Below are 90922 nucleotides of genomic sequence, written 5' to 3'. Positions count from 1 at the left end.
TCTGGACGCTCTCGGAGAGGTCCGGCCAGATGAGGACGATTTCCACCGCGAGCACGACGACGAGCAGGCCGCCGATCACCCATTCGACTCGACGCCTGCGGGGCGTCGGGCGGGTGTCTTGGGCGTCCGTCATACGCGTCCATTACACATGGCCGGTGATCACACCGTGTATCCGCCGTCGACGTCGAGTTTCTGTCCGGCGAGGAAACCGCGGTCCCTGTGTCAGGTGGCCAAGACTCCTGTCGCCGATTCAGTGGTGGTTCTCAGCATCGAACTGACACCCCTGTTCCCCAGAGTTCCGCGAGGTGCTGCGGTTACCGACTGCGATGCGCCAGCCCCAACAGGTGAGGTCCGCCCACACGTCGACGGCCTTTGACAGTTGCACCCCGCCGGCAGGATTACGGCAACTCGCTGCCATTCCCTGACCCTGTCCGGTGACCGGTGAGTTCGACGTTCTCGCCCACTGAACTATCGAGGGTGGGCAGGAACCATCCGGTGACGATGCCGAGCACTGTACCGGCCGCGATCCCGGTGATCGCGGAGAGCGCGGCGACCGCCACTGTGGGCCAGCCACTTTCCGGAGTCGTCGCACCGATGAAGATCACGGCCATCGTGGGCGGCCAGGCAATGGTGTTGGCTAGCACCCAGCGCGTCGGACGAGGAACGAGACGGCGCACCGTCATCGCCTGAGCGGCACCGAGGACCGCACCCATCACTGCACCCAGACCGAGCGCGGCGGCCACGACGACGAGAAGTGCTGGCTCCGCATCACTACCACTGTCGCCGGAGAACATGCCAGGGGCCGAGGCGGCTGCCCAGCCCAACCCCGCCACCGCCGCCGTGACCACGAGCCATCGGCGCCGATTCAGCCGTGGAATCAGACGCCGCAAACCACTCGCCTGCAATGCACCGAGCGCCGCCCCTTCGACCAGCCCACCTGCCACCACCAGAAGTAGCGCCAGTGCCGCATCCCAGCCCCTCGGCTGACCGCCGACAACGTGCTGGGACAGCTTCGCTGCGACGGCGGCAGCGGTCATGCCGACGGCCTCGGCACTCGCGCACAACGCAATCCAGCGCTTTCCCGACAACCCACGGGCACCACCTTCGAACGGTGTGTGGTCGGTTCGCTGTCGACCCCACCCAAATGCCGTCATCGCCGCTCCCCCCGGGGAGCCTCCGCGCGGACGGCGCCGGTCATGATCGACCGAGTCGAGCCCCGCCGTGATGCGTTCGGCGATCCCTCGTGCCGAACCCGTCGCGCTCGCGGGCCCGTCGAGTATCTTCATCGTCTCGTCCTTTGCATGGTGTGCAGCAACGAAGTTGCGGGCTTGTCCAGTGCGCCGGTAGCCGATCTGGTCATGTTTCTCTGGAGCGTGCCGTTGAGGGCTGTGGTGATCGCGTCGCCGCCACCGAACGCAATGTCCCATCACGGTCACCGGCAGTGGGAGCCCTATCGCTGGTCGCCTGCCAGCCGGGGCAGGGTCATTCGTCGCCCGGTGACGTGCTCGATGTCGAGGACGAGGTAGCAGTCCGAGGACCGGATCGTCCACGGGGAGGGACCGGAGTGGTCGAACCCGGACAGATACTCCGAGCCCGTGGCGGTACGGGCATGGCCGAGAACGACTACGCTCCACCCGTCGCGGGACCCCGGTTCGATGTGGCCGGCCTCGAACGCGACGAACGTCCGGTCGAAGCGGGCGAACCAGGACTCGTTGTCGGTCGCGATGATGATCTCGGTGCGGGGGGCGGCGAAGGTCACCAGCCGGACCGCGGGCAGGGCGTCCTCGGTGTAGAGCAGAAGACCCGTGGGCACCGACCGCAACGCGTGGAGGCATTCGGTCGGGGTCAGGGTGCCGTTACGGTCGGAGGTGCGCATCACGCTGTGGTCTTCTTTCCAGGCGCGTCGGTCGGGTGCGTGCGTCTACTCCGTCAGCATGAGCGTTTGTTCCCCTCGTGGTTAGAGTCCTAAGTCGTTCGCCTGCCGCGGCAGAGACCCCAACCACGAGCATCGCCCACCCGTCGCGGGGTTTGACCTCGACGACAAGGGGATATCCTCGGGGTGTACGCGCCGCCGTCGGCTACGTCGCCCGCGCCTGTACGGCGGGCGAGTCAGTAAGCGGCGCAGAAAGCTGGTAGACGATGCCAGGAGACGACGAATCGCTCCTGCTCGACACTCTCTCGCAGTTGCGGCTTCGTCAGATGCTGACCGAGCGGCAGGACCGCATCGAGCAGATGACCACCTCCCGGGAACACTTGGACGGACTGCTCGAGGCGATGCTCACCGTCTCGTCCGGCCTCGACCTCGCTGCGACCCTGCGGCGGATCGTCGACGCGGCCATCAGGCTGGTCGACTGTCGATACGGAGCCCTCGGCGTGCTCAACCACAGCGGAGACCGATTGCAGGAATTCGTCTACGCGGGCGTCGACGACGAGACTCGCCACCTGATCGGGGAGTTGCCGACCGGGCATGGGCTGCTCGGCCTGCTCATCGACCGCCCCGCACCGCTACGCCTGGACGACATCACCGGGCACCCCGCGTCTGCGGGGTTTCCCGCACATCACCCGCCGATGCGCACCTTCCTCGGTGTGCCGGTCCGCATCCGCGGGCAGGTCTACGGCAACCTCTACCTCACCGACAAAGCCGCAGGCCAGTCCTTCACCGAGGACGACGAAGACCTCATCCAAGCCCTCGCGGCGGCGGCCGGGATCGCCATCGACAACGCCCGCCTGTTCGAACAAGCCCGTCAGCGCCAGCAGTGGCAGCAGGCCACCAGCGAGATCCGCGGCGAACTGCTCGCCGCCATCGACCCCAGCGAGGTGCTCGACCTGATCGCTCGCCGGGCCCGCCACCTGGCCGGCGCCGACCACGTCCTGATCGCCCGACCGGACGACCTCGACCAAGTTTCCGCCGAAGTTACCGCCCTTACCGTGACCGCGTACGCAGGGGACAATCCGAGCGTGCCCGGGTTGCGGATCGGTGTCGACGACACGGCTACCGGGCGGGTCTACCGCACCGGGAACCTGATCCAGGTGCCGGAGATCAGCGATGCCGGCCCGCATGGTCCGGCTTTGCTGCTGCCGTTGCGGGTATCCGCGGACTCGGTGACCGGGGTTCTCGCCCTCGTCCGCAATCGCGGCCGGGAACCGTTCGACGACCGCCAACTGCCGTTGGCCGCGGCGTTCGCCGACCAGGCCGCCCTCGCGTTGAAACTGGCCGACGATCAACGCCAGCTGGCGGCCGTGTCGCTGATCGCCGAGCGGGACCGGATCGCCCGGGATCTGCACGACCACGTCATCCAACGGTTGTTCGCGCACGGACTGCACCTGCAAAGCGCCCAGGCCCGCAGCCGCGTCCCCGAGGCCCGGCGCCGGTTGTCGGAGATGATCGACGATGTTCAGGACATCATCACCGATGTCCGTACCGCCATCTTCGACCTGCACGGCGGGGAGGACGACGGGTTCGCGCTGCGCCCGGCGTTGACCGCGATCGTCACCGAACAAACCGGTGAGAGCGGGTTGCGCACCACGATGCGCATGTCCGGGCCGTTGAGTGTGGTCACCGGACCACTGGCCGACCATGCCGAAGCAGTGCTGCGGGAAGCACTGAGCAACGTCGTACACCACGCCCACGCCCACCAGGTGGATGTCACTGTCTCCGTCGACGACGACCTCACCATCTGCGTCACCGACGACGGCATCGGCATCGCCCCGGCCGTCACGCGCAGCGGCCTGCGCAACCTCACTGCCCGCGCCGAACAGGCAGGCGGCACCTGCACCCTCACCACCCCCACCCCCGGCGGAACCCGCCTGACCTGGACCGCACCCCTGCCGGAAGTGCCAGGGGCAGAGTGAGTTTCGCCCGTTCCGCGTTCAGGCGCGCGTAGGCTCAATGATGTGCAATGTCGCACCGGGCCGCGGCCCTGGGCCGAGCAGTTTCGGGCCCGAGCTCGTCCCGCGATCACTGCGGGCTATCGGGTGCCGCACTCGGAAGTGTTCACGGCACGATGACCGCGCGCCCGCGTAGCGTTCCGGTACCCCATGGGGTATGTGGAGTGTTTGTCGAAATGCCCGACGCGGCGCGTCGCGACGTGCGGTGTCGGTGTTCGGTGGGGCCTGGGAGGCGAACGGGTCAGCCGGTTACTCTGCGCGCGCAGGTCGAACTCGGCGACCACTTCGTCCCGCTGGCTGGGTGCGAGGCACGTTCAGTGCGCGCACTGAACGTGTGCGTGTGCGACTCGGCCGCTTGTGGGACATCCTGCGTGGTCAGGCTTGGGTGGCGCCGTCTCAATGCTGCGTGGTCGGCCAGATCCTCGGCCAGGAACTCTCGGAGCAGATCCACTGCCTGCACGACCTTTTGGCTGCGCAGCGAGCTGAAGACGTTGCTCTTGACGCGGCGCATCGTCACGATGCCTCCCTCGCGCGGGATGGTGTGCGTTGGGCTGGCAGATGCCGGTTTGCTCGCAGAGTTCTCCGACGCACAGTTCACGGTCGGAGGGCGTTCCGGTCGCCGAGGGTGTCGACGAACCTGTTCAAGCAGCCGATCGTGAACCGGTGGCGGAGAATGCAGAGGCCGGGGCCGTCAGCCGCGGACGAGTCTCCCCGCTCGGCAAGTTTGCACGTCCAGAACCCAGGCGGGCGCCACCGTGGTCGGCCGCCAAATCGGCGATCACGACGCGGCGGGTAGGCGAAGGAGCATGCGAAAGACCGGTGTGGCCGTCGTGGCATTCCAATCCTCGGCGGAAAGGAGTGACGAGTCCGCCCTCGAGAAATGACTGGCACCACCGACGGCAATCCCGGCGTGATCGAATCCTTCGAGCCGCTGGGATATGAGCCGCCGAGCGGCCCGTCTCCGGGAATCATTGACCCATTGTGCTCGACAATGGAACCGGGAAACCGGGGGCCGCTCTAGCTGGTGGTGACCGTGTTCTCGGCTCCAGCGAGCGCGGAAAGAGATTCTGTTCCGATTGGTTCGGCCGGCAACATCGGAACGATCGCATACCGGCTGTGTGTCCGAGTGATGGTGTCGATCTCGTCCCGCTCGGTGAACGACCTTTGCTGGAGCAGTTCCGATGTCGGGTTTGCTGCAGCGAGGGAGTTGTTGACCACCCAGGCCCACGGCTCGATCCCGGCGCGTTGCAGGTCGGCCTGCAACCCTTCGGCTTCGAGGCGCGGGGTGGTTTCGGCGAGCGTGACGAGCAGGACCTTCGTCTCTTCCGGGTTCTGCAGCCGCATCAGCGGGGTGGTGAAGTTTGTGTTGTCACCCATCTGCCGGGCGATCTCCCGGTGATACGAGCCGGTGGCATCGAGGAGCAACAGGGTGTGCCCGGTGGGGGCGGTGTCGACGACGACGAACTTCCGCCGGGATTCGTGGATGACCCGGGAGAACGCTTGGAAGACAGCGACTTCCTCGGTGCACGGCGAGGCCAGGTCCTCGGCGAGGGTGGCCCGACCTTGTTCGTCCAGTGCTGCACCCTTGGTGGCCAGAACCCGGTCCCGGTACTGCGCGGTGGCGACGGCGGGGTCGATCCGCGACACCTGCAGGCCGTCGAGGTTCCCGGCGAGGGTGTCGGTCAGATGCGCGGCCGGGTCGGTGGTGGTCAGGTGCACCTGGTGGCCACGCTGGGCGAGGGCGACGGCGATCGCGGCGGCGAGGGTGGTCTTGCCGACCCCGCCCTTGCCCATGCACATGATCAGCCCGTGATCGGCGTCGGCGAGTTCGTCGATCAGGGCGGACAGCGGCGCATCCGGCAACGGTGCCGCATCCTCGGCGAGGGCCTGGGGTGTCGGGGCAGGGTGCGGGGTGAACAGGTTCTCGAGTGCGCTGATGCCGACCATGTTGGTGGCCTTGAGCTCGATCTCGTCGAGCGGCAAGGTGCGCAGTTCGCGGGGAAGATCATCGAGGGCGGCCTGTTCGCGGTCGCGGATCGCGGCGGCGAGTTGGTCGCAGTCCTCGGGGGTGGGGAGGACACCGTTGACGACGACGTGCTGGTGGGTGAGCCCGATGTCGGCGAGTTCGGTGTAGGTGCGGGCGATCTCGGCGAGCGGGGCGCTCTGGGCGCGGGTGACCAAGACCAGGCGGGTGCGCTGAGGATCGGCGAGGGCGGCGACGGCGTCGGCGTAGATGGTGCGCTGCTTCTCGAGCCCGGACATCGGGCCCAGGCAGGAGGCGTCGCCCTTGCCGGCGCTGAGGAAGTCGGTCCACGACCCGGGCAGCTGCAGCAGCCTGATGGTGTGCCCGGTGGGGGCGGTGTCGAAGAGCACGTGGTCGAAGTCTGCAAGGGTGTCGTGGTCGGTGAGCAGGGCGGTGAACTCGTTGAACGAGGCGATCTCGGTGGTGCACGACCCGGACAGCTGCTCGGTGATCGACGCCAGCTCCTTCTCCGGCAACAAACCCCGCACCGGTCCGACGATGCGTTCGCGGTAGGCGTCGGCGGCCTGCTCGGGGTCGATCTCGAGCGCCGAGAGCCCGGGCACGGTGAGGACTTCGGTGACGGTGTTGCCGATGGTCAGTCCGAAGACCTGCCCGACGTTGGAGGCGGGGTCGGTGCTCACCAGCAGCACCCGCTTGCCCGCGCGGGCAAGTGTGATGGCTGCGGCGCAGGCGATCGAGGTCTTCCCGACCCCGCCCTTACCGGTGAAGAACAGGAAGCGGGGCGGGGTGTCGAGAAACTTCATTGCGGGCAATGCCTTTCAGCAGCAGCTGGTGCTGCCGGTGTCGGTGGGGGAGCAGCAGGATCCGGCGTCGGTAGTGTCGGTGAGCCCGAGCATGGTGATGCCGGCCGGTGCGCCTGCGTCCGGGGTGTCGGTGCCGATGCCGGCCCACTTGGCGAGCTGGGTGCGGTCGGGGTAGCGGCCAGTCTGCGCGGTGACACCGTCGACGAGCACCAGGGGCAGTCCTTCGGATCCGGAGACCTGCAGGAACGCCTTGACGGGTTCGCGCTCGGCGAAGGCGAGCGGTTCGCTGGCCAGGTTGAACCGGGCGATGTCCCCGCCCTGGGAGCGGACCCAGTCCATGTCGGCGGAGAAGGTGACCAGACCCTGGTCGACGTCGTCGCCGCAGACGCCGGTGTTGCAGCACAGGGCGGGTTCGAAAATTTCGATGGTGCTCATGGTGTTCTCCTCGGCCGATCTCAGGACTGGTGGGTGGTGCGGAGTTGGGCGGCGAGCTGATTCACGCGGGCGGCGATGTCGTCGCGGACCAGCCGCATCCGCTCGATCCCGTCGATGCCGCGCTCGGACGGCTCAATGGTGTCCCAGTTCTCGAACCGGGTGCCGTCCACCGGGTCGACGTAGGCCTCGCGGCCGAGGATGACGACCACATCGACATCGCGGACCAGCTGCGGGTCGATCAGCTTCGGGGTCTCCCCGGTGATGTCCACTCCGACCTCGAGCAGCGACTCCGCCGAGAGGGCGTTCACGCTGTTGCCGGGTTTGGTGCCGGCCGAATACACCTCGACCGCGTCACCGGCGACCTTGCGCATCAGTCCGGCGGCCATCTGCGACTTGCCGCCGTTCTTCACGCACACGAACAACACGGAGGGCCTGCTCATCGTCTCGTTTCCGTCTCTCAGGCGGTGGCGGGGACGAGTTCGGCGATCAGCGCCTCGACCCGGCTCCGGATTTCGTCGCGGATCGGACGGACCGCGTCGACGCCCTTGCCGGCCGGGTCCTCGAGCGCCCAGTCGCGGTAGCTGACCCCGGGGAAGACGGGGCAGGCGTCGCCGCAGCCCATGGTGATCACCACGTCGGAGGTCTGCACGGCGTCCGGGGTGAGGATCTTCGGGGACTGGGCGGAGATGTCGATCCCGATCTCGGCCATGGCCTCGACGGCGGCGGAGTTGATGGTTGCGGCCGGGGCGGACCCGGCGGAGCGGACCTCGACCCGGTCACCGGCGAGGTGGGAGAGGAATCCGGCGGCCATCTGGGAGCGGCCGGCGTTGTGGACGCAGACGAACAACACGCTCGGGGTGGTGGACATGAAGAAGTCCTTTCGGTGGAACGGGAACGGAAGTCGGTGGGGCCCGACCGGTTCGGTCAGGCGGGGACGGTGGTGAGCTCGCGCAGCAGCTGGCGAACCCGGGTGCCGAGGTAGTGCGGGTGATCCGCGACGGGGTGTTCCGGTTGCGCCCGCTGGATTTGGAAGCGCAGTTCCTCATCGAGCGGATCGGACATCAGGACTCCTTCGTCACGGATGCGGAGGCGGAGGCGTCGGTGAAACCAGCGGAATGCGAGAACCGGTTGCGCAGCGCCAGGGACACATAGACGAGCCCGACGAGAACGGGGACCTCGATCAGCGGTCCGACGACACCGGCCAGGGCCTGCCCGGAAGTGGCGCCGTAGGTGGCGATGGCTACGGCGATGGCGAGTTCGAAGTTGTTGCCCGCGGCGGTGAACGCCAGGGTGGTGGTGCGTTCATACCCGAGGCCCATGGCCGCGCCGAGGGCGTAGCCGCCGCCCCACATGATCGCGAAATAGGCGAGAAGCGGGATCGCGATCCGGACGACGTCCCACGGCTGGGAGGTGATCTGCTCACCTTGGAGAGCGAAGAGGATCACGATCGTGAACAGCAGGCCGTACAGCGCCCAGGGCCCGATCTTCGGGATGAACTTGGTTTCGTACCAGGTACGACCCTTGGCTTTTTCGCCGAAGCGGCGGGTGAGGTAGCCGGCGAGCAGGGGGATGCCCAGGAAGATGAGCACCGACTTCGCGATCTGCCACGGCGAGGTGTCGATGGTGGTCTGCTCGAGGCCGAGCCAGCCGGGCAGCACGGACAGGTAGAACCAGCCGAGCACGGCGAACATGATCACCTGGAACACCGAGTTGATCGCGACCAACACGGCGGCGGCCTCGCGGTCACCGCAGGCGAGGTCGTTCCAGATGATGACCATGGCGATGCAGCGGGCCAGGCCGACGATGATCAGACCGGTGCGGTACTCGGGCAGATCCGGCAGCAGCAGCCAGGCCAGGGCGAACATCAGGGCGGGTCCGAGCACCCAGTTCAGCACCAGTGATCCGATGAGCAGCTTGCGGTCGCCGGTGACGGTGTCGAGTCGGTCGTAGCGGACCTTGGCGAGCACCGGGTACATCATGATCAGCAGGCCGAGGGCGATCGGCAGCGAGATGCCGTCGATCTCCACCGCGGACAGGGCATCACCCAGGCCGGGAATCATCCGGCCGAGGAGCAGTCCGGCGACCATGGCGACGCCGATCCACACCGGCAGGAACCGGTCCAGGGTGGAAAGTTTGCCGACGATGGCGGGGTGTTCGGTGGTCGAGGCCTTGCTCATGCCGGAACCTCCGTGGAGGTGCAGGTCTCGGACGGGACGACCGGTCCGCTCTCGGTCAGCAGCACAGCAGACAGTTGCTGCAGTGCCGACGGGATCACCCAGTAGTACACCCAGGTGCCGCGACGCTCGCAGTCCAGCAGTCCGGCGGCGCGGAGAACCTTCAGATGATGCGAGATCGTCGGCTGCGACAGGTCGAACGACTCGGAGATGTCGCACACGCAGGCCTCACCACCGGCGTGGCTGGCGATCAGGCTCAGCAGGCGCAGGCGCACCGGATCGCCGAGCGCCTTGAACATCCGGGCCAGATCCCCGGCCCAGTCCTCGGTCAAGGGTTCACGTACCAGCGGCGAGCAGCACGCGCCACCGTCCGACGATTCCTGATTCGACATACGTCGATATTGACAGATGTCGAATCAGGGTGCAACGCGTAGGACGGCCGGGGCGCGGATCAGGCCGAGCGTGTACTACTCGGCACGTCCGGACGGGAAGTGCACCGACCCGTCATTCCCGATGCAACCACCCTGGACGGGGCCGCTGCCGAAGAAGACGCCGTTGAGTTGCCCGCTGCCTCCGGGGGGATTCGATCCGACTCCCGCGCCGCCGACGCCGATCGCCCCACACTGGTAGCTGTTGTTGTCCATGGGGTGGTCGTTGTGGACGTGAAGCTGTGTGCCGGGGGTGTTCGGGTCTCCATGAAATGCCGGTGCCGCCGTCGCGACGCCCGAACCGAGCGCAAAAAAGGCGGCGATCGCAGCCGATGTAATCGCCGTGCGCAATGCGAACGTGTTCATCTGATGTCACCTTTGATTCGATTGTCGCCCGGCTTCTCACCGGTCGATGATTCTCGGGTTACACATGATTTCGGTGTATCCGTTTTCCAGATGAAACAATTATGGTCCGAGCCGTTGGCGGAAATCACCCCTTCGAGCGGCTTATCGGTGTTTCCAGCGCGACGTCCGCGGCCGCTCGCCGTCGCCGACGAAGCCCTGGTTGTGACCGCGTGCGTGCCGCCGCACCGAAACCACGTGACCCCGAGGGGTTCACGTGGGAGTTCCGGACGACCGCTAGCGTTGGAGTGCCCGACATCCGTACGTCCGAGGGGAAACTGCCACGCATGACCGGTGACGAGATTTCGGAAGGCAACGACGCGCACCCGACCGCGACGCCACAGTTGCGCCGCCGGTTGGGGGTGTTCGACTCGGTGATGATCGGCCTCGGGTCGATGATCGGGGCGGGGATCTTCGCCGCGCTGGGGCCCGCCGCGTCCGCAGCCGGAGGCGCGCTGCTCGTCGGGTTGGCCGTGGCCGCGGTGATCGCGTACTGCAATGCCCACTCCTCGGCCCGGCTCGCGGCGCTGTACCCGCAATCCGGTGGAACCTACGTCTACGGCCGCGAACGCCTGGGACCGTTCTTCGGATATCTGGCGGGCTGGGGTTTCGTGGTCGGGAAGACCGCCTCGTGTGCCGCGATGGCCCTGACCGTCGGCGCCTACGCTTGGCCCGGCCGCGAGCATCTCGTCGCGGTCGTCGCCGTCGCCGCCATCACCGCGGTGAACTACCTGGGTGTGCAGAAGTCCGCGCTGGTCACCCGGGTCATCGTGTTCGTGGTGCTCGCCGTCCTCGCCGTGGTCGTCGTCGTGTGCCTGACCGGTTCCGACACCGGCTTCGACGGCCTCGCGATCACCTCGGGTCACGGCGTGGCCGGAGTCCTGCAGGCCGCCGGCCTGCTGTTCTTCGCGTTCGCCGGGTACGCCCGGATCGCCACGCTCGGCGAGGAGGTGAAGGACCCGGCCCGGACCATCTCCCGGGCGATCCCCATCGCTCTGGCGATCACACTCGTCGTGTACCTGTGCGTCGCGGTCGCCGTCCTGCAGGCTCTCGGCGCCGACGCACTCGCTGCCGCGACGGATCCACTCGCGCAGGCCGTTGCCGCTGTGGGGTTCGGCGGCCTCGAGCCGGTGGTCCGGGTGGCTGCGGTGGTCGCCGCGCTCGGCTCACTGCTCGCCCTGATCCTCGGGGTGTCGCGGACCACGTTCGCGATGGCACGGGACGGCCATCTGCCACGTCTGCTCGACGCCGTCCACCCCCGGTTCGCGGTGCCCTATCGGGCCGAGTTGGCCGTCGGTGTGGTGGTGGCCCTCCTCGCCGCGACCGCGGATCTGCGCGGCGTCATCGGGTTCTCCTCGTTCGCGGTGCTGGTCTACTACCTGATCGCCAACGCATCGGCCTGGACCCTGTCTGCGAAACCGTGGTCGCGGCTGGTGGCCGTCGTCGGCGCCGTCGGATGTGTCGTTCTCGCCGCGTTCCTCCCCCTGGCCTCGGTGATCTCGGGCGTGATCGTCCTCGGAGTCGGGTCCGCGATCTACGGGATCCGTTCGTCCCGCCGGGCCTGACTGTCGAGAATGTACTGCGACCCCGCACAGCATTTCGACGATCTTCCGACGGCAATTCGCCTCGGGCAGTCGTCTCGCGTGGGAGTCTTCAACGACTATCCCAGCGCCGGGAGAAGGTGAGAATGTTCGTCCTGGTCCGGCATTCCCATGCGGGCGAGAAGAAACAGTGGCACGGCCCTGACGTCGAGCGTCCGCTGAGCCCGCTCGGGCATAAGCAGGCCCACGGTCTCGTCGCGGCGCTGAGCGGCATCGAGATCGAGACACTGCTCTCCAGTCCCACTACCCGTTGTCGCCAGACCCTGCTGCCGCTCGCGCAGGCGCGCGGTCTGCCCATCCACGACGAACCGCTGCTGGCACCGGACGCACCCCCCGACGAACTGTTCGCCGCGCTACACAGACCCGACGCCGACCGGGCGGTTTTCTGCACCCACGGGGAGATCCTCAACGCGCTGGCCGAGTTCGCGCAGTCGCGCGGAATACCGGGCCTCCCTCCCTCGGGCGCGACCGCGAAAGGGGGCGTGTGGTTCGTCGACTGCGGTGCAGGTCCGCCTCCGGCGCTGCGGTACCTCGCGCCGATTCCGACCGGCTGACCTCGACTTCTAGGCCGACGCGAGCCGGGCGGCGTCCTCCCGGGCCTGCCGCGCATTCTGCAGTTCCAGGCCGTACAACAGGCCGAATGTGAAACCGTTCTCGCCCGGTGTCGTGCCGGCGCGGGCACCGAGCGTCCGGAGCGTCTCCGCCGCGACGACGCTGTCCTGGTGCTCGCCGAGGACCGTCTGCATCCTCTTGAACCGTGCCGCCTTCTTCTTTGCCGACTTTCTCCCCAGAATCGGTGCGGCCAGTTCGGCGGCGTAGCGGGCCCGTTTGGCGGCCTTCCGCGCGCGGTGCAGGGCGGCATCGTCGTCGCCGGTAGTCGCGGTGGCGACGCGCGTGAGCGCCTTGCGTTCGGCTTTCCGCACCAACTTGGCGATCACGCGGGGATCGTCGCCGGCCTCGGCAGTCAGCGGTGGCGTGGTGCGCCACCGCGCCAGCGTGGCCAACAGCGCACGGTAGCGGTCACCGTCGAGGGCTTCCATTACTTCCTTCGTACGACGGAGTTGCTCGGCGAGCAGATCGTTCTCGATGCGCGCGGCGACCGGGCCCATCACCAGTTCGGAAGGCAGGGCCGCGAGGGCGTCCGCGAAGCGTGCGCGTTGCACCTGCCGATCCCGCACTTCCCCCAGCAGTCCGGCGTACCACGACAGTTCCGCGTCGAGTTCTGCCCGCGCGGTCTGATCGAACAGGCGCCCGAATACCCGCAGCGTGCTGCGGAAACGCCGGATTCCCACGCGGGTGGGATGGACCGGGTCCAGTCCACGACGCAACCACACGTCGCCGGCCACGATCGCCTGGACCTGGGCATCCAGGTAGTCGACGAGCACCGCTTCCACTGTCGTCCGGGGCGTGTCGCCGCCGTCGACCGCGAGGTGCGCGGCGCTGAGCACCCGGCTGAGCTTCGACGGATACCGCGACGGCTGCGCTCCCCGGCGGGTGAGGCGTTTACCGATCTTCCCGAGCAGTTTCTCGTCCCCGGCATCGCCGAGTTCGACCTCCACCTCCCGCCACTCGCTCAGGACTGCGCGATCGCCGGCGACGGCACCGCGCACGCTGTCGTCGGCCACTTCCGCCAGCAGACGGTCGTCCCGGTCGAGGAGTCGCTGCGTGCGTCGCACGGTTTTCAGCGTCGCCACCGGGTGCACGGGTTTGCCCAGTGCGACACCCGCAATCATGGTCGCCAACTCGTCGGGAACCGCGTCACTCTCGCCCGGAGGCATCCGAATCTCGGTGCGGGCTTTGTCGGCGGGGACCTTCAATTGCCATCCCACATCGGCATCCCCGCTCCGGCGGCGGAACGTGATCTTCTGACGGAGCAGATCGCGGTCATCCGTGTCGAAGTAGACGCTGTTCAGATTTACCGTGCCCTGCTCGATCCGGCCCCCGGCAGGTATTACGTCCTCGAGATCCGGCAGGACGAAATCGAGCCCAACCTCGTACTTGTCTTCCCGCTCGCGCTGCGTCGACACCATGGATCCAGTCTGCACCCACAACGGCCGTCCCGACCTCCGGCGCGCGATCGGCGCGGAGTGCAGTTGATCTGTCAGCGGTGCAAGTGTCGATCGCACCTCGTCGCCGGAGCCGAGCGTTGCGAAAATCTCTCCGCAACTAGTTCTTTCACGCGGCTCATCGGGTCGCCCGCGTTCCCAGTGCCCTGACTGTGCTCGGTCTTCCAGAGGGGGATGACTCCGCATGTGCACACCGAACAGGCATCACGACCTCGCGCACCCCGCACTGGGACTCGACTGGATAACGAGGGCTCGGTGTCGAGAAGGAGACCCGGATCGGCTTTTCGTCACCGGCGCCGCGCAACGCAAGGCCGCCGCACTGTGCCGGCACTGTCCGGTGCTGATGGAATGCGGCGCGTACGCACTCGACAAGCGAATCGAATTCGGCATCTGGGGTGGGATGCCGGAACGTCAGCGCCGGGCACTACTCGTGGCGTATCCCGGGGTCCGCTGGTCCGAGCGCTTCACGAGCCCTCCACCTGTCGGGTGAAGAATGATCGATCCTCGTCACGAGGAAAGACGTACCGATGGATAGTCAAGTAGTTCGAGTTTAGTCCTCAGTACGGTTACACCCTGGTGGGCCATGCCATAGCGTTCCTCTCATCAACTGGCGAGTGCGATGCCGCAGCGGTCTCGTACTCCCGGGACGTCTATCGAGAGGATCACCATGACGACCACCGAGAACATCGTCGAAACCCGCCCCGCCCCCTTCACCTGGGCACAGTCCGCCCAGTACAGCCAGGGCACCAAGGCCGGAGACCTGGTGTTCACGTCCGGTCAGGCCGGCTACGACGACGCCGGCAACCTCGTCGACGGCGGCTTCGAGGCCCAGGCCCGCCAGGTGTTCCGCAACATCGAAAAGATCCTGCACCAGCACGGCGCCTCGATGTCGTCGGTGGTCAAGCTGACCGCCTACCTGGGCAACCGCGACGACTTCGACGCATTCAAGAAGGTCCGCGCCGAATTCTTCTCCAGCCCATACCCGGCGGTGACCGCGGTACAGAACTCGTTCCTCGTCGAGGGCATGCTTTTCGAGGCGGACGCTGTCGCCGTGGCCGGTGCCCAACGGGTACTCGCCGACACCGACGCCAGCTAGCTCCCGGCAGAACTCCGACCCTTTCCACCACCAGTACAGAACTGGGATTCCATGTCTGACACGCTTTTTCCGACCCTGTTCTCCCCGCTGCAGGTCGGTGACGTCACCCTGAAGAACCGGATCTTCTCCTCCGGTCACGACACCGTGATGGTGCACGACGGCGCGGTCACCGACCAACTCGTCGAATACCACCGCGCCCGGGCAGCCGGCGGTGCCGGGCTGATCATCATGCAGGTCGCCGGTATCCACGAGACCGCGCGGTACACCTACCACGTGCTCATGGCCACCGACGACAGCTGCATCGAGGGATACCGGCGCGTCGCCGGGGCCGTCCACGAGCACGGGTGCGCCGTGTTCGGCCAGGTGTTCCACCCGGGCCGGGAGATCATGGAATCCCAGGACGGCGCGCTTCCGGTCGCGTATGCCCCGTCGGCGGTCCCGAACGAGCGATTCCGGGTCATGCCCCGGCCGATGTCCCAGGCGATGATCGCCGAGGTCGTGGCCGGATACGCGGCCGGAGCGCGCCGCCTCCAACAGGCCGGACTCGACGGCGTCGAGATCGTCGCCAGCCACGGCTACCTGCCCGCCCAGTTCCTCAACCCGGAACTGAACCTGCGCACCGACCAGTACGGTGGCGACCTCGACAATCGGATGCGGTTCCTGCGCGAGATCGTTTCGGCCGTCCGAGAGGCGGTCGGACCGGGGTTCGCGGTCGGCGTCCGCGTGTCCGGCATCGAGCACTCCTCCGTGGAGGACGAGCCCACCGACATCGTGGAGGTGTGCCGCAGGCTCGACGCGGACGGGCTGCTGGACTTCCTGAACGTCACCGAGGGCACGTCCGCCAGCCGGTCCGGGTCGTTGCATATTGTTCCGCCGATGAGCGAGGAGGCCGCCTACACTGCACCCGCCGCCGCGAAGATCAAGGCGGCGGTGTCGATTCCGGTGCTCGTCGCCGGGCGGATCAACCAGCCGCAGGAAGCCGAGATCGTCGTCGCCAAGGGGCAGGCGGACGCCTGCGCGATGACCCGCGCCCTGATCTGCGACCCGGACATGCCGGCCAAGGCGCAGGCCGAGCGGCCGGACGACATCCGGGCCTGCATCGGGTGTAACCAGGCGTGCATCGGTCACTTCCAATCCGGCTACCCGATCTCGTGCATTCAGCGCCCGGAGACCGGACGCGAACGCGAGTTCGGCACGCTGGTGATCACCCCGAAGCCGAAGGACGTCATGGTCGTCGGCGGCGGGCCCGCCGGGATGAAGGCGGCCGTGGTCGCCGCCCAGCGCGGTCACCGGGTGACCCTGTACGAGGCCAGTGGTCGAGTCGGCGGGCAGGTGTTGCTGGCCGAGCGGCTTCCCGGTCGGTCCGAGTTCGGTGGCGCAGCAACCAATCTGCAGTCCGAACTCGACCGCTACGGGGTCATCGTGAAAACCCGCGTCGAGGTGGATGCGGCGATGATCACCGCGGAACGTCCCGACCACGTCATCATCGCGACCGGCGCCACCCCGTATCGGCCGCCGCTCGAGCTGGACGGGGACATGCCGGTATTCGAGGCGTGGGATGTGATCGGCACGGGCGGCGGCAACACCCCCAAGGGTGAGATCGTCGTGGCGGACTGGAGGGGCGACTGGACCGGGCTCGGGGTCGCGGAAATGCTCGCCCGGGAGGGGCGCAAGGTGACCCTGTGCGTCAACGGCTACGCGGCCGGTGAAAACCTGCAGCAGTTCACCCGTATCGCGATGCTGCGGGCGGCTACCGAGGCGAAGGTTCGGGTGATCCCACACGCACGCCTGTTCGGAGCGGACGACGACACCGTCTACCTGGTCAACACCCTGACCGGCGAACCGATCATCCTCGACGGCGTCGACGGACTCGTCCTCGCCCTCGGTCACCAGCAGAACGACGCCCTGCTCGCCGAGGTCGAATCCACCGATATCCCGTTCACCGGAGTCGGTGACTGCCTCGCTCCGCGCACCGTCGAAGAGGCCGTCCTCGACGGGCTCAAGGCCGCAACTGCCCTCTAGAAGTCCCGGCCCAGGTCGGCTGATGTGGAAACGAACCTCCGGTGGGGGGTGGGTCTCGAAGGCCCGCACCCTGCCGGAGATTCTTCCGAACGCGAGAGTGGTCCCCGTTCAGTCGGTGAGTGCGCTCGCGTGGGCGCGTGCGCGAAGCGCCAGCCACAGCATCGCGATGTCCGATGAGGCCTTCAGGTTTCGTCCTGTCACGGACTCGATCTTCCGGAGCCGAAAAGCCAGGGACTGCCGGTGGATTCCGAGCCGATCGGCAGTCACGGTCCAACTTCGGTTGTGTGTGAGGAAAGTTTCGAGGGTCTCGACGAGGTGTGACTCGTGTCCCCGGTCGTAGAGGAGGAGATCGCCGAGGATTGCGTCGGTGGCATGCCGGGCGTCGGTTCGGGTGCGCGGCACGAACAGTGGCGCATCGGTGGAGTATCGGGCGACGGGTACACCGGTTGATCGGGCGGTGTCCAAGGCCCAGCTCGCCTGACGGGCGCTGTCCGAGATCTGTCCGATCGCGGTAGCCGAGGGTGACACTCCCATCGCCCGGGTCTTTCCGCTGAGCACGTCGATGGTCTCGGAACACCTTCCGGTGGGGAGCAGCATGTAGGCGCGCTCGTCGAGTATGGCGGTCACGTTCGGAACGCCTCGGTCTCCCGCTATCGTTCGCGCAGCGGGAAGGAAGTCGATATCGAAGCTCAACACGGTCCACTCCGGCGCGGACAGGTCGAATTCTTCGAGGAGTGGTGTAACGGCTTCGGGTGCGTCGGAGCCGGCGAGGATTCGCCGCAGCAGGCCTTCACCGACTTCGTCGGCGTACTCCCGCTCCCTGGTGACTTTTTCGACTTCGACGCCGATCAGGCTCCGCACGTGCAGCAATGCAAAGGCATCGACATCCGTCGCCGGGCTTCCCTCCATGACCAGCATGCATTTGCGGTGAGTGGGGAGCGCATGGGCGGTCATCACATAGTCCGCACCTTCTCCGAGCGTGAGGTGGGCGGGGAGGCGGTCGAGGGTCCCGGCGACGCGCGACGTCAATGACCGGATGGTTGCGTCGGACAGTGGATTGTCCGTGGGAAGAACGTCGGTACCGTGCTCGACGTCGACGACGTGCAAGGTGTATTGAAGTTCCCGAGAAAGCCTGACCAGGAGACTCGTCTCCGCCAGTGAGGTTGAGCGTGCGTGTTCGTAGAGTCGGCTCAGTCGTGCGACCCTGCTGACTTGAACGCTCTGACTCGCCAGGGCCACGGTCCGTCCGATGGCCGCGAACGGGGTGGTGTGGCTGCACCGAAGGATGGGGAAGTTCAGTCTGTCGGCATTGGCCAGCATTGCGGCCGTCAGCGGTGGCGCTGTCACATCGTCTCCGATGATGACGCCCGCCAATCCTTTTTCGTGGAGGCGTTCGACGAACGTGCACTGTGCCCGTTCGTCCGACGGCACACACAAACCGGCAGTCATCAGCAGCTCGTCCGCTCCCAGCCAGTCCCAGGGGTCGAGTTCCGAGGTGTGCGCCCACACAATCCGTCGGTCGAGTCCCCCCATGCCGGCAACGGCAGCGCACCCGAGCTGATCCATCGCGATGAGGTCACCGACGGTGAGTCTCGACATTGTCTTCCTCTCGTCTCGCGGGCGGGTGGGCCGTAGTGCGCTGTAATGGGCGCTACGAGGGTCAGTTCTGGCCGGTACTGATCCGGCGGGTGATCAGTGCCATCCAGAAGTCGGCGATGTCGGCGGAGCTCTTCACGCTCCGGCCGGTCAGACCCTCGATCTTGCGAAGTCGGTATCCGAGTGTCTGACGATGAATGACAAGCTTTTCCGCAGTTGCCGACCAGTTTCGGTCCATGGACAGGAATACATCGAGAGTCTCGATGAGATCACTGTGATTGGCCGCGTCGTAATCGATGACCTTCCCCAGCACTGCCCGCGTCGCGAAATGTGCTTCGGTCAATGTGCGGGGAAGAAACAGGGGTGCCGCGGTCGAATACTCCGCGAGACCGCCGCCGGCCGCACGCGCGGCCTGGAGAGCCCACCGGGCCTGACGAACGCTGTCCGGCACACGCCCAGACGTCGCGTTCCGTGCCGACATGCCCATCGAATCGATGTGGTGGTCGAGGAGATCCGCCGCTAGGTCGGCGTCGGCGCTGGGGACCATCAGATAGCCCTCCTCCCCCGCGGAACACGACAGGTAGGGGAATCCACGGTCTCCGATGAGCGTGCGAGCGGTCTGGAGGTGAGTGGCGTCGAATCCGATGACGCACCAGTCCGTATCGGCCAATCCCAGTTGCCCGAGCCGAGGGGTGGCGGCATCCGCGCTGATCGATCCGGTGATCATGTGCTCGAGCAGCTCCGCCCGCACGGTATCGGTGCGTTCGCGTTCGCGGGTCACGCGCTCTACTTCCACGCCGACCAGACTCTGAGCGTGTAGCAGCACGAAGGCATCGACTTCGAGGTCGGTGTTCCCGGCCGCGACGAGCATGCACTTGCGGTGGGTGGCGAGGGGGAATGCCGTCGCCGTGGTTCCGGCACCGGTCTCGATCGCCATTCTCGGCGGAAGACGGTCGAGGCGGCCGTCGACGCAGGTGCGAAGCTGATCGACGAGTTCGTCGTCCAGCGGATGTGCATCACGGAGCACCTCGCTTCCGAGCTCGACATCAACGACATGGAGTTGGTGTCCGAGTTCCGCCGACAGTCGATCGAGCAGCGATGTCTCGTCCTCTGGCGCCGCGTGCGTAGCGTCATAGAGCCGGCTCAGGCGGGCGATTCGACTGACCTGGACGCTCTGGGCTGCGATGGCGACGGTGCGGCCGATCGCCGCAAAGGGTGTGGCATGACCGACCGACAGAACGGGGAAGCTCAGGTCGTCGGCTTCGGAGAGCATGTCTGGCGTGAGCGGGGGTGCTTGCAGGTCGTCGCCGATCGCGATACCGGCCAAACCTGCCTCGCTGAGACGTCGAATGAACTGCGTCTGTCCGTCAGCCGCTGCCGGCAGGCTCATCCCGGTGGTCAACAGTAGGTCGTCGGCACTGAGCCAGTTCCACGGATCGGGCAACTCGCACACGTGCGCCCACACCACAGTCCGTCCTGCACCGGCCTCGCCGGCGACCACGCTACACGCAAGTTGCCTCATGGCTACCAAGTCGCCGATTGTCAGGTTCGACACGAATCACTCCCGGTATCTCACGCCGGTACAAACATCGCCGGCAGAATTATACGTCCGTATGACTCCTCGGCCGCCCGTCAGGGGATGAGCACGACGGAACCGGTCGTCTTCCGGTCCTCCAGGTCCCGGTGCGCGTCGGCGGCGCGTTCGATCGGGTACTGAGCGCCGACACGGACGGTCAGCGAACCGTCCGCGATGGCCCCGAACACTTCTCCTGCCCGCCATGTCAGTTCCTCGCGGGTGCGGACGTAGTGCGCGAGGGTGGGACGAGTGAGGAATAGCGAACCTGCGGGATTGAGCCGCTGCGGGTCGAACGGCGGCACCAGGCCGCTCGCCGCGCCGAAGAGTGCGAGGGTGCCACGGATCCGAACGGAGGCGAGGCTCGCGTCGAAGGTAGCTGCGCCCACACCGTCGTAGGCGGCGGCGACACCCTCGCCGTCGGTGAGTTCGCGTACCCGAGCGGCGATGTCGTCGTCGTAGCGGAGCATCTCGACCGCGCCGGCCTCCCACGACAACTTCTCCTTCGCGTCCGACGAGACGGTGGTGATCACTCGCGCACCGAGTTTCGTCGCGAGTTGGGTCAGCAGCAGTCCCACTCCACCGGCACCGGCGTGGACCAGCACGGTGTCGCCGGACTGCACCGGGTACGTCGAGTACGCCAGGTAGTGGGCGGTCAGTCCCTGCGCCAGTGCGAACGCCGCCTGCGGCGCAGGAACGCCGTCCGGCACCGCGATCGCGATTTCGTTGGGCACCACCACCTTTTCGGCGTAGTTGTCCGTCGCGCCGCACCAGGCGACGCGGTCGCCGGGGGCGAAGTCGCGGACATCGGCGCCGACGGCCTCGACGACGCCGGACCCTCGTCGCCGGGAACGTACGGCAGTGGGTACGGGTACACGCCGGTCCGGAAGTAGGTGTCGATGAAGTTGACGCCGATCGCGTCGGTTCGGACGAGAAGATCGGTTGGCCCGGGCTCGGGATCGGGAATCTCGGTGAGTTCGAGGACTTCGGGGTGGCCGAGGCGGGCGACCTGAATTGCGCGCATGGGCTATGTCTACACGCTGTTCCGAAATTGAACACACCGACCAAGGGGTGATTTTCGCTCGGTGACTTCTTCGTCGCGCTGGAGAGGCCTCTTCGGCCTGCGCCGCGAAGAGCGCACGCCTCCGCCGCACTTTCCGGGCGGTGAAAGCCGTGGCACCGATCCCGGCGGTGCACGAAATGAGGTATTGACGCCCGCACATTTCACCTCTTACAGTGGTGTTCAACACATGAACTAGGTGTTCATAAAGTGAACGGAGATAGACAATGGCGTCTCAGCGCATGCGACTTTTCGCTTTCGACTACCAGGGCCCGGCGCACCTGTCGGCCGGCCTCTGGCGGCATCCGAAGGATCAGGGCGCGAACTACACGAACCTCGCCTACTGGACCGAGTACGCCAAGCTGCTCGAAGAGGCCCGATTCGACGGCATCTTCTTCGCCGACAACGTCGGCTACCACGACATCTACGAGGGCACCGCCGACGCGGCCCTCGCCGACGCCGCGCAGATTCCCGCGCAGGATCCGTTCATGGCCGTTTCCGCGATGGCCGCGGTGACGAAGAACCTCGGATTCGGGTTGACCGGGTCGACCTCGTACGAGCACCCGTACGCGCTGGCCCGCAAGTTCAGCACCCTCGACCACCTCACCGACGGCCGCGTCGGCTGGAACCTGGTGACCTCCTACTCCGACAGCGCCGCCCGCAATCTCGGTACCGGACAGCAGGTTCCGCACGACGAGCGGTACGACATGGCCGCCGAGTACCTCGAGGTCTGCTACAAGCTGTGGGAAGGATCCTGGCAGGACGACGCGGTCGTCCGCGACGCCGAGCGCGGCATGTACATCGATCCGAGCCGGGTGCACAACATCGAGCACGAGGGCAAGTACTTCTCCGTTCCCGGCTTCGCGCTGTGCGAGCCGTCCCCGCAGCGCACCCCGGTGATCTTCCAGGCCGGCGGCTCCTCCAAGGGTCGCGCCCTCGCGGCCGCCAGCGCCGAGGCGGTGTTCGTCAACGCCGTGTCCATCCCCGCGCTGAAGAAGCAGGTCGACAGCCTGCGCACCCTCGCCGCCGAGGCCGGCCGTGACCCGCAGAACGTCAAGGTCCTGCAGATGCTCAACGTTGTCTGCGCACCGACCGACGAACAAGCCCACGCGAAGTACGAGAGCTACCGCAAGCTGGTCAGCTACGCCGGGGCGATGGCCCGCTACAGCGGCTGGACGGGATTGGACATGTCCCAGTTCGACCCCGACGTGCCGCTCAAGCACGTCAAGACCAACGCCGGGCAGACCATGGTCGACTTGTTCTCGAAGATGGATCCGGACAAGGAGTGGACCCCGCGCGACATCGCCGAATTCATCGGTATCGGCGGCACCGGCCCCACCATCGTCGGCTCCCCCACCACCGTCGCCGACGAGCTGACCCGGTGGATGGACGAAACCGGTATCGCCGGCTACAACTTCGGGCACGCGGTCAAGTACCAGGACATGGCGGACTTCATCGAACTGGTCGTCCCCGAGCTGCAGCGCCGCGGCACCGTGTGGAGCGAATACGAAGGCTCGACCCTGCGCGAAAAGCTGTACGGCAAGGGTGCCGTCCGGCTTCGCGACGATCACCCCGGTCTCCGCCTCGGCAACCGCACCGTCGAAGCCGTCTGATATCGGTCACCCCGACGTGACCTCACCGACCGGAAAAAGGACACCCATGCAGACCACCGAACTCCACGATGTCGCGACCACCCTACGGACCGCACGTGTGAACGGTGCACCGATCACCGCACCGACCAAGACCTGGCCCGCCCTCGACGCGGACTCCGCCTTCGCCGTCCAGCGCATCAACGTCGAGCACGCGATCGCAGGAGGTGACCGCCTGGTCGGGTACAAGCTCGGCAACATCGCGAAGGTCATGCAGGAAGCCTTCGGCCTCGGCCAGCCCGATTACGGATTCTTGCTGGCCAGCATCTTCGCCTACGAAGGCACCACCCTCGAACGGGAAAACTACATCGAGCCGTTCGTCGAACTCGAACCCGCCTTCGTGCTGAAGAGCAGTCTGCGCGGACCCAACGTCACGGTCGCCGATGTCATCAACGCCATCGACTACGCGGTGCCCGCCATCGAGATCATCGACTCCCGTGTCCAGAACTGGGCCATCGACCTTCCGGACACGCTGGCTGACAACGGATCCACCGGAGCGGTCATCCTCGGCGGCACCCCCCGCCGCATCACCGACCTGACCCTCCGCGACATGCGCGGCTCCCTGCATTTCAACGGGCGCGAGGTCATCACCGGCAACACCCGCAACATCCTCGGCAATCCCCTCGCCGCGGTCGCCTGGCTGGTCAACCGCCTTGCTGCCTACGACGTCGAGTTCCAGGCCGGCCAGGTCATCCTCCCCGGCAGTTGCCTGCAGGCAGTGCCCATGAACCAGGCCGGCCGCTGGGTCGGTGAGTACGAAGGCTTCGGCGCCATCGAGTTCGACGTTTCCACTGCCACCAACTGACCCCCCCGTCTTGCCTGATCGACCCCACTACGAACACCCTTCGGGATCGTTCAGGCGAGCGGCACCCCTCGACGGAAACGCTGTGCACCGTCGAGTCGGTCCACGAGAAATCTTCGCGGGGAGAGCATTCCCCCGCGGCAACACGTTCGTTCAGGAATCAGGAGCGCCTTCTTGACTGAACGAACTGCGCGGGTGCCTGACCTGATGTGTCGGCGTCAGGCACCCGCTCTCCACGTGCGACGCACCGCCGTACCCGGCCACGCCTGACTGCCGGTTACGGCGGTGCGTTTGTCGTAGGACTGCCGATGCCGTCGGTCGGCGCACTCCGCCGACCCTCGCGCGGCTTCGGACCCACGCACCGTCGACCCCGAGAAACCGAATGAACATTATTGAGCATCCATCCGACCGTCCACCGGGCTGGGACTGGCGACATGAGGGATCGTGCCGCGGCACCGACACCGACATGTTCTTCACACCCGACGATCACGAACAGCGAACCATTCGCGCACGGCGCGAACGTCGCGCCAAACAGATCTGTCAGGACTGCCCCGTGCTCCCGCAATGCCGCAAGCACGCCCTTACCGCCGCAGAACGTTACGGCATCTGGGGCGGCATGTCCGAGACCGAACGCGCCCGCCTCGGCCGACGGCACACCCAGCGGCTTGCCCGCTGACATCCGCCACCGCGCCGCTGAACCATCCGTGTCGATCAGTGATGAACACGAGTACCGGTGGAATATCCGTAACGGCGGGCAGGATCGGCCCCGCCGCGACCGGTATCTCGGGTCACCGACGAATCAGACTGTTCCCCTGTCGAAGTCTGCGGTCCACACCTGACCGGGACTCGGCCAGTTTCGGACCGGACACGCCGAGCACCCCGTCCGCGGAACCTGGGTGCGGGTTCGCGGACGGGGTGCTCGGGTGGATTCTCGCTAGTCGGTGACGCCTTCTGCACGAGCAGCGGCGGCGACTGCCTCCGCGACAGCGGGGGCGACGCGAGGATCGAGCGGGCTGGGAACGATCTTGTCCACAGTCAGCTCGTCACCGACGACCGAGAGGATTGCCTCGGCGGCGGCGAGCTTCATGCCTTCGGTGATCCGGCGGGCACCGGCATCGAGCGCACCCCGGAACACACCGGGGAAGGCAAGTACATTGTTGATCTGGTTCGGGAAGTCCGAGCGTCCGGTGGCCACGATCGCCGCATGCTTGCGGGCGATGTCCGGGTGGATCTCCGGGTCCGGGTTCGACAACGCGAACACGATCGAATCCTTGGCCATCGTCGCGATCAGCTCCTCCGGCACGGTTCCGGCGGACACCCCGAGGAACACGTCCGCGCCGTTGAGGGCTTCGGCGGTGCCGCCGCGGCGGCCGGCCGGGTTGGTGCGCGCGGCCAGGTCGACCTTGACCTCGTTCAGGTCCTTGCGGTCGGCGGAGACGATGCCCTTGGAGTCGAGGACCGTCACGTCGGCGATCCCGGCGGCGAGCAGGATGTTCGCGCAGGCGACACCGGCGGCGCCGGCGCCGGAGATGACCACCCGCAACTGGTGGAGGTCGCGGTCCTGGACCTTGACCGCACCCTTGAGGGCGGCCAGGACGACGATGGCGGTGCCGTGCTGGTCGTCGTGCATGACCGGGCAGTCCAGGGCCTCGATGACGCGCTGTTCGATCTCGAAGCAGCGCGGCGCGGAGATGTCCTCCAAATTGACCGCACCGAAACTCGGGCGCAGCCGGATCAGGGTTTCGACGATCTCGTCGGGGTCCTTGGTGTCGAGGACCAGCGGGATCGAGTTCAGGCCCGCGAAGTTCTTGAACAGGGCGGACTTGCCCTCCATCACGGGCAGGGAGGCGCGGGGGCCGATGTCCCCGAGGCCGAGCACCGCGGAGCCGTCGGAGACGACGACCACGAGGCGGCTGGTCCAGGTGTAGCGGTCGGCGAGGGTTTCGTCGGCGGCGATGGCGCGGGACACCTGCGCGACACCGGGCGTGTAGGCGATGGACAGATCACGCTGCGTATCGAGCGGGGCGGTCAGTTCGACGGACAATTTGCCGCCGAGATGCCCGGCGAAGATCTCCTCCGCCGTCAGCTCGACCTTCTGCGGTGTGGTGGGTTCGGACACGACAGTCACGGCTGTTACTCCAAAGGTGGTGGGCGGGACTCGGTGGTGGGATTCAGTGCACGGCGGCGAACCGGACCGCGGGTGCAGGTGCAGGTGCAGAGAGCACCTTGCCGGACCAGCTGTGGTGGGCAGGGTCGGCGAGAAAGACGAGGGCAGTGTCGAAATCAGGTGTGATGTGCTGGTCGGCGAATTCGGGCGAGGGGAGTTCGTCGATCAAACGGATGGTGTTGACCTGTACGGTTCGCGCGCTGATGTCGTGTGCCGCGGCGGCGGTGAAGGCCTCGATCGCGCCGTCTATCACCTGACGGGCCAGGGTGGATTCCCGTGTGTCAGCGGCTGATCGGTCCACGCCGACGACGGTGACGATGGATCCTGCGCGGTTGCGGTCACTCATCGACTGCATCGCCCGGCGCACGGTTGTGAACAGCATCCGCAGGTGAGCGTGGAGGAATCGGTCCCAGTCGTGGGGGTGGATCGACTGGAGCGGCATGCCGGTGGATTCGGGTCCGGGGATCCAGGCGGCGTGAATGACGGTGTCGATCTGGCCGTGGGTGTCTTCGATGCCGGTGAAAAGCCGGTCGACCTCCCATTGGATGGTGAGATCGGCGACGGCGGCGGTCGCGTGGCCACCGAAGCCGGTGATGTCGTGGGTGATCCGCTCGGCCGCCTCCGGGGTGAAGCTGTGTGCGATGACGTCGAATCCGTGAGTGCCGAGAGTGCGGGCAGCATAGGCGCCCTCAGGATGTTCGACACCGGTGACTAGAGCCAGTTTGGCTCGATTGGCTGGAGTCTGCGGGTTCAGCGGAATGGAGTCCACCAGGATAGTCCGTCCTTCTGGGATACCTCGATCGTCAGCGTGCGTCGGTGTCGGCGAGTACCCGCTGGGCACCGGCCACGGCGACGGCGTCCGCTTCGAAGAGCATGCCCTCGACGAGGAACGAGTTCTGTACCGCGGTCACCGCCGGGTATGGGCTGGAGAAGAATTCGGCGCGGACCTTCTTGAATGCGTCGAAGTCGTCGCGGTTGCCCAGGTAGGCGGTCAGCTTGACCACCGACGACATCGAGGCGCCGTGCTGGTGGAGGATCTTTTCGATGTTGCGGAACACCTGGCGGGCCTGGGCTTCGAAGCCGCCGTCGACGAGGTTGCCGGCGTCGTCGTAGCCGGCCTGACCGGACGTGAACACCAGCTCCCCGGCCTTGGCGCCCTGGCTGTACTGGGCGGACTGTGCCCAGGTGAAGGGGGCGGGACGGGTTTCGACGATGTTCTCGGTGGTCGTCATCGACTGGTCGTCCTTTCGGTTCAGGTCCCGGTACGGGACCCGGGGTGGGTGAGGTGTGGCGCAGCCTTCGTCGGGTGACGGGTTGTCAGCCGAGCCGTTGCAGGGTGTGCCCCATGCGGTCGCGTTTGGTGGTCAGGTAGGAGCGGTTGTAGGCGGTCGGTGAGGACTCGTGTGGGATTTGTTCGGCGACGGTGATGCCGTGATCGCCCAGGGCCCGAACCTTGTCGGGGTTGTTCGTCATCAGCCGCACTCCGCCCACCCCCAGGTCGTCGAGGATTTCGCAGGCGACGCGGTAGTCGCGGCTGTCGACCGGCAGGCCGAGGCTGACGTTGGCGTCGATGGTGTCGAGGCCCTCGTGTTGCTGGAGTTCGTAGGCGCGCAGTTTGTGACCCAGGCCGATACCGCGGCCCTCGTGTCCGCGCAGATAGATCAGGACGCCGGCGCCGGCCTCGGCGATCGCGCTCATGGCGGATCGGAACTGGGGGCCGCAGTCGCAGCGCAGGGAGCCGGCGAGGTCACCGGTGATGCATTCGCTGTGCAGCCGGACCAGCGGGGCGTCGACGGCGGCAACGTCGCCCATCACCAGGGCCATGTGCTCGACGCCGTCGCCGGGTGCTTGATAGGCGAGCGCGTCGAACGTGCCGACCTCGGTCGGCAGGGTGCTGCGCCCGGACCGCAGGACGGTGTTCTCGGAGCGGGCGGCGTTGTGGCGCAGCGGTGTCACCGTGCGCTCGGTGCGTGAGCGCCACATTCCATCGGTGCGTGAGCGCCAGGCACGCAGTTCGGCGATGGAGATCATCGGGATCGAGTGTTGTGCGGCGAGTTGTTCGAGGTCGTCGCGGCGCATCATCTCGCGCCGGTCGGGGGTGACGATCTCACAGAGCAGGGCGGCGCCGCTGAGCCCGGCCATGCGGCATAGGTCGACTCCGGCTTCGGTGTGCCCCGGGCGCTCGAGGACACCTCCGGGCTTCGCGAGTAGCGGCATCACGTGACCGGGCCGGGCGAGATCGGCGGAGTGCAGGGCGGGGTCGGCCAGGGCCCGGATGGTGGCACCGCGATCGCCCGCGCTGATTCCCGTGGTGGTGCCGTGCCGGTAGTCGACGCTGATCAGGAATGCAGTTTTGTGGGCTTCGGTGTTGTCGGGGACCATCAGGTCGAGGCCGAGCTTGTCGGCGCGGGCGTCGTCGATGGCGACGCAGAGAAACCCGGATGTGTGTTCGAGGAAGAACGCGACCGCATCGGTGCTCGCGTATTCGGCGGCCATGATCAGGTCGCCCTCGTTCTCGCGGTCCTCGTCGTCGACGACGAGGACCATTCCCTTGTTTGCCAGTGCGGTGACCGCGTCCGAGATGGTCGACATGATCGCTGGCTCCTTCCTTGGCGAACACACGGAGTGTGGTGGGACGTTCTGGGTCGAGGCGGAGTCGCGGGCTGACATCGTTGTCGGCCCGACGACTCCGCGCTCGGGATTGTGGGGTTTACCGCTGGTGCGGAGCGGAGGTTTCGCTGAGACTGCGGCCCATCGTTTCCGGGGCGAGGACCTGGGAGACCGAGGCGCCGACGACGCAGATGCCGGCGGCGATGAGCATCGTGATCCCCGCGCCGAGGTTGTGCATCGACCACGGCAGCAGGAACGTGCCCAGGCCGGCGCCGACACGGCTGAACGCGGTCGCGAAACCGGTGCCGAGGCCCCGGATCTCGGTCGGGAAGATCTCGCCCGGGTAGACACCGGTCAGCGCGGTGCACATCGCGTTGGCGAATGCGAAGACCAGGAAGCCGATGAGCACCAGTACCGGCGGTGCAGAGGTCCACAGCCCGATGGCGGCCAGGACCGCGGCGCAGACCCACTGCTGCGGAATGGTCAGGTTTCGCCGGCCCACGCGTTCGATGAGCAGGACCGAGACCACCACACCGGCCAGGGCGAGGCCGTTGACCCCCAGGGCACCGACGAGTCCGTCCCCGAGACCGTAGTCGGCGAGCACGCTGGCTGCGAAGGTGGCGATGGCGAAGTACGGTGCCACCACGCAGAACCAGAAGACGGAGATGAAGATCGTCGCGCGCCGGTAGGCCGGGGAGAACAACATCCCGAACGTGCCCTTGCGGGTTTGCTCGTTGGTGATGTCGAGGACGTCGGCGGGGTCTTCGAGATACGTATGGGCGATCTCGGTTGCCTCTTCGGTTCGGCCCTTGTTCATCAGCCAGCGCGGGGATTCGGGCATACCCAATCGGGCCAGGAGCAGGATGACGGCGGGCAGAGTGCTCGAGCCGAGCACGATGCGCCAGTCGAGAGACCATACGGCGGTCATCAGGAAGCCGGCGATAAAGGCCGTCATGAATCCGAAATACCAGGCGACCTCGTTGCAGGCCATCAACCGGCCACGCAGACGGGCAGGAGCGAATTCGGCGAGCAGTGGCCAACCGACCGAGTAGTCGGCGCCGATCGCGACGCCCATCAGCAGCCGGACCAGGAACAGTTGCCACGTCGAGTCGACGAAGAACTGCAGTACCGAACCAACGGTGAAGATCACCAGGTCGATCGTGAACAGCGGCTTGCGACCGAGTTTGTCCGCGAGCCAGCCACCGAGGGGGCCGCCGATGAAGATGCCGATCAGCGCGGACGCCCCGATCAGCCCCTCCCAGAACAGCGACATGCCGAGATCGAGGGTGATGGCCCCGATGACGGTGCCGATGATGCCGAGAATGTAGCCGTCGATGAACATGCCGCCGGCGATCACACCGGTCAGCTTGACCAGGAAGCGCTTCTTGTCGACTGACTGCTCGTCAATGTTCACGGGGTAGTTGTTCGTGATGGTCATCAGCCCTCCTCGCTCGTGCGCGTCGACGTGGCGATCACGACCGACGACGGTGGGCAATCACCGTGCGCAGTGGCGGATAGGCGGGAAGCAGATGTTCGCACGTGATGTCACAACCTTCGTGAAGTGGTGCACGGCCGCGGAATCCGAGGGATCACCGGCGACTGCGGGTCGTTGGGATGGGCTCTATCGGTAGGGCGCTGCAGCTCAGCCACGCCACGTGTTCATAAACTGAACGATGTGGTCAAAATTGTGACATGGGACTCAAGGCCCGTCAAGAGCGGCTCGCGCCTCGGCCTGTCGTCGGGTGCGAATTCGACACCCTTGCCGCAGGTCGGCAACGCCTGGCGCCGCGCGGTCGCGGCGCGAAGCCACCCGTCGGCAGTCGTAAACCCGATCGGCCGCACGCCGGGCGGCCGAAACTCTTGACAGATTGTGACCTACGGCTCAGGATCAATACCAGCAATTTTGAACGAGACGTTCAATTTGTGAACGATAGGCGTTCGGAGGGCGATGATCCCTCACCTGAGTTCCCGGCGTTAAGGAGAGGCAATGGCAGACAGCGCCCACCAGCATCGAGAGGCCGACGTCGTCGTGGTCGGTGGCGGCATCGCCGGACTGATCACCGCCCGGGAGCTGTCCCGCACCGGACTGCGTGTGGTCGTGCTCGAGGCGCGTGCGCGGCTCGGCGGGAGGGTGTGGACCGACCACCGCCTCGGCCGGGACCTCGAGATCGGCGGCACCTGGATGCACTGGGTGCAGCCGCACGTGTGGGCCGAGATCACCCGATACGGACTCGAGGTGACCCGCGGCCCCCGCGCGGAGCAGGCGTACTGGCTCGCCGGCGACCAGGTGCGCACCGGCACGCTCGATCAATTCATGGCACTGATCGATCCCGGCATGCGCCGAATGCTCGCCGACACCATGCGAATCATCCCCCGCCCCGACATGCCGACCACCGCGCCCGAGCTCGCCGACATCGACCGGTACAGCGTGCAGGACATGCTCGACCGGTTACAGCTGAGCGAGGACGAATACCAGGCGAACGAGGCGGCCTGGGTCGGACACTTCAACGGACCCCTCACCGAGGGAGCCTTCACCACCGCCCTGCGGTGGACCGCTGCCGCCGCCGGCTCGTGGCATTTGATGCACGAGGCGTCGGCAGTATTCCGCCTTGCCGACGGCACCCAGTCCCTGGTGGCGGCGATCGCCGACGACACCACCGCGGAACTGCGCACCGGCGCGGAGATCTCCCGCATCGAACACGACGCCGAACGCGCGCACGTGCATCTGGCCGACGGTCAGGTGATCACGGCGCACCGCGTGGTGCTGACCGTGCCGCAGAACATCCTCGGCGACCTCGACATCACCCCACCGCTCAACGACGGCAAGCTCGCCGCAAGCAAGGAGAAGGCGGCTTCACGCGGCGTCAAGTGCTGGATCCGGGTGCGCGGTCCGATCGCCCCGTTCTTCGGGTACTCCTCCGCCGCTCATCCGCTGTCGGTCGTGCGCACCGAATACCTCGGCGACGACGACGCGGTCCTGGTGGGTTTCGGCGCCGACTCGACACGGCTGGATCCGAACGACCGCGACGCAGTCCAGCAGGCACTGACCGTCTGGCGTGACGATCTCGATGTCCTCGAGGTGACCGGACACGACTGGATGAGCGATCCGTACTCGCAGGAGACCTGGATGATGAACCGCCCGAACCAGGTCACTCGTTACCTGGGCGCGCAGCAAGCTACCGAAGGCGTCCTGCATTTCGCGAGCAGTGACATCGCGAACCTATGGGCCGGATTCATCGACGGCGCCATCGAGAGCGCATTGCGCGCCGCACGCGCCATCGCCGCCGAATTGCACCCCGACCACTCCGCCCGCGCCGCTGCCGGGTCCGGCACCACGATCTGACAAGGAGCCCTCTCATGTTTGCTTCCACCATCGACCAGGCGCACTACCGCAACGTGATGGGGAACCTGCCCACCGGCGTGGTCGCCCTGTCGGGCATCGGCGTGGACCCCGAGTTCCCGTGCGGGCTGGTGGTCGGCACCTTCCAGTCGTTGTCGCTGGATCCGCCGTTGGTCAGCTTCAGTGTCGCGCACACCTCCACCAGTTGGCCGAAGGTCCGCGCCGCCGGACGGTTGTGTGCCAGTGTGCTGGCAGCGGGCCAGGAGTCGGTGTGCCGCGCCTTGTCGAGCAAGCAGCCGAACAAGTTCGAGGACGTCGAGTGGTCGCTGTCGGAGGCCGGATCGCCGCGGATCGACGGGGCGCATGCGTTCGTCGACTGCGAGGTCACGCATGAACTCGACGGTGGCGACCATGTCATCGTCATCGCTCGGGTGTTGCAGATGGACGCCGGCCACGGCGAGCCCCTCGTTTTCCATCAGGGCCGACTCGGCGGAATCCGGCAACTCACCGCCGCCTGACCCACAACCCCGGCTGCGCCGCACCCCGGCGCGAGCCTCGAATTCAGAAAAGGATTTCGCACTTCATGACTGACACCACTCATTCGATAGAGCAGGACACCACCGACGCACAGCTCGACCGTCTCCTCGACGCCGCGGCTGCCGCCGCACCGCTCTGGGAGGACCGCACCCCCCACAGTCGCGCCGCTGTGCTCGTCGCGATCGCCGACGCCCTCGAGGCGCACGCGGACGGGCTGGTCGCCGAGGCCATCAGCGAAACCGGGCTTCCCCAGGCCCGGTTGAGCGGTGAACTGAACCGCACCTGCGTGCAGTTGCGGATGTTCGCCGAGGAACTGATCGACGGCACCTTCCTGGACGTGATCATCGACCGCGCAGATCCCGACTTCGTTCTCGGCGCCCGCCCGGACCTGCGCCGGTACCAGATCCCCGTGGGACCGGTCCTGGTCTTCGCCGCCAGCAACTTCCCCTTCGCGTTCTCCGTCGCCGGCACCGACACCGCCTCCGCGCTGGCGGCCGGCTGCCCGGTGGTGCTCAAGGCCCATCCCGGCCACCCCCGCACCTCCGCCGCCACCGCCGAGGTCGTCGCCGGGGCACTGTCCGCGGCCGGCGCCCCTGACGGCACGTTTGCGCTGATCAGCGGTTTCCGGGCCGGCACCCGAGCCCTCGAGGACCCGCGGATCGCCGCTGCCGCCTTCACCGGGTCGGTCGCCGGTGGCCGTGCCCTGTTCGACATCGCCGCCGCCCGACCCAACCCGATCCCCTTCTTCGGTGAACTCGGCAGCGTCAACCCGGCCGTCGTCACCGCCGGTGCACTCGACGAGCGTGCCGAGGCGATCGCGTCCGGCTTCGTCGATTCGTTCACCCTCGGAGCCGGACAGTTCTGCACCAAACCCGGCATCCTGCTGGTGCCTGCCGGATCGCCGGTCACCGAGCAGATCACCGCCCTCGCCCAGCAGGTGCCCGCGGCGCGGATGCTCACCGCGAAGATCGCCGAGGGTTACCACCATCGGATCGAGGAGGCCGCCGCGGCACCCGGCGTCGAGGTCCTCGTCAAGGGCACCGCCTCGACCGGCGAGAGTGGGGTACCCGAGGTCACTCCGACGCTGCTACGCACGACCGCCGAGCAGTTGGTCGCCCAGGCGGACACGCTGCTCGAGGAGAGTTTCGGCCCCGCCGCGATCATCGCGGAGTACGGCACCGAGGACGAGGTGAACCGAGTCCTGAACGGTGTCGACGGCACTCTGACCGTGACTGTGCACACCCGCACCGAACCGACCCCCGACGAACGCGACCAGCTCCGCAGGATCACCCGGATCGCCGCCACCCGCGCCGGTCGACTGGTGTTCAACGGCTGGCCGACGGGCGTGGCGGTCACCCCTGCCCAGCACCACGGCGGTCCCTACCCCGCCACCACCGCGGTCTCGCATACCTCGGTGGGCACCACCGCGATCCGTCGATTCCTGCGCCCGGTCACCTACCAGGACGCCCCGGAGGTGCTCCTGCCCGCACCGATTCAGGAACGCAACCCGCTCGAGATCCCCCGTACGGTCAATGCCGCCGGCGAATCGTCCACTTGGGGCCGCGCCCAGTCCTGACCATCGGCGAGCGCACGGTATGCGCTCGATATTTCGCCACCCCGTACCGCCCTGGCGTTCACTATATGAACGCCGGGGCGGTAGAGTGGTCGTGGAAGCGCGTTACCCGAAGGATGTGGGTGCGCACCGACACGACAAAGGGGTGGCATGAACGAAGTACCCGAACCGACGGAGATGACGAACAAGTCGGTGACCAAAGCGGTTCGGCTGCTACGGGAGTTGGCCGCGCACCCGCGCACCGGCGCCACCGTGACCACGCTCGCGAAGGGGGTCGGGATCTCCCGGCCCACCGCGTTCCGTCTGCTCTACAGCCTCGAACGCACCGGGCTCGTGGACCGAATCGACAACAACTACATCCTCGGCTGGGAAATGGCTCGCCTCGGACGGCGCGCCGACCCCTACGCCGGCCTCGTTGCGCGCGCACAACCGCTGCTTCAGGAGTTGGCCGACAAGTTCAACGAATCGGTGACGCTGTCGGTGCCGAATTCGCACGACGGCCTGGACCTGGTCGCCGAGGCCGCCGGGTCGCACGTGGTCGGGATCATGAGCCGCATGTCATCGCACATGGTCGGCCAACAATATCCGCTGCACGCCAGCTCCACCGGCAAGGTGCTGCTCGCCGAGATGCCGCTGGACAAGGTGCTCGCGCTGCTGCCCGAGAAGCTCGAGGCCTTTACCTCCCACACCATCACCGATCGTGCCGTTCTGCTCAGGGAACTCGACCAGGTCCGCGAGCAGGGGTTCGGCATCATCGACAACGAACTCGAAGAGGAGCTGATTTCGTTGTCGCGGCCGGTGCGGGACTCCTCGGGCACGCTGGTGGCGATCTTGACCCTCAACAGCCCCCGCTACCGCTTCGGGCGCGACCGCATCCCCGAAGCGCTCCAGCAGATGCAGGCCATCGTCGACCGCCTCGTCGACGTGTTCTGGCAGGACTCGGCCGGCGAATAATCCCTCCTCGGGCTCCGGAACCCGGCGGCCGCAGCACCGATCTGCGGCCGGGACCCCTCCTCCGAGGTTTCGGGGATCGGCAATTCGCGTGCACGCACCGGAAGACCGGAGCCCTGGTACGGACTCCGGTTTCCGGGGCTGCGCCCACGTTCTCGCCATCCCGCGATCGCCCGCGAGAAGGCGAATCGGTCACGTTCGCGCGGGCTGACCGCCGCGCGGGGCCGAGGTTTCGCTGAGGTTGCGGCCCATCGTTTCCGGGGCGAGGACCTGGGAGACCGAGGCGCCGACGATGCAGATGCCGGCGGCGATGAGCATCGTGATCCCGGCGCCGAGGTTGTGCATCGACCAGGGCAGCAGGAACGTGCCCAGGCCGGCGCCGACGCGGCTGAACGCGGTCGCGAAACCGGTGCCGAGGCCCCGGATCTCGGTCGGGAAGATCTCGCCCGGGTAGACCCCGGTCAGGGCGGTGGACATGGCGTTGGCGAACGCGAAGACCAGGAAGCAGATCAGCACCACCGCGGGCGGCGCGGACGACCACAATCCGATGATCAGCAGGACCACCGCGCAGACCCACTGCTGCGGGATGGTCAGCTTCCGGCGGCCGACGCGTTCGATCAGCAGGACCGAGACCATGACACCGACCAGGGCGAGGCCGTTGACCCCGATGGCGCCGACGAGTCCGTCACCGAGACCGTAGCCCTCCAGCACGCTGGCGGCGAACGTGGCGATCGCGAAATACGGTGCCACCGCGCAGAACCAGAAGACCGAGATGAAGATCGTCGCCCGCCGGTAGGCCGGGGAGAACAGCATCCCGAAGGTGCCCTTGCGGGTGCCCTCGTTGGCGATGTCGACGACATCGGACGGGTCCTCGAGGTAAGCGTGGGCGATCTCGGTTGCCTCTTCGGTGCGGCCCTTGTTCATCAGCCAACGCGGCGATTCGGGCATACCCAACCTGGCCAGGAACAGAATCACTGCCGGAACGGTGCTCGACCCGAGCACGATCCGCCAGTCGAGGGACCACACGGTGGTCATCAGGAAGCCGGCGACGAAGGCGAACATGAAGCCGACGTACCAGGCGACCTCGCAGTAGGCCAGCAGCTTGCCGCGCAACCGCCGGGGGGCGAATTCGGAGAGTAGTGGCCAGCCGACGGAGTAGTCGGCGCCGATCGCGATGCCCATCAGTAATCGGACGGCGAACAGTTGCCAGGCCGAGTCGACGAAGAACTGCATAACCGATCCGAGGATGAAGATCGCCAGGTCGATCGCGAACAGCGGCTTGCGGCCGAGTTTGTCGGCGAGCCAACCGCCGAGAGGGCCGCCGACGAAGATGCCGATGAGCGCGGAGGCGCCGATGAGCCCCTCCCAGTACAGCGACATATCCAAATCGAGGGTGATGGCACCGATGACGGTGCCGACGATGCCGAGGATGTAGCCGTCGATGAACATGCCACCGGCGATCACACCGGTCAGCTTGACCAGGAATCGCTTCTTGTCGACCGGACCTTGGTCGGCCTTCGTGCCGACGGGGCCGTCCTCATACTCTCCGACGGAATCCGTGTTGGTAATCGTCACCAGGTCACTCCTTGCTGGTGCGCGTCGACATGACAGCCGACGTGGACGGTGCGAATGCCGTCCGGGGCGGGGAAAGGCGGGGATGAAGTGTTCACGTGCGTCGGCAGAACGAAGTTCCATCACCGACACCACGTACGTTCAATAAGTGAACGTCACGATCAAAAGTGTGACATGGGCCTCACGGCCCGTCAAGACCCCATTTCACGCCACTGCGACGAACCTGCCATTTCCAGGGCAGACGCGAGGTCGAGCAGGATCCACCTCGGGCACGATCCCCAAATGGTGCACTTCGGCTGTGCAATTCGAGACGGCCGCAAACGGGGCGCCCCCACGCGCCGACTGCCTGCGCGGGCCCCGCGACGTCCGCGCCGTGCCCCCGCCTTGACAAGCTGTGATCTACACCGCACTATCATCAACCACGCACAATGAACGAACTGTTCAAATAGTGAGGAATCCGTTGGCGGTCGCGCAGAACGTGCAACCGGCGCACGGAACGGCCGGCGGTACCGGATCGGGCTCGTCTACGCGCTCACGGTGTCCAGACGGGTCCGGGGAATCGCGACCCGTCAGCGGCCGCGGCACATCGGTGCTCGATCAGCGGGTCGATGCGATCCCCACAACCGCGCGCACAGGTCACGGTTCGCCGGACAATCGCGTCCCCCGTCGACGGAATCGAAACACGCAGAGCACACAGTGGGAGAGTTTCAGGTGCGGTTGATCAATCTCGATGGCCGCCTACAGGTGTCGACGCGAAACGGCCTCGTCGATGTCGAGGCGGAAAGCCACGGCTACTTTTCTGCCGAACCGCAGAAGATTTACGAGCGGTGGGCGGAGTTCGTCACCTGGTACACGGGTAACCGCGACCGGGTCACCCCGACGCAATGCGGCGGAATCGACCCGGGTCGGCTCGGGGCGCCGGTGCCGGCTCCGCGCCAGGTGTTCGCCGTCGGATTGAACTATGCCGACCACGCGGCGGAATCCGGGGTGGAGCGGCCCGAGTCGCCGGTGATCTTCACGAAATTCGCCTCGGCGATCTCCGGCCCGGTCACCACGGTGTCTCTTCCCTCGGAGACGGTGGACTGGGAGGTCGAACTCGTGGTCGTGATCGGCCGGGGTGGACGCAACATCCCGGCCGATCGGGCATGGGAGTCCGTCGCGGGGTTGTCCATCGGACAGGATCTGTCCGACCGCGGCCGGCAGTTGGCCGGACCGGTTCCGCAGTTCAGCCTGGCCAAGTCGCATCGCGGGTTCGCCCCGATCGGACCGGCGCTGGTGACGATCGACGAATTCGACGATCCGAACGATCTCACGCTCGAGGCCGGCATCAACGGCGAACTCGTCCAGTTCGGACGCACTGCACAGATGATCTTCCCGGTTCCGGCGTTGATCGAGCACTTGTCGCACACCCTCGAGCTCTACCCCGGCGACGTGGTGTTCACCGGCACGCCTGCCGGTGTGGGGGTGGGCCGGACACCGCAGCGGTTCTTGGGCCCCGGTGACGTGCTGCGTAGTCGCATCACCGATATCGGCGAACTCGTCCAGACCTTCACCTCCAGCGAACCGGTCGCCGCGCTGGTGTGAGGGTGCGCCGGGCGGCGCACTCTCACAGACCGCGGAGCTCTCGCAGGCCGAACGCCACAGTCAGAGCAGCACATCCCAAGAAATGCCGAAGGAGCCAACCTTGTTGCCGGAAGACATGACCGCAGTTCTCCTGACCGGCCACGGAGGACTCGACAAGCTCGAGTACCGCACCGACGTTGCTGTTCCCCAACCCGATCGGGGCGAGGTGTTGATCGAAGTCGCTGCCGCCGGGATCAACAACACGACGACGAGTTCTACGGACGAACCCCGTCGACCGCACCGACGCCCCCCTCGAAGGGAAACCTGCGGCTGGTCCACGACCACATTGTCCACGACCACATCATGCAGGCCGACCAAGGCTGCGACTTCGACTTCATGCTGGCCGACGGGGCCGCGCAAGACCTGGCTCCCCGTTCCATCCCAGCCGGCTGGCACGGAGGAGGGTGGCAATGCGGTCACCGACGGTCCCCAATAGATCCATCGAATGGAGTGCAACAGAATGACTTCGACCTCGCCTTCGCTCGGCGCTTGGTTGACGCTCGACTCCGTCTTCGCTGCCGAACTTATGGTTCGAGCAGGATTCGACTGGGCCGTCATCGATTTGCAGCACGGCGCAATCGGAACAGGCTCCGTCGTGCCCTTGCTCTCAGCCGTGCAGGGTGCCGGCGTTGAGGCCTGGGTACGTACGCAGGCGACGAACTACGCGCAAGCCAACTGGGCACTCGACATGGGGGCCGACGTCGTCGTCGTGCCGCAGATCGGGTCGGCCGCCCAAGCACGCGAGGCAGTGAGTTACTGCCGCTACGCCCCCAAAGGTCATCGCTCGTGGGGCCCGGTTCGGGCGGCACTGCGCCCAGCCTCGGCACCCCCTCAACGGGTCTACCTGATGATCGAGGACACGAACGGCCTGGCCGAAGCTGACGACATCTGCGCAACGGCCGGACTCGACGGGATCCTCATCGGTACGGCAGACCTCACGCTGTCCCTCGCCGGTACCGCCGCGGATGTTCTGGGGGGAACTACCTTCGATGCCGTTCGCAGAATCGCCGAGGCATGCACTCGTCACGGACTAGATGTCGCTGCCTACGGGGGAAGCCAGGAGATGGTCGCGTCCTGCGCCGAAAATGGAATCCGGACCGTAGCTCTCGCCGCGGACTACGAATTGCTTCATGAAGGAGCGCAGGCGGCCTTGAAGCTGGCCCGCGGCACAAATGCTGCACAAGGTGCCCGCTTCTGACATCTGTTCGCCGATGTCACTCGTCTCGCCAAGGGGCGGCGTGCTGCCAAGGACGATGCGGACGGTGAGCTGGTCACGGCCTAGCTCGACCAGTCAGAGGCTCTCACTTCTGAACGAACATTGTGGTGGAGATCGTTGCCCCCGCGTCTTAGCGCGGGGTGGAAGATTCACGCCGAGTGGGTCCCAAAGCACCCGCCGCGCATGGTCACATACCGAACGTTTCGGTTGAAGGTGTGACATAGGCTCCTTGGTCATCAAGGCCACCTCGGGCCAAGCCTCATCAGCCACCACCACGGAGGCCAGACGCGCCCCCAGGCAGGCCGGCGCCACCACGATGCCTGGCGCGCCGCGACAACACCCGAGTCCTCGCGCAATCCTGCACCCGCAGCAGCCTGAGCGGCAAAAGCGTCGCCACCAGCACCATGGCAGCCGAGACGACTGGCGAGCGAAGATTCACGACCGTGCGGTGCAGATGGATTCGAGCACATAGTTCCCGCACTCGGGCGGTCACGGACCGGCGTGGGCGCCGACGCACAGATGTTGGACCGGTCACCGTTGCACGCTTGACAGAGTGTGACCCAGGACGCAATACTGATACCAGTTTGAACAGTTCGTTCACATTATGAACGTAATTGAGTCGCATTCGCTCTGACCTGACTGTCGTCAGCGAAATGACCCGAAGAGGAGCCACCATGCTCACTGTCACCATCGACCAGGCGCACTACCGCACCGTGATGGGCCACCTGCCCACCGGCGTCGTCGCCCTCTCCGGCATCACCCCCGACGCCGAATACCCGTGCGGCCTGGTGGTCGGCACCTTCCAGTCCCTGTCCCTGGACCCGCCGCTGGTCAGCTTCAGCGTCGCCCACACCTCCACCAGCTGGCCCAAGGTCCGCGCCGCCGGACGACTGTGCGCCAGCGTCCTCGCCGCCGGCCAGGAATCGGTCTGCCGCGCACTTTCGAGCAAGCAGCCCAACAAGTTCGCCGACATCGACTGGTCCCTCTCCGAGGCTGGATCACCCCGGATCAATGGGGCCCACGCCTTCGTCGACTGCGAGGTCACCCACGAACTCGACGGCGGCGACCACGTCATCGTCATCGCCCGGGTCCTGCAGATGGACACCGGACACGGCGAACCCCTCGTCTTCCACCAGGGCCGACTCGGCGGAATCCGGGAACTCACCGCCGCCTGACCCACACTCACAACCTGGGCATGACCTCAGCTGGGTCGAAAAGGATTCGGCGCGAGCAGATTTAAACGATTGGGAAAACCGAGTAGACGTGAGTTGCATCCCGCCTGAGATGGGATGCGCCGAAGAAATCGGGGTGCCATGAGCGAGCCGAAGGCGACCACACTGATCGCGGTGAAGACCAGCGAGCCGGCGGAGATCGCCAACAAGTCGGTGACCAAGGCGGTTCGCCTGCTGCGCGAGCTTGCTTCCCGACCCAAGACCGGTGCAACGGTGAGCACCCTCGCCAAAGCGGTCGGGATCTCCCGTCCTACAGCGTTCCGTCTGCTCTACAGCCTCGAGCGGACCGGCATGGTGGACCGCATCGACAACAACTACATCCTCGGCTCGGAAATGTCCCGACTCGGACGGCACGCCGACCCCTATGCCGGTCTGGCCGCCCGGGCTCAGCCACTACTGCGGGAGCTGGCCGACCAGTTCAACGAAACGGTGACGTTGTCGGTGCCGAATGCGAAGGACGGGCTCGACCTCATCGCCGAGGCCGCCGGTTCACACGTCGTGGGCACCACATCCCGGATCTCCCATCACATGATCGGCAAACAGTATCCGCTCCACGCCAGCTCCAGCGGCAAGGTCCTGTTGGCCGAGTGGCCGATCAAGAAGATCGCCGGTCGGCTGCCCGAAAAGCTCGACGCGTACACCGCGCACACCATCACCGACCGCGCAGCGTTGCTGGCCGAACTCGACCAGATCCGCGAAAATGGCTATGGGCTTATCGACAACGAATTCGAGGAAGAACTGATCTCCCTTTCTCGTCCCGTCCGGGATTCGTCGGGGAATCTGGTGGCGATCTTGACGCTCAACGGACCCCGGTACCGGTTCGGCCCCGACCGCATTCCCGAAGGCCTTCACCAAATGCAGCAGCTCGTCGAGCGTCTCGTCGATGTCTTCTGGCAGGATTCGACAATCGCTTGACCGGTACCGCGACAGATATGCCCCTGACGCAGCACGTCAATCATCACGAAACGGGAACGTACTGAACGGGATACATGCAATGCTCGAGACCGACAACACCAATTACCTGCTCACCTTCGCTCGAAAGTGGCGCCACCGGGGTGGCGGATCCGGGGAGGACATTCTCGTCGAATTCGGACTCTCCCAGCGCGAGTACTTCCGGAAACTGCTGTCGCTACTCGACCAGCGAATCGGCGCTGCCGCGGATCTCCCGTTGCCGATCCGGCAGCAGCTCACCCAAATCTGCCATCTACGTCTCCGTGATCGACGCGCTCAACGAGGTCAGGATCGCACAATCTGAGGGACCGCGGTTACAACAGCACAACCACTCGGAAGTATCGGGAATCGCGACGGAAGGTCGGTGTGGTGACGCCGTACCGCTCGACGAACTCGTGTTGTTCGACGAACCGAAGGTCACCGGACGTGCCGGGCGTCGAGTACTGCCGATTCGGCATGCGCCAGGTGCCTGTGTCGGGTACGTCCCACATCTGCACGGTGTCGGGCAACAGTTTCCAGCCGTGGTCGGTGTGCAGTTCGAGGTTCGCGACGACCTCGATTGTCGCGACCACTCCGTTCACGGACCGTATGGGCTGAGGGGAGAACCCCGGGTACCTGTCGACGTAGAAGACTCCTCGGCCGGCACCATTCGGTCGAATCTCGACCTCCTCGGCCAGTGATCGAAGCTCGGCGGGAAGCTGCTGCTCGTCGAGCCACGAGAGGGCGGTGGTCACGGTGTCACCCGGATGCCAGACGGAGTTTGCGGAGACAGGCTCGTCGTCGACGAAGACCGTGAGAGTCTGGGGTGAGGCATGTTCGGGCATCGTCAGACCCCGCGCAGTAGGCGGACCGATGGGCGAAGCCATCGGGTGCGGGGTTACCTTGCAGCAGACGATACGCGCTTGCAGCAGACGATACGCGCCTGCAGCATCGGTTCGCCCGCCGCTGCCGCACTGGACGCGACAGCGGCGCCGGCGGAGGGCCGTCCGATCGATGCGAATCAGTACGGCAACGACGAGCAGCTGGGGCGGTCGACGACGGCCTGACCCTCGCAGAGCATGGCCTTCTCGTCGTCGTCGAAACGGTCGCGCCGATCGCGGTCGCGGGCATCGCGGTCCGACTGCGAGACCACTGCGACATCGGTCCCCGACGAGGCGGGCATGGCGTGCGCGATTCCGGCGGCGCCGGTGACAGAGAAAGCAACCGCGGCGAACATCAGGCCGGCGCGAATGGCGGTGTGGCGAAACATGCGGAGTCCTTGGTGGTGTGTGGTCGAGTATTCCTTGGCCACAACAACACTGCCGTCCGGACGTGCGGTTCGACAGACACCCTAGGGTGCGTGTTGCCCACCCCTGTGCGCTGACGCGCCCGTGAGTACTTGTTAACCGCCCGCGGTTAACAAGTACTCACATCCCCGCCGCGAGCGCGCGGCTCGTGCGGGCGTGTGCCAATGTGCCCTGACGGCCCGCCGCAGGCTGCGCCCCTCTTACAGGTGTCATTCGAACGTATGACACCGGGCGAGCAGGATGTCTCAGCACAGGTTCGAACTCCAGCCGGTCGCACTCTCCGTGCCGGACTGGGATTGGCGGATGCACGCGCGATGCCGGTCCATGGACACCGCGCTCTTCTTTCCGTGCGAGGGCGAAGGGCAGGGCGCACGCATTCGTCGAGAACGAGCCGCGAAGCATGTCTGCGAGCCCTGCCCGGTCCGGACCGAGTGCCGAAATCACGCACTGATCACCGGTGAACAATTCGGCGTCTGGGGCGGCACGACGGAGAAGGACCGCCGGTATCTTCGACCGCCGCGACTCGGTCGATACCGCTCATGACTGAGGGATGTCCGCGGCGTCAGCGCTCGCCGCGTATCGGCTCAACGCTGGTCCGCGCGCAGCGCGGTTCGGAGTCCCGCGCGCCGTCCGGTGCCTCCGTCCGCGGGCGTGGTGGATGCTGTGCGGAATTTCAGTTCGGACGCGGTCTCGGGAGCATCATCGGCGGTCGCGGACAGAAACCGGTCCGGGAGCGCCAGCTTGTGGATGGTGCGCAGGGTCAAAAGGTATTGCTTGGCAAGCGAACCGGTGGTGTAGGGCAGATCGTACTTCTCACACAGTGCGCGGACCCGCGTCGCGATTTCCGGGTAGCGGTTGCTGGGGAGGTCGGGGAACAGGTGGTGCTCGATCTGGTAGCAGAGGTTGCCGCTGAGGAATGCCAGCACGGCGCCGGCTCGGAAGTTTGCGGTGCCGAGCATCTGGCGTAGATACCATTCCGCCCGGGTCTCGTTCTCCAGTTCGGCGGGTGTGAACTTCTCGGCGCCGTCCGGGAAGTGACCGCAGAAGATCACGACGTAGGCCCACAGGTTTCGCAGCAGGTTGGCGGCGAGGTTCGCCTTCAGCGTCCGCCGCCACCGCCGCCCGCTGAGGGCGGGAAAGAGCACGTAGTCCTTGCCCGTCTGCCGCACGATTTTGCCGAGCAGGGCTCGTGTGTGGGCAGATTTCTCGGTGCCTGTGCCGGCGCGCGCCTGCTCGGAATACAGACCGTGCAGGGCTATTCCCCATTCGAACGTGGCCGCCAGCAACAGGTTCCGCAGCGGTTGCAGCAGATTGTCCGGCTTCCACGGCTGGTCGCGGGTGATGCGGATGACGCCGAATCCGAGGTCGTCGTCCATCCCGACCACGTTGCTGAACACGTGGTGGCGATAGTTGTGGGAGTACTGCCACTGGGACGACAGACCCGCCATGTCCCATTCCCAGGTGCTGGAGTGGATTTCCGGGTCGTTCATCCAGTCCCACTGGCCGTGGGACACGTTGTGCCCGATCTCCATGTTCTCCACGCTCTTGGCCACAGCGAGAGCCGTGGTCCCGAGAACCCACCCGGCTCGCGCCCGGCTTGCGTGGATCACCAGCCGCGCAGCGGCATCCAGCCCGCGCTGGAAGGCGATCGTTCGGTGGATGTAGGTGGCGTCTCGCTCGCCGAGTGAATCGGTGACGTCCCGCCTGATGGCGTCGAGTTCGGCACTGAGCGCCTCGACGTCCGCGTCGGTGAGGTGTGCGTATTCCTTGATGTCGGATATCGCCATGATCGACTCCAGTTTCCGGTACCACCCCGGATCGGCTGTGCGTCAGTAGTAGTGGCTTCCGGGAATGATCATGATGACGGCCTGATACCGGGACGGGGCTGAGTGTCGGGCAGTGTGCAGTGCGGGTCAGTGTTTGAAAATGTTCTTGATCTTCTGCCCTGCCTGCTTGATCTGGTCGCCGGATTGCTTGAGCTTGCCTTTGGTTTCCTGTGCGCGTCCTTCGGCCTCCATGCGCTCGTTTCCGAGTGCCTTCCCGACGGTCTTCTTGGCGACGCCTTCAGTGGTTTCAGCCTTGTGTCGAAGCTTCTTTCCGATGCTCATAACCAAGTCAACGCCGGACGCGACCCTCATGTCAACACTGTATATCTACGGTTTAGGCCTACAGTTGGAAATGAGGGAAGGTGTCGTGATGGCGAAGGTGCCCGAGCGTCGTTCGATCCACTCCGACGGTGGCCCGATCACCCGTGAGCGGATTCTCGAGTGCGCGCTCGAGATCATCGACCGTGACGGAATCGACGGGCTGTCCATGCGCCGCCTCGGTAAGGCACTCGGCCGCGACCCGATGACCCTGTACCGCCACGCCCCGAACAAGGCCGCACTTCTCGACGGGGTCGCCGAGCTCGTCTTCGAAGAACTCGAGGTCGACACCGACGACGGCGACTGGGCCACCCAGCTACGGGAGGTCGCGCGGGGGTTCCGCCGGTTGGCCCTCGCCCATCCTCAGGTGGTGCCGCTTCTGGTGACCCGGCCGCTGTCGACGCCGCTCGGGCTCAGGCCGCTCGGCACCCTGCGTCCCCTCGAGAACATCCTGGCCCTGCTCACCAAGGCGGGTTTCACCGACGCCGATGCCTTGCACGTCTATCGGGCGTTGTTCGGCTTCCTCTACGGCCACGTCCTCAACGAGCTGCAGGAAGTCGTCGAGCGTCCCGACGAGTCCGACGACCTTCTGCGCCTCGGCCTTCACCGCCTGCCGATCGGCGAGTTCCCTCTACTCCGGGGTCTGGCGCCGGTCCTGGCGTCCTACGACGGCGCCGCCGAACTCGAACGCGGAGTCGACATCCTCCTCGCGGGCTTGACCGCGACGCTGACGCACCCCGGCCCTCCTCCCGGCCGGTGATATAGAGCGCTGGAACATCGACTTGGGCGGGCCGACGGTGCTGATATCGAAACCGATCGGGCCGAAGAGTCGAGATAGGGTTGGCTCGTTCGTCATTCTCTACAGCCGACTTGTTGCGGGTGAGAGGAGCGACCTGTGCAGTACATGCTGTTGATCTACAACTGTGAACCGCCCGAACCGGGCGATCCGGGTTTCGCCGAGGCGTTGGCCCGGGTGAACGCCTTCGCCGACGAGTGCCGCCGCCGCGGCGTCTTCGTCTCCGGGCACCCGCTGCAGCCGGAACACACCGCCACCACCGTCAGTGTTCGGGACGGTCGGACGCTGACCACCGACGGCCCCTTCGCCGAGACGCACGAACACCTCGGCGGCGCCTATGTCCTCGACTGCCGCAATCTAAACGAAGCCCTGGAGCTCGCGGCCCTGTGCCCGTTGGCCGAGCTGGGGTCGATCGAGGTGCGGCCCATCGTCGATGTGCCGGGCCTGGACCACCGTCCGGCGAATGTGACGGCCGGCGGCGAATGAATGTCGAACCGGGGCTGCAGCAGGTGTACCGGGAGCACCGGGCCCGGATGCTCGCAGCCCTGATCCACGTGCTCGGCGACTTCGAACTCGCCGAGGATGCGCTGCAGGATGCGTGTGCACTCGCGTTGCGCAAGTGGGGCGACACCGTTCCGAGCGACCCCGTGGCCTGGCTGCTCACGGCTACCCGTAACACGCTGCGGTGTTGCGGGTTTTACCGTGTCCCACACCGACGCTTGTGGCGCAGGAACAATCCTGGTCTGGTTCACCCCCACCGGCGGTGTCGCGGCGGGAGCACTACGACGGACACAGCGATGCCGCGGCCTGCTCGGAGTGGGACCCTTCTTGTCGCGGCATCGGCGCACCGGCGCATGCTCGATCACCCGGATCTGCGGACTCTCCCCGCGCTTGCGAACGGCTTGTCCGCGTCCCAGCAATGCCCGCTTGGCCAGGTTCACGCCCGCCACATGGTCACGATGTCCGCCGACTTTGCACCGCGCACACCAGGCCCGGTGGTAACCGCCGGGACGAGCCAGTGGTTCGTTGCAGCCCGGACACAACGCCGAGGATCCGCGTGCCGGTACGGACACCACCGTCACACCGACGCCGGCGGCAGTGTGTGTGAGAGCGTCGACGGCTTTGCGGCGCGCTGATGCGCGGCCCGATTGTTGTTGACGCGCCCGTGCCCGCGGGTCTCGAGGGTGGTGAGGTCTTCGACCGCGATCACCGTCGCGCCCGCTGCAGCAGAAATGGCGCCCACATAAACCCGAGGAGCGCCGCACGTGTGCGAGGAGGATCACGACGAGGATCGTCGAGGTCTTCGATCCACTCGTTGACCCCGCCCGTGGCTCGGCGGAGGATTTTCTCATGACGCACGATGAAGAGTTGCTGCACATCGACCAAGTCATCGACCGTCTCGGTACGCGGTTCCCGGGCCTGCCCCGGGAGGGCATCGAACAGGTGGTGCGCTCGGCGCACGAGCACTTCGCGACCGGGAAGGTGCGGGACTTCGTTCCGCTTCTGGTCGAGCGGCTCGCCCGAGAGAAACTTCAGGGGCTGGTGCCCGTCGTTGCCGTCGAGCCCGAGGCGGCGCCGAAGGCCAGTTCCGAGGTGATCGGTTCCGAGGTGGCCGGTTCCGAGGTGATCGCGTGCCGCCGGTGGTGGCCAGGCTGGCTGCGGGGCTGGTACCCGGACACCCGAATGTCGATCGCCGCGGCGGCCGCGGAGTAGGCGTTTCCGGCTCGGATCGACCCTGATCGTCCGGTCCGGGTCACCGGTCCTCGAGGTCGTGACCGTCGCTGAAGACGAGCCGACCCTCGTCCAACGCGACGGCCCACCGCCGGACGGGCGCCCAGTCGCGGCCCAGGTGCGCGTTGGCGGCGACCTCGTCGCCGTAGTCCTCAACGACCGTGCCGGGTAGCCGGGCGATGTGGTCGCCGCCGGCACCGTCCCGGAACCACACCTTCGCGCCGACCGTGAATCGGCCGGGTGCGCTGCTGTTCGGCTGGTCGGGCACGGATGTCATTCTCGCATGGAAGAGGCACGGCGGCCGCCTGACTGCCACCATGTTCGCGGGGCAGCACACCCCGACTTCCCGCGCAATCCGGCTTCGGCCAAGGGGCGTGGCTCTGCCGACAGGGCAGTGCACTTCGGCTCCCCCCGGCGGATTCTCGTCCATTACGAAAGAATGGGGCGGCCGGGCTCGTGGTTCGGATGCGACAACACCGAGCATCGCGACAACATGGCCGAAGAGTCTCGGGCCGGGTACGGATGGAGAGGAGACCCTGATGGGGGTTCCAGGAGTATCGCGCGGACGATCGGATTCGTACTGGGAGCACCGGGTGGCGATCGAAGCGCGCCGCGCTGAGTTCATCGTGCGTGCCGAATCGACCCCGTCCGATGAAACAGGCGTCGATCGTCGACCACTACGACCAGTCCGTTCGGGCCGGCCAAGCCGCCGACACCGTACCCGGGGAGCAACGCGACTGATCCGGGCGGTCGACCCCGCTCAGCCGCCGTGGTGATCGGCCACGCCCCCGGGGAAACGTCAGAAGCCCTGTCCCGCCCGGGCAACCAGGCCACCATCACGGCCGGGATTCCCCCGCGAGAAGGACTGTTTTCCCCGGGAGGGGGTATTCCCGGGCAGCGTGCCGCCGAGCGGTGCTCGGACAGCGGAGTTTCGATCGGAGAGGGAATCCGGGACGATGCGGGAACACTTCGACGAAGAACTCGCGGAGATCAAAGATGACCTCGTCGAGCTGTGTGCCTTGACGGAGGTTGCGATCGATCGCGCCACGCGCGCTCTGCTCGATACTGACCTGACTGCGGCGGACCGGGCCGCCGAACTGAATGCGGACATCGACACCCGGGGTCGGGAACTCGATCATCGCGCGCTCACCCTGATTGCCCGTCAGCAACCGGTGGCACTGGACCTGCGGGCCCTGATCGGCGGCATGCACAACATCGCGGACCTGCGACGGATGGGTAGCCTGGCGGCGCACATCGCCGAGGTGGCGCGGCTGCACCACCCCGAGCCGGTCGTTCCCTTCGAGCTACGAGCCATCATCTCGGACATGGGCGTCGCGGCGGCGGCGCAGGCGGCGGCGGCCCGGGAGGTCCTGCGGACCCGAGACGAGGCGGCCGCGTTGGACCTGATCTGGGCGGACGAGCGGACCGACGAGCTGCTCCGCCGGCTGTTCGCCGCCACCAAGGGCGACGACTGGCTGTACGGGGCCGCGTCCGCGGTGAACATCACGCTGCTGGGCCGGTTCTATGAACGGTTCTGTGATCACACCGTCGAGATCAGTCGCCGCGTCATCTTCGTGATCACCGGAGAATTTCCCGACGAATGACTATTCGGGCTGGTGGGTCCTCAGGTCGGGTTCGTGCCGGGTGTCGCCGGCCGGGTCGGCGTGGCCCATCCGCTCGAGGTGGGCCTTGATCCATTCGGTGGTGTTCACTCGCGCGGGGCACTCGACCGGTACGTCGGTCATGGATTGCCTTCCGTCGTTGATCGGTGTGGTCATCGGACAGCGGCGGTGGGGACCATTCACCGGCCGCCGATCGCTCCGCTCGATGCGGGCGGGCGCGGGCGATCAATACCGCACCGGCGGCGAGGAACCCGGCGGTGGTCACCGCGATCAGGATCATCGCCGGCGCGGTCAGCACACCGATCCCGAACACCAACGCGGCCCCGGACACCGCACCCAACGCCAGGCAGACCACCCCCGCCGACACCGTCACGACCCCGGCCACGCTCACCCGCCCGATCCGGTTGCGGGCACTCACCGCGGCCGTGCGGGTCGCGGATGTGGTGGGCCGCCGGGGTGGTCGGTGCCGTGGGTGGCCCGTCACTGGACGCGGGGATCGTTCTCGGCGCCGCGGCGGGGAAGCAGCCGCCCACCGGTGAGGGCCTCGGCCACGCCGGCGATGTCGGTCGTGGACCGGCGGTTGTCCGGCCGAGGGTTCGGGATGCGCTCAGGGGGTGGGTGGCGGGGCGAAAGGGTCGTCATCAGCGGGAACCATCCGGTTGATGTGTTGGGTGCGTCACCAGCGTAGGCGGCGTGGAGCAACCACCGCGTTTCCGGGAGGTGAGGTCGTCGTGACTTCTCAGGGCGGGCGGACGACCCGACCCACCGTCGATGCTGCGGTTGGTCGAGCGGCGTTGCGGCGTGGGGCGGTGTCTTCGTCTGCTGCGGTGTTGTCGCTCCGGAATTGGGGTGACTTCAGTCCCGGTAGGTGGGGGCAGGCGGATCGGGGGGCGGGCCGAGTGCGGTCAGCCATCGTCGGTAGAGGGTCGTCCACGTCCCGTCCGTGCGCATCCGTTCGAGGGTGCCGTTGACTCGGCGCACCAGGTCGGTGTTGGTCTTGTTGATGCCGATGCCATAGGGCTCGGGTTCCAGTGGTAGACCGACGATTTCGAGGGTGGGGTCCTGGGCGGCGAGGCCCTCGAGGATGGTGTCGTCGCTGCTGGCGGCGTCGGCCTGACGCTGTTGGAGGGCCACCAGGCAGTCGGCCAGGTCGGGGACGGCGACGATCGTGGCCTGCGGTTGGATTCGGCGGATGGTGTCGAGGGAGGTGGTGTCGGCGGCGGCGCACACGCGTGCGCCGACCAGGTCTGCGGGCCCGGAGATCGCCGACCCCTCCGGCACCAGCAGGCGTTGGTGGGCCTCGAGGTAGACGGTGGAGAACGCCACCCGCTCGGCCCGCTCACACGTGATGGTAGTGGTCTGCGCGACGATGTCGACCTCGTTCTTCTCGAGCGCGTCGAAGCGGCCGGCGGGGGTGAGGGGCCGGAATTCGATCTTGTCCGGGTCGCCGAGGAGGTCGCGTGCGACCTCCCTCGCCACGTCCACGTCGAAGCCGGTGATGGTGTCGGTGGTGGGGTCACGGAAACTGAACAGGTTGGTGTCCTGGCCGACCCCGACGATCAGCCGGCCCCGTTCGAGGATGTCGGCGACCAACCGTCCGGGTGGCCGGGCGCCGGTCAGGACGGGCGGGGCCGGGCGCAGGCTGGCCAGCGCGCCGCAGGTGGACGGCGCCGGTGGCTCCGCGGGGGCGATGCCCGCGGGTGGGATGATCTGCGTTCCGGTCGGCAGGGACAGCTCGGTGTAATCACCGGTGACGGCGGGCGTGACGGGTTCGGGGGCCGTGCACCCGGCGAGGACCACCCCGGCGGCCAGGAGTGCGCCGGCGAAACGGCCGGCCCGGGATGTTCGACGCCCGTGGTCCGGCTCGAGGCGCGGGCCGATCCCTGGCCCCGTCTCCATTCCGCGCCGGGGCATCAGTGGTACTCGTTCAACCTGGGCCAGATGCCCCCGCCGACGGCGAACCCGCAGAGCACGCCGAGCGCGAGTGCCCCCACGGGCAGCAGCGACGTGGCGCGGTACGCGTCGTCGGTGGCTTCGCGTTCCTCGTCCCGCAACTTGTCGATCGCCGACCGCAACGCGTCATCGAGTGCGGCGAACCGGGCGGTGGACGCGTCGTCGCCGGGGCCGACGGCGAGGGCGGCCGCCCCCGGATAGTCTCCGTTCCCGAGTCTGTCCTGCACCACCGTGTGGGTGTCCCGCCACCCGTCGAGCGCTGTGGCGGCGTCGGCGACCGGAGCGTCGGCCACCCCACCTCGAGAAGTGTTCCGGTGTTGGGCGAGTATCTCGGACAGCACGGTCGAGTGCCGGGAGAAGTCGACCTCGGATTGGGAGTCCGACCCTCGCCGCAGCATGCCGAGCATTTCATCTGCCCGCGCCTGCTGCGCCAGGATCCGGGCGGTCACGAGCGCGCTGAGCGGTTGCGTCCCGGCCGTCCGGGCGCGCTCGGCCGCCGCGGTGGACACCATGAACGCCGCCACCGACCACACCAGCAGGCCGGCCATCAGCAGCGCGGCCACGACCAGGCCGGGGTTGATCAGCCGCCGGCTCTTGCGTGCCAGGTACACCTGCGCCAGCACCAGTCCGAGCAGAGCGGACGTCGTCACCGCGAATGCGAGCACGGGCAGCCGGGTTGTGCGCGTCTGCGTGGTGGCCACCGATGTCCACTGCTCGGTGCACAGCCGGTGCGCCAGCGGCAGGATGGTGCCCTGCAGCATGGAGGAGGCGTTACCGAGGTAGGTGAGTCCGACCGGGTTTCCGGAGCGGTCGTTGGCACGCGCGGTGGCGATCAGGCTGGTGTACTCGGCGAAGCGCCTCGATATCTCCGACAGCAGACCGACTGCTTCCGCATCCGCCGCGGAGACGCCGGTCGAGGCGGTCACCAACGTGTTGGCGGCGTCCCCGACGGCCTGGTTGTAGCGCTCTCTCACCCCAACTGGTTCGGACCCGCCGAACAGGAAGGACGTCGTCGCGGCGGCGTCCGCGATCGACAGCGAACTGTAGAGGCTCTGGGCCGCGTCGGCCGGGGGCTCCGAGTGTGTCCGCAGGGTGTCGATCTCCCGCTGACGCGCGTCGGTGACCGCCAACGCCACCACGCCCGCCGCCAGCGCGGCCGCGACGAGGACCACCGCCAGCACCGAAAGCCGGCCCGGTGTGGAGGCCAGGAAGGTCCGCCAGAATGGGCGGCGGGACTCGGGCTCGACGAGCATCGACTCGTCCAGCTCGTGTACGTCGCGGGTGAGGGTGCTGCCGCGGTGGAACACCTGATGCCCTCCTCCCCGCACCGATACCGAGCGTTCGATGCGGTGCGATCAGACCATCAGCGCGACTCAGTGCGGATGGTCGTTCGGCGTGTCGTCCGTGATGGCCCAGCCGCCGGCCACCAGATGGGCGCGGACCCGCTCGACGTCCACGTCGAGGGGTATCTCGTTGGTGACCTTGGTGATCATCATCTGGATGTCCGGCTTGCCGATCGGGAGGTCACCCTGGTCGACGAGCGCCGCTGTGATCTCGCGAACCTCCTCGTCGGACAGGCGCCGGCGCAGCAGGGCGATCAGCGGGATGTAGTCGTTCTCCGGCACACCCTGCGGATAACCGGCGCGCAGCCAGCCGATGATGCTGGCCAACAACGGGGGCAGGGCCTTGACCAGCGGGGTTTTCTCCGCGAGCGCCGACTCGAGCGGCCAGCCGCCCGCGGCCAGGCGGGAGGCCACCCGGGTGATGTCGTCGTCGTCGGGGTGTTCGTGGACCAGGTGGGCGATGGCGTCCTCGATCTCGGCGCGGTCGATCCTGCCGTCCTCGAGGGCGTGCCCGGCCGGCGCCGACAGTTCGTCGACGATCTCGCCCACCTCGGTCTCGGTGAGGTGGCGATGCAGGACGGCGAACAGTGCGACGTAGTCCTCCCGGGGGATCCCGTGCGGGTAGCCGCCGCGAACCCAGGCCAGAACCTTCGCCGGGACTGCGGTGATCGATGTCCGATGCACGACAGGTCGTCCTTTCTGTGCGTCAGGAGATGTGGATTCCGAAATCGTGGGCGAGGAAGTCCTTCATGATGAAGAGTATTCCGGCGACGATCGCGACGAGGATCACCGCGAAGCATGCCAACCCGGCGAACAGAGCGGCCGGTGTGCGGGTGACGCCGTTCCGTCCGCGGTCGTCGTGGCCCCCGGCAACAGGAACCGGATTCCGAGCGCGAAGACGGCGGGCAGGCCGGCACCGAAGAGCAGGCCGATGAGCACGACCTGCCAGAGCGAGTCCACGGTGTCCATGAACACTCCTCGTTGACGTTCGAGGTGTCGATCGGGTTGCGGCGCGAGCGCAGGTACAGGGCGGCGGCCGCGATCAGGAGCAACGCGAACACCACGAGGACGCCGGGCAGCCCGCCGATCACGTCGGCGATCAGCCAGCACACCGCCCCGACCACGGCGGCGGAGGGCAGGGTGAACAGCCACGCGACCGCCATCCGGCCGGCCACACCCCACCGGACCTCGGCCCCGGACCTGCCGATCCCGGTGCCGAGGATGGATCCGGTCGCGACCTGGGTGGTCGAGAGCGGGAGGCCGAAGTGGCTGGAGGTGAGGATGATTGCGGCCGAGGACGCCTCGGCGGCCATCCCCTGGGGCGAGGTGATCTCGACCAAACCCTTCCCGAGCGTGCGGATGATCCGCCAACCGCCGAGGTAGGTGCCCAGGGCGATCGCGAGGGCGCACGAGAGTTTCACCCAGAACGGCATCGCGGTGTCGGCGGTGATGCTGCCGTACGCCACCAACGCCAGGAAAATGATGCCCATCGTCTTCTGAGCATCGTTGGTACCGTGCGCGAGCGAGACCAGCGAGGCCGACCCGATCTGCCCCCCAGCGGAAACCTTGTTCCTTCGCGTTTTCCTCGACTCTCGCGGTGATGCGGTAGATCAGCCGGGTGCCGGTGGCGGCCACCAGGCACGCGACCACCGGTGCGAGCACCGCCGGAACGAGGATCTTGCTCACCACCCCGGACCACTCGACGCCGCCCATCCCGAGGGCGGCGATGGTCGCCCCGATCAGGCCGCCGAACAGGGCGTGCGACGAACTCGACGGAATGCCCAGCAGCCACGTCAGCAGGTTCCACAGGATGCCGCCGACGAGGCCGGCGAAGACGATGATCAGCAGCGCCTGCCCACCGGTGTCACCGAGGTTGACGATCCCCTTGGCCACCGTCGCGGCGACCTCGACCGACAGGAACGCGCCCACCAGGTTGAGAATCGCCGAAAGCGTCACCGCCACCTTGGGTTTGAGCGCCCCGGTTGCGATCGAGGTGGCCATGGCGTTCGCGGTGTCGTGGAATCCGTTGGTGAAATCGAAACCCAGTGCGGTGACGACCACGATAAGAAGAACGACAAATTCTGCGTTCACTGTTCCAGTCTGGTCGGTGCGGACCCGGCGAACCACCCCCACCTGGGTGCGGGCGTGCGTCAGCGCGGTGTGCGGACTGCCGACCGACGCGGTTTCGGGGTGTGCGATGACGGGACCTGCACCGGACATCGCGGCCTCCTCGATGGGTGGGTGCCCCGCGCGATATGGTGCCCTGATCGAATGGCTCCGGAGCTGTCGACGCCCGGCGGCCGCCGACTCCGGCGGCGGCTGGGGCAGGTTGGCGGGGCGGGAACTCACTGCTTGCGGGTGTACCTCGGTCGGCGCCGGTGCAAACGCGGTTGTGCACATCGGTTACGGCGACGCGGTCTCCGGCGACTGCGGTCCGGTGGGTGAGCGGGTGTGTGGCTCGGAGGCCAGGACCTGGCCCGCCGCGATGACGAGGGCGACGGGCCAGTCGATGATTCCCAGCGCTGCGAGGGCGCCGAGGTCGGTGAAGAAGGCCAGCTGCTTGGGGCGGGGGATGCTCACGCGCCCCAGGATCGGCAGTGTCACGGCGAACCGTTCGCCGCGGCGTACCCGTTCCATCGTGTCCCGGTGCGACGAGCGGGTGTCCGTTTTCTCGGTCACGGCGGACCTCCTTACGAACTGCGTTGCGCCGGAGGCGAACAGGGCCTGCAGCTCGATGCCGGTCAGCGCGGGGACGAGGCTGCGTGCCTGTCAGTATCCGGGGGTGCTCAGGGGTGGTCGGCGTCGGGGCCGGGCCATCGCTTCTTCTCGCCCGCGTGCGCGTGACGGACCAGGACGAACATGCGCACCTACTCTCCGCGACCACGGCCATCGGTCGGCGATGCCGTGTTGCCCGGAGCCAAGTTACCCACCTTGTGCACCGATTGTTCATTTTTCGTTCACCGAGGATTAGGCTTGCGGCCGGGGGAATTCGGCCCACGCGTCCGAGTCGCGGTGGGCATTGATGCGACCAGTGAAACTGGGTGGATGTCATGGGGATTGTGCAAGGTACGACGCGGTTGGTCACGGGAGCGGGTGAGGCCGTGACGGCCACCGCCGGTGCCGTCGGTGGTGCCGCGGTGGGAGCGGTGGCCGGAAGTATGCGGGGCGCGGCGACAGGAGTGCGCGAGGGGGTCAAGGTCGGCAGCCACTCCACACCCGCCGCGTTGTTGACGATGGGGGCGATCGGTGCGGCGGGATTGGTCGAGTGGCCGATCGTCCTGGGGGCGGGCGGCACCGCGCTGGTGCTGCACCAACTGCACGCCGCACGGTCTGGCAAGACGACTGCGACGACATTGGCGACCACGTCGACCGCCGGAGATCGGGGCGCCGCCGAATCCGCGGCGGCATCGGTGGAGGCTGCGGGACCGACCGACAAACCCGCCGCTGCGCCCGGCCCAGCCGGCACATCCGGTGCCGGAAAGACATCGTCGACCGGCTCTGTGAAGGCGCGGCCCGTTCGGTCGACGCCGCAGCCGTGAAATCCTCGAGCACGAGCACCGCACCCGCACTTCGGTGAGGCGGTGTCGATGTTCGCGGTAGTGGTGCTGCCGGGTGGGTCTGTCGTGAGTGCGACAGCAGTGGCCAGGGGCCTGGCGGCCATCCCGGGCCGCTGCCTGCGGGCCGGGACCCGGGCTGCGGGTGTCGGCGCCGCGACGGCCCTGGACACCACCGTTGTGGGGGCGGCGACCGTTCTCGGTGTCGGGTCGGTGCTCCTGCGGGCGCCCTCATCCGTTGCTGCGGGGTCGCCGTCTCCTCGGGCGGTCGCGCGTGCGGCTGCCGGTGGTCTGCGTGAGGCGGCCGGGGGGAGCCCGGCACGGCGATTCGGGTCGGGTTCCGAGCGCACTTGGGTCGAGGTGCGTGGGCTGGTCGGTCCGCAGGGACCGGAGGTGGCCGACCGGGTGCTGTCGGCGGTCCGCACCCTTCCGGGTGTCGAGGCCGCCGACGTGCATCGTCCGTGGTCGCGGATCGTGGTGTCCGCCGGGCCGGACGGTCCCAGCGAGGAGACGTTGTGCCGGGTTGTCGACGACAACGACACCGCCACGGCGACAAAGATTTCGGATCATCGTCCCATCGATCTTCCTGGCGACGACGTGGTGCTGGTCGCCCGGGCGGTGGGTGCCGCGGCCGCGACCGTGGGCTTGGGTGTCGCGCTGGCCGGGCGATTTCTGCGTCTGCCCCGGTTGCCGACCGCCCTGGCATCGGGGGTGGTCTCGGTCGACTACCAACCGCGGCTGCGGGGATGGGTGGAGAAGGCGGTGGGCCCAGGTGCCACCGATCTGCTGTTCGCGACCGCGACCGCGACCGTATACACGCTGACTCTGTCGCCGGATTCGCTTGCGCTTGACGCCGCGCTGCGGGGCGCGCTGGTCGCGGAGACGTGGTCGGCGCGGCGGGCGTGGCAACGCGTGGAGCCGGCTCTGCATGCCGCTGTCGACGGCCCACCCGCATCCCTGCCACGACGGGTCGCACCCACCGGCCTGGTTGAGCGCTACGCCGAACGCGCCGGCCTGGCGGGCCTGGTCGGCGACGTGGCACTCGGCGCCGTGACCCGCAACCCCGCCAGCATCGGGATCGCGACGCTGGTGGCCGCCCCCAAGGCGACCCGGTCCGCGCGGGAGCTGTTCGCCGCCACCCTGGGACGGGGGCTGGCCGACCGGCACGACGTGTTGCCGCTGCACCCGGAGGCGCTGCGCCGCCTGGACCGGGTCGGTGCGGTGGTGATCGACCCTCGCGCCCTCTACACCCCGCAGCTGACCGTCAGCCGGGTGCTCGGGGTGCGCGACGGGGATCGCACCCGGGTGTGGGAAGCGGCCCGCACCGCGGTCAATCAGGGCCGGCTCGCCGCGGGGTGGCATCCGGTGACCGCCGTGCCCGGCGTCGCGGGTACCGCCCTGGACGACGCTTCCGATGACGGTCCTCGGGTCCTGGTCAGCCCGGTCCACGACCCGTACGCGTCGGCGGTCGTCGCCGAGGCCCGCCGCGCCCAGGTCGAGGTCGTCTCGGTCGACGACGACGCCCTCCGCTCACTGCGCAACGGATTCAATCGCCTCGTCCCGCTGGCCGGCTCGATCGACGACACCCTGCGCGAGGCGGTGACCCAGCTCCAACGAGACGGTCGAGCAGTCGCGGTGGTCGCGGCGGGGGCACCCGAGACCCTCGTGCGGGCGGACGTCGGAGTCGGTGTCACCCGCGACGGTGCTCCACCGCCGTGGGGTGCGCACCTGTGGGCCGCCGACCTGACCGGGGTGTGGCGCATCCTGCACGCGATCCCGGCGGCGCGGACAGCCAGCCGCCGGGGTATCGAGATCTCTGCGCAGGCGTCGGCACTCGGCACCCTGCTGCTGCTGCCCGGTGTTCCCGGCAGCGGACCGGAACCGGTCACCGCCGGGGCGGCCCTCGGTCTGTGGGTCGGTCGCTCGAAGGCCCGGGGCGTGCTCACCGCGCCGCTGCCCGCACCACGGCCGGGACATGAGTGGCATGCGATTCCCGCCGCCGAGGTGCGCGAGCTGCTCCCCACGCCGCGCAGGGACGACCACACCTCCCAGATTCCGAAACGCCGATACTCCGGGTTCGCCACCACCGGACCCGTACGGGCAATCGGTCGCATCGGCGTCCGGCCCGTCACCACTACGTGGCACTTTCTCCGCGCGGTGCGCGACGAACTGGACGATCCGCTGACCCCGATCCTCGCGACCTGCTCCGCGGCGAGCGCGGTGCTGGGCTCACCGATCGACGCCGTACTCGTCGGGTCCGTTCTCGTGCTCAACGCCGGCATCTCGGCAACCCAGCGACTGCGCGCCGAAGAGGTCTTGAATCGCCTTCTCGCCGTTCAGGATGCGCCGGCACGCCAGCTCACCGAGCTCAAAGACGCCTACGACCCGGTGGATGCCGCCGACTGTGGGGCCGACCGCCGCTACGTCGACATCGCGGCGGACCGGCTCCGGCCGGGCGAGGTCATCGAGGTCCGCCCCGGCGAGGTGGTCCCCGCCGACGGACGACTCCTCGCCGCCGAGGGGGTCGAGGTCGACGAGTCGGCGCTGACCGGGGAATCGCTGCCGGTGGTCAAACAGACCGATCCCACACCGGGTGTGCCGCTGGCCGAGCGCACCTGCATGCTCTACGCCGGAACCACGGTGCTGACCGGGACCGCCGTGTCGCTGGTGACCGCGACCGGCCGTACCACCGAGACCCGGCGTGCCACCGCCCTCGCGCCGGCGAAGGTGCGGGAGGTGGGCCTGAACGCACAGCTGAGCCGGTTGACCCGGCGGGCGATGCCGGTCAGTTTCGGCGGCGGCGGCATCGTCACCGGAATCGGTCTGCTCCGCGGCGCCGGCGTGCGATCCGCCGTCACCAGCGGAGTCGCGGTCATCGTGGCGGCGATTCCCGAAGGACTGCCGTTGGTGGCCACCCTCGCGCAGATGTCCGCCGCCCGCCGGCTCACCCGGTCCGCGGCCCTGGTCCGCGTCCCGCGGTCGGTCGAGGCGCTCGGGCGGGTCGACGTGGTCTGTTTCGACAAGACCGGCACCCTCAGCGAGAACCGGCTGCGCGTGTCCGCCGTGGAACCGGCACCGGGATTCACGCGGAAACAGGTACTGTCCTACGCCGCGCGCACGGGGTGGTCGTCGAACGGTGGACCGCCCGATCACGCCACGGACGTCGCGATCGTGGACGCCGCCGACGCCGAACACGCGCACGAGGGCGAGGGCGACCGGACCCGGCAGGCCTACCTGCCGTTTCGTTCCGGCCGGTCCTACGCCGCCGCGGTGTCCGGCACCCATCTCGCGGTGAAGGGCGCACCCGAGGTGATGCTCGAGTCCTTCGGCGAATCCGACGGTTCGCTCGCGGGGCGGGTGCACGGGATGGCCTCGGCAGGTTTGCGGGTGATCGCCGTCGGCCAGCGTGGGCTCAGCACGGACGAAGCGGCAGCGGCCGCCGAGGACCCCGACGCCTTGGCGCGACTCGCTGAACGCGAGCTCGAGCCGGTCGGGTTGCTCGGCCTGGCCGACACTCCCCGCGCCGACGCCGTCGGCCTGCTGCCCGCGCTGCTGGACCAGGATGTCGGTGTCCGCCTGATCACCGGGGACCACCCGGTCACCGCCATCGCGATCGCCGACGAATTGGGGATGCCGGTCACCCCGGAGCAGGTGATCAGCGGCACCGACTGGGACGACCTCTCGCACCGCGAACAGGAGCGGGCAGTCGAGGACCGTCGGGTGTTCGCCCGCATGTCCCCCGAACACAAGGTGCAGATCGTGCAGACCCTGGAGCGGATCGGCCGGGTGTGTGCCATGGTCGGCGACGGCGCCAACGACGCCGCCGCCATCCGGGCGGCCAGCGTCGGCATCGGAGTGGCCTCCCGCGGCAGCGCTCCCGCCCGCGGCGCGGCCGACGTCGTCCTCCTCGACGGCAAGGTCGGGGCCCTGCTCGACGCACTGGACGAAGGTCGCCAACTCTGGCGGCGGGTGCAGGCCGCAGTCGCCGTCCTCGTCGGCGGCAACGCCGGTGAAGTCGCCTTCGCCCTGATCGGCAGCGCCGTCTCCGGGCGCTCCCCGTTCAACCCCCGCCAGCTGCTGCTGGTGAACATGCTCACCGACGCGCTACCGGCCGCGGCCCTGGCGGTCAGCCCCACCAGCCACAACGGTGTCGCCACCCGGGGACCCGACGAGGCAGCGCTGTTGCGCACCGTCGCCTTCCGCGGCACCACCACCGCCGCCGGCGCCACCGCGGCCTGGGCTATGGCCAGCCTGACCGGCGGACCCCGGCGGGCCTCCACCGTCGCCCTGGTCGCACTCATCGGCACCCAGCTCGGGCAGATTCTGCTGGACTCGCGCAGCCCCCTCGTTCTGACCACCTCGGTGGGGTCCCTTGCCGTCATGACGGTGTTGATCAGCACCCCCGGAGTGAGCCAGTTCCTCGGCTGTGTGCCCCTGGGCCCGCTCGGCTGGGCGCAAGGCTTCGGATCCGCCGCGGCAGCCACTGCCACCGCGGCCATCGCACCCGACCTGATCGCCCGGAGACCGGGGCTCAGCCCCACGATCCGCGAACTACTCCACACCGCAGGTAACCACGACCGCACACTGTCCTTCTCGGACAGTCCCGTCGACGTCCTCAGCGGCGGGTGGAAGGAGTGAGGTTCGCTCGATGATCTCGATTACGCCCACCCGCACCAGCAGCGCGTACAGCTCCCGCAACGGCGGCGTGAATACCCGCGCCACCACGGACACCACCGGATCTCCACCCACATCGACCACAGAGTTCGCCACGCTGCCACCCTGCGCACCCGAAACGAACCCCCGGTAAACCCCACATAGTGCGGAGGCAAGCAATGACCGACAAATCACCCACCAATCCGTCCCACCGGGACACGGTCGAACGCGTGCGCCACGCCGACAGCTTCGCTGTGAAGCTGCCGATCGTGGGGAGCGTCGGCATCCCCCGGCCCGAGCACCTGGCGTTCTACGCCGCCCTCGGTGTCCTCGCGGCACTCGAGGTCATCGAATGGCCCGTCGCCGTGATCGTCGCCGCCGGGCATGTCATGGCCGCCGAGGAACACCACCGCACCCTGCACGAGGTCGGCGACGCGCTGGAGTCGGCCTAATACCGAAAAGGTCAGTGACCAACGCCCGAGCTGTGTACCCGGAGCCTCCGTGCGTCCACCGTTCCTCTATGGTTCTGTCCCCCAACAGGTCACGGCCGGGCTGCGATCCCGCGCGTGACACTCGGCGCCCTCCCGATGTCCTCCTCCGCTTCGAATATCGGCTCGTCCGCCTCCCCCTGCAGTTGGTCGAGAACATCGCGGTCACCCACCTCGACGAGCAGGGGCCGGTTGCGACTTGCCTACCAATAGTTGCTTATCGGCTGCGACCGCGCCGCCGCCTACCTCCTCGACGACGAGAATTCGGCTGCACGTGCCGCCGCACTCAAGCGACAGATGGCCGGCGTCCGCTTGCTGATCGCGCGCGAACAGCACCGCACTAATCATGCAAAGGTGATCGTGCTGGACCGGCAGCGGGCACGGTTCACTGAACGTCATTGCCACGAACGGGGGCCAGACCCGGACCCGACCTGAACTCTCACGCGATAGCGGGTGCCTGCTTCCGCGGCGAGCCGGCTCCGAGCGACTGTTTGACAGGTTTCCCTGACCGCACCGGACCATGCCAGCGCGATGGGTGTCCCCGCGGACAACAGGAATGAAAAGGTGAGCGCCTAACACTCAATATGGTTCTTGACCAGGATGTTCTGTAGGGAGAAAATTGCGTCTGATGCACTCAAGCTAGGTTGGTGCCGTCCACGGTTGGTTGCAGTATTCGAGGCCGGGCCCCACCTGTCGAGGAGGCCTCATGGCTCGAGCCGTCGGCATCGACCTCGTTACAGCGATCTCGGTCGTGTCTGCACAGGAGGCCGGCGAGCCCGTACTGCCGGCCAACACCGAAGGCTCACGCACCACCTCGTCGGTCGTCGCGTGCGCCAAGAACTGCCACGTGCCAGTCGGCCTGCCTGCCAAGAACCACCCCGTCACCAACGTTGACCGCACCACCCGCTGAGCGCGGGAGGAAGGAGATGGCCAGTGACGCAGCGGGAATGGTTGGAACGCGACTTCTATGCCGACCTGGGCGTCCCTTCGAACGCGTCGGTCGAGCAGATCAAGAAGGCCTATCGCAGGCTCGCCCGCGCTCTGCACCCGGATGCCAACCCGCAGGACCCCCGAGCCGAGGACCGCTTCAAGACAGTCAGCGAGGCACACGCCGTGCTCTCGGACCCGGTCAAACGCAAGGACTACGACGAGGCACGCAGGCTGTTCACCGCCGGCCCCTTCGACCGCACCCGATTCCACCCCGGCGAGCGAAGCGCCGGCGTCAGCGGCGATTTCGACTTCGGCAACCTGTTCGCGCGAGGCTCAACCTCCTCCACCGCGGGTGGCGGAATAGGCGACCTCTTCAACCGTGCCGGCAATCGGACCACCGGCACACGACCACGGCGCGGCAGCGACGTCGAGACCGACACCCGGCTGCCCTTCCGTGACGCCGTCCGAGGCGTCGTGGTGCCACTTCGAGTGAGCACTACTTCCACTTGCACCGCATGTCACGGCAGCGGCGCCACGCCCGGCACCACCGCGAGAGAATGCCCACGCTGCAACGGGATGGGATTGGTCACCCGGAACCTGGGGGCATTCGGGTTCAGCGAACCCTGCGACGACTGCCGTGGCACCGGCACCCTCATCGACGCACCGTGCCCGGACTGTCAGGGCGCCGGCATCGGGAATCGCACCCGCACGATCAACGTCCGGGTGCCGCCCGGCGTGCGCGACGGTCAACGCATCCGCATCCCCGGCCGGGGCGAACCGGGCCTGCAGGGCGCACCTGCGGGCGATCTGTATGTGAGCGTGCACGTCAACACGGACCCGGTGTTCGGCCGCGACGGCGATGATCTCACCGTCACGGTTCCGGTCACCTTCAGCGAACTAGCCTTGGGTGCAACGATCTCCGTCCCCACCCTCGACGGCCACGTCGGAATGAGGATCCCAGCCGGCACGGCAGCGGGACGGACCTTTCGAATTCGCGGTCGCGGAGTGCCCGTACGCGGCGGCACGGCGGGCGATCTGTTGGTCAGAGCCGAGGTCACGGTGCCACCGAAGCTGGACAGCACGGCAGCCGAAGCCCTGCGGGCCTACGCGCAGGCCGAGAAGGCAACAGGATTCGACCCCCGTGCCGGGTGGGCAGGCAAGAGATGACTTCGACATCCGTCCGCAGGGGAGGAACTGCCGTTCACCGATCCCGTTCGGTGTGCGGTTCGGTCGGCTGCCACGCTCCACAAGCGGATTGAACGAGGCAATGCGCAGTGAGGTGTAGGACACGATGACTCCCGGGTGGACTTCGGACAACACAGAAGGCGGCGGGTGGTGATGTCGGGGGCGCCGATGAGATCGCGGGCCCGCGGTCAGCAGCCTATCGGTGTGCAGGCGGGGGAACGGCCGAACCCGCCTGTGCACCGCGCAACAACTGTGCATTCGAAGCGAAATGCATTGGACTGCAATTTTATTGGCCGAGTTTATGTCGGTGATGCGCAACCGATCGTTCACCGAATGCGAAGGAACACAACCACACCCGTACATACGACATTCTCCATGTCGCGCGCACGCACACACGCCACGGCCGACGGGATGATCGTCGTGTGCAATCACATCGACGGGTGGTCTCTCCGTCTCGACGAGCGGGAGGCGGTGCGACTGGCCTGTGAGCAGTTCCTCAGCGAAGCGACCGCGCGACTCGCCGGGGATCATCGACTGGTCCGTCGCCTCGGTGATCGCGGCGGGGCAGTTCGTGGCCTCCGGGCCGCACCCGCCGAATCGGAGGCGCCAAAAGTCGGCGTGGCGGTCATCGAGCGGATCCTCGGCGCACCGCGGCGCCACCATCGGCGCCGTCATGGATCCCGACCCACCGACCGTGACACCCGACACCGACGAGGAACACGCCGCGTGGCAGGCGGCGCAGGACGGAAAGCCCGGACTCGCCGTGGTGGACGCCGACGGCCGGTTCCGGGGTCTGATCGCACCGCAACAGCTGCTCACGGTGCTCGCGCACGAGCACGACGAGGACCTGGCCCGGCTCGGCGGGTTCCTGCACTCGGTCGAAGCGGCCCGCGCGTCGAGCGTCGAGACGGTGGTTCGTCGGCTGTGGCACCGGCTGCCCTGGCTGCTCGTCGGACTGCTCGGCGCGATGCTTTCGGCGGGTTTGATGGCGGGATTCGAGAAGCAGCTGGACGCCAACCTGGCGGTGGCCTACTTCGTGCCCGGCATCGTCTATCTCGCCGACGCCGTCGGCACCCAGACCGAGACCCTGGCGATCCGCGGGCTGTCGGTCGGGATCGGGATCCGGCGCATCGTTGGGCCGGAAGTCCTCACCGGGTTCTGGGTCGGCACCATTCTCGGCGTGGTGATGGCACCGATGGTCGCGCTGATGACCGGGGACTGGGAGCTCGCGGCCGCGGTTGCGGTCGCGGTGTTGTCCGCCAGTGCCATCGCCACGACGGTGGCGATGGCACTGCCCTGGTTGCTGCATCGGCTCGGCAGGGACCCGGCCTGCGGCTCCGGGCAGCTGGCCCCCGTGCTCCGGGACCCGCTGTCGATCGTGATCTACCTCGCGGTCACCACGTTCCTGACGTGAGAGCGCCCCGGCGCCGATCGGCCTCCACACACGGCGGACGCATGCCACGCCCCATCCGGCCGGACGAGACGACATGAGTTCCATCGCAGGAACTGATCGGTCACCAGCTCATCGACCCGTTCGTCCGCCCAGATCAGGTCCGATGCGGCCGCATGGTCTCGGGCCCGCAGGACGTCCCGCGCCGCCCCCGCCCGGCCGTGGCGGCGCCACCCATGTCCGAGATGCTGCCTCGCAGCTTGTGGGAGCGACCGGCTCGGGGTGGTGCAGCCGCGCCCCTCGGCGATGTGAACTGAGTGACGGCCTCCCACACGGTTACGTCGGCACCAGCGCCTGGAGTTTCTCGCGGGCGAGTCGCTCGACCAGCAGGGGAACGAAGTCGCGCACCTTCCTGTTCGCGAAGTGTTCGTGCGCCGAGTGCACCGCCTGCTCGATGCTCTCCCGGGGCAGATCCGGATACCGGACGTTGGCGGTCGATGACGTGGTCGATGTGCAGCAGCCTTCATCGCGCGTCATAGAAAATCCTCCGCCCCGGCGAGCGGCGGGGTCGAAGAGGGGATCGTCTTCTTCGCACCTTGGCCACGACAACGCCGATAGGCACACCTCACACCCGTTCGGTGCCGGGGTCGTCGACTGCCGGGGCGGGCGACGGGTCGGGGTGATCCATTCGCTCGAGATGGGCCTTGATCCATTGGTATTGACCCGCCCAGGAGGGCGCGTGGGCGAGTAGTCGACTGGTACGTCAGTCACGGATACTCATTTCTTCCGACGTCGGTGCAGTGCGGGCGCATGTGGCGGATCCCGAGAACGACCGAGACGCGAACCGCACCTGCACCGTGCCCCGCGGCGGGTGCTGCGTCAAGGCGCACGGGTGCATCTTCGCCCGGTGCGGCGATCGGTGGCCAGGCTGTGTACTCGGTCTAACCACGGTCTAACCAGCTACGCCCGCCGCGCTGCGGCCTTCGGTGCGGCCGGTGTTTACGAACGGGACCAGGGAATTTCGTGCGGGCACACCGTTGCCGCGGCCACGGCGAGGATGCAGCATTGAGGCCGTGCGCCGATCACGCTGGCCCGCGATCGCACCGCCGACGTGCGGCGGTGTCCAGGTGCACGGCCACCGGCTGCTGGCCGCCGATACTCACCTGACCCTGGACCTGGTCCGCATCGTGGCGTTCCCCGGTGGCCTCGGTGTCCACCTCACCCTGACCCCCATCGGCCGGCCCGCCGAGCGGGCCCGGTATCAAACCCGGACGCTGACCGATCCCGCCGACCGATCGGCCAGCTGGTCCTACCTCGCGGTGCGCGCCGGGACGGGTCACCTCGCCGTTGCGGACCCGTACCTGCCAAAACCGGACGTCCACACCCGCGACCAGGGGCAGTGCATCTACTGGTGTGGAACATCGTCAACCGCCTTGCCAACGCGTTCGGCTTCACCCTCCGGGAAGGCCAGTTGCACAGCGGTACCCGCGCCCTGCACCGTTTCGGCTACCGCTTTCCCGGCTTCCTGCTCGCAGACGGCGAGAAACCCGACGACAGTGACGATGTCGTGGCCAACCTCCGCCACTCGGTGTTGAACAGGCCCGCCGTCACCGACCCGGGCCTGCGCACCGCCGCCGCGGCCGGCCACCCGCTTCCCGAACCGTGGCAGGCCTACGCCGCGATGGTCCGCGACGCCTCCTACACGATCACCGATACCGACATCGGCCGGCTCCTCGCCGCCGGACCCACCGAGGATCAGGTCTTCGAGGTCACCGTCGCCGCGGCGGTCGGCGCGGCCCTGGAGAGTTTCGATGCCGGAATGTCCGCACTGGGACACAGGTCCACGAGCTGAATCGAGCAGATCGTCGGGAGAAACCTGACACAGGATGTCAGGGTCTCGGTGCGAGCATGGTGTCACCGTTCGGCGCCGGGCCCCGGATCGACATCGACACAGACAAGGACCTCCATGCGCGAAACACGAGAAGAGCTCGAAGAGCTCCAGACCCTCCTCGACGCCTCCCTGTCCCGCTCCACCGCACATCTGCGTTCGATCATCAACACCGAGAGCACCCTGACCGCAGAGCAGCTCACCCAGATCGTCACCGGCATGTGCACCCTCGCCCTGTCCACCGTCACGGCCAAGGGCGAACCGCGGATCAGCGGTGTGGACGGGCACTTCCTGCACGGGAAGTGGCACTTCGGCACGGCGCGCGGCGCCGCCAAGGCCCGGCACCTCGCCGCCCGCCCGGCCGTCAGTGCCGCGCACATGCGCGGTGAGGACCTGGGCGTGTTCACGCACGGCACGGTGGAGACCCTCAACCCCCGGGACGGCGAACCGGCCGCGGACTGGCCGGACCTGCTCGCCTACTTCAAGAGCTTCTACGGCGAAGACTTCTTCGACTGGGACAACGACGTGGTCTACTACCGGCTGCATCCGCACTGGATGACCGTCTACGCCGCCGATCTCGACGCGGCATCGGTTGCCGGGTGACGCGGTACCGTCGGCCGTGTGGCTCTCATCCATCACGCTCAACTGTCTCCGTCCAAGGCCGAGATGCTCGGCGAGTGGGTTCCTCGCCAACCGTGGATCGGGTCCGCCGACGCGTCGTCCCTCGAGGTCGTCGGTGCGTACCGGTTCGACGATCCGGCCGGGGAGGTCGGCATCGAAACCCACCTGGTCCGGACGGCGGACGGGCAGGTCGTGCAGGTGCCGGTGACCTATCGCGGTGCCCCGACGGCCGGTGCGGAGGCGTCGTTGATCACCACGATGCAGCATTCCGTGCTGGGTGAGCGCTGGGTCTACGACGCCTGCGCCGACCCGGTGTACGCGAGTGCGCTCGCGACGGCCATCCTGACGGGCGGGACCGAGGCGGAACTCCAGTTCGCCGCACCCGCCGAGCGCCGAGAGGTGACCACGAGGGTGTCGGGTAGCGGCTCACCGGGCTCGACCGTGCCGGTCGTCGGTGCCGTGACCTGTGCGAATGAGGGAACGGCCACCGTCATAACGGCGGCCGCTATCGGCATCCGGGTGTTCCGGGTGATCGATCCGGATCGGGTCGCGGACCTCGGCTCGCACACTCTGGAGGGCACCTGGCCGGGCCGAGGTGCGCCGGCGCTGCTCGCGATCGCGCATCCGACGGCTGACCACGACGTGTGACGCGGGACGGGCGGAATATCTCCGAGGACGGTACAGTTGAACCCGTCGACGGTGTCGGACATACCCCGGGTACCACATTAAAATTGTCGCCGAGAGCGACCACTTGCCGAGAGGCGATATGACGGCACCGTCGCAGAGGCCGCCGGCACCATATGGTGTCGGCGGCTTTTTTCTGCCGTGGACCTCACCCGACGGGCTCGAATCCGGCCAGCATCTGCTCGAGTGCGGCCTGGTCGGGCCCGATGAAGGGGTCTGACTTCGGTGCCTCGGCGAGCATGTCCAGAAACTCGGCGGTGCGGCCGTCCGCCGGGGGGAGGTGGGTGCTGAGGATCCATCGCGGGTCGAGCGCCCGGACCGCGGCGACGGTGCGCAGGAACTTCGTCTCGTCCACCAGGTGCACCCAGGGACTGTCGACGGTGGCCCACAGGTGCTGCGCGGCGCGGACGGCGCCGGGTGCGGAGTACCCGACGTCGTTGGCGGTGGCGAGTTCGGCGGTCTCCATCGGCGCCCCGAAGCAATCCGACGAGAAGCAGGCCTCGCTGCGGTCGTCGTAGAAGCCGACGGTGCTGGGATTGTCGAACAGCGGGGGCCGCAGCGCCGTCAGTGTGCGATCGCCGACGTCGAGGGATTGACCTGGATTGAGGAGGTAGACCCGGTCCATCGGGACGGGCCGTGCGCAGGACATGATGCCGATGCCCGCGAACGTCGTGATCAGGCGGGCGCGCGGCGCCGCGTCGAGAAGGTCGAACAACGCGCCGGTGTGATCGCGGTCCGGATGCGTCAGCCAGATCCACTCGACGTCCGCGGGGTCGAGCACTGATCCCAGGGCGTCCATGAAGCCGCGTCCGGGCAGGCTGAGTCCGGTGTCGACGACGACGGGTTCGGCGGCGTGGAGAACGTATGCGTTCACCGGTAGGTGCCCGATCCCCGGTACTTCGAGTTCGTCGCCGAGTACCGTGATGTCGCGTCGGATTCTGTTGATACGCATGGGATTGCCTTTCGCTCTTCGGGGCCGTCGCGGTGTGGAACCTGTCACCGACGCTAGGAGCGGTGGAGCGGGCGCACCATTCCACAATTCTGGTATTTCCGGCGCCGATCCGCGCTCGTACGCTTGACTCGTGAGCGTGGATTCCGTGCAGTGCGCGGCAGACAAGGTCGCACGATTGTGCGCCGCACCCCGCGGCCTGGTGTCGCTGTGGCGGGACGCGTCGGACGTCGTCGCCGGTGTCGTCCCGTACTACTGGACGCCGTGCTGGTTCACCCTCGACCCCGTGTCCATGCTGATGACCAGTCACTATCACTTCGGCATGGACGAATTTCCCGGAGAATGGCTGGCCGCCGAGTACTACGAGGACGACGTTCAGTCCGTCCCCGACGTAATGCGGTCCGCCGAAGGGATTTCCACGTTGCACGAAGCCGCGCACGGTGATCCGTCGGGAAGTCCGCGCTGGCGCCGGAACCGGACACTCGGTGGCGACCAGGAGTTGATTGCGCGGTTACGCACGCGCTCGGGAGAAACCTGGGGAGCGCTGAGCCTCTATCGCGACGAGGGGATGCCGATGTTCTCGGAAACCGAGAAGTCGTTCGTGCAGGAGATCGCGCCGGTCCTCGCGGGCGGTGCCCGCCGCGCACTGCTGTGCGGGCAGGCCGAGGAACCGGAGTATGCGGATTCGCCGGGTCTGCTCGTCCTCGACGAGAAGTGGAACATCGAATCCGCGACGCCCGGGGTCGACCGGTGGATGGTGGATCTGCCGGGCGGGGACTGGGATCGGGGGGAGTTGCCGGCCGCGGTGATCACTCTCGCCGGTCGCGTGTTGCGGTGTGTGGAAGACCGCGACCGGCTGGGCGACGTGGCCATCTCGCGGGTGCTGTCGCGGTCGGGGGCGTGGCTGGTGCTGCACGGGGCATGCCTGACGTCGACGGGCAGGCGGCGGATCGCGGTGATCGTGGAGCCGGCGCATCCGAGCCGTCTGTATCCGCTGCTGATGTCGGCGTACGGGCTGACCGAGCGCGAGAAGGAGGTTACGTCGATGGTGTTGCACGGGGCGTCGACTTCGCAGATCTCCGCCGAACTGCACGTGTCGGCGCAGACCGTGCAGCAACATCTGAAGAGCATCTTCGACAAGACCGGTGTGCACAGCCGACGCGACCTGGTCGGCAAGGTGTTCTTCCATCACTACGAGCCGCGGTTCCGTGACAACGAAAAGCGGACCGCCGCGGGCAGGCCTGTCCGCGGCGGTCCCTGGCCGACGCAGAGGGGTTGAGTTCCGATCCGGGCCGGTAGGGGCGGAGGCCTACTGTTCCTTCTTCAGGCGGGCGGCCAGCATGGCCTTGCCCAGATCGCCACCCTTCCGGCTCACGGCTTGGGCGCGGCGGAAGAAGTCGGCCAACTCGGCGTCACCGTCCATGTCGGCGTCCGAAATGTAACCCTCGAGACGCAGAGCGTTGCTCAGTGACGCTTCGACGAACCAAATCAGGTTGTAGTCCTTGTCCCGAACACCCGTCACCGAACGTGCATCTTGTTCGCTCATCAGTGCGTCCTTCCCGAGAAACGGCCGACTGTCTTGTGGTTCCTGCCTACCCGTGTGGTTGCATCGTAAACGTGAGGCGCGCCGGGCTCAGGCGAATGCCCAGTTCATCAGGGCGACATACAGCCCGGTTCCGACGACGATCGAGAGCACCGCATTCTTGCGCCACAGGTGCACCGCGGCGGTCGCCCCCACCGCGATCAGTTCGGGGATCCCGTGCGACGGGGCGGTGACGGAGACGTTCTTCAGCGAGTACGCCACCAGGATCAGCATGATCCCGGCCGGCAGGTAGACACCCAGGTAGCCGACGAGCGCGGACGAGCGCAACGGCATGACGATCGCGAAGGGGACGGCGCGCAGGGCGAACGTGACGATCGCCATGATCGCGATGGCCGCGAGGATGTAACCGGCGTCAGGCATCGGTGGCCACCTTTCGGCGGGCGAGGAAATAGCGGACGACGAGCAGGCTCACGAAGGCGCCCATCGCTATCGGCAGCATGTGTCCGGGGTCGACGAGGCGCGCGATCAGCGCGCACATCACGGCCATCGAGGGCACCGCGATACCCCTCTGGGACCGGATGGCCTCGATGGACAGCACGACGAACAGCGCGGTCAACGCGAAGTCGAGGCCGACGATGTTCTCCGGGATCCATTGCGCCGCGGTCGCTCCGAGCATCGCTCCACCGATCCAGTACGCGTGGAGATACAACTGCGAGTACACGACGACCCGGCCGGACATCGACTTCCGGTCGCCGGTGACCGTCATGGCGTACGCCTCGTCGGTCAGCGCGAACATGCTGTAGAAGCGGGCGAGCCGGCCCTTCACCCTGTCGAGGGGAAAGCTCAAGGCGTAGAACACGTGCCGGAAGTTCACCAGCAACGCGGTCAGCGCGATGTACGGGAGCGGCGTCATCGCCGCCACCATGCCGACCGCGATGAATTCGAGGGAACCGGCGTAGATCAGCGAGGTGAAGACCATCGCCCACCACGGGTTGAGGCCCTGCTGGACGACGAGCACCCCGAGGGCGATCCCCAGCGGAACCAGCCCGATCCCGACGGGAAGGGAAGCCTGTAGGGCGCGACGCCACTCCGGGGCGTGCCGGGGGTCGGAGTCGACGACTGCGGTCGTCGAGAGGGTTGCTGGATCGATCACCACGCAAATCTATAGCAACTATCCCGGTGCGCGATTGCGAGCAAATGCCCATTCTCCGCACTCTGCGCAATAATAGTTCAATGGATGACATCGATCACGCAATTCTGGACCACCTGCGGAATGACTCCAGTCTGACCAACACGGAATTGGCGGATCTGGTGGGTCTGACTCCCTCCCCGTGCCTGCGCAGGGTCAAGAAGCTCGAGGCGGACGGAGTCATCACCGGCTACCGCGCCATCGTCAGCCAGGAAGCGCTCGATCGGGGTTTCCAGGTGATCGTCACCGCCGAGATCGGTGTGAACGACCAGGCGACCATCGAGCAGTTCGAGTCCCGGGTCGCCGCCTTCGACGAGGTGATCGAATGCCGGAGGTTGTTCGGGATCCCCGACTACTTCATCCGGGTGGCGGTCCGCGACCTCGCGACGTACGAGAACTTCATGGCCACCAAGCTCAGCGGGCTCCCGGCGGTGTCGCGGGTCACCTCGTTGATCACGATGAAGACCATCAAGAGCGCCGACTGAGTCAGCGGTGCGCCGCGACCTCTCGGTAGAACTCGAGATGTTTCTGCGCGACGTCGTCCCATCGATGTGAGCGAGCGAAGGCGCGCCCCTCGTCGAGGGAGGCGCCGTCGGCAGGTTCGGTCAGGGCGCGTGCCATCTCCTCGTGGGTGGACGCGTACCGGACCGTCCCGCTAAAGACCTCCCGCAGGACCGGCAGGTCGCGTGCGACGACGGGAACGCCCGCCGCCAGGGCTTCCATCGCGGCCAGCCCGAATCCTTCCTTGGTGGAGAGGAAGGCGAACGAGTGCGCCTGGGCCACCAGCGAGGGGAGTTCGGCGTCGTCGATCGTTCCGAGAATGGTCGGTGTCACACCCAGCTCTGCGGCCCGCCGGTCGAACTCGTCCCGGTACCCCCGGTAGTCGAACAGGGTCTCGCCGCCGGCGAACACCAGCCGCAGGTCCGGTTGCTCCTTCGCGAGCAGGGCGTAGGCCTCCACCAGGTCGATGCTGCCCTTGCGTGGTTCGATACCGCCGACCGCCAACACGTAGTCGCCCAATTCACCGGCCCACCTGCGGCGACGCCGGGTGTCCTCGCGTGCTTCCTCGAATCGGGCGGCGTCCACGCCGTTCGGAATGACGGCGCAATCGAGACCCCACCCGGCCGAAACTTCGGCGGCGACGGCGGCGGACACGCAGATCCGCGCGTACGGATCCACGATCGCGCGCTCGTGGCAGGCGGCCAGCGCGGGCGTCGTGAACTGGTCGAGATGGTGGATGGTTCGCACGCACCGCCCGACGGCGTTGGCGCTGATGCAGTCCTGCGCGTGGACGATGTCGTAGGCCCCCGGTGGGAAGGCGGCGCGCATCGTCTCGATGGATCGGAGGATCCGCTCACCGACGGTCTCGTCGTCGACGTGTGCGAACGGCACCACCCGCACGGTGACAGTCGGGTCGACCGGACGGAAGAAGGCGGCGTCGCCGTGCCTGCCCAGAGTCCAGACCGTCACGTCCGCGCCCTGTCGGGCGAGGGCCTCGGCCAACGCCAGCGTGTGCACGACTCCCCCGCGAGGTTTGGTCGAATAGGTCAGCAGAGCGATCCGCACGTCAGTGTTCTCCTCGGTCCAGCATTCTCCGGTAGGTGTCGATGCGGCGTTCCTCCAGGTGCCGCAGCACCTTCCTGGCCCGGTTGACCTCGTAGTCGACGTCGAGTTCGGCGACGGCGAGGCCGCCCTTCGTCCCCGTTCGCGCGAGCACGTCGCCGCCCGGGCCGACCACCTTGGCCTGACCGAGAAACCGCAGGCCACCCTGGATTCCGGTCTGGTTGGACGACACGAGGACCACCTGGTTCTCGGCGGCCCGGGCCGAATCGTAGAGATCGAACAGGCGTGATTGCCGGTCCTGCATCATGCGCGCCGCCCGGTCCGTGATGCTGGCAGGCCACGCGGACAACGCGGCGATGATCCGCGCGCCGTCGAGCGCAAGGGTGCGAGCGGATTCCGGGAACGTCTTGTCGTAGTCGATCAGCATCCCGATCCGGCCCACCGGTGTGTCGAAGGCGGTGAAGGAGTCACCCGCGGCGTACGCCAGGGATTCCCCGGCCGGCTGATGCACCTTGCGGTGACTGCCCAGCACTCCGTCACCGGTCACGCAGGTGGCGGCGTTGTATCGCACCCCGTCGCACAGTTCCGTGTACCCGATGCAGACCGTCATGCGGCCCGCCATCTTCGCGACGGCCTTCAGTTCCGGGCTGTCCGCGGCGAGCGCGGGCGGAAGCTCCTCTGTGTCCGGCCGCCGGAGATCCGAGATGTAGCCGCCGAGGCAGGCGTCGGGCAGGACGAGCAGGTCCACCCCGTCGTTCGTCGCACTCTCGATCAGCGCCTGCAACTTCAGGAGCGCGCGATCGATGTCGCGGCCGAAGTGCCCCGCCAATGCTGCCAACCGTGTCGTCACCATAGGCGTCAGGCTAGTGTCGCCGTCGCCGGCAACACACCCGCTTCGAGTTCGATGCGGTCCGCCAGATACTCCGCGTCCCGCGCCACTCCCGCGAACCGTCCCGAACCCCACGTGTGCTGCCACGGAAGGCCGAGGAAGTACAGCCCGGGCACCGCGGTGACGCCGCGGTTGTGGGTGGGATGGCCCTCACCGTCGAACACGCCCGCGCGGAGCCACCGGTAGTCGGTCCGGAAACCGATGGACCACACCACCGACGTGATGCCCGACGTCGGCAGCTCCAACTCGGTGACCTCACGGTCGGGACGCCAGACCGGGACGTACCGTTCCTCGCGCGGCGCATCGATGCCCACGCGGTCGATGTAGGCGTCGATGGAATCCTTGATGCTCTCGCTCACGGCGTCGGCAGCATCCAGCGACGACTCCAGGGTGGGCGCGAACCGCAGGGTGCCGTCCACGACGTCGAGCAGCCGCCCGTACAGGCGCATTCCCGCGAGCGCGAACGCACGGAGGTCGATGTCGCGGCCACCGTCCCGGCCGGTGACGTAGTGGTTGGTGTTCTCCCGCTTGCCCAGACCGCCCGGGTGATCGGCGATCGAGACGTCGTAGGTGCCCATGTCGTGCAGCCAGGCCACGCAGTCCCGGCCGCGGTAGAACCGCGCGACCCGCGGCGCCCCACCGGTGACGAGGTGGACGGTGCGACCCGCGAGATGAAGATCCTCCGCGATCTGGGCGCCGGACTGGCCGTTGCCCACCACGAGAACCTCGCCCGCGGGCAGCTCGCCGGCGCTCCGGTACTGCGACGAGTGCAATTGCGTGATGTCGGCGGGCAGCCGTTCGGCGAACCGGGGAACGACCGGTGTGTGGTACCCGCCGACCGCGACGACGACGTGGTCGGCGTGCATCGAGCCTTCCGTCGTGTCCACGTCGAACCCTCCGGAACCCGACTGCCGGACCCCCACCACCGTGACCCCTTCGCGCACAGGGGGATCGAAGGTATCCGCGTACCCACGCACGAACTGGTAGGTCTCCTCGCGGTTCATGAACCCGTCGGGATCGCCGCCCGAGTAGCTGTATCCCGGAAGGGTGCACTGCCAGTTCGGAGTGACGAGAGTGAAGCTGTCCCAGCGGCTGTCGCGCCACTCGTGCGCAATCGACTCTCGCTCGAGCACCACGTGGTCGATTCCACGCTGCACCAGATGCCAGCTGATCGACAGGCCCGCCTGGCCGCCGCCGATCACGACGACTGTGTGTTGTTCGGTCATCACGACTCTCCGGGGAGTGAAGCCGGGTTCATCTCGAGGACCCGGACGAGGGATTGGGGGTCGAGGGTGCGGCCGGCGCGTTCGAGTTCCTGCATCTGCTCGGACGCGGACGTGCAGTACATCCCGAACTTGGCACGGACTCGCTCACTGGCCTCGGTGAGCGCCGTCGTGGTGCGTGTGAGGAAATCGGCGACCGTGTAGTCCTCACCGGCCACCAGGTGGTCGTGCATGACCAGCGACGGCGAGTAGCAGGACTGGGTGCTTCCGTCCGGCCAGCGCACCGTGAACGTCATCTCAGGCATCGACGGGCTCCAGTTCGGCTGTCGTGGTGCGGAGGAACGACGGTCGCGCCGTCGCGTCGAGCCGGGTGCCGCTCACCCGGTTCTCCGCGACGACGTCTCCGTACAGTTCCGGCCGGCGGTCCCGGAGGTTGTACATCCCGCCGCTGCGAATCGCGTCCAGTTCGGCCTGCACATCCAGCGTGGCCGAGGCGAGGCCGGGTTCCACGCCTGTGGTGGCGAGGATCTCGCCGCCCGGGCCGACGATCTTCGCGCTGCACACGAACCGGAGCGACCCGAACGTCCCCGCCTGATTCGACGCCACCCAGACCACCTGATTCTCCGTGGCCCGCGCGCGGTCGTAGATGTCGAATCTCTGCTTCCACCGGTCGTCTTCGGGGTTCTCGACGCGGTTGGTGCGGGCGGTGGGCCACGCCGACAGCGACGTGATGATCTCCGCGCCGTCGAGGGCGAGCGTCCTCGCGGCCTCGGGAAAGGCTTTGTCGTAACAGATCTGCATGCCCATCCGTCCGACCGGGGTGTCGAACGCTTCGTATTTGTCGCCGGCGCGGTAGCAGAGGTTCTCCCCCAGCGGCTGGTGCACCTTGCGGTACGAGCCGAGTATCCCGTCGCCGTGCAGCGTCACCGCGGCGTTGTACCGGTCGGCGCCGTCGGCCTCGCAGAATCCGAGGGTGATCACCAGGTCGCCGGCCATGTCGACGACCCGCCGGACCTCGGGCCCGTCCAATTCCAGTGCGGGCGGGAGGCTGCGGAGCCGACGCTGCCGCTGCTCCTCGGTTTCGTCGCCTCCGCCCAGGCTGGGCAGGTAACCGCCCAGGCAGGCCTCCGGAAGCACGAGTAGCGAACTCCCGGCTGTCCGCGCCTGCTGGATCAGTTCACCGATCGTGCGATACGCCTGCTCCATGTCGCGGCCGAACTCGGCTGCCGCAACGGAGATTCCGATGTCAGTCATGCTCTTCCCAATCCTGTGACCGTGGAGTGCACCACGCGTGTCGTTACGCCGTCGGGCCAGCGAAGGCTGACCCCCGGCTCGTATGTCAATTCCCCGCAGACGGCCGAGGTGGCCGGTCCGGCGGGCGCCGGCGCGCTACCGCTCCGATCGGCGGTGATCATCGCGAACCCGGGAAAGCACGTCATCCAGTCACCCGCCGTCGTACCGGGCGGCCTGGGGACCGATGCGACGTCGAGGACGGCGCCGAGTCCGCTCGCCTCGGCGAGCATCCCGGTGGTGCCGGCGATCCCCGCCATGCTGATGTCCTTCGCCGCGGCGGGGCGGGTACGGGCGACGAACGAGGCCATGTCCCGCAGTTCGTCCGAGCTGCGATGGGACGTCGAATCCCACTGCTGTCCGGTGTATCCCGGCCGCCACCGCCCGTCCAGGTCTGCTGTCAGCGTGAGCTCGTCGCCGACCCGGCCCCCACCCGCGGGCACCGGATTCGCGGTGCGTCCGAGCGCCGTCACCGACAGCGCCGCGGGAACACCGAGCTGGGTGTGGCCGCCCAGTACCGGTACGTCCCACGCTTCCGCAGCTCGGCTGAGCCCACGGATCACCTTCGACAGGATCGAGGTGTTCGGTGCGCCGACCGAGTCGAGCATCCCGACGGGGACGGCACCCATCGCCGACAGGTCGTTGAGGTTGACGAGGGCGGCGCACCATCCGGCCCACTCGGGATCGCGCTCAACCATGGCGGGCAGGATGGCGTCGCACGCCGCAATCAGGTCGCTGCCCGGTACCGGTGCGCCGTCGTCGCCGCGGAACCCGCTGCCGCCGAGCGCATCACCATGCGTACCCAAGGGTGCCAGGGTGTGGGCCAGACAGGACTTCGTGCTCTGGACCAGACGCTCGACGCGATCGATCGGCCACGTCATGTGCACGTGCGGCGCGCCCGCCACCGTGACGTCACCCATCCGCGTCCAGCCCAGGTGGGCGAACATCGTTTCGTTCCGGCTCTGCACGGTGGCGTCGAACCGCAACGCGCCGCGGGATTCGGCGTGGGCGCAGGCGGCGCGCACGAGTGCCTTTCCGATTCCCCTGCTGTTCCGGATGTTTCGACCCACCACGAGGCGGCTTCCCGCCCACCACCCGAGGTCGGTGCCGTCCGTCATCGGGGCGAGGCGAACACCGCCGAGCACCTCGCCCGTGGTGCTGATCGCCACGAGCACCACGGTTCGGGGATCGTCGTCGACATCGTCCCGGTCGCTGGCGGTGAACAGTCCCTGTTCCACGACGAACGTCTCACGCCGCAGTCGTCGGTACGCCTCGATCATCACCCGACCGGTGGCGGGTTGCACGAGGAAACTCCACTGTGACTCCTGAACCGACGGCCCGGTGAGGACGGCGAAATCGGAAGGAGTGCTCTCGGCGGTCGGCAGGTCCCACATGTCAGCCTCCTGCGTTCTGAAGGACACTGCAGGCCCCACACGCGGCGCAGCCCGCCTTCTGGTCGGCGCCGCGCATGCCGCCCGCCTGCAATTCCTTCGCCACCCGCGAGGTGACGTCGGCGAGCAGGGCCGGCGACGGCGCCTGAGCCCCGTCCTCGACTGCCAGCGTGCCGGCGAGCGGCCGGAACGGGACGACGAACGGGTAGACGCCCATGTCGATCAGTTCGGCTGCGCCCGAGACCAATTCGTCGGGATCTTCACCCAGCCCGACCAGCAGGTAGGTCGACACCTGATTCCGTCCGAAAACCCGTACCGCCTCGCGCCACGCCGCCCGGTACTCGTCCAGCGGAACAGTCGCCTTGCCGGGCATCCAGCGCCGCCGAACCTCGTCGTCCAGGGACTCCACGTGGATGCCGATGGAATCGGCCCCCGCGTCCCGAAGATCCGTGATGGTCCCGAGATCGCCGGGCGGTTCGCACTGCACCTGTATGGCGAGGTCCGGGGCCACCGCCTTGACGGCCGCGACGCATCGCGCCAGGTGACGGGCACCGCGATCCTTGGCCGCCGACGTGCCCGTGGTCATGATCATCTGGGTGACGCCGTCGAGGCGGACGGCGGCTTCGGCGACCTCGGCGAGTTGTTCGGGCTTCTTCACCGCGATGGTCGAGCCGGACTGCAGTGATGCCTCGATCGAGCAGAATCGGCACCGCTGTGCCGGGTCGTATCGAATGCAGGTCTGGACCACGGTCGTGGCGAGGACGTTCGTCCCGTGCAGCCGGGCGATCTTCTCGTAGGAGATTCCGTCGGCGGTATCGAGGTCGTAGAACCGGGGCCGGCGGACCGGCTCGATCTCCACCCCCATGTCGGTGCCGTTCAACAGCAGGCGGTTTCCACTGACTTCGTACGGGCTGTCGGACCGGATGGGGATGGCGCCGCCGATCCCGCCGATCAGTACATGACCGTCGTCGCTGGGGCCGGCGCCGGAAGTCCGGGTGACCGGGACGTTCAGTGATCGAATTCCACGTACTGCTACGTCAACTCGTGTCGAGAGATCGCTCATGGTTCACACCTCAGACCATGTATGTGGAGTTGATGATGGCGCCCTTGCGGGAGTAGTGGATGATGGCGTCCTGCACATCCAGGGGATGTGCGGGTACGACGCCCTCGATCAGGTCCTCTTCCCGTCCGCCGTGCAGCGCGAGGCCGAAGCGGCACGCGAAGACGGTCCCACCTTCGGAGATGAATGTCGCGAGTGCGTCGTTGATGTTCTGCTCGCCCGGGAAACCGTTGTCTCCGGTGGTCGGAAACCCACGCGTCGCAAGGCAGTTGAGGGCGCCGGGGCCGTAGAAATAGATTGCCGACTCGAAACCCTTGCGCAGTGCGCGGGTTGCCTGCAGGACAGCGACGAAGCTGACGGAGGATTCGTGCGCGATGCCGTGCACCAGCGTGAAGTAGGACTCGCCGTCCTCGGCCTTGTAGTCCGGGAAGATCTTCGTCGACCCGTAGATGTTGGTGCCCTTGGGCAGTGCCGGGTGGGGAATCTCGCCGAGTGCCTTCTGGATGTTCTCGGCGATGGTGTTCTCGATGTCGGTCACAGGGACTCCTGGTTGTTCGTGGGGCGGAGGCGCCCGAAGGGCCTGAATGCGCTGATGAGATGCTGTGGGCGACGGGCCGGGCGTAGACTTCGATGTCCATTCGCTCTGCGTGGGGAGAGTGCGCTGCGCACTCCGTCGACCTGAAACAAGTACACGGTTCGGTGATTTCCGAATGGTCACGCGAGGAACAAGCTCAGGTTTCGTAACCCGCACCGCGGCCCGAATCCGGTAATCCGGTCGTAACACCGACCGCGTGATTCTGCGCACCCGCCGATCGCAAGAGTAAAGAGTCCTTTACTATGGGTGACTCGTACCCCGAATACAGAGAGAGCCATGACCAGCGCTTCGCGCCCCCGAAGACCCAGCCCGCCCCAGAGTGATCACCGCAGTCCCGGACGCACCGCGGGGGTGAACACATGGTGACCGTCCTGAGCATCGGCTTCGGCGTCGTCGTCGTATTACTGATCACCGCCCTGACCGGCTACTTCGTCGCCCAGGAATTCGCGTACATGTCGGTCGACCGCTCGCGGCTCAAAGCCCGGGCCGAGGCGGGAGACGCGGGCGCCGCCCGCGCCCTCGGCGTCACTCGCCGCACCTCGTTCATGCTCTCCGGCGCCCAGCTGGGCATCACCGTCACCGGCCTGCTCGTCGGTTATGTCGCCGAACCCCTGATCGGACGCGGCCTCGGTGAGCTCCTCGGCGGTGTCGGCATCCCCACCGCGGTCGGGATCGGCGTCGGCGCCGTCCTCGCCGTCCTGTTCTCCACCTTCGTCCAGATGCTCTTCGGTGAGCTCTTCCCGAAGAACCTGGCGATCGCCCGGCCCGAACCGGTGGCGCGTTGGCTCGCGCTGTCGACCACGATCTACCTGAAACTCTTCGGCTGGTTGATCTGGCTGTTCGACCAGTCGTCGAACCTGCTGCTGCGCGCGCTGCGGATCGAGCCGGTCCACGACGTCGAACACTCGGCCACCGTGCGGGACCTCGAACACATCGTCGCCGAATCCCGCGACGCCGGTGAGCTGCCGCGGGAACTGTCGACCCTGCTCGACCGGATCCTCGACTTTCCCACCCGCACCGCCGGGCACGCGATGATTCCCCGCGCCCACGTCGATACCGTCCGGGCCCACGATTCCCTGAGCAGTGTTCTCGAGAAGATGGGCGCGGGCCACACCCGCTACCCCGTGGTCGGGAGTTCCTCCGACGATCTGCGCGGCGTCATCCACCTCCACGACCTGCTCGGCGAGCAGGCCGACGGTCCGGCCGCGTCCCGGGCCCGTTCGGCCGTCGTCGTGCCGACGTCGCTGCCGCTGCCCGACGTGCTGGAACAGCTGACGGCCGCCCGGGACGAAATGGCGCTCGTCGTCGACGAGTACGGCGGGTTCGCCGGCGTCATCACGATCGAGGACCTCGCGGAGGAACTCGTCGGTGAGATCGCCGACGAACACGATCCCGACGGCGACGCGTCGGTGACGGGGTCAGAATCCGAAGGCTGGACGATGCCCGGCGATCTGCACATCGACGAGGTGGAGCGCATCCTCGGACACGACCTGCCGCCCGGCGACTTCGAGACGCTCGCGGGTGCCGTCATCGCCGAGTTCGGCGGGCTCCCCGTCGTCGGTGACGCCGTCGCGATCCGATTGAACCCGGATCCGGCCGACCTGATCAACGACGCCGACCCACCCGTTCGCACCCTCGATGCCGAGGTGCGGGCAGTCGACAAGCACGTCCCGTCCTCGCTGTTCGTGAGGCTCCGCATCCTGGAGAGTGACGCGACCGATGAATAATCCGTGGGTCATCGTGCTCGTCACCGTCGGGTTGATCGCGGCCAGCGCGTTCTTCGTGGCGATCGAATTCGCTTTGATCGCTGCCCGCCGCCACCGGCTCGAGGACGCCGCCCCCACCAGCAGGGCTGCCCGCGCGGCTCTGCGCAGCGCATCCGAGCTGTCCGTGCTGCTGGCCGGATCCCAGCTGGGCATCACCGTCTGCACCCTCGCGCTCGGCGCCGTCACGAAGCCGGCCGTGCATCACTGGCTCACCCCGACCTTCGCAGGTTGGGGCGCTCCGCTGTGGCTGGCGGACGTGCTCGGATTCATCCTCGCCCTCATCGTCGTCACGTTCCTGCATCTCGTCGTCGGTGAGATGGCACCCAAGTCGTGGGCGATCGCGCACCCGGAGAAATCGGCGACACTGCTGGCGATCCCGATGCGCGGATTCATGTGGGCCACCCGCCCGCTGCTGCTGGTGCTGAACCGGATGGCGAACCGGTGTCTGCGAAGGTTCGGCGTGGAACCGGTCGACCAGGTGGGTGCCGGCCAGGATCCCGACGCGCTGCGTCACCTCGTCGAGCACTCGGCGACCGTCGGCACGCTCGACGAGCGATACCACGGCCAATTGACCAGCGCCCTGGAACTCCAATCGCTCGCCGTGCGAGACATGGTGCGGCCGAACACCGCCCCGAGCAGTGTCGCCCCGGACGCCACCGCGGCGGCGATCAGGGCGGCCGCGGATCGGAGCGGCCACCTCCGACTGCTCGTACGCGACGAGGACGGGATCAAGGGGGTGGTGCACGCCCGGGACAGCCTGCAGGCCGGCGCCACAGTCACGGCCGCCGACCTCATGCGCCCGGTGCTGGCCCTCGACGCGGACGCTGCCGTGTACGAGGCACTGCGCACCATGCGCGAGACCCGCAGCCACCTTGCGATCGTCACCGACAACGGCGAGCTGACCGGTGTCGTCACCTTGACGGACGTCCTCGGGCGACTGCGCCCGGCGGCCGGGGCTTCCGCCTGACCCGTTTCGCACACCGCGGCCGGGGTGGGCATCGCGGAAGCGGTACCCTCGCGGGGTGAATTCACGGTTGGATGTGGTCGCGCGGGTGCGCGGCTCCGTCGTGGGTTCACTGTCCGGCGCGGTCAGCATCGCCGCGCACGGCATCGCCGGAGGCGGAATGCCCCCGAGCGATGGTTCGGTAGTGCTGCTTCTCGCGGCGTGCGCCGCAGTCGGGGCGTCGGTCGCCGCCGTCCGGGTGCCCCGCCGTGAATGGTTGTTCGTGCTGTCGGTGCTCGCTGCGGGCCAGTTGATCGGCCACACCACACTGGCCTTGGCCGCCGATCATGCCCATGGTCTGGGGCTTTCCACCCCGATGATCGCCGCGCACCTCGCCGCGATCGCAGTGGCCGCGGTGCTGGTCCGGTCGGCCGAACGCGCCTGCCTGCGGGCATTGGCGGCGTTGTCGCGGATCGTTCTCGCAGTCCTGGCCCCGCTGCAGGTCGATACCGGCACCTGGACGGCGACCCCGGTCTACCGCGCGAAGCTGTCGTTGTGGCTGCTGGTCGCCGCGGGCGCCGGCACCCGCGGACCACCCGCTCTCGTCTAGTCGAATCCTTTCTCACCGCCTTCCCGGCACACGCACGACGTGTGGTCGTCGGTCCGGCGTGTCCTCACACGGCACCAGCAGACTCCCACGCGAGTCCCGGTGCCGATTCCTTCCTGAGTCGGCGCATCCCTGACGTGTCACCTCGAGTTGCCCAGCGCACCCTGTTGTGCGCGACCTCGACGGCGCCGGGTGCCCGTCTCACCCGATTCGAAGCGAGATCGTCATGTCCATCCCCGAACTCGAACGCGACACACCGGTCGCGTCCTCCCCGGCGTCGAAGGTCTCCTCGCCGCCGCGCAGTTTCCGGCCACTGATCCTGCGCCTGCACTTCTATGCGGGGATCCTGGTGGCACCGTTCCTGGTGATCGCCGCCGTCAGCGGCGGCCTCTACGCTCTCGCGCCGTCGGTGGAGCAGCTGGTCTACCGCGACTACCTGCACGTCGACTCGACCGGCCCGGACCTGCCGATGTCCGAACAGGTGCGGGCCGCGCAGCAGGTTCGCCCGGACCTCACCGTCGCCGCCGTGCGCCCGGCGACCGAACCGGGTGACACGACGCAGGTGATGTTCACCGATCCCGGGCTCGGAGAGTCCGAGCGCCGCGCGGTCTTCGTCGATCCCGTCACCGCGGAGTCGGTGGGTGAGCTCGTCGTCTACGGCAGTAGTGGGGCGTTGCCGATGCGGACCTGGATTTCGCAGTTGCACCGGCACCTGCACCTCGGCGAGCCCGGCCGCATCTACAGCGAGCTCGCCGCGTCGTGGCTGTGGGTCATCGCGCTCGGTGGCGTGTACCTGTGGGTGCAGCGCTACCGCACCACCCGCGCCCGCAACGCGGACGCCGCCAGGCTGTGGACGCTCGACCGGTCGAGCCGCGGACGCAACCGCACCCTCAGCTGGCACGGGGTGGTCGGCATCTGGATCGCGGTCGGTCTGGTGTTCCTCTCGGTCACGGGTCTGACGTGGTCGCGGTACGCGGGCGAGAACGTCGGCGAACTCCGTACCGCCCTGAGCTGGACCACTCCCGAGATCGACAAGAAACTGGACTCGGCGCCCGCCGCCGGCGCCGCCGCATCGGGCGGTCACGACGGGCACGGCGCCGGGCACACCCCCGCGTCGGATACGGGAATCCTCGACCGCAACGTGGGCGCACTCGACACCGTCCTCGACGTGGCCCGGCGGGGCGGTGTCACCGGCGCTGTCGAGGCGACCGTTCCCGCCGACGCGGGCACCGCGTTCACCGTCACGCAGACCCGCGGACCGTGGCAGTTCTCGACCGATTCGATCGCGGTCGACGGGGCCACGGGCGCGGTGACGGACGTGTCGCGATTCGGTGACTGGCCGCTCGCCGCGAAGCTGACGTCCTGGGGCATCGCCCTGCACATGGGGTTGCTGTTCGGCCTGCTCAACCAGCTGGTCCTGGCCGCCCTCGCGGTGGCCTTGCTGGCCGTGATCGTCCGCGGCTACCTCCTGTGGTGGCGGCGCCGGCCCACCCGCGGCACCACCCGGGCGGTCGGCAGGCCGCCGGTGCGGGGCACCTGGCGTCGAATCCACCCGGCGGCGGCGGTGGCGGGGGCCGCCTGTGTCGTCCTCGTCGGCTGGTTCGTCCCGCTGCTCGGCGTCAGCCTCCTCGCGTTCCTGCTCGTCGACGTCGCGGTCGGCGCCCTCGCCCGCACCCGGGCAGGGTGATCGACCGGGGCACCCGTGCGGCCGCGGTGGTTACGGCTTGGGAACCGGGTGCCCCTCCGAGGCCTGGACGACGACGATGCCGTTTCCGGTGAGGCACAGCTGATATGCCTCACCGGAACCGCGGCCGATCGCGGCGCCCATCTTCGCGGTCTTGCGGATCGTCGAGTGCAGGCCTGTCGACCACAGCACCGCGCTCTGCATGTCGACGTAGGTGGGGGTGTCCACGTTCAGGACGACGGGAGTGCCGTAGATGGTGACGGCGAGGACACCGCGGCCGGTGAACGTGGTGTTGAACAGTCCGCCGCTGAGCATCGACGCCCCCTCGACGCGGTTGATGTCCCAGTTCAGGGAGCTGTCGAACGCGAGGACGTTGGAACCGCTGACGGTCACCGACTCGTCCTCGAGTTCGAGCAGGAAGATTTCGTCGGCGTCGCGGGCGAGGAACACGTCGCCGCTGCCGGACACCTTCATCAGCGACATGCCCTCGCCGGTGAATGCCTTCTTGAAGAACTTCCCGACACCTCCGCTGCCCTGGTAGGCGAAGTCGACGTCCCCCTGGTAGGCGACCATCGATCCCTGCCGGGCAAAGAAGTGACCGCTGGTTCCGGCCAAGTCCACCTTGAGCATTCGGGGATTCTGTAGCACGAAGGTGCCCGGGTCACCACTGCGTTCCGCGTTTTTCATCAGGTCGCTGCGCATGACGGAATCCTATCCGTCCCGTCAACGAACCCATTCCGGTCCGGGCCCGTTGGCTTCCTCGAAGATCAGCCACGTCTTGGTCGACTGCACCCCCTCGAGGCTCTGCAACCGTTCGAGGACGACATGACGCAGTGCGCTGTTGTCCGGTGCGCGCACCAGGACGAGAACGTCGAAATCGCCGCCCAGCAGCGAGAAGTGCTCGACGAAGGGCAGTGTTCGGAGCTGGGTGGAGATCCCCCGCCACGAATCCTGCCGAATCGAGAGGGCGATGAACGCAGACGAGCCGAGTCCCGCCTTGGAGTGCGAAATCCGGGTGGTGAAGCCTTCGATGATCCCCGCCTCCTGCAACCGCTCGATGCGGACGTAGGCGTGCGCGCGGGAGATGTGCGCCTTCTCCGCCAGCGCCCGCATCGAGATGCGGCTGTCGGCGACGAGTTCCTTGATGATGCGCCGGTCGATGGCGTCGAGGTCGTACGTGTCCGCTGTGCCGCCGGCCATCTGTCCATCCCTGCTGTGGTCGCTCACACTCCGGTGAGACATTCTGCTCCCGATGAGCCGATTCTAGACCGTTTGTCTCTGATTCCGCCTTGTCGTTGTCGATAGGTCGTTCAGTTGCGAGCATTGACGAACACAATGCATCTGGAGGTAGACGTGACGCTCGTAGAGCCGCCCCTGGCGACGCCGTATCGGAAGTTCCTTCCCGCCGAGTGCGCGGTGCAGTATCTGGACGCGGCCGGCGAGCTGACCGAGAGCGAGGCCCGGTATCCGAGACCGAGCGACGACCGTCTGGTCGAGATGTACCGGAACATGGTGCTGGGCAGGCGTTTCGATCAGCAGGCGACGGCGCTGACCAAGCAGGGCCGGCTGGCTGTGTACCCGTCGTCGCGTGGTCAGGAGGCCTGCCAGATCGCGGCGGCGATGAGCTTGCAACCCGGCGACTGGATGTTCCCCACCTACCGCGACTCGGTGGCGCTCGCCGCCCGCGGCATCGATCCGGTCGAGATCCTCAGCATGCTCGCCGGCGACTGGCACTGCGGCTACGACCCCGCCGCCCACCGCAGCGCCCCGCAGTGCACCCCGCTGGCCACCCAGTTGTTGCACGCGACCGGTGTGGCCTACGGCGAACACCGCAAGGGAAACGACACGATCGCCCTGGCGTTCTGCGGTGACGGCGCGACCAGTGAGGGCGACTTCCACGAGGCCCTCAACTTCGCCGCCGTGTTCAAGGCCCCGGTGGTGTTTCTGGTACAGAACAATGGATTCGCGATCAGCGTGCCGCTCGCCCGGCAGAGCGCGGCGCCCACATTGGCGCACAAGGGAGTCGGCTACGGAATCGGCTCCGAGCAGGTGGACGGCAACGACCCGGTCGCCACGCTCGCCGTGATGGACGAGGCCGCGAACTTCGTCCGGGCCGGCAACGGTCCGGTCATCGTCGAAGCTCACACCTACCGGATCGACGCGCACACCAACGCCGACGACGCCACCCGCTACCGCGACTCGTTCGAGGTGGAACAGTGGCTCGGCCGCGACCCGCTGGCCCGGCTGGAGAAGTACCTGCGCGGGAAGGGACTGCTCGACGACGCATCGTCGGAGGCCCTCACCGCGGACGCCGAGGCCGCCGCATCCGCGCTGCGTGCCGGCATGAACGTCGACCGGCCCACCGACCCGATGGACCTGTTCCGGTACGTCTTCGCCGAGCAGACCCCGCAACTTCGAGAGCAGCAAGCGCAGGCGGAAGCCGAACTGGCCGCCGAATCCGAGGAGAACTGACACCATGCCCGTGCTCACCATGGCCCAGGCCCTGAACACCGCACTGCGCGACGCCCTCACCGCCGACGAGAACGTCGTCGTCTTCGGCGAGGACGTCGGCGCCCTCGGCGGCGTCTTCCGCGTCACCGACGGCCTGACCCGCGACTTCGGCGACGACCGGTGCTTCGACACTCCGCTCGCCGAATCCGGCATCACCGGCTTCGCGATCGGCATGGCGATGTCCGGGTTCAAACCGGTCGTCGAAATGCAGTTCGACGCGTTCGCCTACCCGGCGTTCGAGCAGATCGTCTCCCACGTCGCGAAGATCCGGAACCGCACCAAGGGCGCGCTGTCCGTGCCGATCGTCATCCGAATCCCGTTCGCCGGCGGCATCGGCGGGGTCGAGCACCACTGCGATTCCAGCGAAGGCTACTACGCCCACACCCCCGGACTGAAGGTCGTGGCCCCGTCCACCGTCGAGGACGCCTACACCCTGCTGCGCGAGGCGATCGACGACCCCGACCCGGTGATCTTCCTCGAACCGAAACGCCTGTACTTCTCCCGCGCCGACGTCGACCTCGCGGTCGGCGCGCCGATCGGGCAGGCCGCCGTCCGGCGTTCCGGCCGGGACGCGACCATCGTCGCGTACGGACCGTCGGTGACCGTCGCGCTCGAATCCGCCGAAGCGGCCGCGGCCGAGGGTCACGACATCGAGGTGATCGACCTGCGGTCGATCGTGCCCTTCGACGACGAGACCGTCATGGCATCGGTCAGGAAGACCGGCCGCTGCATCGTCATTCAAGAGGCGCAGGGATTCGCCGGTGTCGGCGCCGAGATCGCCGCCCGCGTCCAGGAACGCTGCTTCCATCACCTGCACGCGCCGGTGCTGCGGGTCAGCGGATTTGACATCCCCTACCCGGCACCGAAACTCGAACGCCTCCACCTGCCGAGCGTCGACCGTGTCCTCGACAGCGTCGACCGGTTGCAGTGGAACGGCTCCGCCGACACCCGCTGGGCGGTGACCGCATGAGCAACCAGGTCTTCCTGCTCCCCGACCTCGGCGAAGGACTCACCGAGGCCGACATCGCCGAATGGAAAGTCCGGGTCGGCGACACCGTCACCGTCGACCAGGTGGTCGTCGAGGTCGAAACCGCGAAAGCCGCGGTCGAGGTGCCGATTCCCTTCGAGGGCACGGTAATCTCCCTGCACGGCGACGAAGGCTCGACGCTGCAGGTGGGCACCCCGCTGATCACCGTCAGTGGAACACCCGCCGCACACGAGCAGCATCGCGAAGAAGAACGAGCCGGCTCGGGCAACGTCCTGATCGGGTATGGCACCAGCGAGGACACGCGCCGGCGACGCCGGCGCGTCGGCGTGACACGCGAGCTCACACGGCCGGAACCGAACCGCGCCGGTGTTGCGCCACGGGTCATCTCGCCGGTCGTTCGCAACCTCGCCCGGAAGAACGGCCTCGACCTGTCGCGGCTGCCCGGGAGCGGTCCCGGCGGTGTGATCAACCGCGCCGACGTCGAGAAGGCACTCGCCGCGCCACCCGAGACGGCCGACGAACAGCGGATTCCGATCAAGGGCCTGCGGAAAGCAGTCGCCGACAAGCTCTCGACGAGCCGCCGTGAAATTCCGGACGCGACAACCTGGGTGGATGTGGACGCCACCGATCTCCTCGCCGCCCGCCGGGCAATCAATGCCGCCCTCGACGCCGACGCCGGCGTGAGCCTGATGGCCCTGCTCGCGCGTCTGGCCCTCGCGGCGCTGACGCAGTACCCGGAACTGAACTCGACCGTCGACACCGAACGCAACGAGATCGTCCGATACGGTCACGTCCACCTCGGCATCGCGGCGCAAACACCGCGAGGCCTGGTCGTCCCCGTGATCGAGAAGGCCGACTCGCTCACCACCGTCGAACTCGCCCGGCAGCTGCGGGACACGACGGAGCTGGCCCGTGAGGGGACGCTCCCGCCTGCGCGGCTGACGGGTGGCACGTTCACCCTCAACAACTACGGCGTCTTCGGTGTGGACGGTTCGACCCCGATCATCAACCATCCCGAGGCCGCGATCCTCGGTGTCGGCCGCATCGTCGACAAACCGTGGGTCGTGGACGGGCAGTTGGCCGTTCGGAAGGTCACCCAGGTGTCGCTGAGCTTCGATCACCGCGTGTGCGACGGCGGTGTCGCGGGCGGGTTCCTCAGATTGTTCGCCGACTACCTCGAGAACCCGATCACCGTGCTGGGGAGGCTCTGATGACCACCACCCACAGTGACGTCCTGATCCTCGGTGGCGGTTCCGGCGGCTACGCCTGCGCCTTCCGGGCCGCGCAGCTCGGGCTGTCGGTGACGTTGATCGAGGAGGACAAGGTCGGCGGAACCTGCCTGCACCGGGGCTGTATCCCGACCAAGGCGCTGCTCCGTTCCGCCGAGGTCGCCGACACCGCGCGGACCGGTGCCGCGTTCGGCGTGCGAACGACGTTCGACGGCATCGACATCGAGGCGGTGCACCAGTACAAGAACGGCACGATCGACCGGTTGCACAGGGGACTGCAGGGCCTGGTCGCCCAGCACAAGATCAGCGTCGTGAACGGGCACGGAAAGTACGTCGGAGACAGGACAATCGAGGTGGACGGTTCCCGCTACACCGGGACGTCCGTGGTGCTCGCGACCGGCTCCTATGCCCGGGCGGTGCCGTCCATCGAGCTCGGCGAGCGCATCGTCACCAGTGACGACGCATTGAATCTCGGGTTCGTCCCGAAGAGGGCCATCGTTCTCGGCGGTGGCGTGATCGGCGTCGAATTCGCCAGCGTCTGGGCATCGTTCGGCGCGGAGGTGACTGTCGTCGAAGCGCTCCCCCGCCTGGTCGCGGCGGAGGATCCGTGGTGCTCGAAGCAACTCGAACGCGCGTTCCGCAAGCGCGGTATCGCCGCCCTCACGGGCGTGACGGTCGCCGCGGCAAAGGAAACCGCGGACGGCGTTCTCGTGGAACTCGATGGGGGCGACACCCTCGAGGCGGAGATCCTGCTGGTGGCGGTAGGACGCGGACCGCGCACCGGCGACAGTGGATTCGCGGAACACGGAATCACGCTGGATCAGGGGTTCGTCGTCACCGACGGGCGGCTGCGCACCCAGGTCGACGGGGTGTATGCCGTCGGCGACATCGTGGCGGGACTTCAACTGGCGCACCGCGGATTCCAACACGGGGTATTCGTGGCGGAGGAGATCGCCGGCCTCGATCCCGTTCCCGTGGCCGAGCATCTCGTTCCGCGGGTGACGTACTCGCACCCCGAGGTCGCGTCCGTCGGCGTCACCGAGGATGCCGCCCGCGAACGGTACGGCGACGTCACGTCCGTCGTATACGACCTCGCGGGCAACGGCAAGAGCCAGATTCTGAAGACGTCGGGTGGGATCAAGGTCGTCCGAGCCGGCGACACCGGACCGGTGGTCGGTGTGCACATGGTCGGCGACCGCGTCGGCGAGCTGATCGGTGAGGCCCAACTGACGGTCGCCTGGGAAGCCCTGCCCTCCGACGTCGCGCCGTTCGTCCACGCGCACCCCACCCAGAACGAAGCACTGGGCGAAGCGATGCTGGCGTTGTCGGGAAAGCCGCTGCACGCGCCCGGCTGACCGCATTCGATCCGCGTCGGGGAAGATCGCGCACCGGTCCGCGGTTGAAACCGGTTGATCCGTGAGTCTTTCGGCGCAAACCCGGTCCTTCAGGTCCGGGTGAGCCGATCTGGTTTTGTCGGACTGTGTGGCTAGTGTCTGGGTTATGGCGGGGAGGGTGGTGAGGCGGGCGTTCAAGTACCGTTTCTATCCGACTGCGGTGCAGGCGGAACAGCTTGCTCGGACGTTCGGGTGCACCCGGTATGTCTACAACCGGGCGTTGGCGGAGCGGACGCGTGCCTGGTCGCAGGAGCGGCGTCGGGTGACCTATGCGGATACCTCGAAGATGCTCACCGGATGGAAGCGGGATGCCGAGACGGAGTGGTTGTCGGAGCCGTCGAAGGGGCCGTTGCAGGAGGCGCTGCGGCAGTTGCAGGGTGCGTTCGACAGGTTCTGGCGCAAGCAGGCCGGCTACCCGAAGTTCAAGAGGAAGGGCCAGTCGAAGGATTCGGCGACCTACTATTCGAACTGCTTCACCTACCGCGGCCG

89 protein-coding genes and 8 pseudogenes are annotated in these 90922 nt (G+C 67.5%); 46 read left to right on the top strand and 51 right to left on the bottom strand.

Translation table 11 applies throughout. The features are described 5' to 3' along the window. Positions 1-398: 398 nt before the first annotated feature. Positions 399-1286, bottom strand: a complete 888-nt coding sequence (locus HGB39_RS32595; RefSeq protein ID WP_005567953.1) for a hypothetical protein — start codon at positions 1284-1286, stop codon at positions 399-401. Between the two features lie 164 nt (positions 1287-1450). After that, a complete protein-coding gene (locus HGB39_RS32590) occupies positions 1451-1876 on the bottom strand; it encodes a pyridoxamine 5'-phosphate oxidase family protein (RefSeq protein WP_005264406.1) in 426 nt (141 codons plus the stop codon). Positions 1877-2139: 263 nt separating this feature from the next. Between HGB39_RS32590 and HGB39_RS32585 the strand changes: the two genes are divergently transcribed. After that, entirely contained in the window at positions 2140-3852 is a 1713-nt protein-coding gene (locus HGB39_RS32585) for a GAF domain-containing sensor histidine kinase (protein WP_005567954.1), read from the top strand. Between the two features lie 277 nt (positions 3853-4129). Here HGB39_RS32585 and HGB39_RS39195 read toward each other — a convergent pair whose 3' ends face one another. The 9 genes from HGB39_RS39195 to HGB39_RS32540 form a co-directional block, all read right to left on the bottom strand. Then, positions 4130-4405, bottom strand: a complete 276-nt coding sequence (locus tag HGB39_RS39195; RefSeq protein WP_240483050.1) for a hypothetical protein — start codon at positions 4403-4405, stop codon at positions 4130-4132. Between the two features lie 500 nt (positions 4406-4905). Further along, positions 4906-6675, bottom strand: coding sequence for an arsenical pump-driving ATPase (arsA, locus tag HGB39_RS32575; RefSeq protein ID WP_005567956.1), 1770 nt, complete (start codon positions 6673-6675; stop codon positions 4906-4908). A 15-nt stretch (positions 6676-6690) separates the two neighbouring features. Continuing rightward, complete coding sequence (gene arsD / locus HGB39_RS32570) at positions 6691-7110, bottom strand: arsenite efflux transporter metallochaperone ArsD (RefSeq protein ID WP_005567958.1); 420 nt, start codon at positions 7108-7110, stop codon at positions 6691-6693. Positions 7111-7130: 20 nt separating this feature from the next. Continuing rightward, on the bottom strand, positions 7131-7550 hold the full coding sequence (locus HGB39_RS32565) for an arsenate-mycothiol transferase ArsC (RefSeq protein WP_043790366.1): 420 nt from the start codon (positions 7548-7550) through the stop codon (positions 7131-7133). Positions 7551-7567: 17 nt separating this feature from the next. After that, a complete protein-coding gene (locus HGB39_RS32560; protein WP_005264411.1) occupies positions 7568-7978 on the bottom strand; it encodes an arsenate reductase ArsC in 411 nt (136 codons plus the stop codon). Between the two features lie 56 nt (positions 7979-8034). Continuing rightward, positions 8035-8172, bottom strand: coding sequence for a hypothetical protein (locus HGB39_RS32555; protein WP_164709631.1), 138 nt, complete (start codon positions 8170-8172; stop codon positions 8035-8037). Continuing rightward, positions 8172-9287, bottom strand: coding sequence for an ACR3 family arsenite efflux transporter (arsB, locus tag HGB39_RS32550; protein ID WP_005567961.1), 1116 nt, complete (start codon positions 9285-9287; stop codon positions 8172-8174). The genes HGB39_RS32555 and arsB overlap by 1 nt, the downstream gene beginning before the upstream one ends. Continuing rightward, positions 9284-9676: an ArsR/SmtB family transcription factor gene (locus HGB39_RS32545; RefSeq protein ID WP_005567964.1), complete on the bottom strand. Its 393-nt coding sequence runs from the start codon at positions 9674-9676 to the stop codon at positions 9284-9286. The genes arsB and HGB39_RS32545 overlap by 4 nt, the downstream gene beginning before the upstream one ends. Positions 9677-9751: 75 nt before the next feature. Further along, positions 9752-10078: a hypothetical protein gene (locus tag HGB39_RS32540; RefSeq protein WP_005567965.1), complete on the bottom strand. Its 327-nt coding sequence runs from the start codon at positions 10076-10078 to the stop codon at positions 9752-9754. Positions 10079-10401: 323 nt separating this feature from the next. Here HGB39_RS32540 and HGB39_RS32535 point away from each other — a divergent pair, with 323 nt between their 5' ends. Beyond that, complete coding sequence (locus tag HGB39_RS32535; protein WP_005567967.1) at positions 10402-11679, top strand: APC family permease; 1278 nt, start codon at positions 10402-10404, stop codon at positions 11677-11679. 122 nt (positions 11680-11801) lie between these two features. After that, a complete protein-coding gene (locus tag HGB39_RS32530) occupies positions 11802-12269 on the top strand; it encodes a SixA phosphatase family protein (RefSeq protein ID WP_005567969.1) in 468 nt (155 codons plus the stop codon). Positions 12270-12278: 9 nt separating this feature from the next. On the opposite strand, the gene HGB39_RS32525 is transcribed toward HGB39_RS32530, so the two are convergent. After that, entirely contained in the window at positions 12279-13745 is a 1467-nt protein-coding gene (locus HGB39_RS32525) for a CYTH and CHAD domain-containing protein (protein ID WP_005567971.1), read from the bottom strand. A gap of 220 nt (positions 13746-13965) precedes the next feature. Between HGB39_RS32525 and HGB39_RS32520 the strand changes: the two genes are divergently transcribed. The 3 genes from HGB39_RS32520 to HGB39_RS32510 all read left to right on the top strand — a co-directional run bounded on the left by HGB39_RS32520 (position 13966) and on the right by HGB39_RS32510 (position 16899). Beyond that, on the top strand, positions 13966-14271 hold the full coding sequence (locus tag HGB39_RS32520) for a WhiB family transcriptional regulator (RefSeq protein WP_005264419.1): 306 nt from the start codon (positions 13966-13968) through the stop codon (positions 14269-14271). A 177-nt stretch (positions 14272-14448) separates the two neighbouring features. After that, positions 14449-14877 (top strand): RidA family protein, encoded by a 429-nt coding sequence (locus HGB39_RS32515; RefSeq protein WP_005567974.1) that lies wholly within the window; start codon positions 14449-14451, stop codon positions 14875-14877. Between the two features lie 51 nt (positions 14878-14928). Beyond that, positions 14929-16899 (top strand): oxidoreductase, encoded by a 1971-nt coding sequence (locus tag HGB39_RS32510; RefSeq protein ID WP_005264421.1) that lies wholly within the window; start codon positions 14929-14931, stop codon positions 16897-16899. A 108-nt stretch (positions 16900-17007) separates the two neighbouring features. Here HGB39_RS32510 and HGB39_RS32505 read toward each other — a convergent pair whose 3' ends face one another. The 3 genes and pseudogenes from HGB39_RS32505 to HGB39_RS32495 form a co-directional block, all read right to left on the bottom strand. After that, entirely contained in the window at positions 17008-18498 is a 1491-nt protein-coding gene (locus tag HGB39_RS32505) for a PucR family transcriptional regulator (protein ID WP_005264422.1), read from the bottom strand. A gap of 61 nt (positions 18499-18559) precedes the next feature. Then, complete coding sequence (locus tag HGB39_RS32500) at positions 18560-20050, bottom strand: PucR family transcriptional regulator (protein WP_043790372.1); 1491 nt, start codon at positions 20048-20050, stop codon at positions 18560-18562. A 77-nt stretch (positions 20051-20127) separates the two neighbouring features. Beyond that, positions 20128-21092 (bottom strand): annotated as a pseudogene (locus HGB39_RS32495) (quinone oxidoreductase family protein). A 263-nt stretch (positions 21093-21355) separates the two neighbouring features. On the opposite strand from HGB39_RS32495, the gene HGB39_RS32490 reads away from it, so the two are divergent. The 3 genes from HGB39_RS32490 (at position 21356) to HGB39_RS32480 (ending at position 24255) form a co-directional block, all read left to right on the top strand. Further along, on the top strand, positions 21356-22741 hold the full coding sequence (locus HGB39_RS32490) for an LLM class flavin-dependent oxidoreductase (protein ID WP_043790374.1): 1386 nt from the start codon (positions 21356-21358) through the stop codon (positions 22739-22741). 46 nt (positions 22742-22787) lie between these two features. Beyond that, a complete protein-coding gene (locus HGB39_RS32485; RefSeq protein ID WP_043790399.1) occupies positions 22788-23582 on the top strand; it encodes a 2-keto-4-pentenoate hydratase in 795 nt (264 codons plus the stop codon). Between the two features lie 379 nt (positions 23583-23961). After that, complete coding sequence (locus tag HGB39_RS32480; protein ID WP_005264426.1) at positions 23962-24255, top strand: WhiB family transcriptional regulator; 294 nt, start codon at positions 23962-23964, stop codon at positions 24253-24255. A gap of 258 nt (positions 24256-24513) precedes the next feature. On the opposite strand, the gene HGB39_RS32475 is transcribed toward HGB39_RS32480, so the two are convergent. The 5 genes from HGB39_RS32475 to HGB39_RS32455 form a co-directional block, all read right to left on the bottom strand. Beyond that, positions 24514-25707 carry an NAD(P)-dependent malic enzyme gene (locus HGB39_RS32475; protein ID WP_005567980.1) on the bottom strand — a complete coding sequence of 398 codons (1194 nt, stop codon included), beginning with the start codon at positions 25705-25707 and terminating at the stop codon, positions 24514-24516. A gap of 43 nt (positions 25708-25750) precedes the next feature. Continuing rightward, entirely contained in the window at positions 25751-26515 is a 765-nt protein-coding gene (locus tag HGB39_RS32470; protein WP_005567982.1) for an SDR family NAD(P)-dependent oxidoreductase, read from the bottom strand. 34 nt (positions 26516-26549) lie between these two features. Then, positions 26550-26978 carry a RidA family protein gene (locus HGB39_RS32465; protein WP_005567984.1) on the bottom strand — a complete coding sequence of 143 codons (429 nt, stop codon included), beginning with the start codon at positions 26976-26978 and terminating at the stop codon, positions 26550-26552. An 85-nt stretch (positions 26979-27063) separates the two neighbouring features. Continuing rightward, positions 27064-28338 carry a bifunctional 3,4-dihydroxy-2-butanone-4-phosphate synthase/GTP cyclohydrolase II gene (locus HGB39_RS32460; protein ID WP_005567986.1) on the bottom strand — a complete coding sequence of 425 codons (1275 nt, stop codon included), beginning with the start codon at positions 28336-28338 and terminating at the stop codon, positions 27064-27066. 118 nt (positions 28339-28456) lie between these two features. After that, a complete protein-coding gene (locus tag HGB39_RS32455; RefSeq protein WP_005572067.1) occupies positions 28457-29794 on the bottom strand; it encodes an MFS transporter in 1338 nt (445 codons plus the stop codon). Positions 29795-30343: 549 nt separating this feature from the next. Here HGB39_RS32455 and HGB39_RS32450 point away from each other — a divergent pair. From HGB39_RS32450 to HGB39_RS32435, 4 genes are all read left to right on the top strand, one after another. Continuing rightward, positions 30344-31699 (top strand): flavin monoamine oxidase family protein, encoded by a 1356-nt coding sequence (locus tag HGB39_RS32450; protein ID WP_005572065.1) that lies wholly within the window; start codon positions 30344-30346, stop codon positions 31697-31699. 14 nt (positions 31700-31713) lie between these two features. Next, positions 31714-32214 carry a flavin reductase family protein gene (locus HGB39_RS32445; RefSeq protein WP_005572064.1) on the top strand — a complete coding sequence of 167 codons (501 nt, stop codon included), beginning with the start codon at positions 31714-31716 and terminating at the stop codon, positions 32212-32214. A gap of 65 nt (positions 32215-32279) precedes the next feature. Further along, positions 32280-33809 (top strand): aldehyde dehydrogenase (NADP(+)), encoded by a 1530-nt coding sequence (locus HGB39_RS32440; RefSeq protein WP_064080177.1) that lies wholly within the window; start codon positions 32280-32282, stop codon positions 33807-33809. Between the two features lie 147 nt (positions 33810-33956). Beyond that, positions 33957-34760: an IclR family transcriptional regulator gene (locus HGB39_RS32435; RefSeq protein WP_005560678.1), complete on the top strand. Its 804-nt coding sequence runs from the start codon at positions 33957-33959 to the stop codon at positions 34758-34760. Between the two features lie 189 nt (positions 34761-34949). On the opposite strand, the gene HGB39_RS32430 is transcribed toward HGB39_RS32435, so the two are convergent. Beyond that, positions 34950-36332, bottom strand: a complete 1383-nt coding sequence (locus HGB39_RS32430) for an MFS transporter (protein WP_081276501.1) — start codon at positions 36330-36332, stop codon at positions 34950-34952. A 708-nt stretch (positions 36333-37040) separates the two neighbouring features. Here HGB39_RS32430 and HGB39_RS32425 point away from each other — a divergent pair. The 5 genes from HGB39_RS32425 (at position 37041) to HGB39_RS32405 (ending at position 41655) form a co-directional block, all read left to right on the top strand. Then, a complete protein-coding gene (locus HGB39_RS32425) occupies positions 37041-37913 on the top strand; it encodes a fumarylacetoacetate hydrolase family protein (RefSeq protein WP_043790377.1) in 873 nt (290 codons plus the stop codon). Between the two features lie 499 nt (positions 37914-38412). Next, entirely contained in the window at positions 38413-39150 is a 738-nt protein-coding gene (locus HGB39_RS32420) for an HpcH/HpaI aldolase family protein (RefSeq protein ID WP_043790379.1), read from the top strand. A gap of 692 nt (positions 39151-39842) precedes the next feature. Then, positions 39843-40343: a flavin reductase family protein gene (locus HGB39_RS32415; protein ID WP_005254705.1), complete on the top strand. Its 501-nt coding sequence runs from the start codon at positions 39843-39845 to the stop codon at positions 40341-40343. A gap of 138 nt (positions 40344-40481) precedes the next feature. Then, positions 40482-41315 carry an IclR family transcriptional regulator gene (locus tag HGB39_RS32410; protein ID WP_005567992.1) on the top strand — a complete coding sequence of 278 codons (834 nt, stop codon included), beginning with the start codon at positions 40482-40484 and terminating at the stop codon, positions 41313-41315. Positions 41316-41394: 79 nt separating this feature from the next. Next, positions 41395-41655, top strand: coding sequence for a DUF3263 domain-containing protein (locus HGB39_RS32405; protein WP_005567994.1), 261 nt, complete (start codon positions 41395-41397; stop codon positions 41653-41655). 10 nt (positions 41656-41665) lie between these two features. On the opposite strand, the gene HGB39_RS32400 is transcribed toward HGB39_RS32405, so the two are convergent. Both HGB39_RS32400 and HGB39_RS32395 read right to left on the bottom strand, forming a co-directional pair. After that, positions 41666-42217, bottom strand: a complete 552-nt coding sequence (locus tag HGB39_RS32400) for a hypothetical protein (RefSeq protein ID WP_043790382.1) — start codon at positions 42215-42217, stop codon at positions 41666-41668. 134 nt (positions 42218-42351) lie between these two features. Further along, positions 42352-42600, bottom strand: a complete 249-nt coding sequence (locus HGB39_RS32395; protein ID WP_005567996.1) for a hypothetical protein — start codon at positions 42598-42600, stop codon at positions 42352-42354. A gap of 277 nt (positions 42601-42877) precedes the next feature. Here HGB39_RS32395 and HGB39_RS32390 point away from each other — a divergent pair, with 277 nt between their 5' ends. Then, positions 42878-43180: a WhiB family transcriptional regulator gene (locus tag HGB39_RS32390; RefSeq protein ID WP_005567998.1), complete on the top strand. Its 303-nt coding sequence runs from the start codon at positions 42878-42880 to the stop codon at positions 43178-43180. A gap of 41 nt (positions 43181-43221) precedes the next feature. On the opposite strand, the gene HGB39_RS32385 is transcribed toward HGB39_RS32390, so the two are convergent. Together HGB39_RS32385 and HGB39_RS32380 are read right to left on the bottom strand one after the other, a co-directional pair. Next, positions 43222-44424 carry a fatty acid desaturase family protein gene (locus tag HGB39_RS32385; RefSeq protein WP_005568000.1) on the bottom strand — a complete coding sequence of 401 codons (1203 nt, stop codon included), beginning with the start codon at positions 44422-44424 and terminating at the stop codon, positions 43222-43224. A gap of 126 nt (positions 44425-44550) precedes the next feature. Next, entirely contained in the window at positions 44551-44745 is a 195-nt protein-coding gene (locus HGB39_RS32380; protein ID WP_005254699.1) for a CsbD family protein, read from the bottom strand. An 88-nt stretch (positions 44746-44833) separates the two neighbouring features. On the opposite strand from HGB39_RS32380, the gene HGB39_RS32375 reads away from it, so the two are divergent. The 3 genes and pseudogenes from HGB39_RS32375 to HGB39_RS40025 all read left to right on the top strand — a co-directional run. After that, the gene (locus HGB39_RS32375; protein WP_005568002.1) at positions 44834-45541 is read left to right on the top strand and encodes a TetR/AcrR family transcriptional regulator C-terminal domain-containing protein; all 708 of its coding nucleotides are present in this window, start codon (positions 44834-44836) and stop codon (positions 45539-45541) included. Between the two features lie 144 nt (positions 45542-45685). Next, on the top strand, positions 45686-46063 hold the full coding sequence (locus HGB39_RS32370) for a YciI family protein (protein ID WP_210753124.1): 378 nt from the start codon (positions 45686-45688) through the stop codon (positions 46061-46063). Beyond that, positions 46060-46200 (top strand): annotated as a pseudogene (locus HGB39_RS40025) (RNA polymerase sigma factor); the annotation flags it as partial. The gene HGB39_RS32370 and the pseudogene HGB39_RS40025, both read left to right, overlap by 4 nt. A gap of 36 nt (positions 46201-46236) precedes the next feature. Here HGB39_RS40025 and HGB39_RS32360 read toward each other — a convergent pair. Then, a pseudogene (locus tag HGB39_RS32360) lies at positions 46237-46802 on the bottom strand (zinc ribbon domain-containing protein); the annotation flags it as partial. Positions 46803-46927: 125 nt separating this feature from the next. Between HGB39_RS32360 and HGB39_RS32355 the strand changes: the two are divergent. Continuing rightward, entirely contained in the window at positions 46928-47290 is a 363-nt protein-coding gene (locus tag HGB39_RS32355) for a three-helix bundle dimerization domain-containing protein (RefSeq protein WP_005568006.1), read from the top strand. A 40-nt stretch (positions 47291-47330) separates the two neighbouring features. Here HGB39_RS32355 and HGB39_RS32350 read toward each other — a convergent pair whose 3' ends face one another. Further along, a complete protein-coding gene (locus HGB39_RS32350) occupies positions 47331-47576 on the bottom strand; it encodes a hypothetical protein (RefSeq protein ID WP_005254691.1) in 246 nt (81 codons plus the stop codon). A 688-nt stretch (positions 47577-48264) separates the two neighbouring features. Between HGB39_RS32350 and phoU the strand changes: the two genes are divergently transcribed. After that, complete coding sequence (gene phoU, locus HGB39_RS32345) at positions 48265-48912, top strand: phosphate signaling complex protein PhoU (RefSeq protein WP_005254689.1); 648 nt, start codon at positions 48265-48267, stop codon at positions 48910-48912. Here the strand turns inward: phoU and HGB39_RS32340 are convergent, their stop codons facing one another. Beyond that, positions 48913-49053 carry a hypothetical protein gene (locus HGB39_RS32340; RefSeq protein ID WP_155755996.1) on the bottom strand — a complete coding sequence of 47 codons (141 nt, stop codon included), beginning with the start codon at positions 49051-49053 and terminating at the stop codon, positions 48913-48915. Between the two features lie 134 nt (positions 49054-49187). Between HGB39_RS32340 and HGB39_RS32335 the strand changes: the two genes are divergently transcribed. After that, complete coding sequence (locus HGB39_RS32335; protein ID WP_005254688.1) at positions 49188-49469, top strand: hypothetical protein; 282 nt, start codon at positions 49188-49190, stop codon at positions 49467-49469. A gap of 316 nt (positions 49470-49785) precedes the next feature. Here HGB39_RS32335 and HGB39_RS32330 read toward each other — a convergent pair whose 3' ends face one another. From HGB39_RS32330 to HGB39_RS32305, 7 genes and pseudogenes are all read right to left on the bottom strand, one after another. Then, positions 49786-50829, bottom strand: a complete 1044-nt coding sequence (locus tag HGB39_RS32330) for a glutamate ABC transporter substrate-binding protein (RefSeq protein WP_514120898.1) — start codon at positions 50827-50829, stop codon at positions 49786-49788. 14 nt (positions 50830-50843) lie between these two features. Then, positions 50844-52190, bottom strand: a complete 1347-nt coding sequence (locus HGB39_RS32325; RefSeq protein WP_005568949.1) for a GlnX family signal transduction membrane protein — start codon at positions 52188-52190, stop codon at positions 50844-50846. A 66-nt stretch (positions 52191-52256) separates the two neighbouring features. Then, entirely contained in the window at positions 52257-52577 is a 321-nt protein-coding gene (locus HGB39_RS39185; RefSeq protein ID WP_039952597.1) for a DUF3349 domain-containing protein, read from the bottom strand. A gap of 36 nt (positions 52578-52613) precedes the next feature. Next, a pseudogene (locus HGB39_RS39180) lies at positions 52614-52910 on the bottom strand (DUF3349 domain-containing protein); the annotation flags it as partial. Between the two features lie 22 nt (positions 52911-52932). Continuing rightward, a pseudogene (locus HGB39_RS32315) lies at positions 52933-53195 on the bottom strand (hypothetical protein). Between the two features lie 5 nt (positions 53196-53200). Further along, positions 53201-54317 (bottom strand): annotated as a pseudogene (locus HGB39_RS32310) (inorganic phosphate transporter); the annotation flags it as partial. A gap of 312 nt (positions 54318-54629) precedes the next feature. Beyond that, on the bottom strand, positions 54630-54905 hold the full coding sequence (locus HGB39_RS32305) for a hypothetical protein (protein WP_005568944.1): 276 nt from the start codon (positions 54903-54905) through the stop codon (positions 54630-54632). Between the two features lie 371 nt (positions 54906-55276). Between HGB39_RS32305 and HGB39_RS32300 the strand changes: the two genes are divergently transcribed. After that, the gene (locus tag HGB39_RS32300; protein WP_043790886.1) at positions 55277-55765 is read left to right on the top strand and encodes a hypothetical protein; all 489 of its coding nucleotides are present in this window, start codon (positions 55277-55279) and stop codon (positions 55763-55765) included. Between the two features lie 48 nt (positions 55766-55813). Continuing rightward, entirely contained in the window at positions 55814-60418 is a 4605-nt protein-coding gene (locus HGB39_RS32295) for a cation-translocating P-type ATPase (protein WP_081276590.1), read from the top strand. Here HGB39_RS32295 and HGB39_RS40020 read toward each other — a convergent pair. Then, positions 60332-60511 (bottom strand): Rv1535 domain-containing protein, encoded by a 180-nt coding sequence (locus tag HGB39_RS40020; protein WP_267204518.1) that lies wholly within the window; start codon positions 60509-60511, stop codon positions 60332-60334. The two genes, HGB39_RS32295 and HGB39_RS40020, sit on opposite strands and share 87 nt — an antisense overlap. Positions 60512-60612: 101 nt before the next feature. Here HGB39_RS40020 and HGB39_RS32290 point away from each other — a divergent pair, with 101 nt between their 5' ends. The 5 genes and pseudogenes from HGB39_RS32290 to HGB39_RS32270 form a co-directional block, all read left to right on the top strand. Further along, positions 60613-60885, top strand: coding sequence for a hypothetical protein (locus tag HGB39_RS32290; RefSeq protein WP_005570511.1), 273 nt, complete (start codon positions 60613-60615; stop codon positions 60883-60885). A gap of 249 nt (positions 60886-61134) precedes the next feature. Then, a complete protein-coding gene (locus HGB39_RS40385) occupies positions 61135-61356 on the top strand; it encodes a hypothetical protein (protein WP_005570510.1) in 222 nt (73 codons plus the stop codon). A gap of 271 nt (positions 61357-61627) precedes the next feature. Continuing rightward, positions 61628-61828: pseudogene (locus HGB39_RS32280) on the top strand (Hsp70 family protein); the annotation flags it as partial. Between the two features lie 26 nt (positions 61829-61854). Then, positions 61855-63018: a molecular chaperone DnaJ gene (gene dnaJ / locus HGB39_RS32275; protein ID WP_005570506.1), complete on the top strand. Its 1164-nt coding sequence runs from the start codon at positions 61855-61857 to the stop codon at positions 63016-63018. Positions 63019-63651: 633 nt separating this feature from the next. Next, positions 63652-64450 (top strand): annotated as a pseudogene (locus tag HGB39_RS32270) (magnesium transporter); the annotation flags it as partial. A gap of 312 nt (positions 64451-64762) precedes the next feature. Here HGB39_RS32270 and HGB39_RS32265 read toward each other — a convergent pair. Continuing rightward, positions 64763-64963: a three-helix bundle dimerization domain-containing protein gene (locus HGB39_RS32265; RefSeq protein WP_005570502.1), complete on the bottom strand. Its 201-nt coding sequence runs from the start codon at positions 64961-64963 to the stop codon at positions 64763-64765. An 862-nt stretch (positions 64964-65825) separates the two neighbouring features. Between HGB39_RS32265 and HGB39_RS32260 the strand changes: the two genes are divergently transcribed. From HGB39_RS32260 to HGB39_RS32250, 3 genes are all read left to right on the top strand, one after another. Then, positions 65826-66278: a hypothetical protein gene (locus tag HGB39_RS32260; protein ID WP_247607563.1), complete on the top strand. Its 453-nt coding sequence runs from the start codon at positions 65826-65828 to the stop codon at positions 66276-66278. A 114-nt stretch (positions 66279-66392) separates the two neighbouring features. Next, positions 66393-66917 carry a pyridoxamine 5'-phosphate oxidase family protein gene (locus tag HGB39_RS32255; protein ID WP_005570501.1) on the top strand — a complete coding sequence of 175 codons (525 nt, stop codon included), beginning with the start codon at positions 66393-66395 and terminating at the stop codon, positions 66915-66917. An 18-nt stretch (positions 66918-66935) separates the two neighbouring features. Continuing rightward, positions 66936-67583 (top strand): CG0192-related protein, encoded by a 648-nt coding sequence (locus tag HGB39_RS32250; RefSeq protein WP_005570500.1) that lies wholly within the window; start codon positions 66936-66938, stop codon positions 67581-67583. Between the two features lie 184 nt (positions 67584-67767). Here HGB39_RS32250 and HGB39_RS32245 read toward each other — a convergent pair whose 3' ends face one another. Beyond that, positions 67768-68571, bottom strand: coding sequence for an MBL fold metallo-hydrolase (locus HGB39_RS32245; protein WP_005570499.1), 804 nt, complete (start codon positions 68569-68571; stop codon positions 67768-67770). A 145-nt stretch (positions 68572-68716) separates the two neighbouring features. Between HGB39_RS32245 and HGB39_RS32240 the strand changes: the two genes are divergently transcribed. Further along, positions 68717-69847, top strand: coding sequence for a helix-turn-helix transcriptional regulator (locus tag HGB39_RS32240; protein WP_043791904.1), 1131 nt, complete (start codon positions 68717-68719; stop codon positions 69845-69847). Positions 69848-69877: 30 nt separating this feature from the next. On the opposite strand, the gene HGB39_RS32235 is transcribed toward HGB39_RS32240, so the two are convergent. The 3 genes from HGB39_RS32235 to HGB39_RS32225 form a co-directional block, all read right to left on the bottom strand. After that, positions 69878-70114, bottom strand: a complete 237-nt coding sequence (locus HGB39_RS32235) for a hypothetical protein (RefSeq protein WP_005254663.1) — start codon at positions 70112-70114, stop codon at positions 69878-69880. A gap of 87 nt (positions 70115-70201) precedes the next feature. Further along, the gene (locus HGB39_RS32230) at positions 70202-70531 is read right to left on the bottom strand and encodes a branched-chain amino acid transport AzlD family protein (RefSeq protein ID WP_005254662.1); all 330 of its coding nucleotides are present in this window, start codon (positions 70529-70531) and stop codon (positions 70202-70204) included. Beyond that, a complete protein-coding gene (locus tag HGB39_RS32225) occupies positions 70524-71267 on the bottom strand; it encodes an AzlC family ABC transporter permease (protein ID WP_005570497.1) in 744 nt (247 codons plus the stop codon). The genes HGB39_RS32230 and HGB39_RS32225 overlap by 8 nt, the downstream gene beginning before the upstream one ends. A 77-nt stretch (positions 71268-71344) precedes the next feature. Between HGB39_RS32225 and HGB39_RS32220 the strand changes: the two genes are divergently transcribed. Continuing rightward, positions 71345-71785 carry an Lrp/AsnC family transcriptional regulator gene (locus tag HGB39_RS32220; RefSeq protein WP_005254660.1) on the top strand — a complete coding sequence of 147 codons (441 nt, stop codon included), beginning with the start codon at positions 71345-71347 and terminating at the stop codon, positions 71783-71785. A gap of 1 nt (position 71786) precedes the next feature. On the opposite strand, the gene HGB39_RS32215 is transcribed toward HGB39_RS32220, so the two are convergent. From HGB39_RS32215 to HGB39_RS32180, 8 genes are read right to left on the bottom strand one after another with little or no spacing between them, the layout of a single operon-like run. Then, positions 71787-72866, bottom strand: coding sequence for an MSMEG_0565 family glycosyltransferase (locus HGB39_RS32215; RefSeq protein WP_005570496.1), 1080 nt, complete (start codon positions 72864-72866; stop codon positions 71787-71789). A gap of 1 nt (position 72867) precedes the next feature. Next, positions 72868-73716 carry a carbon-nitrogen hydrolase family protein gene (locus HGB39_RS32210; RefSeq protein WP_043791888.1) on the bottom strand — a complete coding sequence of 283 codons (849 nt, stop codon included), beginning with the start codon at positions 73714-73716 and terminating at the stop codon, positions 72868-72870. A 5-nt stretch (positions 73717-73721) separates the two neighbouring features. Next, positions 73722-74978, bottom strand: a complete 1257-nt coding sequence (locus HGB39_RS32205) for an MSMEG_0569 family flavin-dependent oxidoreductase (RefSeq protein ID WP_005570493.1) — start codon at positions 74976-74978, stop codon at positions 73722-73724. Then, a complete protein-coding gene (locus HGB39_RS32200; RefSeq protein WP_005254656.1) occupies positions 74978-75280 on the bottom strand; it encodes an MSMEG_0570 family nitrogen starvation response protein in 303 nt (100 codons plus the stop codon). The genes HGB39_RS32205 and HGB39_RS32200 overlap by 1 nt, the downstream gene beginning before the upstream one ends. Continuing rightward, positions 75273-76229 (bottom strand): carbon-nitrogen hydrolase family protein, encoded by a 957-nt coding sequence (locus HGB39_RS32195; protein WP_005570490.1) that lies wholly within the window; start codon positions 76227-76229, stop codon positions 75273-75275. Before HGB39_RS32195 ends, HGB39_RS32200 begins: the two co-directional genes overlap by 8 nt. Then, positions 76226-77659, bottom strand: coding sequence for an MSMEG_0567/sll0787 family protein (locus tag HGB39_RS32190; RefSeq protein ID WP_005570488.1), 1434 nt, complete (start codon positions 77657-77659; stop codon positions 76226-76228). Before HGB39_RS32190 ends, HGB39_RS32195 begins: the two co-directional genes overlap by 4 nt. 1 nt (position 77660) lies before the next feature. Then, positions 77661-78719 (bottom strand): MSMEG_0568 family radical SAM protein, encoded by a 1059-nt coding sequence (locus HGB39_RS32185; RefSeq protein WP_005570486.1) that lies wholly within the window; start codon positions 78717-78719, stop codon positions 77661-77663. 10 nt (positions 78720-78729) lie between these two features. Then, on the bottom strand, positions 78730-79254 hold the full coding sequence (locus HGB39_RS32180; RefSeq protein ID WP_005254648.1) for an MSMEG_0572/Sll0783 family nitrogen starvation response protein: 525 nt from the start codon (positions 79252-79254) through the stop codon (positions 78730-78732). Positions 79255-79670: 416 nt separating this feature from the next. On the opposite strand from HGB39_RS32180, the gene HGB39_RS32175 reads away from it, so the two are divergent. The 4 genes from HGB39_RS32175 to HGB39_RS32160 all read left to right on the top strand — a co-directional run bounded on the left by HGB39_RS32175 (position 79671) and on the right by HGB39_RS32160 (position 84314). Continuing rightward, complete coding sequence (locus HGB39_RS32175; RefSeq protein WP_005570483.1) at positions 79671-81038, top strand: hemolysin family protein; 1368 nt, start codon at positions 79671-79673, stop codon at positions 81036-81038. Beyond that, on the top strand, positions 81031-82044 hold the full coding sequence (locus tag HGB39_RS32170) for a hemolysin family protein (protein ID WP_005570481.1): 1014 nt from the start codon (positions 81031-81033) through the stop codon (positions 82042-82044). The genes HGB39_RS32175 and HGB39_RS32170 overlap by 8 nt, the downstream gene beginning before the upstream one ends. A gap of 55 nt (positions 82045-82099) precedes the next feature. Continuing rightward, entirely contained in the window at positions 82100-82630 is a 531-nt protein-coding gene (locus HGB39_RS32165) for a hypothetical protein (protein WP_172651946.1), read from the top strand. 223 nt (positions 82631-82853) lie between these two features. Next, positions 82854-84314, top strand: coding sequence for a PepSY-associated TM helix domain-containing protein (locus HGB39_RS32160; RefSeq protein ID WP_043791901.1), 1461 nt, complete (start codon positions 82854-82856; stop codon positions 84312-84314). Positions 84315-84344: 30 nt separating this feature from the next. Here the strand turns inward: HGB39_RS32160 and HGB39_RS32155 are convergent, their stop codons facing one another. Together HGB39_RS32155 and HGB39_RS32150 are read right to left on the bottom strand one after the other, a co-directional pair. After that, on the bottom strand, positions 84345-85013 hold the full coding sequence (locus HGB39_RS32155) for an AIM24 family protein (protein ID WP_005254630.1): 669 nt from the start codon (positions 85011-85013) through the stop codon (positions 84345-84347). 21 nt (positions 85014-85034) lie between these two features. Then, positions 85035-85511 carry an Lrp/AsnC family transcriptional regulator gene (locus tag HGB39_RS32150; protein WP_005570476.1) on the bottom strand — a complete coding sequence of 159 codons (477 nt, stop codon included), beginning with the start codon at positions 85509-85511 and terminating at the stop codon, positions 85035-85037. A gap of 135 nt (positions 85512-85646) precedes the next feature. Between HGB39_RS32150 and pdhA the strand changes: the two genes are divergently transcribed. The 5 genes from pdhA to HGB39_RS32125 form a co-directional block, all read left to right on the top strand. After that, a complete protein-coding gene (gene pdhA, locus HGB39_RS32145; protein WP_005570473.1) occupies positions 85647-86783 on the top strand; it encodes a pyruvate dehydrogenase (acetyl-transferring) E1 component subunit alpha in 1137 nt (378 codons plus the stop codon). Positions 86784-86787: 4 nt separating this feature from the next. Continuing rightward, the gene (locus HGB39_RS32140; protein WP_005570471.1) at positions 86788-87792 is read left to right on the top strand and encodes an alpha-ketoacid dehydrogenase subunit beta; all 1005 of its coding nucleotides are present in this window, start codon (positions 86788-86790) and stop codon (positions 87790-87792) included. After that, complete coding sequence (locus HGB39_RS32135) at positions 87789-89021, top strand: dihydrolipoamide acetyltransferase family protein (protein ID WP_043791899.1); 1233 nt, start codon at positions 87789-87791, stop codon at positions 89019-89021. The genes HGB39_RS32140 and HGB39_RS32135 overlap by 4 nt, the downstream gene beginning before the upstream one ends. Further along, positions 89021-90394, top strand: coding sequence for a dihydrolipoyl dehydrogenase (gene lpdA / locus HGB39_RS32130; protein ID WP_005570467.1), 1374 nt, complete (start codon positions 89021-89023; stop codon positions 90392-90394). The genes HGB39_RS32135 and lpdA overlap by 1 nt, the downstream gene beginning before the upstream one ends. A 160-nt stretch (positions 90395-90554) precedes the next feature. Continuing rightward, positions 90555-90922 (top strand): RNA-guided endonuclease InsQ/TnpB family protein (locus HGB39_RS32125; protein WP_514120897.1); only part of this gene is annotated, 368 nt, incomplete at its 3' end.

It is taken from the genome of Rhodococcus opacus (assembly GCF_012396235.1).
Classification (GTDB): Bacteria; Actinomycetota; Actinomycetes; order Mycobacteriales; family Mycobacteriaceae; genus Rhodococcus_F; species Rhodococcus_F opacus.
The sequence above is the reverse complement of the archived record's forward strand: the minus strand, read 5'-3'. Positions and strand labels throughout refer to the sequence as shown.

What these genes read in the sequence shown, in the direction of transcription:
- HGB39_RS32595 (WP_005567953.1), bottom strand. Translation starts at nt 1,286, where the DNA reads ATGAAGATACTCGACGGGCCCGCGAGCGCGACGGGTTCGGCACGAGGG.
- HGB39_RS32590 (WP_005264406.1), bottom strand. Translation starts at nt 1,876, where the DNA reads ATGCGCACCTCCGACCGTAACGGCACCCTGACCCCGACCGAATGCCTC.
- HGB39_RS32585 (WP_005567954.1), top strand. Translation starts at nt 2,140, where the DNA reads ATGCCAGGAGACGACGAATCGCTCCTGCTCGACACTCTCTCGCAGTTG.
- arsA (WP_005567956.1), bottom strand. Translation starts at nt 6,675, where the DNA reads ATGAAGTTTCTCGACACCCCGCCCCGCTTCCTGTTCTTCACCGGTAAG.
- arsD (WP_005567958.1), bottom strand. Translation starts at nt 7,110, where the DNA reads ATGAGCACCATCGAAATTTTCGAACCCGCCCTGTGCTGCAACACCGGC.
- HGB39_RS32565 (WP_043790366.1), bottom strand. Translation starts at nt 7,550, where the DNA reads ATGAGCAGGCCCTCCGTGTTGTTCGTGTGCGTGAAGAACGGCGGCAAG.
- HGB39_RS32560 (WP_005264411.1), bottom strand. Translation starts at nt 7,978, where the DNA reads ATGTCCACCACCCCGAGCGTGTTGTTCGTCTGCGTCCACAACGCCGGC.
- HGB39_RS32555 (WP_164709631.1), bottom strand. Translation starts at nt 8,172, where the DNA reads ATGTCCGATCCGCTCGATGAGGAACTGCGCTTCCAAATCCAGCGGGCG.
- arsB (WP_005567961.1), bottom strand. Translation starts at nt 9,287, where the DNA reads ATGAGCAAGGCCTCGACCACCGAACACCCCGCCATCGTCGGCAAACTT.
- HGB39_RS32545 (WP_005567964.1), bottom strand. Translation starts at nt 9,676, where the DNA reads ATGTCGAATCAGGAATCGTCGGACGGTGGCGCGTGCTGCTCGCCGCTG.
- HGB39_RS32540 (WP_005567965.1), bottom strand. Translation starts at nt 10,078, where the DNA reads ATGAACACGTTCGCATTGCGCACGGCGATTACATCGGCTGCGATCGCC.
- HGB39_RS32535 (WP_005567967.1), top strand. Translation starts at nt 10,402, where the DNA reads ATGACCGGTGACGAGATTTCGGAAGGCAACGACGCGCACCCGACCGCG.
- HGB39_RS32530 (WP_005567969.1), top strand. Translation starts at nt 11,802, where the DNA reads ATGTTCGTCCTGGTCCGGCATTCCCATGCGGGCGAGAAGAAACAGTGG.
- HGB39_RS32525 (WP_005567971.1), bottom strand. Translation starts at nt 13,745, where the DNA reads ATGGTGTCGACGCAGCGCGAGCGGGAAGACAAGTACGAGGTTGGGCTC.
- HGB39_RS32520 (WP_005264419.1), top strand. Translation starts at nt 13,966, where the DNA reads ATGTGCACACCGAACAGGCATCACGACCTCGCGCACCCCGCACTGGGA.
- HGB39_RS32515 (WP_005567974.1), top strand. Translation starts at nt 14,449, where the DNA reads ATGACGACCACCGAGAACATCGTCGAAACCCGCCCCGCCCCCTTCACC.
- HGB39_RS32510 (WP_005264421.1), top strand. Translation starts at nt 14,929, where the DNA reads ATGTCTGACACGCTTTTTCCGACCCTGTTCTCCCCGCTGCAGGTCGGT.
- HGB39_RS32505 (WP_005264422.1), bottom strand. Translation starts at nt 18,498, where the DNA reads ATGTCGAGACTCACCGTCGGTGACCTCATCGCGATGGATCAGCTCGGG.
- HGB39_RS32490 (WP_043790374.1), top strand. Translation starts at nt 21,356, where the DNA reads ATGGCGTCTCAGCGCATGCGACTTTTCGCTTTCGACTACCAGGGCCCG.
- HGB39_RS32485 (WP_043790399.1), top strand. Translation starts at nt 22,788, where the DNA reads ATGCAGACCACCGAACTCCACGATGTCGCGACCACCCTACGGACCGCA.
- HGB39_RS32480 (WP_005264426.1), top strand. Translation starts at nt 23,962, where the DNA reads ATGAACATTATTGAGCATCCATCCGACCGTCCACCGGGCTGGGACTGG.
- HGB39_RS32465 (WP_005567984.1), bottom strand. Translation starts at nt 26,978, where the DNA reads ATGACGACCACCGAGAACATCGTCGAAACCCGTCCCGCCCCCTTCACC.
- HGB39_RS32460 (WP_005567986.1), bottom strand. Translation starts at nt 28,338, where the DNA reads ATGTCGACCATCTCGGACGCGGTCACCGCACTGGCAAACAAGGGAATG.
- HGB39_RS32455 (WP_005572067.1), bottom strand. Translation starts at nt 29,794, where the DNA reads ATGACCATCACGAACAACTACCCCGTGAACATTGACGAGCAGTCAGTC.
- HGB39_RS32450 (WP_005572065.1), top strand. Translation starts at nt 30,344, where the DNA reads ATGGCAGACAGCGCCCACCAGCATCGAGAGGCCGACGTCGTCGTGGTC.
- HGB39_RS32445 (WP_005572064.1), top strand. Translation starts at nt 31,714, where the DNA reads ATGTTTGCTTCCACCATCGACCAGGCGCACTACCGCAACGTGATGGGG.
- HGB39_RS32440 (WP_064080177.1), top strand. Translation starts at nt 32,280, where the DNA reads ATGACTGACACCACTCATTCGATAGAGCAGGACACCACCGACGCACAG.
- HGB39_RS32435 (WP_005560678.1), top strand. Translation starts at nt 33,957, where the DNA reads ATGAACGAAGTACCCGAACCGACGGAGATGACGAACAAGTCGGTGACC.
- HGB39_RS32420 (WP_043790379.1), top strand. Translation starts at nt 38,413, where the DNA reads ATGACTTCGACCTCGCCTTCGCTCGGCGCTTGGTTGACGCTCGACTCC.
- HGB39_RS32415 (WP_005254705.1), top strand. Translation starts at nt 39,843, where the DNA reads ATGCTCACTGTCACCATCGACCAGGCGCACTACCGCACCGTGATGGGC.
- HGB39_RS32410 (WP_005567992.1), top strand. Translation starts at nt 40,482, where the DNA reads ATGAGCGAGCCGAAGGCGACCACACTGATCGCGGTGAAGACCAGCGAG.
- HGB39_RS32405 (WP_005567994.1), top strand. Translation starts at nt 41,395, where the DNA reads ATGCTCGAGACCGACAACACCAATTACCTGCTCACCTTCGCTCGAAAG.
- HGB39_RS32400 (WP_043790382.1), bottom strand. Translation starts at nt 42,217, where the DNA reads ATGGCTTCGCCCATCGGTCCGCCTACTGCGCGGGGTCTGACGATGCCC.
- HGB39_RS32395 (WP_005567996.1), bottom strand. Translation starts at nt 42,600, where the DNA reads ATGTTTCGCCACACCGCCATTCGCGCCGGCCTGATGTTCGCCGCGGTT.
- HGB39_RS32390 (WP_005567998.1), top strand. Translation starts at nt 42,878, where the DNA reads ATGTCTCAGCACAGGTTCGAACTCCAGCCGGTCGCACTCTCCGTGCCG.
- HGB39_RS32385 (WP_005568000.1), bottom strand. Translation starts at nt 44,424, where the DNA reads ATGGCGATATCCGACATCAAGGAATACGCACACCTCACCGACGCGGAC.
- HGB39_RS32380 (WP_005254699.1), bottom strand. Translation starts at nt 44,745, where the DNA reads ATGAGCATCGGAAAGAAGCTTCGACACAAGGCTGAAACCACTGAAGGC.
- HGB39_RS32375 (WP_005568002.1), top strand. Translation starts at nt 44,834, where the DNA reads ATGGCGAAGGTGCCCGAGCGTCGTTCGATCCACTCCGACGGTGGCCCG.
- HGB39_RS32370 (WP_210753124.1), top strand. Translation starts at nt 45,686, where the DNA reads ATGCTGTTGATCTACAACTGTGAACCGCCCGAACCGGGCGATCCGGGT.
- HGB39_RS32355 (WP_005568006.1), top strand. Translation starts at nt 46,928, where the DNA reads ATGACGCACGATGAAGAGTTGCTGCACATCGACCAAGTCATCGACCGT.
- phoU (WP_005254689.1), top strand. Translation starts at nt 48,265, where the DNA reads ATGCGGGAACACTTCGACGAAGAACTCGCGGAGATCAAAGATGACCTC.
- HGB39_RS32340 (WP_155755996.1), bottom strand. Translation starts at nt 49,053, where the DNA reads ATGACCGACGTACCGGTCGAGTGCCCCGCGCGAGTGAACACCACCGAA.
- HGB39_RS32330 (WP_514120898.1), bottom strand. Translation starts at nt 50,829, where the DNA reads ATGGAGACGGGGCCAGGGATCGGCCCGCGCCTCGAGCCGGACCACGGG.
- HGB39_RS32300 (WP_043790886.1), top strand. Translation starts at nt 55,277, where the DNA reads ATGGGGATTGTGCAAGGTACGACGCGGTTGGTCACGGGAGCGGGTGAG.
- HGB39_RS32295 (WP_081276590.1), top strand. Translation starts at nt 55,814, where the DNA reads ATGTTCGCGGTAGTGGTGCTGCCGGGTGGGTCTGTCGTGAGTGCGACA.
- HGB39_RS32290 (WP_005570511.1), top strand. Translation starts at nt 60,613, where the DNA reads ATGACCGACAAATCACCCACCAATCCGTCCCACCGGGACACGGTCGAA.
- HGB39_RS32265 (WP_005570502.1), bottom strand. Translation starts at nt 64,963, where the DNA reads ATGACGCGCGATGAAGGCTGCTGCACATCGACCACGTCATCGACCGCC.
- HGB39_RS32255 (WP_005570501.1), top strand. Translation starts at nt 66,393, where the DNA reads ATGCGCGAAACACGAGAAGAGCTCGAAGAGCTCCAGACCCTCCTCGAC.
- HGB39_RS32245 (WP_005570499.1), bottom strand. Translation starts at nt 68,571, where the DNA reads ATGCGTATCAACAGAATCCGACGCGACATCACGGTACTCGGCGACGAA.
- HGB39_RS32235 (WP_005254663.1), bottom strand. Translation starts at nt 70,114, where the DNA reads ATGAGCGAACAAGATGCACGTTCGGTGACGGGTGTTCGGGACAAGGAC.
- HGB39_RS32230 (WP_005254662.1), bottom strand. Translation starts at nt 70,531, where the DNA reads ATGCCTGACGCCGGTTACATCCTCGCGGCCATCGCGATCATGGCGATC.
- HGB39_RS32220 (WP_005254660.1), top strand. Translation starts at nt 71,345, where the DNA reads ATGGATGACATCGATCACGCAATTCTGGACCACCTGCGGAATGACTCC.
- HGB39_RS32210 (WP_043791888.1), bottom strand. Translation starts at nt 73,716, where the DNA reads ATGGTGACGACACGGTTGGCAGCATTGGCGGGGCACTTCGGCCGCGAC.
- HGB39_RS32205 (WP_005570493.1), bottom strand. Translation starts at nt 74,978, where the DNA reads ATGACCGAACAACACACAGTCGTCGTGATCGGCGGCGGCCAGGCGGGC.
- HGB39_RS32200 (WP_005254656.1), bottom strand. Translation starts at nt 75,280, where the DNA reads ATGCCTGAGATGACGTTCACGGTGCGCTGGCCGGACGGAAGCACCCAG.
- HGB39_RS32195 (WP_005570490.1), bottom strand. Translation starts at nt 76,229, where the DNA reads ATGACTGACATCGGAATCTCCGTTGCGGCAGCCGAGTTCGGCCGCGAC.
- HGB39_RS32190 (WP_005570488.1), bottom strand. Translation starts at nt 77,659, where the DNA reads ATGTGGGACCTGCCGACCGCCGAGAGCACTCCTTCCGATTTCGCCGTC.
- HGB39_RS32185 (WP_005570486.1), bottom strand. Translation starts at nt 78,719, where the DNA reads ATGAGCGATCTCTCGACACGAGTTGACGTAGCAGTACGTGGAATTCGA.
- HGB39_RS32175 (WP_005570483.1), top strand. Translation starts at nt 79,671, where the DNA reads ATGGTGACCGTCCTGAGCATCGGCTTCGGCGTCGTCGTCGTATTACTG.
- HGB39_RS32170 (WP_005570481.1), top strand. Translation starts at nt 81,031, where the DNA reads ATGAATAATCCGTGGGTCATCGTGCTCGTCACCGTCGGGTTGATCGCG.
- HGB39_RS32160 (WP_043791901.1), top strand. Translation starts at nt 82,854, where the DNA reads ATGTCCATCCCCGAACTCGAACGCGACACACCGGTCGCGTCCTCCCCG.
- HGB39_RS32155 (WP_005254630.1), bottom strand. Translation starts at nt 85,013, where the DNA reads ATGCGCAGCGACCTGATGAAAAACGCGGAACGCAGTGGTGACCCGGGC.
- HGB39_RS32150 (WP_005570476.1), bottom strand. Translation starts at nt 85,511, where the DNA reads ATGGCCGGCGGCACAGCGGACACGTACGACCTCGACGCCATCGACCGG.
- pdhA (WP_005570473.1), top strand. Translation starts at nt 85,647, where the DNA reads ATGCATCTGGAGGTAGACGTGACGCTCGTAGAGCCGCCCCTGGCGACG.
- HGB39_RS32140 (WP_005570471.1), top strand. Translation starts at nt 86,788, where the DNA reads ATGCCCGTGCTCACCATGGCCCAGGCCCTGAACACCGCACTGCGCGAC.
- HGB39_RS32135 (WP_043791899.1), top strand. Translation starts at nt 87,789, where the DNA reads ATGAGCAACCAGGTCTTCCTGCTCCCCGACCTCGGCGAAGGACTCACC.
- lpdA (WP_005570467.1), top strand. Translation starts at nt 89,021, where the DNA reads ATGACCACCACCCACAGTGACGTCCTGATCCTCGGTGGCGGTTCCGGC.